We start from the raw sequence: 108500 nt of genomic DNA on the forward strand, positions 1-108500 counted from the left end.
CGCAGCGCGGGGGGTGCGTGGTCGGACCGGAGAGCAGCCGGGCAGAGCCCGGCGCTACGGGGGAGCGCTGCGCTCAGGCGATGCCGATGCCCGGGATCGCGGTGATCTGGTCGGGGTCGAATCCGGCCAGTTCGGCGAAATGCCGGCCGCGGGCGACATAGTCGCGGTATACCCCGTAGCTCGGTGCGCCGGGCGACATCAGTACCACCCCGCCCTGCGCGCCCAGTGCAGCACGCGCCAGGCGCATCGCCTCGGGCAGGTCGGTGGCCGCATGCAGGCCGAAACGCCCCTGGTCTGCCAGCGGCTGCAGCAGATCATGGATGCGCGGCCCGTTGGCCCCCATCGTCACGATCTCCACCGGCGGCACGTCATGGGCCATGTGCTGCACGAAGTCGTGCCAGTCCAGACCACGATCATGCCCGCCCACCAGCAGCGCGATGCGGCGGCCGGCGAAGCATTCCAGCGCCGCCAGACTGGCATGCGGTGTGGTGCTGATGGAATCGTTGACGAACGTGACGCCCTCGCGGCTGCCCAGCGTCTGCAGCCGATTGGGCAACGGCCGGAACGCCTGCACCGACGGCGCCAGCGCCACCGCATCCAGCCCCAGCGCTTCGACGGCGGCCAGTACCGCGCACAGGTTGCCGCGGTTGTGACGCCCTGGCAACGGCGTGCTGGCGGTGTCGAACACGGCCTGCCCGCCCCGATGGACCACATCGCCGCGCATGTGCCAGCCCTGCGGCTGGTTGAACCACACCACCTCGCTGTCGGGCAGCGACAGCGCGGCCAGGTGCGGATCGGCGGCATTGAGCACCGCGATGCGCGGCGCAGCCTCGGTGACCAGCCGCAGTTTGTCCTGGATGTAACGCGCTTCGCTGCCGTGCCAGTCCAGGTGCTCGGGGAACAGGTTCAGGATGACCGCCACCTGGGGATGCACGCCGCTGCGCGCCACTTCGCCGGTCTGGTAGCTGGACAGCTCCACCGCCCAGTACCGCGGCACCGGCTCCGGATCGAGCACTTCCAGCAGCGGCAGGCCGATGTTGCCCACCAGCGCCGTCGGCGCGCCGGAGGCACGCAGCAGATGCGCCAGCAGCGAGGTCGTGGTGCTCTTGCCCTTGGTGCCGGTCACGCACACCGTGTCGCGCACGGTGCCATCGGCATCGGCGTGCTCGGCGAACCACAGCGCGGTGCCGCCGATGAACTGCGTGCCCTGTGCGGCAGCGGCCTGCGCGACCTCCCCGTACGGGCTGATCCCTGGCGATTTGATCACCAGCTCGAACGCCCCCAGCGCCTCGCCGCTGACATCCGAACGCACCTGCAGCGCGCCGTGGGTCTCCTCACGGGCAGCGGCGGCTTCGGCCTCGGGACAGAACAGCGTCAGCGGCAGCGACGGCAGCCGCTGCTGCAGCACGCGGAAGGCCGCACGGCCTTCACGGCCCCAGCCCCACAGCGCGACCCGCTTGCCCTCAAGCTGCGAAATCCGCACGCAGGCGCTCCCAGATCGCCGCCGGAATCCGGTGTTCGCCTTCCAGTACCAGCAGCGGCTCGACCTGCAGTTCGCCTGCGTCGAGGCGCGGCTGGATCTCCTGGATGAAACGCTTCACCAGCGCGTCTTCGCTCCATTCCGGGCGCGCGGCCAGGGTCGCCATCGCCGCACGCGATTCGCGGCCTTCGCCGACGCATTCGAACGGCTTGTGGTCCTGGAATTCCAGCAGCGCATCGAAGCCGCCGGCCTGGTCGGCATCGTCCAGCAGGTTGCGGCCGAAGATGTTCACCAGGCGCGGCTTGGGCATGAACGGCGCCAGCGCCAGGAACACGAAGTGGCACTTCGGGCACACCCCGCACCAGCGGTTGACCGGGCGTTCGCCGAGGATGTGGAAGTTGCGGTTGCAGCTTGAGAAGTGCGCGTCGTAGAAATCACTCTTGGCGAACTGGCGTGCCACCGCCAGCTCCGACAGCGGCCGCAGCAGCGAGTAATAGTGGAGATCGGCGGCGATGTGCGTTTCCACATGCTCGCCGAACGCCTGCTCGAACGCCCAGCCCTTGGACCACTGGTGGTTGACCTCGCCGGTGCCCGGAATCTGGCTGCCATAGCTGGCCGAGCGCTCGTTGGAGAACACCACCTGGTCCACGCCCTGCAGCAGCGCGGCCAGCACCATGATCATCGAGTTCACCGCAGTGACCGGGATATGCCCGTTCCACGCGCCCTGGCGGTTCAGTTCGAACAGCTCCGGGGCCAGCGTGCGGCCGATGTTGAGGATCGGCAGGCCAGTGCGTTCGGCGCAGGCGCGGATCAGTTGCGAACCGCCGATCCAGGTCACCGTCTCGGCGATGCCCAGCGTGCGCAGGGCCTCGATGCTGACCAGCGAATCCTTGCCGCCACCGATGGCGACCAGGGCATGCTCGCGCAGGCCCAACGCGGGCGCGGCCACCGGTGCGCCCTCGACCGGCAGGCGGAACCGCCCGCGCAGGTTCAGGCCATTGCGGTAGGCGAACTCACCCAGGCCGTTGAGGTAGACCGTTTCCACCAGCGCGGCGGTGGCCGCGTCGATGGCATAGCTGTCGATGCGCACCTGGTCCGGCACGCCGGCCTTGTAATAGCTGACGCCGGCAATCAGGTGCAGCAGCCGCAGCGCCTGCTGTACGGCCTCGGCGCGGGCACCGTCGAGCACGAACGGGGCGCCCGGAATGGTCACCGTCTCGATCAGCTCGGGGCCGTCGTCGAAGGCGTAGACCAGTTGCGCCACGCCCGTGTCCGCCGCGAAATCGCAGCGGACGAAGCGGAAAACGGCAACCTGGTGTTTATCGAAAGCAGTCATGGTGTATCCGGTTCAGAGGGCGGCAGGCGGCAATCAAGGCACATCATCGATGACGTCCTCGCGCGGCAGCTCGCGCTGGTTGTAAGTGTTGGCCATGACGTAACCGTAGGCGCCGGCATCGGCGATCAGCATCACATCGTCCGGGGCGGTCGACACCGGCAGGCGGCGGCGCTTGCCGAACACATCGCTGGACTCGCAGATCGGGCCGACCACGTCGAAGGCGGCCTCCGCATAGCCACCGAGGCGGCTGAGGTTGTCGATGTCGTGCCAGGCGTCGTAGAGCGCCGGGCGCATCAACGTGTTCATGCCCGCATCCAGGCCCACGCGGCGAACGCCGTCCTTCTCCACCACCTGGGTGGCGCGGGCCAGCAGCACGCCGGATTCGGCCACCAGGTAGCGGCCGGGTTCGATCGCCAGGCGGAACGCCGGGTGCACCGCCTTGACCTCGGCCAGGCCAACCGCCCAGGCCTCCAGGTCGAACGGCTCGTCGTCGGCGCTGTACGGAATCGGCAGCCCGCCGCCGATGTCGATGGTTTCGATGCTGCCGATGCGGCGCGCGAAACCGGCCAGTTCATCGCACATCAGGCGCCAGTGCTGCGCGGTTTCCACGCCGCTGCCCAGGTGCGCGTGCAGGCCGACCACGCGGGTGCCCAGCGCGGTGGCCAGACGCACGAATTCGTCCACGCGCGCGATCGGCAGACCGAACTTGGACTCCTTGCCGCCGGTGCGCACCTTGGCGTGGTGGCCTTCGCCACGGCCCAGGTCCACGCGCAGCCACAGCTCGCGGTTGCTGAACAGTTCCGGCCAACGCTGCAGCGCTTCCACATTGTCCAGGGTAACGGTCACGCCGAGCGCGAAGGCGGCCTCGTACTCGGTCCGCGGTGCGAAGCTCGGGGTGAACAGCACACGCCTGGGTGACAGCGTGGGCAAGGTGTTGAAGACATGCTTGAGCTCGCCGTGCGACACGCACTCCAGACCGAAACCCTCCTGTTCGAGCACTGCCAGGATGGCCGGGTGCGAGTTGGCCTTGATCGCGTAGTAGCGCTGGTCGATGGCCTTGATCGCGGTCAGCGCGCGCGCACGCGCACGCACGGTCGGCAGGTTGTACACGTAGCGCGGCGTGCCGGCCTGGGCCAGCGCCAGCAGGTGCTCGCGCTGCCCACGCCACCACGCGGTTTCGCGCGCGCGGACGGTGCCGGCGATCTCGCGCCAGCGCGGGCCGAACACTTCGCCCTCCTCCACCGGCATCGCGCCGCTGTCGATCAGCTCGGCGTGCAGGATCGGCAGCAGGCCATCGGCATCGGACTCATCGATCACGAAGGTCAGGTTGAGGTCGTTGGACGACTGCGAAATCATGTGCACGCGCTCGCGGCCGAACGTGGCCCACACGTCGGACAGCTTGTGCAGCAGCGAACGCATGCCGCGGCCTACCAGGGTGATCGCCGCGCACGGCACGATCACCTTGACCTTGCAGATCTGCGACAGGTCCGCCGACAGCGCGGCCAGCACGTCGGTGTTGACCAGGTTCTCGGACGGGTCAAGCGACACGGTGACGTTGGTCTCGGCCGAACCGATCAGGTCCACCGACAACCCATGCTTCTTGAACAGCCCGAACACATCGGCCAGGAAGCCGACCTGCTGCCACATGCCGATGCCTTCCATCGACACCAGCACGATGCCGTTGCGGCGGCTGATCGCCTTCACGCCCGGCACCGGTGCGGCATTGCCGTCGATGCTGGTGCCCGGCAGTTCGGGGCGCTCGGTATCCAGGATCGCCATCGGCACGCCGGCATCGCGGCAGGGCTTGATCGAGCGCGGATGCAGCACTTTGGCACCGGTGGTGGCGATTTCCTGGGCTTCGTAGTAATCCAGCCGGGTCAGCAGGCGCGCATCGGGCACGTCCTTCGGATTGGCACTGAACATGCCCGGCACGTCGGTCCAGATCTCCACGCGACTGGCACCGAGCAGCGCGCCGAAATAGGCCGCCGAGGTATCCGAGCCGCCGCGGCCAAGAATGGCGGTACCGCCGTCGGCATGCCGCGAGATGAAGCCCTGGGTGATCAGCATGCGGGTGGGCTGTGCGTGGAAGCGCGCGGCCCAGGCAGCATCGGCGCGCCACTGGCAGTTCACCGACAGGCGCTGCGACCATTCGCTCTGGTTGGGCTGCGGCGGCAGGGCATCGAGCCACTCGCGCGCATCCATCCAGCCGAAATCCAGGCCGCTGGCGCGCAGGTAGGCCGCGCCCACCGTGGAGGACAGCAGTTCGCCCTGGCCCAGCACGTCGGCCTGCCAGTCCAGCGGCCGCGTCGCCGCGCGCGGATCGTCGAGCAGCCCGGCCAGCGCAGCCAGCCGCGCGTCGAGCGCGCCCGCCTCCAGCGACAGTTCGACCAGGAACTCGCGATGGCGGGCGACCAGCGCGTCCACACGGGCACGGCTGTCGGCGGCGCCATCGGCGATCGCGGTCAGCTCGTTGGTCACCCCGGACAGCGCCGAGACCACCACCAGCACGCGCGAGCCGGTTTCTTCCGCACGTTTTTTCGCCAGCTTCCCGATCGTGTCCCAGCGGTGACGACGCGACACGGAGGTGCCGCCGAACTTCAGTACGATCCAACGATCGACAAGGGGGGAAGCTGACATGGAGGTAATGGGGAAGTCGTAGTGAGGGGATTCGCCCGGCACGCCGGGCCGAACCCCCGATTCTATGCCAAGCCCGGGCCGTGCAGGGCCGGCGTGCGGCGGCCCTGACGCATTCATGCCCGGCGCGCCGCCGTCGGCCCGGCGCGGGTTGGTAAGCTGCGCACCCCTTTGCCCCTGCCCGCCGCCTCGATGACCACCCGCCGTTTCCTGCAGTTGGACGTGTTTTCCCCCTATCCCGGTGCCGGCAATCCGCTGGCCGTGGTGCTCGACGCCGAAGGCCTGGACGATGTGGCCATGCAGGCCATCGCCCGCTGGACGCGGCTGCCGGAGACCACCTTCGTGTTCGCCCCGCAGGCGCCGGGCGCCAGCTACGGCATCCGCATGTTCAGCCCGCAGAAGGAAGTGCCGTTCGCCGGCCACCCCAGCGTGGGGACCGCGCACGCCGTGCTCGAGGCCGGCCTGGCCGCGCCGGTGGACGGCGTGCTGGTCCAGGACGGTATTGCCGGCGCGCTGCCGCTGCGTGTGGAGGGCAGCGGCGCCCAGCGCACCATCGCCATCCGCACCCCGCGTGCCCAGGTGGCCGAGGTGACCGTGGCCGATGACCCGCGCCTGCAGGCCGTGCTGGCCGGCTGGGCGCTGGGTGACCTGCCGCCGGCCCGCATGGACGGCGGGCGCAGCTGGTGGGTGGTGGAACTGGCCGACGAAGCGCACCTGCGCGGCCTCACGCCGGACTGGGCCGCGATTGCGGCCCTGGCTGAATCCACCGGCAGCATGGGCGTGTTCGCCTATGCGCGCAGCCAGGAGCCGGCCTACGACCTGGCGGTGCGCGCCTTCGTCGGCAATGGCCGCCGCTTCGAGGATGCCGCCTCGGGCGCGGCCAATGCGGTGCTCGCGGCGTGGCTGGACAGCCGGGGCGCGCTGCCCCGCGACGAACCGCGCTACGTGGTCAGCCAGGGCCGCGAAGTCGGCCACGATGCGCGGCTGAGCCTGCACATCGATGCCGGGGGCGATGTCTGGTCCGGCGGCCAGGTGCAGACCGTCATCCGCGGCACCCTGGACTGGTAAGCGCAGGGGCGGCGCGTCAGCGCGCCGCCTCGTATACCGGCGTGCCGCCCACCCAGGTGGCTCGCACCTGCAGGTCGGCCAGCTGCGCCGGGGGCACCTGCAGCGGATCGCGGTCGAACACCACGAAGTCGGCCTGCAGCCCCGGCTGCAGGCGACCAACGCGATCCTCGTCGCGACCGGCGAACGCGGCATCGGCGGTGAACCCACGCAGCGCCTCGGCGGCGCTCAACCGCTGATCCGGCTGCCAGCCAGCCGACGGGTGGCCGGTGCGGTCCTGTCGCGTCACGGCGGCATACAGCCCCAGCCGCGGATCAACCTGCTCCACCGGGAAGTCCGAGCCCAGCGCCAGGGGCACGCCCGCCGCCAGCATGCGCCGCCAGGCGTACGCCCCCAGGATGCGCTGCGGCCCGACGCGATCCTGCGCCCAGCCCATGTCCGAGGTCGCGTGGGTGGGCTGCATCGAGGCGATCACCTTGCCCTGCGCGAACCGCGGAATGTCCTCCAGCGCCACCACCTGGGCATGTTCCACGCGCCAGCGGTGATCGCCGCCGCTGCGCTCGCCCAGCACGCGTGCGTAGGTGTCGAGCACGATGCGGTTGCCGCGGTCGCCGATGGCGTGTGTGGCCACCTGCAGTCCGCAGCCATCGGCCTTGCGCACGGCCGTTTCGAAATCGGCCGGCGACGTCACCAGCAGGCCGCGGTTGTGCGGATCATCGCTGTAGTCGGCCAGCAGGGCGGCGCCACGACTGCCGAGTGCGCCGTCCATGAACAGCTTCACGCCGCGCATCGCCAGGTGACCGCCGGCATGCCGGTATGGCCCCTGCGCGCACAGATCGTCCAGTGCTCCGCCATTGCCGTCGGCATACGCCTCGATGCGCAACGGCAGGCGACCGGCATCGGCGAAGCGACGCATCAGCGCCAGGTCCTCGCGCGACACGCCCATGTCGTGCACGCCGGTCAGTCCCTGGCTTGCCGCCGCAGCCAGTGCGCGCGTCAGCATCTGTTCGCGCGCCGCTGCAGTGGGCGCGGGGATCGCGGCTTGCATCAGCCCCATCGCCTCATCGACGAACACGCCGGTCGGCCGACCCGCCGCATCGCGCTCGATGCGTCCGCCCGCCGGCTGCCAGCGCCCCTGCAGCGTGCGCTGCCCCGGCACCGCCGCCAGCGCGCGCAGGGCTGCGCTGTTGCCCCAGCCGGCGTGGCCGTCCACGCGCCCCAACCAGACCGGTCGATCCGGGAACGCCGCGTCCAGATCGGCGGCACTGGGGAAGCGCGTGTCGGCCCATCGATTCTGGTCCCAGCCGTTGCCGAGCAGCCACCCGTCGGGGTGGTCGGCAGCGAAGCGCTGCAGGCGTGCCACTACCTCCGCGCGGCTGTCCGCACCGGTCAGATCGGCCTGCATCAGCGTCTGCCCCAGGTACATCAGGTGCGCATGTGCGTCGATCAGGCCCGGCACCACCGTGACATCGCCGAGGTCGGTGAGCGGTGCCAAGGGGTACAGCGTCAGGAGGGCCTGGCGGTCGCCTACCGCCAGCACCCGCCCATCTGCCGTGTCCCAGGCCAGTGCGGTCGCCACCGGCGCATCCGCGGCGCCGGTATGGATGGTGGCGGCCGTGACCAGACGGACATCGGCCTGCGCCTGGGCGGCGCAGAAACACGACAGCAGGACAGCCAGAAGGCAATGGCGCACGCGAAGCTCCCGCAGAACGAAACAGGGGCGACTATGCCGCCCCTGCCGGGATCACTCAATCCGCGCTGCGGCATGCGTCAGCCGGCGAGCTCGGCCTCCAGCGAGATCGGCACCGCGCTGAGCGCCTTGGACACCGGACAGTTCTGCTTGGCATCGTCGGCGATGGCGCGGAACTGCGCCGCATCGATCTTCGGCACCACCGCCTTGACCTTCAGCGTGATCTGCGACAACTGCGGGCCGCCTTCCATCGACAGATCGACCTTGGCCTCGGTATCCAGCGAGGTTGGCACGAAGCCGGCCTCGGTCAGCTTGGCCGACAGCGCCATCGTGAAGCAGCCGGCATGCGCGGCGGCGATCAGCTCTTCGGGATTGGTGCCCTTCTCGTCGCCGAAGCGGCTGCTGAAGGCGTAGCGGGTACGGTCCATGAGCCCGCTCTGCGGGGTGCTCAATTGTCCCTTGCCTGTCTTGAGGTCACCTTCCCAGTGCGCGGTAGCGTGTCGCGAAATGCCCATCGTGAGTCTCCTTCGGGATGAATGGCAGGCCCAGCCTAGACCGGGGGGCGTTAGCGTGGCGTCGGGTCGGAGGTGGCGCGCCCCCCGGCGTGCCGCGGCGGGTCGCACGCGCCACGTTTTCCACACACGGAGGCTGTTTTCAAGGCATTTTCCGCAGGCACGCAGTGCGCCAACCGCCAGCATCGGCAAGCCGGGGGTACGCACAGCCCCGTGTTTTCAGGGCATGTGCTGATGCACTGCGGTAACCGGAACGGCGAAAAACGCGATTTTTATGCGTCTGCCTATTGGCGGCGCACCCGTGTTGCCCTACATTTCGCTTGCCGACGGGGTTCGGCGCGACCACACCACCAACCGTTCACGAGAACAGGACACCATGGCAAAGACCGCTAAAAAGGCTGCCCCGAAGAAGGCAGTGAAGAAAGTCGCTACGAAGGCAGCCGCGAAGCCGGCCGCTCCCAAGCCGATCAAGGAAGTGCTGAGCAAGTCTGGTCTGGTTGCACACATCGTTGAAGCGTCCGGCGTTGTCGCCAAGGACGTGCGCGCTGTGCTGGCCTCGCTGGAAGGTGCCGTGGCCGCCTCGGTCCACAAGAAGGGCGCAGGCAGCTTCACCCTGCCGGGCCTGCTGAAGATCACCACCGTCAACGTGCCGGCCAAGCCGAAGCGCAAGGGCATCAACCCGTTCACCAAGGAAGAGCAGTGGTTCGCCGCCAAGCCGGCCTCCACCAAGCTGAAGGTGCGTCCGCTCAAGAAGCTCAAGGACGCTGCGCTGTAATCAGCGCGCTTCCTGCAGCACCCGGACGGGACGGCCACGGTCGTCCCGTCTTTTTTTGGCTGGTCTGCCGATCGCAGCGCTTGCCCACGCCTCCCGCGCAACACAGCGTTGCCGCAGCGTCCGGCCATGCCTGCAATGCGCGCAAACCCTGCGCCGGCGCCACTGTGCGGCACACCGCCTGCGGCTGGAACGCACAAGGTGGAACACTGCGTGCGACCGTCCTTGTCGCCGATCCCGGGCGTGCGGCCTATGGTGGGCCTGTCCCCACTGTGCAGGCCGCCATGTCCACCTCCTCCCAGCGTTACCGCATTACCGTCACCCCGATCGAGAAGGACGGGTTGCAGTGCAGCGGGCGCTGCACCATCGAACTGGAGCACCGGGCGCAGCGCGACTGGATGCGCCTGCTGGAAGTGGCCAGGCGCCATACCGGGCTCAGCGGCGATGAGCGCGCCGCCGCCATCGTCGCCACCCAGCTGCTGCGCGATCTGGCCCAGCGCCACGCCGCCGAGCCGACGCACGCACTGACTGTGCTGCAGCCCCAGCTGGACGAGGTGCTCGGCGCGCTGGACGCCATCCAGGGCGCGCCCTGATCGACCGCGCCGGCTACACTCGCCCCATTCCAGGGGAGGGGTGCCGATGCGTTCTGCCAGTGTCCTGCTGCCGCTGCTGCTGATCGCCGGCTGCTCGTGCCAGCGTCAGGGCGATGGGGTCGAGGCGGCCGCCGCTGCGTCGGCCACGCCATCGCCGCGCACCACCGCCGTCACCGTCCCTGCGGATGCCGACGCCGCTGCCGCGGCTGCCGGCACAGTGCCGGCGACGCCGCCGCCCGGTGCGGTGGCAGCGGGCGCAGCCGATGAAGGGGCCACCGTGCGCAACTACATCGGTGTGCTGCTGCGCGGGGATCGCGCTGCCGCTGCGGCGTACTGGGCTGGCGGCACCACCCGCCTGCAGCCCGAGGACGCCCCGCTGCACCGTCTCACGGACGTGGTGTCGCTGCGGGTGGATACCGACACGCCGATCGCGCGCGACACCGCCCGTCCCTCGCGCCTGCGCGAGGTGCCGATGCGCCTCCGCATCCTGACCCGGCAGGGCACGCTGCACTACCACGGCTGGTACCGCCTGCAGCCACGCGCCGATGGCAGCGGCTGGGAACTCAGCGGCGCGTCGCTGCAGCCGAGCCTGGACTGACCGAGCGGCACCGGCGCGCACGTGTCAAAGCTGGATTCAGGCAATGGCGCTATCGTTGGCCACTCATTCCCCACGGCCGCCGCCATGAACGTTCGCCCGATGTTGTCCCGCCTCGCTGCCTGCACCGTTCTTCTGGCCGCCGCCATCGGCGCGCAGGCCGCGCCCACCGTGTCCGGCCGCCAGCTGTCGGTCGGCGCGGCCGACGTGCAGCAGTATCTGGATGGCAGTTTCCCGCGGACCCAGGACGCCCTCGGCGGCCTGATCGCGATGACCATGAGCCATCCGCAGCTCGCGCTGCCGCAGGGCAACCGCCTGGATCTCGGTTTCGATGTCGCGCTGGGTACCGCCGGCAGCGCGCCGGCACCGCTGGGCAAGGTCAAGCTCAGCAGCGGTCTGCGCTACGACGCGCAGACCCAGGGCTTCCACCTTGAACAACCCACCGTGGACGACTTCACCCCGGCCAACAACGGCGGCAAGCTGGACTCGCGCACGCGCGGCCTGCTCAACGCCTGGCTGACCGACTATGCGCGCCGCGAACCGATCTACAGGATCGACCCCAGCGTGGCCGCGGTGCTCGGTGCATTGCAGGTGCAGTCGGCGCAGGTCGAGAACGGCAAGCTGGTGGTCACCTTCAACCAGGACCTGGGCAAGCTGATCCCGGCCGGCGTACTGGGCCGCTGACCGCAGCGGCGGCACCGGCAACCACCGCCTGACCCGGGCAGGGCACCGACTGCGGGTCGGTGCCCTGCCCGTCTACGCCGCCAGTGCCTTGGCCACTGCGTCGGCAAACGCCGGAATGTCGCCCGGCTTGCGGCTGGTGATCACATGCCCGTCCACCACCACCTCGGCGTCGGTCCATTCGGCGCCGGCATTGCCCAGATCGGTTTTCAGCGACGGCCACGAGGTCAGGCGGTGGCCGCTGGCCAGGCCGGATTCGATCAGCAGCCACGGGCCGTGGCAGATCGCCGCCACCGGCTTGCCGGCTGCGCCGAACGCCTTGATGAACGCCACCGCCTGCGCATCGATGCGCAGCTTGTCCGGATTGATCACTCCGCCAGGCAGCACCAATGCATCGTAGTCGTCCGCCGTGGCGCGCTGCAGCGGCTGGTCCACGGCCACACTGTCGCCCCAGTTCTTGTCTTTCCAGCCGCGGATCCCCGCGCCGTCACCTGGCGCCACCACCTTCACCGTGGCGCCCCAGGATTCGAGCAGGCGTTTGGGTTCAAGCAGTTCGGACTGCTCGAACCCGTCGGTGGCCAGGATCGCGACGTGCTTGCCGTTGAGTGCGTGTGCCATGCAGGGCTCCGTGGATGAGGGAGCCTGCAGTGTGCCGGCACGGCCATTGGGCCCCGGTGACCGCGATGTGCACGCAGCGTAGGCTTACCGCTTGGGCTGCAGCATGGTCCCGGTGCACTTCTTCGACCCGCAGCGGCATTCCCAGATCTTCTTCAGGCGCGCGGTGTGCCGCTCGGCCAGGACAATGCCGTAGTTGTAGGTCAGCTCGTCGCCCGGCTGGATGTCCTTGATCGCCTCAATGAACACCTTGTCCTCGCGACGGTTGTCGCCCTCGGCCTCTTCGATCACCGCCTCGCAGTTCGGGTCGCAGCTGTGGTTGAGCCAGCGCGCATCGTTACCTTTGTAGTTGGCATCGATGACGTAGTCGTCATTGAGAGTGAACAGGAAGGTGTGGCCACTCTCGACGTCACCGGTGTCGTCCGCGTCGACATCGGCGTGGCTGCGCAGCAGCCCCTTGTACTGGATCACGCGCTCACCCTTGCTGATCGGCGCCAGCGCGAACACGCCATTGCCATGAATGGTGGACTTGCGCGCTTGGATCTTCTTGGGCATCTGGCTGGCCGTTGCGATGGGAAGGGCCGATTCTCCCTTAATCTTTGTGATTGCCAAAGCTACACTGTGTCCCGGCCCCGCCGCGGCCCCGCTGTCAGCGTCCTGAACGGGGTGGGTTGGATGCCCGGGGATAAAAGCGTACAATTTCAGTCCGCTTTATGGCTCTGCCCTCCCCATGCTCCGCGTCACCAAGCTCACCGATTACGCCACCGTCGTACTGACCGTACTCGCTGCCCGTCCGGGCGAGGTACTCAGCGCGACTGAACTGGCCGAGTTCGCCAGCCTCGAACCGCCGACCGTCAGCAAGCTGCTCAAGCCGCTCGCCCAGGCCGGTCTGGTGGAAGGCCTGCGCGGCGTGCGTGGCGGTTACCGCCTCACCCGGCCCGCCGAGCGGATCTCGCTGTTCGAGATCGTCGAGGCGATGGAGGGGCCGCTGGCCCTGACCGAATGCAGCCACGACCACAGCCAGTGCGGCCGCGAGCTGCAGTGTGGTGCGCGCAGCAGCTGGCGCCTGATCAACGACGTGGTGGCCGAAGCCCTGCGCGCGGTCAGTCTGGCGCAGATCCTGCCCCCTCTCCCCCTTGTTGACGCCCACCGCCGCGCCATCGCGGCGGACGTCGTCTCCTGATCCACAGGCAGCCCCCATGGCCACCGATACCCTCGATACCGTCGCCGCCGGCGATACCCCCAACCGCGAGATCCACGAGCAGCTCGGCCGCAAGTACGCGGCGGGCTTCATCACGGAGATCGAATCGGACTCGCTGCCGCCAGGCCTGGACGAGGACACCATCCGTGCCCTGTCGGCCAAGAAGGACGAGCCGGAATGGATGACGCAGTGGCGCCTGGACGCCTACCGCCACTTCCTGACCATGCCGATGCCGGACTGGGCCAAGCTGCAGATCGCGGCGATCGACCTGCAGGCGCTGAGCTACTACTCCGCGCCGAAGGGCCCCAAGTACGCCTCGCTGGATGACGTGCCCAAGGAACTGCTGGATACCTACGACAAGCTGGGCGTGCCCCTGCACGAGCGCGCCAAGCTGGCCGGCGTCGCCGTGGACGCGGTGTTCGACTCGGTCTCGGTCGGCACCACCTTCCGCAAGGAGCTGGCCGAGAAGGGCGTGATCTTCTGCTCGATGTCCGAAGCCATCAAGGAGCACCCGGAACTGGTCAGGCAGTACCTTGGCAGCGTGGTGCCGGTGGGCGACAACTACTTCGCCGCGCTGAACTCGGCGGTGTTCTCCGACGGCAGCTTCGTGTTCATCCCCAAGGGCGTGCGCTGCCCGATGGAGCTGAGCACCTATTTCCGCATCAACGCCGGCCACACCGGCCAGTTCGAGCGCACCCTGATCATCTGCGAGGACAAGGCATACGTGTCCTACCTGGAAGGCTGCACCGCGCCGATGCGCGATGAGAACCAGCTGCACGCCGCGGTCGTCGAGCTGGTGGCGCTGGAAGACGCCGAGATCAAGTATTCCACGGTGCAGAACTGGTACCCGGGCGACGAGAACGGCGTGGGCGGCATCTACAACTTCGTCACCAAGCGTGCCGAATGCCGTGGCGCACGCAGCAAGGTCACCTGGACCCAGGTCGAAACCGGTTCGGCGATCACCTGGAAGTACCCGTCCTGCGTGCTGCTCGGCGACGACTCGGTGGGCGAGTTCCACTCGGTGGCGCTGACCCATCACCGCCAGCAGGCCGATACCGGCACCAAGATGATCCACATCGGCAAGCGCACCAAGAGCAAGATCGTCAGCAAGGGCATCAGCGCCGGCCGCGGCCAGAACACCTACCGGGGCCTGGTCAAGGTGGACCGCAATGCCGACGGCGCGCGCAACTACACCCAGTGCGACTCGCTGCTGATCGGCAAGAAGTGCGGTGCACACACCTTCCCGTACATCGAGGTCAAGAACCCGAGCGCGACGGTGGAGCACGAGGCGACCACCTCCAAGATTTCCGACGACCAGCTGTTCTATTGCCGCGCGCGCGGCATCGACCAGGAGAACGCGGTGTCGATGATCGTCGACGGCTTCTGCAAGCAGGTCTTCCGCGAGCTGCCGATGGAATTCGCGGTGGAAGCCAAGAAGCTGCTGGAAGTCAGCCTGGAAGGCTCGGTCGGATGAAGACCCTCCTCGCTCTCGTCCTGCTGCTGGGTGCCACGTGTCCGGCGTTCGCGCAGCGCGCCGACTGCAACCCGGGCGGCAACCAGATGGAACTCAATGCCTGCGCCGCGCAGGAGCTGCAGCGGGCCGACGCCGCGCTCAACGCCGTGTATCGCCAGGTGCTGGCCAAACACGCCGGTGAAGCGGTCGCGCTGGAGAAGATCAAAGCCGCCCAGCGGTTGTGGATCCAACTGCGCGACGCCGACCTGGAGGCGCGTTATCCGGTAGGCAAGGACCAGAACCCGCGCGTCCTGTACGGCTCGATGTACCCGATGCTGTATGCCGGCTACAAGGCCGCGCTGACCGAAACCCGCACCACCTACCTGCGCAACGAATTCCTGGAGCGCAGCGAATACGACCTCTGAGTCGCGCTGCACGCCCAAATCCCTATCTGACAAGACGACTATTGCAATGTTGAAGATCGACAACCTGCACGCCCGCATCGGCGACAAGGAAATCCTCAAGGGCCTGTCGCTGGACGTGAAGCCCGGCCAGGTGCACGCCATCATGGGCCCCAACGGCGCCGGCAAGTCCACCCTGGGCAACGTCCTGGCCGGCCGCGACGGCTATGAGGTCAGCGAAGGCAGCGTCCAGTTCGAGGGCGCCGACCTGCTCGAGCTGGCCCCCGAAGAACGGGCTGCCGCCGGCCTGTTCCTGGCCTTCCAGTACCCGGTGGAAATCCCCGGGGTGAACAACACCTACTTCCTGCGTGCCGCACTCAACGCGCAGCGCAAGGCACGTGGCCAGGAAGAACTGGATTCCATGCAGTTCCTCAAGCTGGTGCGGCAGAAGCTGGCCGTGCTGCACCTGAAGGACGAACTGCTGCACCGTGGCGTCAATGAAGGCTTCTCCGGTGGCGAGAAGAAACGCAACGAGATCTTCCAGCTGGCGGTGCTCGAGCCGAAGCTGGCCATCCTGGACGAAACCGACTCCGGCCTGGACATCGACGCGCTCAAGAGCGTGGCCGACGGCGTCAACGCACTGCGCTCGCCGGACCGCTCGTTCCTGGTCATCACCCACTACCAGCGCCTGCTGGACTACATCAAGCCGGACGTGGTGCACGTGCTGGCCGACGGGAAGATCGTGCAGAGCGGCGGCCCGGAACTGGCGCTGGAACTGGAAGCCCACGGCTACCACTTCCTGAAGGACCGCGTGGTGCCGGAGGCAGCGGTCTGATGAGCGCACTGCTCGATTCCCTCGCCAGTGGCTTCTGCGGCAGCGACGCCCGTCGCGCCGAGCTGGATGCCGCGCTGCAGGCCGGCCTGCCGGGTCCGCGCACCGAAGCCTGGAAGTACACCTCGCTGCGCCAGCTGGAACGCCGCAGCTTCCGCCCGGCGCCGCTGGCCGCCGCCGAGGTCGACCCCGCGCTGCTGGCCGACGTGCCGTCGCCGCGCCTGGTGTTCGTCAATGGCCGCCCCTCCGCGGCGCTGAGCGAGCTGGGCGACCTGCCGGCCGGCGTGCAGCTGCAGACCCTGTCCGCGGCCCTGGCCGGCGGCGAAGACGCGCTGCGCTTCCTCGGCCGCCGTTTCGAGCGCAGCGACGAGATCTTCGCCCGCCTCAACGCCGCCCTCGCCGATGAAGGCGTGCTGGTGCGAGTGGACGACAAGGCGCAGATCGACCTGCCGCTGCAGCTGGTGTTCGTCAGCGTGGCCGGCAGCGCCGACCTGGCCTGGCACCACCGCCACCTGATCGAACTGCGCGCCGGCGCCTCGCTCGGCGTGATCGAGCACCACCTGCATGTGGGCGATGTCGCCCACCTGGGCAACACGCTGGTGCATGTGCACCTGGCGCAGGACAGTGTGCTGGCCCACGCCCGCGTGCAGGCCGATGGCGTGCGCGCCACCGCGCTGCTGCGCACCGACGCCGTGCTGGCCCGCAACGCCCAATACCGCCGCATCGACCTGGAGCTGGGCGCGGCACTGAGCCGCCACGAGCTCAACGTGCGCCTGGAAGGCGACAACGCCCAGCTGACCGCCAACGGCGTGCTGCTCGGCAATGGCCGCCGCCATGTCGATACCCGCCTGGGCATCGACCACATCGCACGTGATACCGCCTCGGAAATGCTGTGGCGCGGCGTGGCCGCCAACCGCAGCCGCGTGGTCTTCCACGGCGGCATCCACATCCGCGAAGGCGCCGATGGCACCGACGCCAACCTGTCCAACAAGAACCTGCTGCTCTCGGCCGATGCCGAGATCGATACCCAGCCCACGCTGGTGATCGACGCCGACGAGGTGAAGGCCGCGCACGGTGCCACCGTGGGCCAGCTCGACGCCAATGCGCTGTTCTACCTGCGCTCGCGCGGCCTGCCCGCCGACCAGGCGCAGCAGCTGCTCAGCGCGGCGTTCTGCCACGAACCGCTCAAGGTGCTCGACGCGCGCCTGACCGGGCAGCTCGCCCGCCACCTCGACCGCGCCCTGGCACAGGCGGGCGTGGCATGAACCTGTCCACGCCGCGCCCGGTCGTGCCCACCGGCAGCGCCCCCGACTGGGCGCGCGTGCGCCTGGACTTCCCGCTGCTGATGCGCGAAGTGCACGGCAAGCCGCTGGTGTACTTCGACAACGCCAACACCGGCCAGAAGCCGGTGCAGGTGATCGGCGCGGTGGACGAGTTCTACCGCCGCTACAACGCCAACGTCAGCCGTGCCGTGCACGCGCTGGGTACCGAAGCCACCGACGCCTACGAGGGCGCGCGTGCGAAGCTGGCACGCTTCCTCAACGTGCGCGCCAGCGAGCTGGTGCTGTGCAGCGGCACCACCTTCGCGCTCAACCTGGTGGCCTACTCGTGGGCGCTGCCGCGCCTGAAGGCCGGCGACGTCATCCTGGTCTCGCGCATGGAGCACCACGCCAACATCGTGCCGTGGCAGCTGGTCGCCCAGCGCACCGGCGCGACCATCCGCGTTGCCGAGATCACCCCGGAAGGCGCGCTCGACCTGGACGCCCTGCGCAAGGCCATGACCCCCGAGGTCAAGCTGCTTGCTGTCACCCACGTCTCCAACGTGCTGGGCACGGTAAATCCGGTCCGCGAGATCTGCCGGGAAGCGCGCAAGCGCGGCATCGTCACCGTGGTGGACGGCTCGCAGGCCGTGCCGCACCGCAAGGTCGACATCGCCGCGATCGGCTGCGACTTCTACGCCATCACCGGCCACAAGATGTGCGGCCCCACCGGCACCGGCGCCCTGTGGGCCCGACGCGAGCACCTCGATGCCATGCCCCCGTTCCTGGGTGGCGGCGAGATGATCAAGGAAGTCAGCTTCGAGGGCACCGTGTTCAACGACGCCCCGCACAAGTTCGAGGCCGGCACCCCCAACATCGCCGGCTTCATCGGCCTGGGTGTGGCGGTGGACTACCTGGAAACGCTCGGCCTGGAGCACGTGGAAGCGCGCGAGGCCGACCTGCTGGCGCACTTCACTGAAGAGCTGAACAAGATCGACGGCCTGCGCATTTTCGGCACCACGCCGGACAAGGCAGCGGTGGTGTCCTTCCTGATCGATGGCGCCCATTCGCACGATCTGGCCACCCTGCTCGACCTGGAAGGGGTCGCTGTGCGCTCCGGCCAGCACTGCGCGCACCCGCTGCTGCAGTACTACGGCGTGGCGGCCACGTGCCGTGCTTCGCTCGCGTTCTACAACACGCATGATGAAATCGAGCGCTTCATTGCGGCGTTGAACAAGGTGCGCAAGTTGCTGGGGTGATGCGTCGGTGAGTACTGGGCGCCAGAGAAAACGCTGCGGGAGATCGCGGCGTTTTTTTTGCCATTGCCTCTGCACCGTGGCCAGCCCGCGCCGGCATGTCACCGTTCAATAGTGACGCTCTCGAGGACACCCATCCGGCCTGAATCAACCGGATCTGCGTGAGCGTTGCGGACACCCGCCTGATTCCAATGAAAGACACCGGTTGCCCGGACATACATCGCGTTGTCAGGCGCAGCCTTGAAGGACACCGCTCCCATGCCCGGACTCGTTCCTCGATAGATCACCAGTGAACTGGACGAGTCCCGCATGTCCAGCGCCTCACGCGTAGGAAAGACAAGAACGGCGTCGTTGACCTCATCCACCCATACGCCCACCGATATCTTCATTCCGTCGAATCGATCCGGTGCAGCAAGCACGCTGGTCAGGCTGGTCATGCAGGTCGGCGAGCCATCGCCATTCCCCTGCATCCTGCATGCCGCAGGCACCTGACTGCCCTCCCCGCCCGCCGGTAGATACCCGCATCCGGGAAGTGCGACGAGACCTGCGGCGAGCAGGAACAGGCGTAGGCAGGGCGTCATCACGGGGTCGGCATCCTCAATCCTGGCAACCTGCCAGCGGGAAGCAATCCCGCTGATGAGGAAATCGCCGGGTAAATCTGAAAAACGTGATCAGGTAGAAAAAAACAGAAACAAACGCCACTAGAAAAACGATATTGATCATCATGGTAGTTCCCCGGGTGCAACCCGCAACGTCACACATCCCGACACTCGCTGCCGCCCGCGCCTCCTTCGCGCGTGACGACGCCAGCACGCTACAACCGCAGCATCGTGACGATTCCATACACAATCAGAACTGCGTATGTAGCCACAACGCCTCTCAGCACCCACCGCGTTCTGGCAGGGACGCTCAGCCCCTGCTGCGTCATTGCGAGCGCGAACACGCCACGCAGGCACGCAAACCACCAATCCACGTTCTGAATACCAACCCTGCGTAACACGTTCGGGTGTGACTTATCCATCCTCACAAGAAGGACGTGCGCGGCAATACCGTTAACCCACGCGGCCAGCCCCACGATCACGAGCATCATGGATAGCACCCCATCAACCCCATTCATTCCCAGCCCCCTGTCAAATCCACGATTCTTACCGGCACCATAGAACATGAGCCCCAGATGGGGGACCCGCCAGATGAACAGCATAAACACTCCCCAGTCCACACGGCCGGATCTGCTGCGCACCACACTGATCGTCGCCGTCACCACCGCGAAGAAGTGCTGCAGCGCTGGCCGCATTACTACCAGGGTGGCGGACGCGGCTGCTCAGAAGGGCTGGGTTCCACGCGCCGACAGGCACAGGCGCTTGGCCGTGTGCGCGACCGTCCGCGCGCACGTTGTCATGTCGACGCCACAGCTGTCCGCCTCCAGAAACCTGTCATCGGACCCGACAATTGCGAAGTAGACCCGCTGTCTGGTGGGCTCGATGGTGCCTGCGCCAGCAACACGGACCACGTCTACTATCCGCACGCTGCAATCCAATGGTGCGGCAGTGGAGCGCAGCACGTCTGCCACCGACATCGCATAGTCAATCGCCAGCGGGTTACCCGGCTGTTGATTGATCACATTGACATCTGCGGCCCGCTCCGGTGTGCAGGCGCTTGCGAAGATCGTGCAGAAGCCCAGGCTGCCCACGCACCCAGTCAACGCACCCACCCGGGACAGGATACCGGCTGATTCGCCAGACCCACCCAACTTGGCAACCCTTGGAAACCTGCGCATCGTAGCTACCTGCTCCGGAACGTGACCGATCGACTCCACCCGTGCGCCCCTCGAACCGAGGTTTCCCTGCAGGGCCCTTCCAGTACGCACAACCCAGCTACTCCTGCGGATTCTTACAGGCGGAACGGGCGAGATCGGCTGCCTTGGCTACGCAATCTCCAACACCATCGGAGCATGTCTCAGCGGCTACGAACCGGTTCTGGCCATCAGCCACCACGTAGTAGAACCTATCCCCCGTCTTCCCGTCAGCCGAGCGCTCGATCTGAGATGCAATCAGATTCACCTTGATTCCAGGACCCCCCACCCGGCCGTCTGATTCCAGACGACGGAGAAGCTCCACCTCAAACTTCTGCGCGCTGCCACTATGCGGCTGATGATTCAGCACATCAAAATCGCACGCCGGCCTGCTTACGCACCCCGACGTTCCGCAGATGATCGCCAACAGCACCGCACTCCGAGTCAGGCTGACGTCCACACTGGTCTCCATAGGCAAAAAGCCACGTGGACGTATCCGAGAACTGCCGATCAAGCCGCTTGGCATCAAGCCTCCCTTCGATGCTATGGAATCCCTTGAAGTCTCTCAGGTCAAGTTTCGAAGTGCCTTCATTTGACCCGCCTCGGTCCGACATGAAATGTGCGTTGGTGAACCCATCCTTCGGTACGGGCGTTCTAGCCCCAGGCACGCAAACCACCCATCCACTTTTTAATACCAACCCTGCATAGCGTATTCGGGTTTGACTTTCCACGACTCCTACCAACGACCATCCAGGGTGAACGCTATTCGCCGGATGCCGCCCCTTGGCTGGCGGGCTTGAGCATAAAGCGCGCGGCAACAACTCCAACATAGAACGTGATCCCCAGATAGGGGACCAACCAGATGAACAGCAGGAACATTCCCCAGTCGACAAGCCGGGAGATGCCATGCCGCCGTTCCTGGGCGGCGGCGAGATGATCAAGGAGGTCGGCGTCGAGGGCACCGTGTTCAACGATGCCCCACATATGTTCGAGGCCGGCATCCCCACATCGCCGGCTTCATCGGCCTGGGCGTGGCGGTGGACTACCTGGGGACCCTCAGCCTGAAGCACGTGGAAACACGCGAGGCCGCCCTGCTGGCGCACTTCACCGAAGAGCTGAGCAAGTGTCCGTCAGTTCGTCGGTCCGGCGCGCAACGCTACCGGTGTGGCGTCGTGGTGGACGCCTCCCGGTTGCGATGCCGCGCCGGCATTTTAATGACTCACCCGGTCATGAACGCCACGCCGGTAAAAGCAACTACCGCAATCGCCAACAGCACGCGTATTGCAACCATCTCGCCGCGAACTTGACGCAGAGCGTGTAACGGCACCCGCTTTTCCAACCCCAACACCACCGTCAAGTACGTTGCCTGACCATGCAGGCCCAGGGATTCTGGACAGCCCAGACGCTTCCATAGCTCTGGATATAGTCGCGGAAAGCGCCCAGTAAACCTAAAGAATGTGACCAAGCACAAGAAAACCGATACAAATACCACTATAAAGAATATATTAATTGTCACGGCATCACTCCTGGTGTACCGCGATGTCGGTGGCACTGAAGCTCAATGTGCCGTCGTAGAGATTCACCTTCTCGCCGAATATCTCACCTTTGTGCGACTCAACAAGATCGCCGTACTTCAAACGCTTGTCATACTCCTCGCGCCATGTGGGCACGATCTGGGCGTACGTCGTCAACGGCAGAAGCACCCATGCGATAGCAAGCAGATACACCACCGCGCTCCGGGATCTACTAATGCATACACATTCGGTTGCACTTACTTGCATTACGCCATCTCCATTCATCGATACCGACCTGCACGCGCTGCAGAGCGTGAGCGCACTACTCCAGCCCGCCGTAAGGCAGGGGCGATAGTCCATTCCAAGATGCGCCGCTTCTTTTTCCCCGAAGCGCCGACACATTTTTGAAGACCGTTTTTATGAATCAGCGGGGGCCTATCGTCAATAACCAATTGGCTATCGAAAACTGATACTCGAACCCACATCGGCTATCGTTATATTCACCTGCATTTCAATGAGGCTTTTTCCTACGCACTGATGCTGCAGCGCAATCAGGCGACGCGCTTGCACGGTCCCCGTTGTGCCCCCTTGCCCCCGCCCTCCCGGCCCGCCCCCAATCATGCAATAATGCGAACACTTCTCATTTGCATAGATCGCAATGGCGTCCCCGGTCGTCTCCCCCGATGCGCTCGCCTCGCTGTTCCGTGAGCATCACCGCTGGCTGCTGGCGCGGCTGAGCCGCCAGATGCGCTGCCGCTGGGACGCCGACTACACCTACACCAACTTCTGCCACAGCGGCCGCGCGTATCCCACCCGGACCGAGGCGTGCCACGCCGGCGGTGTCAACGACAGCTACGCCAGCAACCACATCCCGCCGCGCGCGGCCGGCGCGCTGACGTTGGGCACCCACCTGTTCGAGCAGCGCCTCACCGCCGGCACGCGGGTCAGCTACACCGGCCACCGGCCGATGCGCGAGGCCGGTGCCAGCCTGATCCCGGTGGTGGACTGGGGCTCGTACGTGCTGGTGGACGTATTCGCCAACTACCGCCTCAACGACCACGTCGCCGTCGACCTCACCGTCGACAACCTCACCGACCGCTACTACATGGACGCCATGACGCTGGGCCTGATGGCCTCGCCGGGGCGCACGGTGCGGTTGGGCTTCACCGTGAACTTCTAAGGAGCGCCCGCCCATGTCCACGACATCCCCTGCTGCCGCCGCCCCGACCCGCAGTCAGCGGCTGAAGGCAGCCACCCACGCCACTCACGACCGGCTCGACCAGCGCATCATGCGCGGCGACCCGTTTGCCTCCATCGACACCTACCGCCGCTTTCTGCGCGTGCAGTACCGCTTCCACCGCGACATCGCCGCGCTGTACGCGGTGCCGGCGCTGCACGCGCTGGTGGAGGATCTGGCCGAACGCCAGCGTCTGCAGGATCTGGCGGCCGACCTGGCCGACCTCGGCGAGCCCGTGCCGGCCGATGACGGCCGCGCACTGCCGGCCGACGTCGATCTGGCCACAGCGCTGGGATGGCTGTACGTCGCCGAGGGCTCCAACCTCGGCGCGGCGATCCTGTTCAAACTGGCCGCACGCATCGGCCTGGATGAGACCCGCGGGGCGCGTCACCTCGCCGGACACCCGGAAGGGCGCGCCCGGCACTGGCGCCAGTTCACCGCGGCGCTGGACGGCGCCGCGCTGGACCCGGCCCAGGAGCAGCGGATGATCGACGGTGCCACCCAGGCATTCGTGCGCGTGCATGGCTATGTCGAACAGGCGTTCGCGGCCTGAGATGGACGCCACCCAGCCCACCCTCGCCGTCCCGGCCGTCCGCCCACGTCACCGCGTGGTGCGTGCCGGTTACCTGCTGCTCGGGCTGCTGATGGTGGGCCTGGGCATCATCGGGGCGCTGCTGCCGGTGATGCCCACGACCATTTTCATGATCCTGGCGGCGGCCTGCTTCGGCAGATCCTCGCCCCGTTTCGAACGCTGGCTGCTGCAGCACCCCCGCTTCGGCCCGCCGCTGGTGCTGTGGCGCGAGCAGGGGGCGATGTCGCGCCGTGCCAAGGCATTCGCCTGCGGTGGCATGGCCGTCGGCTTCGCCGCGTTCTGGATCGCCGCCCATCCCTCGTTCGTGCTGTGGATCGCCGTGGCGATCGGCATGGGCGGCTGCGCGCTGTACCTGCTGTGCCGCCCGGTTCCGCGCGGCACCCCGCCCAGCCGCCTGCTGCAGATTGCCGAACGCCATGCGCATGGCCTGGCGGCCGTACTGACCGTGCTCGCCCACGTCACCGTCTTTGCCCTGCTGCTGTGGACCCGCGTGCCGACCGCGCCGGACCTGCCACCGCCGCCCGCCGAGCGCACCCAGCTGGTGCTGTTGCCGCCCCGTGCGCCGGAAGTGCCACTGGAGGAGATCGTCGCACCGACCCCGAGCACGGCCGCGTCGGTGCAGCAGCAGAAACCCGAGCCGCCGCGCCCGCTGCCGGACACCCCGCCGCGCGCCGCAGCGAACTGGGTGATTCCGCCGCCGACGCCGCCACTGCCCACGGTCGAATCGCCCGCGCCGCGGCAGCAGGACGCGTCGGTGGCCGCGGCACCGCTCACGCCGCCGCTGCCACCCGGCCCCAGTGAAGCCACGCCTGGCCGCGACAGCTGGGAAGGCCGCGTCATGGCGCGGCTGGAGCGCTTCCGCCGCTACCCCAATGCAGCGCGCGCGCGGCGCCAGGAAGGCATCGTGCAGGTCCGCGTGAGCCTGGCCCGCAACGGCACCCTGCTGGCGCTGTCGCTGGAACAGTCGTCCGGCTTCCCGCTGCTCGACCAGGCCGCACTGGAAACCTTCCGCCGCGCCGCGCCCCTGCCGGCCGTGCCCGACGAACGCCCGGCGCCGGTGGAACTGTCGTTCCCGGTGGAGTTTTTCATGCGCTGACAAGCGCGGCGGCCACACTGCAGCCGCGGGAACGGCTGCGGCGTTTCATTGCTTGCCTTCGAAGCGTTTGCGCTTGCGACTACGATTGCGACTGCGGTTACGCCTACGGCGCTCTATCTTTGGACTGCGCCGGGATGCCAGAAGAGAAATGATGCACAGCGCGACACCCACCACAGTCCATTGCATGCCGATGATCAGATGCGCGCGGGGCTCTCCAAAATAGATCACCAGTGCATAATCAATTCCGCATTTCGCGCGACATGGGATCGGCCCTTGAGCCAAGCCATGCATTACCGCGCCGCCATACGCGATAATGATCAAACCAATTGACAACCCAAATCCGCGCGCCCAGGCGCTCATCCCCGACCTCTCCACCGCTTTGTTTGGCCCCCCGTATTTCCCGGCTTGATCGAGCGCAGGAAGCTCTCCAGCCAGCGCGTCCCCGCCCCCATCTCGCCCCCTCTGCGCATCATTGCACGTCAGTGACGTTTCCCGGCCACTGCAGGCGGACATTCAATCAACCTTGATCTATTCATCGAGCAGCCACGTTCCGTTGCATTTGGCATCGTTGCATGGACGAATCCCCAAACAGGGCGGGAGCGTTTCCAGCCCGCCCCGGCCCGCCTAGAATGTGCCCATGACCACCCTCACCTTCCGTGCGGCCACGCTGGCCGACATCCCCGCCCTTGTTGCCCTTGTCACCGCTGCCTACCGGGGTGATGCCAGCCGGGCCGGCTGGACCACCGAGGCGGACATGCTCGATGGCGCCCGCATCGACCCGCAGGGTCTGCAGGCCGATATCGAACGTCCGCGCAGCACCATCCTGCTGGCCGAACGCGAGGGCCGTCTGCTGGCCTGCGCGCATGTGGCCGACGACCAGGGCAAGGGCTACTTCGGCATGTTCGCGGTTGAGCCGACCCTGCAGGGCGGCGGCGTGGGCAAGCAGGTGATGGACGCCGCCGAAGCCCATGCGGCTGCGGCGTGGCAGCTGGAGGTGATGCAGATGACGGTGATCGACATCCGCGACGAGCTGATCGCCTTCTATGAGCGCCGCGGCTACCGCCGCACCGGGATCAAGAAGCCGTTCCCCTACGGTGACGAGCGCTTCGGCATCCCCAAGCGCGATGACCTGCAGTTCGAGATCCTTGAAAAGCCGCTGGTGGCCCAGGCATGAGCGACACCTGGACCTTCGTCTGCGCCAGCGCCGAGCTGCTTCCCGGTGAGATGAAGAGCACCTTCGACGAGGTGACCGGCACGCCGATCGTGGTGTTCAACCTGGACGGCGAGCTGTATGCGCTGGAAGACCAGTGCACGCATGACGAGTTCGAGCTGTCCTCGGGCACCTTCGACACCGCCGAGGGCAGCATCGAGTGCGTACTGCACGGCGCGCGCTTCGACATCCGCGACGGCCGCGCCCTGTGTGCGCCGGCCTACTCGCCGGTGTCCCGGTTCCCGGTGAAGCGCGAGCACGACGCCGTCTGGACCCGCGACGACCGCGACTGACCGGTTTCGACGCCTGAATGGCGGGTCTTTGATAACGCGAATTGTTGCTATTAACATAGGCATTGCGGCGCTTTGGCCGCTCCTGCCTGGTCCTTCGTGCTTCGTCGCCGCCGCCGCCGCCGCTTCGGTATCGCCGCCCTGTGGGCCACGCTCTGCGTGGTGCTGCTGGGGCCTGGCGTGGCCGGGCGACAGTGGCCGACCGGATGCACCGGGCCGCCCCGCGGCTGCCGTCGAGGCGGCCGGCCACAGCACCCTCGACCTCGTCTCGCACGCCCCGCCGGCGCCTGCTCCGGTTCCCGAGGGGGTGCACGCGGCCCGGCTGGGCAGCGAGACCGGCGGCGACGCCGACTCGGACAGCACTGCCATCCGTCGCGCCAGCCACCGGACCCCGTGGATCGCCCGGGTGCCACTGTGGCGCGCCGACGCGCTGCGCTGGCAGCGGCTGGAACCCGCGCTGCGGCTCAATCCCGGCCACGCCCCTCCCTACGCCTGATCCCGGCGTCAACGCCCTGCGTTGATGCCCTGCACGCCTGCGCGCCGCGGCGTCGTGGGCCATGCCTGCCCGCTCCTGTCCGCTGTCTTCCCGCCCCACACCCACCGGCCGCGACGCTCCGCCTGTTCCGGCCCCTGTCCGCATCCCCAGGAAATCCCATGACCGTCCGCCCCACTCCGCTGTCGTCCGCCCTGCTGCTGGCCATCGCCGCCCCCGCCCTGGCCCACGCCGAGACCGACGCGGGCGCCGATCCGCAGCGCGCCACCGAGCTGGATGGCGTCGATGTGCACGGGGAGCGCGTGCGCCCGCAGTCGTCCAAATTCACCGCGCCGCTGCTGGACACCCCCAAATCGGTCAGCGTGATTTCCCAGCAGGTGATCGAGCAGACCGCCGCCACCACCCTGCTCGATGCGCTGCGCACGGTCCCCGGCATCACTTTCGGCGCCGGTGAAGGCGGCAACCCGACCGGCGACCGTCCTTTCATCCGTGGCTTCGACTCGGCGTCGGACATCTACGTGGATGGCCTGCGCGATGCCGGCAGCCAGACCCGCGAAGTATTCGCGATCGAGCAGATCGACGTGGTCAAGGGCCCGAGCTCGGCCTACTCCGGCCGCGGCTCGGCTGGCGGCACCATCAGCCTGGTCAGCAAGACCCCAAAGCTGGACAACTTTGTGCAGGGCTCGCTGGCCGCCGGCACCGACAGCTACCGCCGCGGCACGCTGGATGCCAACCAGGTGATCGGTGACGGCATCGCCGCCCGCGTGAACATCATGAGCCACGATGCCGATGTGGCCGGCCGCGACGCGGTCAACAGCAGCCGCTGGGGCATCGCGCCGTCGCTGGCGTTCGGCCTGAACGGCCCGACCCAGGCGGTGATCAGCCATTACCACATGGAAACCGACGACCTGCCCGACGCCGGCGGCTTCCCGTACAACAACCCGTTCACCAGTGGCCCCAACCTGCCGCTGAACGGCGACGGCAGCCCGATCGTGACCAACCGCGATGCGTTCTACGGCCTGGTGGACCGCGATTTCCAGAAGACCAAGGCAGACATCACCACGCTGAACCTGTCGCACGACTTCGGCGGCATCGTCCTGCGCAACATCACCCGCTACGGCGACACCCGCAACGACTACCTGTGGACCCAGCCGGACGACAGCAAGGGCAACCCGAACCTGTTCGGCACGATCTGGCGCCGCACCAACTCGCGCGCCACGCAGACCGACAGCTTCGTCAACCAGACCAGCGTCACCGGCGAGTTGGAGACCGGCCCGCTGCGCCACAGCTTCACGGCCGGCGTGGAATACAGCGATGAGAAGACCGTACGCGGCAACTACGTGATCGGCGACGTGGTGCGCCCGAACGGCCAGACCACCGGCGGCACCAACAACCCGGTCACCGGCAACCAGAGCTGCCCGACCACCGGCGCGGCCACCGGCTACAACTGCACCGACCTGACCAACCCGAACCCGAACGACCCGTGGTCGGCGACCCACACCGTTACCCGCAGCAACCCGCTCAACGATGCGCGCCAGACCACCCGCACCACGTCGGCCTATGTGTTCGACACCATCAGCTTCAGCGAACAGTGGATGTTGAACCTGGGCGCGCGCTTCGACGACTACAGCACCCATCTGTTCAGCCCGACCGCGGCGGCCAACGCGCAGCACCTGCGCAACGACACCTCGTTCTGGAATGGCCAGGCCGGGCTGGTCTACAAGCCGGTCGCCAACGGCAGCATCTACCTGTCGTGGGGCACCTCGTCCACGCCGGTGGGCGTGGATGCCGGCGACGGCGCCGACGGCATCACCGCGACCATCAAGGACCTCGAACCGCAGCGCAGCCGCAACATCGAGCTGGGCACCAAGTGGGACCTGTTCGATGCCCGCCTGTCGCTGACCGGTGCGATCTTCGAGACCGAGATGACCAACGCCCGCGTGCTCAGCGACGCGGGCACCACCCAGAACGCGGGCCGCAAGAAGGTCAAGGGCGCCGAGATCGGCTTCAGCGGCACCATCGTGGAGGGCTGGCAGGTGTTCGGTGGCTATACCTACCTGGATGCGGTGGTCGAGGACAACGGCTTCCTGCTGGTCAACGGCGTGTACGTGCCTTCGCCGTACAACGGCAACCAGTTCCCCAACACCGCCAGGCACAGCGCCAGCCTGTGGACCACCTGGGCCCCGTCGTTCGTGCCCGGTCTGAGCCTGGGCGCCGGCGCCAACTACGTGGACAAGGTGTACGGCAACGTCAACAACACCAAGTGGGTGCCGTCGTACACCCGCTGGGACGCGATGGTGGGCTACCAGTTCAACCCGCGCTACAGCCTGCAGTTGAACGTGCAGAACCTGACCAACAAAACCTACTTCACCAAGGCGTACGCTTCGCACTTCGCCGCCATCGCGCCGGGCCGTTCGGCAACGCTGGCGTTCAACTTCACGTTCTAAGCCACACGCCACCTCCCGCGCGCCTGCGCGGGAGGTGTTGGAGCCGACCATGCTGCTGCACATTCCCGACGTTCTCACCGCCGAGCAGGTCAGCCTGGCCCGCCGGCAACTGGCCACCGCCGGATGGACCGACGGGCGCCTGACGGCGGGCTATCAGTCCGCGCAGGCCAAGCACAACCTGCAGCTGCCCGAGTCCGACCCGGCCGCCCGCGCGATCGGCTCGATCATCCTCGACGCGCTCGGCCGCAACAGCACCTTCTTCTCCGCGGCCCTGCCGCGCCGCATCTTCCCGCCGCTGTTCAACTGCTACCAGCCGGGGCAGACGTTCGGGTTCCATGTGGACAATGCCGTGCGCTACGACTACAGCGCCGCCGGCCAGCCGCAGCCGGTGCGCACCGACCTGTCGGCCACCCTGTTCCTGAGCGATCCGGACGAGTACGAGGGGGGCGAACTGGTCATCGAAGACACCTACGGCAACCAGCGGGTCAAGCTGCCGGCCGGCCACATGGTGCTCTACCCCGGCACCAGCCTGCACCAGGTCACCCCGGTCACCGCCGGCGCACGGCTGGCGTCCTTCTTCTGGATCCAGAGCATGCTGCGCGACGACGGCCAGCGCCGCCTGATGTGGGATCTGGACGTGTCCATCCGCCGCCTCACCCACGATCACCCCGAACACCCCGCGCTGGTCAACCTCACCGGCGTGTATCACAACCTGCTGCGGCAGTGGGCCGATGTCTGAGCCGACCACCGGGGCATTGGATGCCGACGCGCTGGTCGCGCTGATGCAGCGCGATCCTGCGGCGGCGCTGGCCGCGCTGGAAGCCACCGCCCAACGGGGCGACGCGCAGGCGCAGTTCCTGCTCGGGCAGGCGCGCATGGAAGGCCGCGGCGTGGCCCAGGATGCCGCCGCCGCCATGCTCTGGTTCGAGCGCGCCGCCAACGGCGGCCTGGCCATCGCGGCCAACATGCTGGGACGCTGCCATGAGCTCGGCACCGGCACCCCGGTCAACCTGGAACTGGCCGTGGTCTGGTACCGCCGCGCCGCCGAGGCGGGGCTGGACTGGGGCCTGTACAACCTGGCCAACCTGGTGGGCACCGGGCGCGGCACCGCACGCGACGAGCGCGCCGCGTACGCGCTGTACCTGCGGGCAGCCCAGCGCGGCCATGCCAAATCGATGAACCTGGTGGGCCGCTGCCTGGAAGACGGCATCGGCGTGGCGGCCGACCCGGCCGCCGCGCCGGCCTGGTACCGACGCTCGGCTGAGGCCGGCGACTTCCGCGGCCAGGCCAGCCATGCCTCGCTGCTGCTCGCGGCCGGCCAGGTGGACGCCGCAGTGAGCTGGCTGCAACGCGCGCTCGCCACCGGCAGCCCGTCGTTCCAGGCGCATATCCGCCCGCTGCTGGCCGCCTCCCCGCATGCGCAGGTCCGCGCGCTGCTGGACGACGGCAGCGCCTGACTACAGTCGCAAATCATTCGCATTTGCGCCGGATAACCAATCTCACCTACAATCCCGCCGCCCCACCCTGCGCCGCTGGCCATCCGCCTGCGCCGCCGCCGGCGCGTGGCTGTCGGGCCGTAGTGCCTCTTCCAACGCCGTCCAGGGAATCGTCTTGCGCCATCCGCACCGCCACCGCAGCTTCGCTCCCGCCATGCGCGGGCAGCGTCCGGCGTTGGCGACGGTGCTGGCCTGGCTGGCCCTGCTGTCTATGCTGCTGGCCATACTGCCGATGCTCGGGCACGCCGTGCCCGGCAGTGCGCAGCTGGTGCAGGCGCCGATGGACGAACGCCTGCCCGGCGGCGGCGAATCCGCCCCGCAGGAAGAGGCCCCGGCCAAGCCGCGCCGGCTCGCCAGCGCGCGCGCCGCCGCAGCACCGCCCCTGGTTCCGTCCGCCACTGCGGCCGACGGACTGGACGCCCTGATGGCCACACTGGTGGCCGCGCCACCGCAGGTGGCCCCCTCGATCGATTCGGCACCGGCCACGCCGCTGCCTGCTGCCCCCGGCCTGCGCGTCCAGCGCGGCCAGGCGCCCCCGCAGGGCTGATCCCGGTCACGGCCGACGCCACCGCGTCGCGCTGCCGGTACCACCGCTGCCTGCCCGCCTTGCGGGCGCTTCCCTGATCCCCTGCAGGTGCCGAGGCCGATAGCCCGGGCCCGCGCATCCGTCTTTCTTTCGAGGTATTGCTCATGGCCCTGCGCCAGCGTCGCCGCACGTCCCTGTCCCGCCACACCCTGTCCATCGCCCTGCTCAGCGCGCTGTCGGCGCCGGCCTTCGCCACCGGCAGCGGTGCCCCGCAGACCCTGGACAAGGTGGTGGTCACCGCCTCGGGCTTCGAACAGAAGATCACCGATGCGCCGGCCAGCATCAGCGTGGTCAGCCGCGAAGAACTCAGCAAGCGCCCGTACACCAGCCTGGTGGACGCGCTGCGCGACGTAGAAGGCATCGACGTGGGCATGGAAACCACCGACAAGAACGGCCGCGCCACCATTTCCATGCGGGGCATGCCGTCCGAATACACCCTGGTGCTGATCGACGGCCGTCGCCAGAGCAATGTCGGCCAGCTGTACCCGAACAACTTCGGCGGCGGCCAGTTCGCCTACCTGCCGCCGCTGGATGCCATCGAGCGCATCGAAGTGGTGCGCGGCCCGATGTCCACCCTGTACGGCTCGGACGCGATGGGCGGAGTGATCAACATCATCACCCGCCGCAACCAGGACACTTGGCACGGCTCGGTCACCCAGGGCTTCACCGTGCAGCAGGACGACCAGTTCGGCGATGCGCGCACCACCGACGTGTACCTGAGCGGCCCGCTGGTCAAGGACCGCATCGGCCTGTCGGTGCGCGGCAGCTACTACGATGCCAAGGCCTCCAACCCGGAATGGGATGACCTGCCGCTGCCCGATGGCACGCTGTGGGCGCGCAGCATCGGCTTCGGCGGCGGCGGCAAGGCCGTGGCCAACACCAACTGGAACACCGGTCTGCGCCTGAGCTTCACCGTCAACGACGATCACGACCTGTGGCTGGACTACGACGTCTCGCGGCAGAAGTACGACAACAGCCAGGGCCAGACCGGCACACTGGACAGCCTGGCCAGCCTGTGGCGCGTCGGCAATGCCACCCTTCCCAACCCGAACGGCACCGGCACCACCACCCGCCGCGTGGTGCAGCCGCGCGTGGGCTACACCGCCTACCAGCGCTATGAGCGCGATCAGGTGGCCCTGACCCACCAGGGCCGGTACGACTTCGGCACCTGGCAGACCACGCTGACCCACACCACCAGCAACAACCTGGGCCGCTCGCTGCCGCTGACCCTGGACGAGCGCGCCGACCTGCAGACTCTGTGGAACGACGTGTGCCGCCGCACCGGCGCGGCCAACAACTGCGCCGCCGGCCGCGGCAACGCGCTGACCGCCCTGAACCCGGCCGAGCTGGCGCGGCTGCAGGCCTTCCTGCCGCGTCCGCTGCGCACGATGGAACTGGAAGGCATCGTGCTCGACACCATGCTGGACATGACCTTCGGCGCGCACAAGCTGACCGTGGGCGGCCAGTACACCGACACCGACATGACCGACGGCGTGTTCGGCATGGACGGCAACGGCTACCAGGACAACGTGAAGCAGAAGCACCGCATGTCGTCGGTGTTCGCCGAGGACAACTGGTCGCTGACCGATACGCTGACCGCCACCATCGGCCTGCGCTACGACCACCACAACATCTTCGGCAGCCACCTCAGCCCGCGCGGCTACCTGGTGTGGAACGCCAGCGATGCCTGGACCGTCAAGGGTGGCGTGAGCACCGGCTACAAGACCCCGCGCCCGGACCAGCTGTTCCCCGGCGTCACCGGTTTCGGTGGCCAGGGCGTGCTGCCGCTGGTGGGTTCGCCCAACCTCAAGCCGGAAACCAGCACCAACTATGAGCTGGCCGCCTACTACGAGGGCGCCGACTGGGGCTTCAACGTCACCGGCTTCTTCAACCAGTTCGACGACAAGATCGCCAGCGGCGGCACGTTCCCGAACTGCGAGGTCGCCCCGGCTGGCGGCGGCTACTGCGTGGACGTGGGCCCGGGCTGGGCCGAACTGGGCTACAGCACGTTCACCCAGAGCGTGAACGTGGACAAGGCCGAAACCAAGGGCGTGGAAGCGGCTGCCTACGTGGACCTGCTGGACAACCTGCAGCTGCGCGGCAACTACACCTACACCCGTTCCGAGCAGACCAGCGGCGTGGACAAGGGCAAGCCGGTGGGCGGCACCACGACCCCGGCGCGCCACATGGCCAACGCCAGCCTGAACTGGCAGCTCAACGATACGGTCAGCCTGTCGCTGATCGGCGAAGGCCGCTACGACCGCTACCGCGACACGCTGGTGACCAGCGTCGGCGGCGTGAGCACCTCGCAGGTGCGCTACTACGAGGACTACACCGTCTTCCATCTCGGTGGCAGCTGGACCATCACCCCGTGGCTGACCCTCAACGCACGCGTCAACAACCTGTTCGACAAGGACTTCGTGTCCCAGTCGTGCGTGCTGATCAGCGACAGCGAGTACAACTGCGTGGATGACTACGCCACCAAGGACCAGCGTCGCAGCTACTGGATGTCGCTGAACGCAAGGTTCTGAGGCGCCGCCCGACCCGCGGTCGGGCGCCACCTTGCCGGGTGTTGTGGTGGGGGCCGACCGCGGGTCGGCCCCCCTTCCCGCCCAAAATTGCGAACCATTCTCATCAATGGTGTAATTCGCCATTGAGCTCCTGATCCCTGCCTGTGACCACTCCTTCCTCCAGCGTGCAGCAACAACAAAGCCGCGGCTTCTGGCTGCGCACGCTGCACCAGTGGCACTGGATCAGCTCGGCCGTCTGCCTGATCGGCATGCTGCTGTTTGCCGCCACCGGCATCACCCTCAACCATGCGGCGAAGATCGAAGCCAAACCGGTGGTGGTCAGCCAGCAGTTGACGCTGCCGGCCGACCTGCTGGGCACGCTCGGCGACCGCGCCGACGGCACTGCCCCGCTGCCGCGCAAGGCCAGCCGCTGGCTCGATGCCCAGCTCGGCATCGCCATCGGCCGCCGCCCGGCCGAGTGGTCCGATGGCGAAGTCTATCTCTCCATGCCCAGCCCCGGCGCCGACGCCTGGCTGAGCATCGACCGCGACTCCGGCGCCGTGGAATACGAATCCACCGCGCGCGGCTGGGTCTCCTATTTCAACGACCTCCACAAGGGCCGCAACGCCGGCCCGGCGTGGGGCTGGTTCCTGGACATCTTCGCCGTTGCCTGCCTGGTCTTCTGCATCACCGGCCTGTTCCTGCTGCACCTGCACGCCCGCCAACGCCGCATGACCTGGCCACTGGTCGGGCTGGGTCTGCTGGTGCCGCTGCTGATCGCCCTGATCCTCATCCATTGACCGTTTTCCTTTCCGGAGCCGCACCATGCGCGTCACCCTGACCATTGCCCTGAGCGGCCTGCTGGCCACCTCGCCGGCCTATGCCACCACGCTGGACATCAACGTCGAGGTGCCCAAGCTCAACGTCGCCGAGTACCACCGGCCCTACGTCGCGGTGTGGCTGGAAGGGGCCGACCAGAAGGTCGCCGCCAACCTGTCGGTCTGGTACCAGCAGACCAGCAACAGCGAAGGCCACGGCACCAAGTGGCTGCCCGACCTGCGCCAGTGGTGGCGCAAGAGCGGCCGCACGCTGGACGTGCCGGTGGACGGTGTCACCGGCCCGACCCGCCCGGTCGGCAAACACGCACTGTCGTTCTCCGACAAGCAGCCGGCACTGAAGGCCCTGGCGCCGGGCAACTACACGCTGGTGGTGGAAGCGGTGCGCGAAGTCGGCGGCCGTGAACTGCTCAAGATCCCGTTCACCTGGCCTGCCACGTCCGCACAGACCGGCAAGGCCCAGGGCAGCACCGAGCTCGGCCTGGTCACGCTGTCGGCCAAGCCCTGATTCTTTCCCTTTCCCTGGAGTTGTTGATGAAGCGCACGCTCGTCCTAGCCGCCGCCCTGGCCGCCGCCCTTCCGTTCTCCGCCCTGGCCCACAAGGCCTGGCTGCAGCCCTCGCAGACCGTCATCGCCGGCAACAACCCGTGGATCACCGTCGACGCGGCCGTGTCCAACGACCTGTTCTACTTCAACCACGTGCCGCTGCGCCTGGACAACCTGGTGATCACCGCACCGGACGGCACCACCGTGCAGCCGCAGAACGCCTCCACCGGCAAGTTCCGCAGCGTGTTCGACGTTGAGCTGACCCAGCAGGGCACCTACCGCCTGGCCACCATCAACAACGGCCTGTCGGCCACCTGGGACGAAGATGGCAAGCCCAAGCGCTGGCGCGGTACCGCCGCCACCTTCGCCAGCGAAGTGCCGAAGAAGGCCAAGAACCTGAAGGTGTCGCAGTCGGTCGGCCGCGTGGAAACCTTCGTCACCAACGGCACCCCGAACGACACCGCCCTCAAGCCCACCAAGCAGGGCATCGAGATGGTGGCGCTGGCCCATCCCAACGACCTGGTCGCCGGCGAACCCGCGTCCTTCCGCGTGCTGGTCGATGGCAAGCCGCGCGCCGGTCTGGCGTTCGAGATCACCCGCGGCGGCACGCGCTATCGCAACGCCCAGGAAGAGATCAAGGTCACCACCGACAAGAAGGGCGAGTTCACCGTCACCTGGCCCGAGGCCGGCATGTACTGGCTGGAAACCGGCACCGAAGACAAGAAGGTGTCCGTCAAGCAGGCCAAGACCCGCCGCCTGAGCTACGTCGCCACCCTGGAAGTGCTGCCGCAGTAACCGTACGCCGGGCCCTGCCCGGCGTCCCTGCCCTCGCCCATGAACGACACGCTCCTCGACATCGCCAGCCTCGGTGGCCACAGCATGGGCACCACCTGGCAGGTAAAGCTGGCGGTGGCGCGTACGCGCGACCTGCACCCGCTGCATGCCGGCATCCAGGCCCAGCTCGACGCCGTCGTGGCGCAGATGAGCACCTGGGAGTCCCGCAGCGACATCGCGCGGTTCAACCGCGCCGATGCCGGCCACTGGCAGGCCCTGCCGCCGCTGTTCGACACGGTCGTGCAGTGCGCGCTGGACATCACCCGGCGCAGCGGCGGCGCCTTCGATCCCACCGTCGGTCCGCTGGTGGCGGTGTGGGGGTTCGGTGCACAGGCGCAGGCCCGGCGCGTGCCCGACGCGCAGACCCTGGCCGCCACCCGTGCACGCTGTGGCTGGCAGCGCCTGCGGCATGAACCCGGCCGGCTGTACCAACCCGGTGGACTGGAGCTGGATCTCTCGGCCATCGCCAAGGGCTTCGGTGTCGACCAGATCGTCCATTGGCTGCGCCAGCAGGACGTGCACGCCGCGCTGGTGGAAGTGGGGGGCGAACTGCATGGCTATGGGCGCAAGCCCGACGGCCAGCCGTGGCGCGTGCTGGTTGAATCCGCGCCGGAGGACGATGCGCGGGCAACCCACCCGCCCCGCGTGCTGACGCTCGACGATCGCGCCGTCGCCACCTCCGGCGACCGCTGGCATCACTTTGAACAGGACGGCGCGCAGTTCAGCCACACCCTGGACCCGCGCAGCGGTGCGCCCGTTGCACGCGCGGCCGCCGCCGTCACCGTGGTGGCCCCCGATGCGATGCACGCCGATGCGTGGGCAACCGCCCTGACAGTGATGGGCGTGGAAACGGGCCTCGCCTTCGCGCGTGCCCACGGCCTGGCGGCCCGCTTCGTCACCCGTGGCGCGCAGGGCATCGACGAACACCTGAGCCCGGCCTTCGCGCAGCTGCTTGGCGATGATGCGGCGGGCGCGGCATGAGATTCCCCTCGCGCGCCACCCTCGGCAACACCGCCGTCATCGCGCTGCTGTTGCTGATCGCAGTGTGGCTGCTGGGCCTGCACCAGCAGGACGCGTGGTGGCAGAGTGCACCGCTGCCCGCGCGCTGGAGCTGGGCCGCCGGCAGCGTGGTGGCGTATGCAGTGTTCTGCGCGGTGGTGTGGTGGCGGGGCCGTCCGCGCGACGACACCGCCAGCGACAGTGGCCCACCGCCGACCCTGCTGGTCTGGTCCAGCCAGACCGGGTTTGCCCAGCAGCTGTGCGAACGCAGCGCCGACGCCCTGCGTGCAGCCGGCGTGGCGGTACGCGTCTGCGGCCTGCACCAGATTGATGCGGCGACCCTGCAGCAGGCCACGCAGGCCCTGTTCGTTGTCAGCACCACCGGCGAAGGCGATGCGCCCGATCACGCACTGCCGTTCCTGCGCAACGTCATGCCACAAGCGCTGGCCCTGCCCGGGCTGCACTACGGCGTACTGGCGCTGGGCGACCGCAGCTACGGCCATTTCTGCGCGTTCGGGCACCAGCTCGATGCGTGGCTGCGCCAGCACGGCGCGCACCCGTTGTTCGATACCGTGGAGGTGGACAACGCCGATCCCGCCGCGCTGCGCCACTGGCAGCAGCTGCTCGGCCAGCTCGGCGGCGCCGCCACCGACCTGCCGGACTGGACCCCGGCCGAGTACCGGCCGTGGCACCTGCAGGCGCGCACGCTGGAGAACCCCGGCAGCCCTGGCACCGGTACCTGGCGGATCGCGCTGGTGCCGGCTGACGGCGCGCTGCCGGCCTGGCAGGCCGGTGACGTAGTGGAAATCGGGCCGCGGCACGCACCGGCCGACGTGGCGGCGTGGCTGGCCACCCACGCACGCGACGGCGCGAGCATGGTGGGCGGCGAGCCGCTGTCGGCCCATCTGGCGCGCGCGCACCTGCCGGCCTTGCCCGATGCGGTGCCCGCCGAGGACGCGGCCCTGGTCGCCTCGCTCACGCCGCTGCCGCACCGCGAGTACTCCATCGCCAGCATGCCCGTCGAAGGCAAGGTGATGCTGTTGCTGCGCCGCCAGCTGCGCCCGGACGGCACGCCCGGGCTGGGCAGCGGCTGGTTGTGCGACCACGCCGACCTGGGCGGCCGCATCGACCTGCGCTTCCGCAGCAACCCGAATTTCCATGCCCCGGCGCACGACGCACCGTTGATCCTGATCGGCAACGGCACCGGCATCGCCGGGTTGCGCGCGCATCTGCGCGCCCGCATCGATGCCGGCGCGCGGCGCAACTGGCTGCTGTTCGGCGAGCGTACCCAGGCCCACGATTTCTTCTTTGGCGATGAACTCATCGCCTGGCATCAGGCCGGGGGCATCCAGCGCCTGGATACGGTGTTCAGTCGCGACGGCGGTGAACATCGCTACGTGCAGGACCGGCTGCAGGCGCGCCTGGACGAGCTGCGCCAGTGGGTGCGCGACGGTGCCACGATCCTGGTCTGCGGCAGCCTGCAGGGCATGGCCCCGGCGGTGGATGCAGTGATCGAACAGGCGCTGGGACGCGAAGGCAAAGAAGCCCTGATCGTCGCCGGACGGTATCGGCGCGACGTGTACTGAGCAACGGCCATCGGGCATCGCCGGCAACGACTGCCGGTAGCAGTGGCCTGCGCGGCGAACGCATCACCGGTGCCGCCTTCGATCGACGGTCACGCCCTTGCCGGACGTTGCGCAGCGTAGGCAGTCGATCGACGGCCAGTTACCCGCAAGGTGTGCGCCGGTTCGGCGGGAGAGCAGTGCCAATGCAGCAACGCATGCCGTGCTTCCCTGATCCGGGTCAGCAGCCGTTGATTGCCGGTGTCGTCATGCAAGTGGGGGTTTTCCGGGTGAAACCCGGATCGCCAACAACTCCCCACCGCCGCGCAGCGCGAAACGCCGGCGTTCACCGGCGGCCAGCCACGCGGTATCGCCGGCTTCCAACGGCGGCAGGTTGGTGTCGCCGTCGAACTGCGCCTGTCCGGACAACAGGTGGATCGCCCAGGCGGTGTCCGCTTCGGTGAAGAAGAACATGCTGCCCACCAGCGGGCGATGCAGCAGTTCGGCGTTCACTGCATCACGGCGCCACATCAGGTTGAAGTCGTGGGTGACGCCGTCCACCAGCTCGCCACGCACCTGCGCTTCGCCGGCAAAGCGCAGGCGGTCATGCGGCGGCATCAGCGTGTGCAGCGTGCCATCGGCAAAGCGCAGGCGCAGGCCTTCGCCACGCAGCAGTACCAGCTCGCGCTCGATCCCGGGAAACGCGGAGAAGGCGGCATCCTGCTCGATCTCGGCGATCGACAGGCGCACCTGCCAGTCGTCGGTGTCGGGCACGCGCACAATCTCGCGGGTCCAGCCCAGGCCGTTGCGCCAGCGCTCGCGGCGGTACTCGACACTGGGAATCACGCGCGTGGCCGCGCTCAGGAAGGTATCGGTCGACATGCCGGCATTGTGCCTCAGCCGGCGCTGCCGCCGCAGTCCGGTTCCAGCAGCCGCGAACGCGCCAGCCAGTCCTTGTCCGGGTAGTAGGCGAACACCATCGCACCACCGCGCAGGCTGTCGATCAGCGGCTTGGCCACCGTCAACCGCACGGCCGGGCAACCGAGACTGCGGCCGAGCCGGCCCTGCATGCGGGCGAAGGTAGGGTTCACGTACGGCGCGCCGTGGATGACGATGGCCCGATCACGCGCGTTGTCATTGAAGCCCGGTTCCAGGCCTTCCAGGCGCAGCGAGTAACCGTTGCCGCCCATGTAGGTTTCCTTCGCGGTGAACGCGCCCAGGCTGGACATGAAGCTGCCGTCGCGGTTGGAGAAATGCTCGGTACGATTGCCGCCGCTGTTGCGGCCATGCGCCACCCATTCCTCGAACAGCAGCGTCTGCCGGCGCAGGTCGAACACCCACATGCGCGGCTCGGTGGAGGGGCGCGAATAGTCGATCACGCTCAACCGCGCCGGGTCGACGCCAAGATCGGGCCGGCGCAGCGCGCACGACATCGCCTTGGCCGCCAGCTGCAGCACGTTGCGGTCGGCCGACGGTGCCGCCTGCGCCAGCATCTCGGCCAACCGGGCCGGGTCCTGCGCCGCCGGGCGCGCGGCGCTCGAGGCGGATGGCGCAGCCGCCGCCACGGGGATCCCGGCTGCGCCCGCCGAGGCGGACGCAATCAGGCCGAGCGCAGCGGCCAACAGGGCTTTCACAGCAGACATGGGCAACCACCCGCCAACGGGAGCAATCCCTACAAGGTGGACCCCGGGGCGTCGGATTCCAAGACCGGCTGCAGGTTCTGTTCATCGGCCACCGGGCGTACCGCCGGCAGACTGGTCACCAGCAGCGTGGTGCCCGGCACCAGCGCCTTGTACAACTGCTCGGCAAACGCCGGCGGCAGCGCCATCGGCAGGCTCGGCGTGGCCAGCAGGTCCGGGCTGGCGTTGCCCTCGCTCTGGCCCAGCAACGGGTACGCCGTCCACTTGTGCAGGCGCTGGTGCGCGTCCAGGGGGCTGGGAACATCCGCGTACCCCTGCTGCATCACGAACAGCGTAGTGCCCTCGAAGGCCGGCAGCGCCTTGGCTTCCAGCCGCGATTCACCGATCAGCACGCCGTCGCGCAGCACGTACAGGCGCTGGTCGTGCAGGCTGACCAGGATACCGACCTGTCCGGAGGGCGCGGCGGCGTCGTTCCAGTAGTGGTCCGGTGCATCGGTGGTTTCGACCAGCGGTTTGCCGGTGCTGTTGACCGGTGCCAATACCGCCGGATAGGCCAGCGTCATCGGCGCGCTCTTGGCATCGGCCACCACCACGGTGTCGCCGCGCCGGGTCTCGCCAAACAGCTTCTGCGCGAACGCCTGCGGCAGGCGCACGCAACCGTGGGATGCCGGATGCCCGGGCAGGCTGCCGCCGTGCAGCGCGATGCCATCCCAGGTCAGGCGCTGCATGTACGGCATCGGCGCGCTGTTGTAGAGATTGGACCGGTGGTCCTTGTCCTTCTGCAGGATGGTGAACACGCCGGTCGGGGTTTCGTGCCCGGCCTTGCCCGAGCTGATGGTGCTCAGCCCGATGGCGATGCCGTTGCGATACACATAGGCGCGCTGCTCATCCAGGCTGACCACCAGCACGATCGGACCGGCCGGCGAAATCTCCGGATGCCAGAGGAACTCGCCGGGCTTGAGGTCGGTGGGGCCGCGTACGACCTCGGTGGTGGCCGCCGTCGCCGTGGACGGGGGCGTGGCGGCGTGGGCCAGGGACAGTGCAGCGACAAGCGCGGTTGCCACCCCGCTCAACAGACAACGACGTACGCGCATTGCTTCATTCCTGTGCAGTGACGCGCCGAGGCTACACGATGCGCCGCACGGCAGTGGTGATTCGCGGCGCGGCAGTGCGCCGCGCGCGCAGAAAAGAAATTGCCCGGCCATACGTCCTGTACGGTACCGGGCAATCTTCACGTCCTTGTCGGCATCCCGCCTTCCCCCTTTCGCATCCTGCCAAATGGGTCCCGACCATGCTCCCTGCACTGGGCCGTTGTTCTATCCGCCATCGCATTCCCTTCCCGGGTCTGGATGCCACCGTCCTGGTGGTGTCCTGCCTTCCGTTGGCGCCGCGTCCGTGCGGCATGGGCGTCCCTGCTGCGTCCGGTGCCATCGGGCGTCCTGCCCGCGTGGCCGACCAGCGTCCTGCCCGTCTCCGGCAATCCTGTCCGTCAGCGCCTGGGTACGGAGCGCGGCGCCTCCTTCCTGGGAGGCTCCTCGACGGGCATCGTCCTGATGCCTGCCGTCATCCGCTGTCGATTCCGTTCGACGGTTGCTGTCCCTATCCCCTTGACCCGAGCCAGCTCCTCGACTCGAAGAAAAGGGCCGTGTTGTCGCCGGTATGCAACGATCGCCTCAGCCCGTCTGGGCCCTACGTTCGCCAGTCCCTGCTCCAGCATCGACGCATCGGCGGTATTGATGTCGATCCGGTCCGCCGCATGGGCAGGCCACATCAACAGCATTCCCAGCACCAGCGCCTTCCACGAAACCCAAGGCCCCACCGTGAAACTCCTTGTGACTTGGAAACAGTGCCTGCCGACATTCCCTTCGGCCAAAACAGTGTCCCGCGCCACATACACACAGCCTATCGTCCACTGCACCTTCACGCAGCCGGCCAAATACCCGACGTGATGTAGGGAAATCCCTACCCCGATGGGAGGCGTAGAATGTGAGGACTAGCCAATGCACTCGGAGTTTCAGATGGACAGCGCCAAACTCGGCCAATTCCTCAGTGACAAGTGGGACAACGACATCGTCCCGCAACTGGTCGATTACATCCGTATCCCCAACAAATCGCCGATGTTCGACGCTGATTGGGTCGCGAACGGCTACATGGAGCAGGCGGTCACGCTGATGGAGAACTGGGCCAAGGCCCAGAACCTGCCCGGCCTGAACGTGGAAGTGGTGCGCCTGGAAGGCCGCACGCCGCTGATCCTGCTGGAGATTCCCGCCACCGGCGCCGAGACCGGCGACGACACCGTGCTGTTGTACGGGCACCTGGACAAGCAGCCGGAAATGACCGGCTGGGACGACGACCTCGGCCCGTGGGTGCCGGTGCTGCGCGGCGACAAGCTGTACGGCCGCGGTGGCGCCGACGACGGCTATGCGATCTTCGGCTCGCTGGCCGCGGTGCTGGCGCTGCAGGAACAGGGCCTGCCGCACGCACGCTGTGTGGTGCTGATCGAAGCCTGCGAGGAATCGGGCAGCTACGACCTGCCCGCCTACGTGGATCACCTGGCCGACCGCATCGGCAAGCCGTCGCTGGTGGTGTGCCTGGATTCGGGCTGCGCCAACTACGACCAGCTGTGGTGCACCACCTCGCTGCGCGGCCTGACCGGCGGCAATTTCTCGGTCAAGGTGCTCAATGAAGGCGTGCATTCCGGTGATGCCTCCGGCGTGGTGCCGTCCAGCTTCCGCCTGCTGCGCCAGCTGCTCTCGCGCATCGAGGACGAGAACACCGGCCGCATCCTGATCGACGGCATGAATGTGGACATTCCGGCCGAGCGCCTGGAACAGGCCAAGCGCGCCGCCGACGTGGTGGACACCGCGATCTTCGAGAAATTCCCGCTGGTCGACGGCCTCACGCCGATGAATGACGACCTTACCGAACTGGTGCTCAACCGCACCTGGCGCCCGGCGCTGTCGGTGACCGGTGTGGACGGCATGCCGCCGCTGGCCTCGGCCGGCAACGTGCTGCGCCCGCATACCGCTGTGAAGCTGTCGCTGCGCCTGCCGCCGACCGCCGACGGCAAGACCTGCGGCGAGCTGCTCAAGGACGCCCTGCTGCGCGATCCGCCGAACGGTGCCGAAGTGACGCTGGACCTGGAGAAGGCCTCCACCGGCTGGAACGCGCCGGCGATGGCGCCGTGGCTGACCAAGGCAATCGACGACGCCAGCCAGACCTTCTTCGGCAAGCCGGCGATGTACATGGGCGAAGGCGGCTCGATTCCGTTCATGGGCATGCTCGGCGAGAAGTTCCCCGGCGCGCAGTTCATGATCACCGGCGTGCTCGGCCCGCACTCCAACGCACACGGCCCGAACGAGTTCCTGCACATCCCGATGGGCAAGCGCGTGACCGCCTGCGTGTCCAAGGTGATCAGCGAGCACTACGCGGCCAGCCTGCGCGGTGAGACCAGCGGCTCGCCGGTGGCGGCCGACAGCGGCACCCGCCACGGCGGCCACGGCTGCTGCTGACCGTCCCGGTGACGGACGCAGCCTGCACTTGGTAGGCTGCGTCCATCTCCTGCGGGAATCGGCGTCATGAACAGTCTGTTCGGCAGCACCAGCTGGCTCTACATCATCCTGGTCGGCTTCATCGTCGGCCTGCTCGGGCGTTTCTTCATGCCCGGCAACAACCGCATGGGCTGTCTGCTGACCATCGTGCTGGGCATCGGCGGTGCGCTGTTTGCCGGCTGGTTCGGCCAGTACATGGGCTGGTATGCACGCGGCGAACCGGCCGGCTTCATCGGCGCGGTGATCGGCGCGGTCGCCATCCTGGCCGTGCTGCGACTGGTCAGCGGCAAACGCTGACCTTGCCCCACTCCTTTCCTTCCGCGCGCCATCCGGCGCCGCTTCGACGTACCCGTCCATGAACGATCCCGCTTCCGACCCGCTGCGCGCCGACCTCCGCCGGCAGTGGGCAGGTTCCATGCTTGGCGACCCGCACCTGGCGCTCGACCGCGCCTCGGTGGACGCCGGCTTCCGCAGCTACTGGCGCGCCACCAGCACGCGTGGCAGCCACATCGTGATGGATTCTCCGCCTGGCCTGGAGGACGTGCGCCCGTGGCTGCGCATGCATGATCTGCTCGCACCCAACGGCGTGCGCGTGCCGCAGGTGTTCGAGCGCGATGTCGAGCAGGGGTTCCTGCTGCTTGAGGACCTCGGCGGCCCCACGCTGGCCCGCCACATCGACGATGCCAACGCAGATGCCTGGTTCGACGCCGCCTTCGCGCAACTGATCCGGCTGCAGTCGATCCCCGTGCCCGACGGCATGGGCAGCTTCGGTGAGGCACTGCTGCAGCGCGACGCCGGCCTGTTCGACGAGTGGTTCCTGCAGCGCCACCTGGGGCTGCAACTGGACTGCGGCGAGCTGGAAGGCCTGCAGCTGGTGCATCGCCGCCTGATGGACAACGCCCTGGGCCAGCCGCAGGTACTGACCCACCGCGATTTCATGCCGCGCAATCTGATGCCGGTCGACGACGGGCCCGCGGTGCTCGACTTCCAGGACCTGGTGCGCGGCCCGATCGCCTACGATCCGGTCAGCCTGTTCAAGGATGCCTTCCTGAGCTGGCCGCTGGCGCGGGTGGATGCCTGGCTGGCGCGCTACCACGCACAGGCACGGGCCGCCGGCCTGCCGGTGCGGCCGTGGCCGCAGTTCCTGCGCGACGCGGACTGGATGGGTGTGCAGCGGCACCTGAAGATTCTCGGCCTGTTCGTGCGCCTGCGCGACCGCGACGGCAAGGGCCATTACTTCGACGATGCGCCGCGCTTCATCCGGTACCTGGACGAAGTGCTGCCGCGCCACCCGGAACTGGCCCCGCTGCGGGCGCTGCTGGAAGACCGCATCAAGCCCGCGCTGGCCCGGCTGGCGCAACCGCGGCCGGCGCGCGCATGAAGGCGCTGGTGTTCTGCGCCGGCAAGGGCGAGCGGATGCGACCGCTGACCCTGCACACACCCAAGCCGCTGCTGGTGGCCGGTGGCAAACCGCTGGTGGTGTGGCACCTCGAACGCCTGGCCGCGGCCGGCATCGACGAGGTGGTGATCAATACCTCGTGGCTGGGCGACCGGTTCGCGCCGGCGCTGGGCGATGGCGCGCGCTGGGGCCTGCGCCTGCATCTGGTCGACGAAGGTCCGATACCGCTGGAGACCGGCGGCGGCATTCTCAACGCGCTGCCGGTGCTGGGTGACGGCCCGTTCCTGGTGGTCAACGGCGATGTCTGGACCGACGTGGATTTCGCCACGTTGCCGGTACAGCCGCACGGCGACGCGCACCTGGTGCTGGTCGACAATCCGGTGCAGCACCCGCGCGGGGATTTCATCCTGCACGACGATGGCACGGTGGGCGATGTGGGCGATGCGCCGCGCCTGACCTATGCCGGTGTGGGCGTGTTCCGCCCGGGGATTGTGCAGGGATGGCGCGAGGTCATCGGCGGTACCGACGGTGCCGCTGCCACGCCGCCGCAGTTCGGACTGGCGCCGTTGATGCGTCACGCGATGGGCGACGGCCGGGTCACCGGGCAGCATCATCGTGGGCAATGGACCGATGTGGGCACGCCGGAGCGGTTGGCGGCACTGGATGCGGCGCTGCGCCGGCAGCCACAGCGGTAGAGCGCGCTACAGGCGGTGCGAGCCTTCTTCCACCACCTGGCGCAGGAACGGCACGGTGATGCGCCGCTGCGCGGCCAATGATTCGCGGTCCAGCCAGTCCAGCAGGCTGACCAGGCTGCCCAGCTCGCGTCCGGTGCGGGTCAGCAGCCATTCGATCGCGGCCTCGTCGATGGCCAGGCCACGGCGCGCCGCACGCTCGCGCAGCACCGCCGCACGGCCTTCATCGTCCAGCGGCTGCAACACCACGCGCACGCACTGCTGCAGGCGCGAACGCAGGTCCGGCAGCACCAGGCCCAGCTGGTCGGGCGCATGCTGGGCGGTGTACAGCAGCGTGATGCCGGCACTGCGTGCGCGGTTGTGGAAGTCGAACAATGCCACTTCATCGTCGCGGTGCCCGGCCACGGCATCCAGGCCGTCGAGCGCGACCAGATCGCGGCCTTCCAGTGATTCCAGCGCGGCGCGCGTGCGCCCGACCACCGCCTTCAGCGGGAGGTACGTCGGCTGCCGACCGGCCTGCTCGGCCAGCGAGCACATCGCCAGCGCCTGGTGGGTCTTGCCGGTGCCTGCCGCGCCTTCCAGGTAGACCCAGTCCGATGCCGCGCCGATGGCGATCGCACGCAGCTGCGCCAGCGCCCCGTCCGGGGCGCCGATGAAGGTTTCCAGGCGCTCGTCCTGCGGGTAGCGCAGGGCAAGCGGCAGCTGCGGGACCACGCTCACTGGCCGTCCGGATCCTTCGGCATCGTGATCACCACGTCGGTCTTGTCGATGTAGGAATCGAGCACGATTGCCGAGCGCTCCCCGGCATACAGCTCGCTTTCGCGGTAGCGCTGGTGCGCGTAGCGCAGCAGCACGTTGCTCACCGCCGCCACCGGCAGCGCCAGCAGCATGCCCAGGAAGCCGAACAGCTGGCCACCGGCCATCACCGCGAAGATGACGGCCACCGGATGCAGGCCGATCTTGTCGCCGACGATGCGCGGGGTCAGCACGTAGCTCTCCAGCAGCTGGCCCACGGTGAACACCACGCCCACCAGGATCAGCAGCTTGAGATCGAAGCCCTGCGCCTGCACCAGCGCGGCCACCACGGCCATGACGATGCCGGTGGTCGCACCCAGGTAGGGGATGAAGCTGATCAGACCGGCGACCAGGCCGATCAACAGGCCCAGCTTGAGCCCCACCAGCGACAGCCCGGCCGCGTACACCACGCCCAGCGCGATCATCACCAGGAACTGGCCGCGGATGAACGCACCGAGCACTTCATCCGACTCGCGCGCCAGGTTGGTGATGGTGGCAATGTGGTTGCGTGGGATCATCGAGGCCACCCGCTCCACCAGCTTGTCCCAGTCGCGCAGGAAGTAGAACGCCAGGATCGGCAGCAGCAGGATGTTGACCACCCAGGTGACCATCGTGAAGCCAGAGCGCGACACGTAGCCGAAGAAGGTCTTGGCAAAGCCGCCGGCCTGCTGCCAATGGCTGCGCACCCACTCGATCAGGCGGTCCGGGTCCAGCCACTGCATGACTTCCAGGCCGGTCTTCTGCTCGAACCACGGAATCCCGGTCTGCATCAGCCACTGCTGCGCCTGCGGGATCGCCGCGATCAGCGTGGCGATCTGGCGCTCGATCATCGGCACCAGGATCAGCAGTGCCGCCGTGATCACCAGGATCATCGCCACGAACACCAGCACCACGCCGGTATTGCGGGAACGGCCGGTGGCCTCGATCCGATCGACCAGCGGGTCGCCCAGCCAGGCCAACGCCAGTGCCAGCACGAACGGGGTCAGAATCGGGCCGAGCAGCCAGATCACCCAGCCCGCCGCCAGCGCGACCAGCACGTATTTGAGGCGGCGCAGGAACTGCGCGATTTCCGCTTCGGGGCTGAGGATCATCGCAGGCGGTACTCGTTGCTGGCCGGCACGGGCGCGGCAGTGGGTTCGTCGCCATCGACCGGGACGGGCAGCGGTGCGACCGGCACCAGCACGCCATTGTCGCCGAGCATGCGGTTCAGGCCGGCCAGGCCGGTGGTCATGTCCAGCGCCAGCTCCAGGCGGTCGCCGGCAGCGCGCACCGGCACCACGTTGCGCACCACCGGGGTCTCGCGCAGGCCGGCGGCCAGGCGCATGTAGTCCTCGGCGCTGTGGATGCCGGTGACCACGATCCGGTAGGTACCCGCCGTACCGGTGGCTGCACCGGCCTTGGCGTAACGCCGCACCAGCGCGTCGGCGGCCCCGTCGGCACCACCGGCCATCGCGCGGCGGGCATCGGTGTCCCTGGTGGACCACTTGTTCAGTTCCTTGCCGCCATCGACGAACACCCAGTCGGCCACCCAGCCGCCGCTCTTGTCGCGGTACAGCTTGCCCACCAGCTGCATCGGCGGGGCATAGCGCGCCGACGCACGGGCCACCGCGGCGGTGTCCTGGCGCCAGATCGCACCGACCAGGGCCTGCTCGGCCGCACTGCCCGACGGCAGGCCCAGCTTGTAGCCGCGCTCGATCGCGCGGTTCAGCAACGGGCGGGCGGCATTGGCCTGCTGCACGGTGACCAGGCGCGGGCCCGAGCCGTCATCGATGGCCAGCCAGACCACCGGCTTGGGCCGCGGCTGCGGCCACAGCGGCAGCCCCAATGCGCCGATCAGCCCATCCACGTCATCCTGGCGGAAGCGCGCCACCAGCACCGTCCGGTAGCTGGGGGCGCCGCTGGCCGAGGTGCTCTGGTCCTGGCGGTAGTCGTAGCTGGCCACGTAATCCTTGGCCCCGCGCAGGGACTGCGCCACGCCCGGCCGGGCCATCACGCCGCGGTCGCCGGAGAGCTTGGCCAGCACGTTGCCCAGCGCGCGCGCCAAGGCGCCATTGCGGTCGGCATCGCTCTGGCTGTTGACCGGCACCTCCGCCTCATAGGCGCCGGAGGCGCTGGCGACATCGCCCTCGGTCCGCAGGCCACTCTGGGCCATCGTGGCCACCGGCAGGCACAGGGCGAGGAACATCACAAACAGGAGGCTGCGGCGCATCAGGACTTTCCATAGAGCGTATCCAGGGGGAATTGTTGCCCGAATAGGGCCTGTGCGCCAACGTGGCCTGTTAAAATCCCGCTTTCACCCCAGCGCAGCGCCCACGCCCGTGACCAACTCCCCGTCTTCGACCCCTCCTTCCCTGACCTACCGCGACGCCGGTGTCGACATCGACGCAGGCAACGAGCTGGTCGAACGCATCAAGCCGCTGGTCAAGCGCAGCTTCCGGCCGGAAGTGATGGGCGGCCTGGGCGGTTTCGGCGCTCTGTTCGACCTGTCCAACAAGTACCGCGAACCGGTGCTGGTCTCGGGCACCGACGGCGTGGGAACCAAGCTGAAGCTGGCCCAGCAGCTGGGCCGCCACGACACCATCGGCATCGACCTGGTGGCCATGTGCGTGAACGACGTGCTGGTGCAGGGCGCCGAGCCGCTGTTCTTCCTGGATTATTTCGCCACCGGCAAGCTGGACATCGACACGGCCGCCGCCGTGGTCGGCGGCATCGCCAATGGCTGCACCGAGGCCGGTTGCGCGCTGATCGGCGGTGAAACCGCCGAAATGCCGGACATGTACCCGCCGGGCGAATACGACCTGGCCGGCTTCACCGTGGGCGCGGTGGAGAAGTCCGAGCTGCTCGACGGCGCGCGCGTGGCCCAGGGCGACCTGCTGATCGGCATCGCCTCCTCCGGCCCGCACTCCAACGGCTACTCGCTGATCCGCCGCATCTACGACCGCGCCGGGCAGCCGGCCGACCTGGTGCTGGAGGACGGCAAGCGCCTGGTCGATGCGCTGATGGCGCCGACCGCGCTGTACGTCAAGCCGGTGCTGGCGCTGCTCAAGGCCCACGGCGAGGCCATCCACGGCATGGCCCACATCACCGGTGGCGGCCTGACCGAGAACATCATCCGGGTGGTGCCCGATGGCCTGGGCCTGGACATCCGCGCCAGCGCCTGGTCGCTGCCGCCGGTGTTCCAGTGGCTGCAGCGCGAAGGCGCCGTGGCCGATGCCGAAATGTGGCGCACCTTCAACTGCGGCATCGGCTTCGTGCTGGTGGTCCCGCCGGCGCAGGCCGGGCGCATCGGCACCGCGCTGGACGGCCTGGGCCTGGCGCACTGGACCATCGGCGAGGTCACCGCCGCCACCGACGGCGCCGAACGCGTCCACATCGGCTGATCCGGGAGATACGCATGGACGCTGCCCCCACCCCGCTGGCTCCGCCGCCGCTGCTGTCGCTGGAAGACCAAGGCCATCTGCGCCTGCTGTCGATCTTCCACTACGTGGTCGCCGGCCTGATGGCCCTGTTCGCGCTCTTCCCGCTGCTCTACATCGGTATCGGCCTTGGCATCGTCAACGGCTGGTTCCCGGCCAACCAGCAGGCCGCCGGCGCCAACAGCGACCTGATGGTGGGCTGGATGTTCGTCGGCATGGGCGCGCTGTTCCTGGTGGTCTGCCTGACCATGACATCGCTGATGGTGCTGGCCGGGCGAAGCCTGGCGCAGCGCCGCCGGTACACGCTGTGCCTGGTGGTGGCGGCCCTGTCGTGTCTGTTCACGCCGTTCGGCACCGTGCTGGGCGTGTTCACCCTGGTGGTGCTGTTGAAGCCGGCGGTGAAGCCCGCCTTCCAGCCCGTGCCGGCCCAACCCTGAGCGCCCGATGACCCCGACCCCGCCCCCCTTGCCCGCCCCGTCCTCGCAGTGGACCCCGCTGCAGGTCGGTTCGCACCTGCAGAATCTCAACATCCTGTTCTACGTGCTGGCCATCGTGCACGTCCTGGCCGGCGGCCTGTTCGTGCTGATCAGCGTGGCCGGCTATGTCAGCGAGCGCGGGTCGACCAGCCCGGACGCCGCGCCGGTCGGCCTGTTCATCGTCCTGCTGGCGTTGTCGGTACTGGGCGCGATCCTGGGCGTGGTGCAGTTCTTCACCGCCCGCTACATCGGCCGTCGGATCCGCCTGCGGTACTGCACCATCGCCAGCTTCCTGGCCTGCTTCGCCGGGCCGCTGGGCATGGCCCTGTGTGCGTACGCCTACGTGGCCTTCAAGCGTCCGGAAGTGCGCGCGGCCTTCGACGACGGCAACGCCCTCCCGGCATGAGTACGCGCATCGCGGTGCTGGCCTCCGGCCGTGGCAGCAACCTGCAGGCCATTCTGGATGCCCAGGCGGCCGGGCAGCTCGACGCCGACGTGGTGGGCGTGCTGTCCGACCGCCCCGGCGCGGCCGCGCTGCTGAAGGTGGCACCGGAACGGCGCTGGGCATGTGCGCCGGCCGACTTCGCCGACCGCGCCGCGTTCGATGCAGCCCTGGCCGATGCGCTGGCCGCGTTCGCGCCGGACTGGGTGGTCTGCGCCGGTTACATGCGCATCCTCGGGCCGGCCTTCGTGCAGCGTTTCAGTGGCCGCCTGGTCAACATCCATCCCTCGCTGCTGCCGCGCTACAAGGGCCTGCACACCCACGCCCGTGCGCTGGAAGCCGGCGATGCCGAGCACGGTGCCAGCGTGCACTTCGTGGTGCCCGAGCTGGATGCCGGCACGGTACTGGCCCAGGCGCGGGTCCCGGTCCTGCCCGGCGACAGCGCCGAATCGCTGGCCCAGCGGGTGCTGGCGGTCGAACACCCGCTGCTGATCGCCAGCCTGCGCCTGCTCGTGGCCGGGCGCGTGTCTGAACGCGACGGTCAGGTTGCTGTCGACGGTCACCCCCTGTTTAATCCGCTGCGCCTAGATTGCGCCGGACAGCTGAACCGCTGACTGCGGCGCACACATGCCGCTGACCCCGGCGCTGGCATCCTCCCTCCTCCGCTCTTCTTGACCGCATGAGAACGCCCTTGTTCAAGCCAGTGCTGCTGATCGCATCCCTGCTGTGCACCGCTGCCCTCGTGCAGGCGCAGGAAGCTCCGGCCGCGCCCGAACCGCCGCCGGCCCTGCCTGCAACGCCGTGGGAGGCACCGCCGCTGCAGCCGTTCACGGCCACCTACCAGGCGATGTACAAGGGCAAGGAGGCCGGCGATGCCACGATGCGGGTCACCCATACCGGCGGTGCGCAGTGGCGCGTGGACATGCAGGTGGTGGGACGCCGTGGCTTCGCCAGCGTGCTCGGTCTGAACCTGGAACAGAGCACCGTGTTCGAGAAACAGGGCGACACCTATGTGCCGCTCAGCCAGGCCACCGTCCGCAAGGGCCTGTTCCTGGGCAAGAAGGTCACCGGCACCTACAACTGGCAGGCCGGCACCGCGCAGTGGCTGGGCGACCTGAAGAAGGAACGCACCGTGCCGATCCCGCTGCAGCGCGGCGACCAGAGCGCCCTGCTGCTGAACCTGGCGATCATGCGCGACGCGCGCCCGGGCGGTCAGATGCACTACCGCTACGTGGACGTGGGCCGCGTGCGCCAGCACGACTACCAGGCCGCCCCGGACACCGAGAACGTCCAGGTCGGCGACCTGTCCTACAACGCGCTGCGGGTGTATCGCACCAACGGCGGCAACGATGAAACCATCCTCTGGATCGCCAACGGCGTGCCCACGCCCGTACGTATCCTGCAACGCGAAGACGGCGAAGATCGGATCGACCTGCGCCTGATCGAATACCAAGGAGTTTGAGCATGACCATGATGAACCGTCCGCTGACCTGGATCGCCGCCGGCGCACTGGCCGTGGTGAGCCTGCCGGCAATGGCGTTGCAGCCCTTCAAGGCCGATTACCAGGCCAGTTACATGGGCATGCAGGCCAATGGCACCATGACCCTGGCCAGCGAAGGCGCCAACAAGTGGCGCTACAGCCTGAACGTGAAGAACCAGCTGGCCGACCTCAGCCAGAGCACGGTGTTCGAGGAAGCCGCCGGCCGCCTGCGCCCGCTGAGCAGCCACGACCGCTCGATCCTGCTGGTCAAGAAGCGCAATGTGGATGCCGCCTACAACTGGACCAGCAATCAGGCGACCTGGACCGGCGACATCAAGCCCGAGCGTCGCGGGCCGGTGGCGCTCAAGGCCGGCGACATGGACGCCCTGCTGATCAACCTGGCGATCGCGCGCGATCTGGCGGCCGGCAAGCCGCTGAACTACCGCATGGTCGACGAAGGCCGGATCAAGCCGATGACCTACAAGGTGGTCGGCCAGGAAAAGATCACCGTCGAAGGCAAGACCTACGATGCCACCAAGGTCTCGCGCGGCGATGGAAACAAGGAACTGATCGCCTGGATCGTGAAGGAGTTCCCGGTACCGGCGCGCCTGCTGCAGCGTGAGGGCGGCAAGGACGCGCTGGACCTGACCATCAAGTCCTTCAAGTAAGCCGCCAAAAAAAACGCCCGCTTGCGCGGGCGTTTTTTCATTCCGGGCTGGCCTCGCCAAACACGGTCTTGCAGTCCACGCGGATCTGCTCGTGATTGGCGCGCCAGTAGAAGGTGCGGCAGTGCCGGTTGCCTTCCTGGGTATCGTCCACGCCCACCGCGTAGAACGCCTGCAGCACTTCGGTGCGGCTGACGCTGCCGTCGGCGTTCCAGTCCATGTCCTGCTGCTCGATGCCACGGGTGATGGCGATCCTGGCGTACCAGGCATAGCCCAGCCAACCCAGCACCACCAGCACCAGGATCAGCAGCGCCTTGCGGCGGCGGGTGAACCGGCCGCGCAGGATCATGCGGCCACGCGCCGGATGGTGGCGCCCAGCGAAGACAGCTTCTCTTCGATGTTCTCGTAGCCGCGGTCCAGGTGGTAGATGCGGTCGATGGTGGTATCGCCGTCGGCCATCAGCCCGGCCAGGATCAGCGACGCCGACGCGCGCAGATCGGTCGCCATCACCGGCGCGCCGCTGAGTTCGACCGAGCCGCGCACGATCGCCGTGTGGCCTTCAACCTGGATGTCCGCGCCGAGGCGCAGCAGCTCGTTGACGTGCATGAAGCGGTTTTCGAAGATCGTCTCGTTGATCACCCCCACGCCGTCGGCCACGCAGTTGAGCGCCATGAACTGCGCCTGCATGTCCGTCGGGAAGGCCGGATACGGCGCGGTGGTCAGGTTGACCGCGCGCGGACGCTTGCCCTGCATGTCCAGGGTGATGCTGTCGTCGGTGGTCTCGATCGTCGCACCGGCTTCAACCAGCTTGGACAGCACCGCGTCCATCGTGTTCGGACGTGCGCGGTTGACCGTGACCTTGCCGCCGGTCATCGCGGCGGCGACCAGGAACGTACCGGTTTCGATGCGGTCCGGGAGCACTTCGTGACGGCCGCCGGAGAGACGCTCGACGCCTTCGATCACCAGGCGGGCGGTGCCCAGGCCCTCGATCTTCGCGCCCAGCGCGATCAGGCAGTGGGCGAGATCGGTCACTTCCGGCTCCATCGCCGCGTTGTCCAGCACGGTGGTGCCTTCGGCCAGCACGGCAGCCATCAGCACGTTCTCGGTGCCGGTGACGCTGACCATGTCAAAGGTGAAGTGGGCCCCCTTCAGACGGGTGGCGTGGGCCTTGATGAAGCCGTTCTCGACAGTGATCTCAGCCCCCAGCGCCTGCAGGCCCTTGATGTGCTGGTCGACCGGACGCGACCCGATCGCGCAGCCGCCGGGCAGCGACACTTCGGCCGCGCCAAAGCGGGCCAGCAGCGGGCCCAGCACCAGGATCGACGCGCGCATGGTCTTGACCAGCTCATACGGCGCCACGTGCTGGTTGACCGGACGCGGATCGACCACGATCGCGCTGCCGCGCGACAGGGTGCCCTGGTCGATGGTGACCTTGGCGCCCAGTTCGCCGAGCAGCTTCACCGTGGTGACCACGTCGTGCAGGTGCGGCACGTTGGTGATCTCCACCGGCGCATCGGCCAGCAGCGTCGCGCACAGGATGGGGAGGACGGCGTTCTTGGCGCCGGAAATGTTCACTTCACCGTGCAGCGGCTTGCCGCCGGTCACTACGATCTTGGCCATAAACTCTGCAGAAAAAGGGGGAAGAGGAAGGAATGCAGGCGACGGGGGTGGAGCCGGCTGTCAGTCTGCTGAACGGCCCGTCAGCCCACTTCAGCCGGCGTAACCGTCTTCAGCGCCAGCGCGTGGATCGCTCCGCCCATCAGATCACCCAGCGTGGCATAGACCATGCGGTGGCGTGCCAGCGGCAGCTTGCCGGCAAAGGCCTCGCACACCACGGTGGCCTCGAAATGTACCCCGTCATCGCCCTGCACGTCCGCGCGGGCGCCCGGCAGGCCGGATTCGATCAGTTTGCGGATGGTCTCAGCGTCCAACGGGCTTTCCTAATAAAATGTGGGCTCATTCTACTCTTCCGCGTGGCGCCCGCATGGCTGTATCGCCCCTTCTGCCCCATCCGGCCGACCCCGCCGCCCTGGTCGCCAGCGGCCGCCGCGTGTTCGACATCGAGCGCGATGCGCTGGCCGCCGTTGCCGAGCGGCTGGGTGATGCGTTCAGCCAGGCCTGCCAGCTGGTACTGGAGAGCAAGGGCCGGGTGGTCGCCACCGGCATGGGCAAATCCGGGCACGTGGCGCGCAAGATCGCCGCGACCCTGGCCTCCACCGGCACCCCGGCCTTCTATGTGCACCCCGGCGAAGCCGGCCACGGCGACCTGGGCATGATCACCGAGGCCGACGTGGTGCTGGCGCTGTCCTACTCGGGCGAGTCCGACGAGCTGCTGATGCTGCTGCCGGTGCTCAAGCGCCAGGGCAACCGGCTGATCGCCATGACCGGCCGCCCGGCCTCCAGCCTGGCCCAGGCCGCCGATATCCACCTGGACGTCAGCGTGCCGGCCGAGGCGTGCCCGCTGGCGCTGGCGCCGACCTCCAGCACCACCGCCTCGCTGGCGATGGGTGATGCCCTGGCCGTGGCCCTGCTCGACGCGCGTGGCTTCACCGCCGACGACTTCGCCCGTTCGCACCCGGCCGGCAGCCTCGGACGACGCCTGCTGCTGCACATCACCGACGTCATGCACAGCGGCGACGAACTGCCCCGCGTGGGCGCCGACGCCAGCCTCAGCGAAGCGCTGGTGGAAATGAGCCGCAAGCGGCTGGGCATGACCGCCGTGGTCGATGCCGATGAGCGCCTGATCGGGCTGTTCACCGACGGCGACCTGCGCCGCGCGCTGGACAGCGCGCTGGACGTGCGCAGCGCGCGCATCGCCGATGTGATGACCCGCCACCCGCGTACCATCGGGGCCGACCAGCTCGCCGCCGAAGCGGCGCGGCTGATGGAAACCCACAAAATCACCGGCCTGATGGTGGTCGACGCCGACGGCCGGCTGGTCGGTGCGCTCAATATTCATGACCTGTTGCGGGCGCGGGTGGTTTAAACCACAGTTCCCCCCTTCCATTCAGCTGACCTGCCGCCCTGATGCCCTACTCCCCGTTGCCCGGTTTTCCGCCCCACCTGCATGCCATCGCCGGCCGTATCCGGCTGGCCTGCTTCGACGTGGACGGCACGCTCACCGACGGTCGGCTCTACTACGACAAGGACGGCAACGAGAGCAAGGCGTACTACGTGCAGGATGGACTTGGCCTGAAACTGCTGCAGCAGCACGGGATCCACCCGGTGCTGATCACCGCGCGCAACAGCCAGTCCGCGCTCCGGCGCGGCGCCGACCTGGGCATCGACACCCAGATCGCGGTCGGCGACAAGCTGGCCAGCGTGCGCGCGCTGTGCGCCCAACACGACATCGGCCTGGACCAGGTCGCCTTCATGGGCGATGACCTGCCCGACCTCGCGCCGCTGTGCGCGGTCGGCCTGGCGGTGGCCCCGGCCAATGCACATCCCTGGATCGCCGAGCGCGTCCACTGGCAGACCCGCGCCGATGGCGGCCGCGGCGCGGCCCGCGAACTGTGCGATGTGCTGCTGGCCGCTCAGGGCAAGGTCGATGCGGTGCTGGCGAGGTTCGGCGCATGAGCTGGCGGACCGGACTGGGCGCCCTGCTGCTGGTTGCCGCGCTGCTCAGCGGCTGGTCGCTGCTGCGCAATGGCAGCAGGAGCGACATCGTGGCCGGCGACGACGGCGGCAAGGACTACGTGCTGCACGACTTCCAGATCGTGGCGCTCGACGAACAGGGCAAGGAGTCCACCACCCTGCGCGCGCCGCTGCTGGAACGCACCCGCAGCGACGCCACCATGAACATCACCACCCCGGTGTTCCTGCTGCCCGACCAGGACGGCAACCACTGGGAGCTGCGCAGCGACAAGGGCTGGGTCAGCGCCAAGGGCGAGCAGCTCAAACTGACCGGCAACGTCAGCGGCGACAGCCCGAAGGTGCCTGCGGTACCCCCCACCACGTTCCGCACCGACCACCTCGACGTGTTCCCCAAGGAGAACCGCGCCAGCACCGATGCCAAGGTCACCATGACCCGCCCGGGTATGATGCAGTCCGGGGTCGGGTTCGAACTGGATTCCAAGACCAAGACCTACCGTTTCCTCAGTCAGTCCAAGGGCACCTACACGCCCACCCGCTGACCAGGCTGCCGGCCGTGCCGCCGTCCCCGGACAGGCGCAGGCCAGCAGCGGATGCCCCCTCCACGCGTCTGGCATGGTGCCAGCCGTGACCCCGATACCGCCCCGGCCCCACGGCCCGGCCCCAACACCGGCAGAACAGACCACCTCATGAAGATCCTCTTTGCAGCCGCCTGCGCGATCAGTCTTCTCGTCCCCGCCTTCGCCGCCAGCGCCAAGTCCACCGACCGCAACGAGCCGATGTCCATCGACGCGGGCGCGCAGACCGGCACGCTCGACGGCAATGGCAAGACCACCCTGTCCCAGGGCGTCATCGTCATCCAGGGCACGCTGGACCTGCGCTCGTCCGAAGCGGAGATCTACCTCAAGGACGGCGAGCCGGTGCGTGCGGTATTCACCGGCAAGCAGGCCAAGCTCAAGCAGCAGCTCGATGACGGCAGCTGGATGGATGCCTCGGCCGACCGCATCGACTACGACATCAAGGGCGAAGTGCTCACGATGACCGGCAACTACAACGTCAAGAGCGCGCGCGGCACCAATGCCGGCCAGAAGATGACCTACAACACCCGTACCGGCGAGATGAACAGCGGTGGCGACGGCACCCGTGTGCGCACCGTGATCCAGCCGAAGGCCAAGGCCGCCGCGCCGGCCGCTGCCGGGAGCAAGAAGTAATGCTCGTCGCCAAAGGCCTGCGCAAGCGCTACAAGCAGCGCGAAGTGGTGAAGGATTTCGGCCTGACCCTGGACGCCGGTGAAGTGGTCGGCCTGCTCGGGCCGAACGGCGCCGGCAAGACCACCTGCTTCTACATGATTGTCGGGCTGGTCGAAGCCGATGCCGGCAGCATCGTGCTGGACGGCAAGGACATCACCGGCGACCCGATGTACACCCGCGCCAAGCAGGGCGTGGGTTACCTGCCGCAGGAACCGTCGGTGTTCCGCAAGCTGACCGTGGCCGACAACCTGCGCCTGGTGCTGGAACTGCGCGAAGACCTGGACAAGGACGGCCGCGAGAAGGAGCTCAACTCGCTGCTCGACGAACTGCAGATCGGTCACGTTGCCGACCAGCTCGGCGCCAGCCTGTCCGGCGGCGAGCGCCGTCGCTGCGAGATCGCCCGCGCGCTGGCGGCCCGCCCGCGCCTGATCCTGCTCGATGAACCGTTCGCCGGCGTGGACCCGATCTCGGTCGGTGAGATCCAGCGCATCGTCACCCACCTCAAGCAGCGCGGGATCGGGGTCCTGATCACCGACCACAATGTGCGCGAAACCTTGGGAATCTGCGACCGCGCGTATATCCTCAACGAAGGCAGCGTGCTGGCACAGGGCGCGCCGGACGAGATCCTGGCCAACGCCGACGTCCGACGCGTCTACCTTGGGGACACCTTCAAGCTCTGATCCAGCGGCCGCCGCAACGCCTTCCCTCCGTTCGGCACAGGCATGAAAGCACGGCTGCAGACATCGATGGGGCAACAACTGGTCATGACGCCGCAGCTGCGTCAGGCCATCAAGCTGCTGCAGATGTCCAGCGCCGAGCTCGACCTGGAAATCGCCGAGGCAGTGGAGACCAACCCGCTGCTGGAATGGGCCGAGAACGCCGAACCGGCGCTGGAGGCCCTGCCGGGCGAGACCGCCACGACCGTGAATGCAGGCGACGGCGAGGAGCACGGCGACCGGGATGCCGATGCCGCCGGTCCCGGTGCGGATGACTGGGCGCCTGGCGAGGGCGACTGGAGCAGCGGCAACAGCGGCGGCTCGTTCGATGACGACGACACCGGTAGCGCCGCCGAGCGCGTGGCCGAAACCGAATCGCTGGCCGACCACCTGCTGTGGCAGCTGCACCTGTCCCACCTCTCCAGCCGCGACCGCAGCATCGGCGCGGCGCTGATCGATGCGTTCGAGGATGATGGCTATCTGCGCGAGCCGCTGAGCGCCATCGCCGACACCCTGCTCCCGGGCATCCACGCCAGTGAAGCGGAAATCCTGACCGTCCTGCACCAGATCCAGCGCTTCGACCCGATCGGGATCGGCGCGCGCAGCCTGGGCGAGTGCCTGCGCCTGCAGTTGGACGTGCTGCCCGCCGACACCCCCGGGCTGGCCCTGGCCCGCCGCATCGCCGACGGCCCGCTGGAGCGCCTGCCGCGCAGCGGCGTAGCCGGCATTGCCCACGAGCTGCGCGAGCCACTGGCCGAAGTGGACACCGCCGTGCAGCTGCTGCGGACCCTGGACCCCCGCCCCGGCACCCAGATCGGCGAGCTTTCCCACGACAGCTACGTGGTGCCCGACTGCGTGGTCTGGCGCCAGAACGGCATCTGGCGGGCGGCCCTGGCCGGCCATGCCGGCCCCCGGGTCGTGATCCACCGGGGCTACGAACAGATGATCCGCCGCTGCGGGGAAAGCGACGCCGGCTACCTGCGCGCCCACCTGCAGGAAGCGCGCTGGCTGCTCAAGGGCCTGGAAGCCCGGGGCGAAACCCTGCTGCGGGTGGTGCGCTGCCTGCTGCAGCAGCAGGCCGCCTTCCTGGAGTTCGGCGAACAGGCCCTGCGCCCGCTGACGCTGCGCGAGGTGGCCGGCGAGCTGGGCCTGCACGAATCGACCATCTCCCGCGCCATCGCACGCAAATACGTCCGCACCCCCCGCGGCACCTTGGCGCTGCGGTCGTTCTTCGCCTCGGGCATCGATACCGACAGCGGCGGGGAAGCCTCCAGCACCGCCATCCAGGCCATGATCCGGCGCCTGATCGACGACGAGAACCCGCGCAAGCCGCTTTCTGACGCCAAGCTGGCTGACCTGCTCAAGACCTCGGGAATACCGGTGGCGCGGCGCACCGTGGCGAAGTATCGTGAGGCCATGAACATTTCCGCCTCGCACGAAAGAGTAAGAATCGCCTGACGCTCCACCGCGCCAGGCGGGAAGGTTCATTGGCAAATCCGAACGAAGGAGAAACCCGATGCGCATCGAAACGTATGGCCAGCAGCTTGAACTCACCCCCGCTCTGAACGAGTACGTGGAAACCAAGCTGAAGCGGCTGGGGAAGCATTTCGACCAGCACTGCGAGATTCGCGTGCAGCTGTCGATCCGCAAGCCGGACCACCATGCAGATGCCAGTGTGAACGTCCCCGGGCAGACCCTGCACGCCGACGCCAGCGGCCCGACCATGTACGCCGCCATCGATATCCTGGCCGACAAGCTCGACCGCCTCGTGATCAAGCACAAGGAGAAAAAGCAGCAGCACGCGCCGCTGCCGCTGCCGGTGGGCGACAATGAGGGCTGACGCCCTCGTTCTTCCCTGACATGCCTTTGACTGACCTCCTGGCGGCCGTGCGCACGCAAGTGTTGCCGGCCGCCGACCGCGACAGTGTCCTCAAAGCGGCCGCCCGCCTGCTGGCCTGCCGCGAAGCCAATGCCGAGCTGATCTACCAGAACCTGTGCCAGCGCGAAGCGCTGGGCAGCACCGGGATCGGGCACGGCATCGCCATCCCGCACGGCCGCGCGCCGCTGCTCGAGCGCCCCCGCGGTGCCCTGCTGCGCCTGGAGTCACCGGTGGAGTTCGGCAGCGACGAACCGGTGGACCTGGTGTTCGCCATCGCCGTCCCCGCGCACTACACCCATCAACATCTGATGCTGCTGTCCGAGCTGGCCGAACTGTTCTCCGAACCGGCCATCCGCCAGGCACTGCGCGAGGCGCGCGACGGCGACGCCCTGCGCCAGGTCATCGAATTCCCTCCGCCGGCGAGTGCCGCATGAATACGAGCATCACCGCACGCGAATTGTTCGAACAGCAGCGCGATCGCCTCAGCCTGCGCTGGGTGGCCGGGCAGAAGGGCGAGCGCCGCGAGCTCGAGGCCGGCAATACCGTGTCGCGCCGGCCCTCGCTGGCCGGCTACCTCAACGCGATCTACCCCAACAAAGTGCAGATCCTCGGCACCGAGGAACTGTCCTGGCTGGATTCGCTGGACTCGCGCCAGCGCTGGGAGACCATCGAGCGGATCATGCAGTCGCATCCGCTGGCGCTGGTGATCACCCGCAACCAGTCCTGCCCGGAAGACCTGCGCGCGGCCGCCGACGAGTCGCAGACCCCGCTGTGGGTCTCGCCCAAGCGCGGCCACGAGCTGCTCAACCATCTGTCCTACCATCTGGCGCGCACGCTGGCGCCGCGGGTGATCCTGCATGGCGTATTCATGGAGATCTATTCCATCGGCGTGCTGATCACCGGCGAGGCCGGGTCGGGCAAGAGCGAGCTGGCCCTGGAGCTGCTCAGCCGCGGCCATCGGCTGGTGGCCGATGACGCCCCCGAGTTTACCCAGATCGCCCCGGACGTGCTCGACGGCACCTGCCCGGAGCTGCTGCAGGATCTGCTGGAAGTGCGCGGACTGGGCGTGCTGAACGTGCGGGAGATGTTCGGTGACACCGCGGTAAAGAAGAACAAGTACCTTCGGCTGATCGTCCACCTGACCAAGCCGATGACCGAGCCGACACCCCACGGGTACGAACGCCTCACCGGCGATTCGGGCACCCGCCACGTGCTGGACCTGGACGTGCCGCTGATCACCCTGCCGGTGATGCCCGGCCGCAACCTGGCCGTGCTGACCGAAGCGGCCACCCGGCTGCACATTCTACGTACCAAGGGTATCGACCCCGCCGCGATGTTCATCGCCCGCCACAGCAACATGTTGGAACGCCGCACCCCATGAGCCTGCCCACTGCCCCCGCCACTGCCCCGCCCCCGGCCACGCTGATAATCGTCAGCGGGCTGTCCGGCTCGGGCAAGACGGTCGCACTGAAGACCTTCGAAGACCTCGACTACTACTGCTCGGACAACCTGCCGATCAACCTGCTGCCGGACTTCGTGCGCAGCCTGCTCGGCGACAGCGGCACCGAGGGCCCGCGCCGGCTGGCGGTGGGCATCGACGTGCGCGCGCAGAGCGACCTGACCCAGCTTTCGCACTGGCGCGAGGATGCCAAGGCCGCCGGGCTCGACGCCCAGCTGCTGTTCTTCGACGCCACCGATGAAACCCTGCTCAAGCGCTACGCCGACACCCGGCGCCGCCACCCGCTGAGCCAGCTTGGCCTGTCGCTGCCCGAGGCGATCGCCCGCGAGCGCGAACTGACCGCCCCGCTGCGCCGCGCCGCCGATGCCGTGATCGACACCACCGACCTCAACGTGCACCAGCTGCGCCGCAAGGTGGTGACAGGGTTCGCGCTCAACCACGGCAGCAAGCTGTCCCTGCTGTTCGAGTCGTTCGCCTACAAGCGCGGCGTGCCGGCCGAGGCCGACTTCGTGTTCGACGTCCGCGTGCTGCCCAATCCGCACTGGAACACGGAACTGCGCCCGCTGTCGGGCCGCGACCGGGGGGTGCGCGAGTACCTGGACGAGCAGCCGGACGTAAAGCGCTATGCCGCCCAGCTGGTGGATTTCCTCGACACCTGGCTGCCGCGCCTGGGCAACGACACCCGCAGCTACGTGACCGTCGCCTTCGGCTGCACCGGCGGCAAGCACCGTTCGGTGTACCTGGCCGAGCGGATGGCCCGGCATGCGCGGGACCAGGGCTGGCCGGACGTGGCCACGTTCCATCGCGAACTGGATTGATCCGTCGAGCCGGCCGCTGGCCGGCTCTCCGGGACACCCGGCGCAGGCGCCACACCGACTCATCATGAATACGGGATACAGCGCCCCTGTTTTGCGGCTATCGCCAATTCACGTTGACCTGTTAACGTTTGGCAATGACCTGTGGCATTCTCCTCGTAACCCACCCCGGTGTTGGCACTTCCCTGTTGGACGTGGCAACCCGGTTGCTGCGGCACCTGCCGCTGAAGACCGACGCTTTCGAAGTACCGTTCGACGCAGACCTGGACGCCCTGCTCCCGCTCGCCTCGGCCGCCTTGCGCCGGGTGGACAGTGGACAGGGCGTGCTGATCCTGACCGACCTGTACGGCGCCAGCCCCAGCAATCTGGCCGGGCAGCTGGCTCGTCTGGGCACCCCGGCGCGCCGGGTTTCGGCGCTTAGCCTGCCGATGTTGTTGCGGGTGATGAATTATCCGGAACAGGGACTGGATCAACTACCTGCCACTGCTGCGGCAGGCACTCGCAATGGAGCGATTGTCGACGATGCTTGAACGAGAACTCACTGTATCCAACCGTCTGGGCCTGCATGCCCGCGCCACTGCCAAGCTGGTGCAGGAGCTGGCGCCCTTCCGCTGCAACGTGACCATGGCCGCCAAGGGCCGTGAGATCAACGCCAAGAGCATCATGGGCGTCATGCTGCTGGCCGCCGGCCAAGGCACCCCGGTGACCGTGCGCATCGACGGCGAGGACGAAGCTGCTGCGATGGATGCGGTGGTGTCGCTGTTCGAACGGCGTTTCGACGAGGACAGCTGAGCATGCCGGGGCAACCGTCGCGACCGGCCGCCAGCACCACGTCACGGACCGCGTCCGGGGCGGTGCTGCTGGGCGGCCACGGTGCCTCGCGCGGCAACGCGCTCGGGCGTGCGCGGGTCCGCCTGCCGCACGTGCTGGAGGTGGCCGAGCAGCGCATTCCCGCCGCCAAGGTGGATGCCGAGCTCAAGCGGCTGCATAGCGCGGTGGACGCCGCCCGCGGCGAAATGCACGACCTGCGCCAACGGCTGCACGGCGCGCTGAACCAGGAGGCCGGCGAGTTCCTTGACCTGCACGCGCTGCTGCTGGACGACCCGGAGCTGCTGTTCGGGCTGGATGAACTGATCCGCAGCGGTCCGTACAGCGCCGGCTATGCCCTGCGCGTGCAGCGTGACCGGCTGGCCAAGGTCTTCGACGGCATGGACGATGCCTACCTGAAGAGCCGCATGGACGATCTGGACCATGTGATCGGCCGCATCCACGCCTTCCTGCAGAAGCGCCCGCCCGACGTCAAAGGCATGGCCGGGGAGATTCTGGTCTGCGACAACATCGCCCCGTCCGAGCTCGCACAATTGCAGGCGCACGGCGTGGTCGGCATCGTCACCGCCGGCGGCAGCGCGCTGTCGCACAGCGCGATCCTGGCGCGCAGCCTGCACCTGCCGCTGATCGTCAACGTGCCCAACGTGCTGCAGAAGGTGGCCGACGGCGACGTGCTGATCATGGACGGCAGCGACGGCACCGTCACCATCAACCCGCACGCACCGGACCTGCGCGACTACCGCGGGCGACTGCGCGAACATGCGCGCGAGCAGCGCGAACTGGGCCGGCTGCGCACCAAGCCCAGCCGCACCCGCGACAACGTCGACATCGTCCTGCTCGCCAATGCCGAATCCAGCGAGGATGTCACCCAGGCGCACGCCCTCGGCGCGCAGGGCCTGGGCCTGTACCGCACCGAATTCCTGTTCCTGCAGCGCAACGAGCTGCCGGACGAGCAGGAGCAGTTCGAAACCTACCGCGACGCCGCGCTTGGCATGAGCGGCCGGCCCGTCACCATCCGCACCCTGGACCTGGGCGCGGACAAGGCCGACCGCACCGGGCTGACCCTGAGCAACGAAGAGAATCCGGCATTGGGCCTGCGCGGAGTGCGCCTGTCGCTGGCCCGGCCCAAAGTGGCCGATACCCAGCTGCGCGCGATCCTGCGCGCCTCGGCCTACGGCAAGCTGCGCATCCTGATCCCGATGGTGAGCACCCGCGAGGAAGTGCTGGCGGTGCGCCGGCGCTTGAACAAGCAGGCCGACCTGCTGCGCGCCGAGGGCCACGAGGTGGCCGAACACATCCCGTTCGGCGCCATGATCGAGGTGCCTGCCGCCGCCATCGCGCTGGAGAGTTTCATAGACCTGGTCGACTTCCTGTCGATCGGCACCAACGACCTGGTGCAGTACCTGCTCGCCGCCGACCGCAACAACGAAGCCGTGGGCGAGCTGTACTCGCCGCTGCATCCGGCGGTGGTACGCCTGCTCGCGCACATTCTGCGCACCGGCCAGGCCTACGACATCCCGGTGGCGGTCTGCGGCGAGATCGCCGGCGATCCGCGCATGACCCCCCTGCTGCTGGCGCTGGGGCTCACCGAGTTCAGCCTGCACCCGGGCACCCTGCTGGAAGTACGCCGCGCCATCCGCGACAGCGATCTGTCGATGCTGCAGGCAATGGCGCCCAAGCTGCTGCAGGCGCGGGACCGCCGTGGCATCGAACGCTGGATCGAGAAGGCAGGCGGATGAATCTGCGTGGTTGCCGGCCAGCAGCCGGCGCCATCGCGCCGCGTGCGGCCCACCCCGCGCACCTACCCGATTGACACACAAGCGCGCGATAATGACGCGCTGACCACCGCCGATGCCGCATCCTCTCCGGGATAGCGGCCTTTTCTTTTTCCGCAGGAGCTGCGCATGGCCGAAGCCGTACGCCACGACAAGACGGCACGCCAGCTGCGGCTGTTGTCCGATGCACTGGACAGCGGGCGCCTGGGTCCGGTGCGCCGGCTGGTCAACACGCTGGCACCGGCCGAGATCGGCAACCTGCTCGAATCGCTGCCGCCGGGCAAGCGCGAGGTGGTGTGGGGACTGGTCGACCCGGAAGACGACGGTGAGGTGCTGGTCCACGTCGGTGAGGAAGTGCGCGAGAGCCTGCTCGCGGACATGGACCCCGACGAAATCATCGCTGCGGTCGAAGATCTCGACATCGACGATCTGGCCGACCTGGTCGAAGACCTGCCGGACACGGTCATCGATGAAGTGCTCAAGTCGATGGACCGCGAGAACCGCGAGCGGCTCGAGCAGGTGCTGTCGTATCCCGAGGACAGTGCCGGCCGCCTGATGAACCCGGACGTGGTGACCGTGCGCGCCGACGTCAACGTCGACGTGGTGCTGCGCTACCTGCGCCTGCGCGGCGAGCTCCCGGACCATACCGATCACCTGTTCGTGGTCAGCCGCCGTCACCAGTACCTGGGCCGGCTGTCGCTGGCATCGCTGGTCACCCATGAGGACAACACCCCGATCAACCGGCTGATCGACGACGAGCAGCCGGCCATCGACGTCGGCGAGAGTGCCGAGGAAGTGGCCCGCCAGTTCTCCGACCATGACTGGGTGTCGGCGCCCGTGGTGGATGACAACAACATCCTGCTCGGCCGCATCACCATCGATGACGTGGTCGACATCATCCGGTCGCAGGCCGAGCACCAGGCGCTGGGCGCCGCCGGTCTGGACGAAGAGGAAGACCTGTTCTCGCCGATCAGGCGCGCCGTGCGCGGCCGCGTGGTCTGGCTGGGCATCAACCTGTGCACCGCCTTCCTCGCCGCCAGCGTGATCGGTCAGTTCGAGATGACCCTGCAGAAAGTGGTGGCCCTGGCGGTGCTGATGCCGATCGTGGCCGGCGTCGGCGGCAATGCCGCCGTGCAGGTGCTGACCCTGATGGTGCGCGGCATCGCGCTGGGCCAGGTGGGCCAGAGCAATGCGCGCATCCTGCTGTGGAAGGAATCGCGGGTGGCGCTGATCAACGGCACCCTGATCGGCACCGTGGTCGGCATCATCGCCTTCCTGTGGTTCCACAGTTTCCTGCTCTCGCTGGTCATCACGCTCGCGCTGATCATCAATTTCTGCGCCGCCGCGCTGGCCGGCGTGCTGCTGCCGCTGCTGCTCAAGCGCATGAACGTCGATCCGGCCGTGGCCGGCACCGTGGTGGTCACCGCAGTGACCGACGTCATGGGCTTCTTCAGTTTCCTCGGCCTGGCCACCCTGATCCTGCTGCACTGACCCGGACACCCCTATGGCGCTCACTCTCGACAACTACTTCCAGCCCGGCTGGCGCGAGCAGACCCATGCCTGCCCCGCCTGTGAATGGCAGGGCAGCGCGCGCCAGATGACACTGGAACTGCACGAGGACGAGGCCGAGTTCGACTGCCCCCAGTGCGAGAACCCCGTGCTGCTGGTGGTCCACCCCAGCCTTGCGCAGGTGCAGGCGGCTGCCGCCGACGGCCACCCCGAAGCGATCGAACAGCTGGAGATCCTGGCGGCCGCGCCGCGCCCGGACTGATGCACTGCACGATGCCCCGGCACGCGGCGGCGCCTAGACTGAAAACGATTTCAATCAGGGCACGACAATGGCACGACGCTGGGGTGGATGGCTGCTGTGGGCGGTGGCGATGATGACGGTGGCCGGCTGCGCGACCGCGCCGGATGACACGGCCGGCCAGTTCGTCGGCCGCGCGGTCAAGGTCGATGGCCGCACGTCGTACTACCAGGTCTTCGTGCCACGCAACGCGGCGGCCGCCCACGGTACGTTGCCGGTGGTGCTGTTCCTGCATGGTTCCGGCGAACGCGGGCGCGACGGCCGCCGCCAGACCCAGGCTGGGCTTGGCCCGTACCTGCGCCAGAATGCGGACAGCTTCCCCGGCCTGGTGGTGTTGCCGCAGGCGCCGGATGACCGGGAATGGTCCGGGGACACCAACCGCATCGCCCTGGCGGCGCTGGATGCGACCATCGCCGAGTTCGGGGCCGATCCCCGCCGGCAATACCTGACCGGCATGTCGATGGGGGGCTACGGCAGTTGGAACATCGCTCTGGACGTCCCCACCCGCTTCGCCGCGATCGTCCCGGTGTGCGGCGCGGTAGCGGCCCCGCGCGCGGTACGCCCCACCCTGCGCGTAGAGGACGTCGCCCACGAAAGCGACCCGTATGCCGCCATCGCCCAGCGCCTGAAGCAGACCCCGATCTGGATCTTCCACGGCGCGCTGGACGACGTGGTGCTGCCCGACGACGACCGCCGGCTGTACGCCGCGTTCCAGCAGGCCGGTGCCCGCGACGTGCGCTATACCGAGTACCCGCAGGGCAACCACAACGCCTGGGATGCGACCTATGCCGATCCGGCGATGTGGTCGTGGCTCTGGGCGCAGACGCAGCACTGACATCCGGCCCGAAGACGCGGTATCGTCGCCTCCACACTGGTTGCATGGAAGCTGACGATGCGTGTGCGCCCGCAGGTACTGTTGATTGCCCTTGCCGTTCCGCCCCTGGGGCTGGCCCAGGAACCGCCGTCCTCCAGCTACAGCGTCACCACCGCGCTGCCCGCCGCGCAGGGCGAACCCGCGCTGGGCACGCAGTACCGCACTGCCGTGCAGGACGCCGTGGACCTCAGTCTGGCCGGCAACCCCGCCGCCGCCGCACCGGTGCTCACCGACGCCGTGCGCTACTGCGATGCGCAGCAGGCGGTACCCGGGCGCCGTGCACTGAGTTTCCAGACCCACCGCCAGTACACGATGTACATGGAAGGCCCGGGGCGTGGCACGCCGACCGAATGGCTGGACCTGGCCTGTGCCAAGGCCTACAACCACCTGGGCTACATCGCTCTGGAGCACGGCGACGTGGACGCCGCGCTGCGGTGGCTGGACAAGGCCATCGCGGTGGCGCCCTACGATGCCGAAGCGCTGTGCGAACGCGGCGCGGCCCTGGTCCGGCGCAAGGATTGGCAGGGCGCGATGGACGCCTACACCCGCGCCCTCGAGCTGGCCCGCAGCCAACCCGAGAACCGCCGCATGGAAGCCCTCGCCCTGCGTGGCGTCGGCTTCGCCCACATCGAACTGGGCGATCTCCCAAGCGCGCGCGCCGCCTACCTCGCCTCGCAGAAAATCGACCCCGACAGCAAGACCGCCAGGAACGAACTGATCTACATCGACCAGCTGGAGCAGGCCGCCGGCCGGCGCCCATCCACTCCACCCAACTGAACCCACCTCAGGCCGCCCGCCATCCGGACCACGGGGCCCGCGACGTCCGGGCATGGCCGGCCGCTGGCCGGCGCTTCACGCGGGCCACAGGCACCGGAAGTGCCGGCGAGCGGTCCTTACCCCAGCAGCGTTTCCAGCACCGCCATGCGCACGGCGACGCCGTTGGCGACCTGGCGCAGCACCCACGACTGCGGGCCGTCGGCCACTTCGTCGGTGACTTCCACGCCGCGGTTGATCGGGCCGGGGTGCAGCACGGCGGCCTCCTGGCCGGCACGCTTCAGGCGCGCGGCATCCAGGCCGTACTGCGCGTGATACTGCTCGAGCGACGGCACCAGGCCTTCTTCCATGCGCTCGCGCTGCAGGCGCAGCATCATCAGCGCATCGGCGCCTTCCAGCATGGCGTCGAAATCCTGGCCGACGATGCAGCCTTTCAGGGTGTCGTCGTCCGGCAGCAGCGACTGCGGGCCGCACACGCGGATCTCGCCCACGCCCAGCGTGCGCAGCGCATGCAGATCGGTACGGGCCACGCGCGAGTGCTTCACGTCGCCGACGATGATCACCTTCATTTTCGAGAAATCGCTGCCCTTGGCCTGGCGCAGGGTCAACATGTCGAGCAGGCCCTGGGTCGGGTGCGCGCTGCGGCCGTCACCGGCATTGACCAGGGCCGTGCCCTCGCCTGCGGCCGCGGCCAGCGCAGCCACGGCGCCGTCATCGGGATGGCGTACGACAAAGCCGCGCACGCCCATCGCTTCCAGGTTCTTCAGCGTATCGCATGCGGTTTCGCCCTTGCGCGTGGACGAGGTTGACGCGTCGAAGTTCAGCACATCCGCGCCCAGCCGCTGTGCAGCCAGCTGGAACGAACTGCGCGTGCGCGTGGACGGTTCGAAGAACAGGGTGCACACCGCCGAGCCCCCCAGCACGTGACGCTTGTTGCCGACCCGGCCGACCGCGGCGTCGCGGATCTGGCCGGCCCGGTCGAGCAGCTGCAGCAGGGTCTGGCGGGGAAGCCCTTCCAGGGTCAGCAGGTGGCGCAGGCGTCCATCGGAATCGAGTTGCGAGGCGGTCATGGGCTAGGTCTGGGGGTCAGGAAACGGGGGTGGCGTCGTCGGGCGAAGACAGCCAGCGTTCGATGATCACCGCTGCGGCCACCGCATCCAGGGTGGCGGCATCACGGCGACGCTTGCGGCCTTCGGCGCGCTCGACCGCAAACCGGCGTGCCGCCTCGACCGAGCTGGAGCGCTCGTCGATCAGCACCACCGGCAGTTTGAAACGTTCGCGCAGCTGCCGCGCGAAACCCTGCGCGCGCTTGCGGTTGGGCTGGTCCTGGCCGTCCAGGGTCAGCGGATCGCCAACCACCAGCCCGTCCGGGCGCCATTCCTTGAGCAGGCGTTCGACCGCTGCCCAGTCCGGCCCATTGCCATGCACATCCACAACCGCGATGGCCCGGGCATGCGTGCCGAACGAACTGCCGATGGCCACACCGATCCGGCGCGAGCCCACGTCGAAACCGAGCACGGTGCCGTCTCGGCGGATGGTGCCGGGCGCGGTGGCGGTCGGCTCAGACATGGCCGCTGTAGTCGGTGAGGCGGAACAGATCCACGCCGATGCGCGAGGCCGCGCCCTGCCAGCGCTGCTCCAGCGGCGTGGTGAACAGCAGCTCCTCGTCGGCCGGCACGGTGAGCCAGCTGTTGTCGGCCAGTTCGCTTTCAAGCTGGCCTTCGCTCCATCCCGCGCAGCCCAGCGTGACCAGCGCGTTGCGCGGGCCTTCGCCGCGGGCCATCGCTTCGAGGATGTCGCGCGAGGTGGTCAGGTACACACCCTGGCCCACGTTGAGGCTGGAATCCCACGGTCGCGCATCGTCATGGATCACAAAGCCGCGTTCGGGATGCACCGGTCCGCCGTTGAGCACGATCTGCCCACGCAGCGCGCCGTCATCGGTCGGGATCTCCATCTGCGCCAGCACGTCGCCGAGGGTGTACTCGGAAGGCTGGTTGACCAGTACTCCCATCGCACCGTTGTCGTCGTGCTGGCAGATCAGCGCAACGCCGCGCGCGAACGGGGGATCGCTCAGCGACGGCAGCGCGACCAGGAAATGATGGGCGAGAGAGGTGGAAAGCTCGGACATGGGGCCATTCTACCCGCTGGCCTGCGCACCGGCGTGAGCCCTCCGCTACGATGCACGCACTCACGCAAGGAGAGCCTCCATGAACGACAGCCCGCCGCTGCCGCTGAACACCCGCAGCGCGATCGTGCTGATTGCCTTGTTGCAGGGACTGCTGCTGTACATCGCCACCCAGGCAGATACCACCTGGCCGTTCGACAGCATCACCGGCCAATTGTGCTGGAACGCGGCCGTCCTGCTGATACCGGGCGCGATCGTACTGGCGGCAACACGGCTCAACGACCGCCGTCTCTGGGCGCACGCCGCCGTCGGCCTGCTGGGTGTGCTGGCGCTGTCCGGCTGGATCGGCTGGAATCTGCAGGGCGCGCCCGGCCTGGCCGAAGGCCCGCTGGTGACGCCATTTGCCTTGAGCATGGCGGTGGGCTTCTTCGTGCTGCTGCCGTGGTGGCAGTACCGGCTCGCCAGCGGCCATTGGCGCGCCACCTACACCGCGTTGTTTGAACACGCCTGGCAGAACGCCCTGACGCTGGCCCTGGCGGTGGCGTTCACCGGACTGACCTGGCTGCTGCTGTCGTTGTGGGCACTGCTGTTCATGCTGGTGGATATCCGCTTCTTCCGCGACCTGTTCCAGCAGGGCGCCTTCATCGCAGTGGCCACCGGCACGCTGATGGGCTTTGGCATCCTGATCGGACGCACCCAGCAGCGCGCGGTGCAGGTCACCCGGCAGGTGCTGTTCGCGGTGTGCAAGGGGCTGCTGCCACTGCTGGCGTTCATCGCGGTGCTGTTCGTGTGCAGCCTGCCGTTCACCGGGTTGGAACCGCTGTGGAAGACCCGCTCGGCTGCCGCCCTGCTGCTCTCCATCGTGGCGCTGCTGGTGGTGTTCACCAATGCGGTTTACCAGCAGGACAGCGACGTGACGCCGTATCCGGCGTGGTTGCGGCGGCTGGTGGATGCCAGCCTGCTGGCGTTGCCGGTCTACGCCGGATTGGCCCTCTACGCAGTGGCCCTGCGCGTGGAGCAGCATGGCTGGACGCTGCCGCGGGTGTGGGTGGCGCTGATCGCGCTGCTGCTGGCCGGGTACGCGCTCGGCTACGCGTGGGCCGCGCTGCGCCGGTTCCCGCGCTGGTTGCAGGGCATCGAGACGATCAACCGATGGGTCTGCTGGGCCGTGCTGGCCGCTGCGGTGCTGCCGCATACGCCCCTGCTGGACCCGGTGCGGCTGAGCGTGCACAGCCAGGTCGCCCGCCTGCAGGCGCAGGCGCCGCAGATCGAGGAAGATGACGCACGCGTACTGCGTTTCGAGCTCGGCCGGCGCGGCTACCAGGCCCTGCAGGCGCTGCGTGACGCCCCGGGCTTCAAGGACGCTCCCGCCGCCGTGGCGGTGATCGATGCCGCGCTGGCGCGCCAGTCGCGCTGGCATGGCGACCGTGCGACGTCGTCGTCGTCGGTGGCGGCGGTCACCGAGCGCGCGGTGCTGCAGCGCCAGCTCGTGCCTGCCGCCAACAGCCCGGCACCGGATACCGCCTGGTGGGACGCGCTGCTCGCCGGCAAGGTGTCCGCCAACGACTGCCTGCGGCCCGGCCATCCGTGCGTCGCCCTGCGCCGCGATCTGGATGGCGACGGCCGCGACGAGATGCTGTTGTGCGATGTGAGCGGCACGGTGGGATCGTCCTGCCAACTGCATGTCCTGGAAGGCGCACAGTGGCGTGACGGCGGTACCCTCACCTTCTGGGCCGGCAGCACCGGGCGCATCCAGACCGCAGTGCGCCAGGGCAACATCACGCTGCATCGCCCGCGCTGGCCGCAGGTATCACTGGATGGCGGCGAGCCGCAGGACATCCAGACCCCTCCCCCTTCGTCCGAGGACACCCCGTGAGCGGCTACTGCCTGATCGCCCCTGGCCATCCCGTGCATGGCCACTACCACGACCACGAGTACGGCTTCCCGCAACGCGACGAACGCGAGCTGTTCGAACGGCTGATCCTGGAGATCAACCAGGCCGGGCTGAGCTGGGAGACCATCCTGAAGAAACGCGAGGGCTTCCGTGCCGCCTACGACGGTTTCGATGTGGACACCGTGGCCGCCTATGGCGAGCGCGACATCGAACGCCTGCTGGGCGACGCCGGCATCATCCGCAACCGGCTCAAGGTGCATGCCGCCGTCCACAACGCGCAGGTCATCCAGCAGCTGCGGGCCAGCCACGGCAGTTTCGCCGCCTGGCTGGACGCGCACCATCCGCAGGACAAGGCGGCCTGGGTGAAGCTGTTCAAGAAAACCTTCCGCTTCACCGGGGGTGAGATCACCGGCGAGTTCCTGATGAGCCTGGGCTACCTGCCAGGCGCGCACAGCCCGGACTGCCCGGTGTTCGCGCGGCTGGCAGCCGCCTCGGGTCACACGCCCATGTAACGGCCGGGGCGGTGGTTGAACATCAGCACCAGGCTGAGCACCACCGCGCCGATCGCCGAGTACATCACCTTCGACGGGGACAGCACGAAGAAGGCCACGCACATCAGCAGCGTGTCGAAGGACATCTGCACCTTGCCCGCGCTCCAGCCACGGGTGCGCTGCAGGTACACCGCCAGGATGCCGATGCCGCCGAGGCTGGCACGGTGGCGGATGTAGAACAGGATGCCCAGGCCAGCCAGCGCGCCACCGACGATGGCCGAGTACAGCGAGCTGATGTGGGCGAAATCGGCCCAGCGCGGCAGCAGGTCGGTCAGCACGCCACAGGCGGTCACCGCCGCGAAGGTCTTGAGCGTGAACTCCCAGCCCATGCGTCGCACCGCCACCCAGTAGAACGGCAGGTTGACCAGCACGAACACCAGGCCGAAGTTCCAGCCGAAGGCGTAATGGGCCAGGAACGCCAACCCGGCCATGCCCCCGATCATCAGCCCGCCCTTGGCGAAGATGGCCAGGCCCAGCGAGGCCACCAGCGTGGCCAGCAGCATGCCCTGCACGTCCTCGGCAACGGAATGGCGCAGCGCCTTCTCGTCGGCGACGGTGCCGGCACTGTCCGGCGGCGGGGTCAGCGGGCCGGCGGTGACCAGGTGGCCGTCAGCGTCGCCGCACGGCTCGGGGCTGTGGGAATCAAGGGAAGTCACGTGGGGGTACCGCGGGTGGGGGCGGTATTAGACACGATCTACGTGACAGTTGCAGTTGAAATCGTTCAGCCAGCTGGCCGGGCCGTTCAGCCGCCCCCACCGCGCAGGTGGTGGGCCACCAGCGCATTGGCGTGGCCGTGGCCCAGCCCGTGCTCGGTTTTCAGGAACGCCACCAGTTCCATGTGCTTGAGCCCGCCCTGGGTAACCAGCAGCGCCAGCCAGTGGCCGACCGGCTGGCCATAGGTTTTCTCGATGGATGGGAAGTAGGACGCAGGGCCTTTGATCGGGGTGTCGCTCATCTCGGTACTCCGCAGGGCGGCGGGCCGGAGGGCACGCCTGTCATCGGTTCGACGCTGCAGCGGGTGGAGAATCGACACGCCGCCGGCCGCCGGTTCTTTTCATGCCGGCTGAACACCCGGCTGCGGCAGCATGCTGGCCTCACCCCGCGTATCCCCCACCCCCAAAGGAGTTCGCGTCATGCCGTATGTCACCACCCCGGACAACACCCAGATCTTCTACAAGGACTGGGGCAAGGGCCAGCCGATCGTCTTCCACCACGGCTGGCCGCTCAGCGCCGACGACTGGGACAGCCAGCTGCAGTTCTTCCTGCTGCAGGGCTACCGCGTGATCGCCCACGACCGGCGTGGCCACGGCCGCTCCTCGCAGACCCGTGACGGCCACGAGATGGACACCTATGTGGCCGACGTCAATGCCCTGGCCGAGCACCTGGACCTGCGCGACGCCGTGCACGTGGGGCATTCCACCGGCGGCGGGGAGGTGGCCCATTACGTGGCCCAGGCCAAGCCCGGGCGCGTTGCCAAGGCCGTCCTGATCGGCGCGGTGCCGCCGGTCATGATCAAGAGCGCCACCAACCCGGGCGGCACGCCCAGGGAGGTGTTCGACGGCTTCCGCGCGCAGCTGGCAGCCGGGCGCGCCGCGTTCTACCGCGAGGTACCGATTCCCTTCTATGGTTTCAACCGCGACGGCACCCCGCCGGTGCAGGGCATCATCGACAACTGGTGGCGCCAGGGCATGATGGGCGCGATCAACGCGCACTACGACTGCATCAAGGCCTTCTCGGAAACCGACTTCACCGAGGACCTGAAGAAGATCGACGTGCCGGTGCTGGTGATGCACGGCGACGACGACCAGATCGTGCCGATCGCCGACTCGGCGGAGCTGGCGATCAAGCTGCTCAAGCACGGCACGTTGAAGGTCTACAAAGGCTATCCGCACGGCATGTGCACCACCCACGCCGACGTGATCAATCCGGATCTGCTGGCGTTCATCCGCGGATGAGGTAAACGCACCGGGTCAAGGGCGCGCCGGTCATGCACCGCGCGCGCCCGCGTCCGACCCCGCCGCGTCAGCGGATCTCGGAAATCTCCACCCCATCCAGACCCTGCGACAGCGTGCGCGCGTCGCCGCCCTGCGACAGCTTGATGCGCAGGCGTACTTCGTTCTGCGAGTCGGCGTAGCGCAGGGCATCCTCGTAGCTGATCTCGCCGGCCTGGTACAGCTCGAACAGGCTCTGGTCGAACGTGCGCATGCCCAGCTGCACGGACTCCTTCATCACTTCCTTGAGCTTGTGGATCTCGCCGTCGCGGATGTAATCCTGCACCAGCGGCGTGCCAAGCATGATCTCCATCGCCACCTTGCGCGACTTGCCGTCCGGCGAGGGAATCAACTGCTGGGCCACCACGCCCTTGAGATTCAGCGACAGATCCATCAGCAGCTGGTTGCGGCGGTCCTCAGGGAAGAAGTTGATGATGCGGTCCATCGCCTGGTTGGCGTTGTTGGCATGCAGCGTACACAGCACCAGGTGGCCGGTCTCGGCAAATGCGATGGCGTGGTCCATGCCTTCGCGGGTCCGCACCTCGCCGATCATGATGACGTCCGGTGCCTGGCGCAGCGTGTTTTTCAGCGCCGCTTCCCAGCTGTCGGTATCGATGCCCACTTCACGCTGGGTGATGATGCAGCCTTCGTGCTTGTGCACAAACTCGATCGGGTCTTCGATGGTGATGATGTGCCCGGTGGAGTTGTGGTTGCGGTAGCCGATCATCGCCGCCAGCGAGGTCGACTTGCCGGTGCCGGTCGCGCCGACGAACAGGATGATGCCGCGCTTGGTCATCGCCAGCGTCTTGATGATCGGCGGCAGGCTCAGCTCTTCCACGGTGGGAATGCGCGTCTCGATCCGACGCAGCACCATCCCCACCTGGTTGCGCTGGTAGAAGCAGCTCACGCGGAAACGGCCGACACCGGACAGGCCGATGGCGAAGTTGCATTCGTGGGTCTTCTCGAACTCCTCGCGCTGCGCCGGCGTCATCACGTTGAGCACCAGGTCGCGGCTCTGCTGCGGCGTCAGCGGGGTCTGGGTGATCGGCGAGATCTTGCCGTTGACCTTGATCGCCGGCGGCATGCCGGCGGTGATGAACAGGTCCGACGCCTTCTGGTGCGCCATCAGCTTGAGGAACGAGGTGAAGTCGATGGTGGTGGTGCTCATCGCGGTGTGCTCCGAAGATTGCCAGGTGCCGGCCAGCGGCCGGCACTACCGAACGTATCGAACCGGGCCGGGCCCGGCGCGACCTCTATTCGAAAATGCGCTTGTCCTTGGCGTAATCCTTGGCCTGGTTGCGCGTGATCAGGCTGCGCTTGACCAGGTCCTGGAGATGCTGGTCGAGCGTCATCATGCCCATCTGCTGGCCGGTCTGGATCGCCGAGTACATCTGCGCCACCTTGTCCTCGCGGATCAGGTTGCGGATGGCCGGGGTGCCCACCATGATTTCCCACGCGGCGGTACGCCCGCCGCCGACCTTCTTCAACAGCGCCTGCGAGATCACCGCACGCAGCGACTCGGACAGCATCGAGCGCACCATCGACTTCTCGCCGGCGGGGAACACGTCGATGATGCGGTCGATGGTCTTGGCCGCCGAGCTGGTGTGCAGCGTACCGAACACCAGGTGACCGGTTTCGGCAGCGGTCAGTGCCAGACGGATGGTCTCCAGGTCGCGGAGTTCGCCGACCAGGATGATGTCCGGATCTTCACGGAGGGCCGAACGCAGCGCTTCGTTGAAGCCATGCGTATCGCGATGGACTTCACGCTGGTTGATCAGGCACTTCTGCGAGGTGTGGACGAATTCGATCGGGTCCTCGACGGTGAGGATGTGGCCGTATTCGTTCTTGTTGATGTGGTCGATCATCGCCGCCAGCGTGGTCGATTTGCCCGAACCGGTCGGGCCGGTGACCAGAATCAGGCCCTGCGGCTGGTCGATCAGCTCGCGGAAGATCGGCGGACACGCCAGGTCTTCCAGCGTGAGCACTTCCGAGGGAATGGTACGGAACACCGCACCGGCGCCCCGGTTCTGGTTGAACGCGTTGACACGGAAGCGCGCCAGCGACGGGATCTCGAACGAGAAGTCGACCTCGAGAAACTCTTCGAAATCGCGGCGCTGCTTGTCCGACATGATGTCGTACACCAGCGCATGCACCTGCTTGTGGTCCAGGGCCGGAATGTTGATGCGACGGACATCGCCGTCCACGCGGATCATCGGCGGCAGGCCGGCCGACAGATGCAGATCCGACGCTTTGTTCTTTACGGAAAACGCCAACAGTTCGGCGATATCCATGCGCTGCTACTCCCCATGACTGCTGCGACTGGAAGGTTCTTTCCCCGGGCGGCAGTATAGCGTTCCTGATCTACCGGAATACGCCCGTGTCCGCGCTGCCCCTGTCCACCCTCCTGATGAACCTGCACAACGCGGCCTCGGCCGCCGGGCGGCCAGATCCCCGTCTTCTGGCCGTCTCCAAGACCCAGCCGGCCGACGCGGTCGCCGCACTGGCCGCACAGGGGCAGCGTGCGTTCGGCGAGAACTACGTGCAGGAAGCGGTGGCCAAGATCGACGCGTTGGCCGCGCTGGGCCTGGAGTGGCACCTGATCGGTCACCTGCAGTCGAACAAGGCCGAACTGGCGGCACAGCACTTCGACTGGGTGCAGAGCGTGGATCGGCCAAAACTGGTCGCCGCGCTGGCCGCACATCGCCCGGCCTCCCTCACGCCGCTGAACGTGCTGATCCAGGTCAACATCGACGATGAAGACAGCAAGCATGGCTGCACGCCCGAGGCGATCCCGGCGCTGGCGGCAGCAATCGATGCCGCGCCCACCCTGCGCCTGCGCGGCCTGATGGCCATCCCCGCGCCGTGGCCCCAAGCATCGCGCCGAGCGGCGGCGTTCGAGCGCATGGGCGGGCTGTTCCAGGCACTGTCGGCCACCCATCCGGCGGTGGATACGCTGTCGATGGGCATGAGCGGCGACTACCCCGAGGCCATCGCCCACGGTGCCACCCTGGTCCGCATCGGCACCGCCCTGTTCGGCGCACGCCATTGATCCGAAGAGCGGGGCTCTGCCCCGCGGCTTCCCGCACACGACACCCGCAGCCCCGTGGAACCCGCCGCTACGATCTGCCTCGTACCACGCAGCCGGGTTGCCCCCGGCGCTCCCCTCTGACCAAGGACGCCTCATGACCAGCACTTCGATCACCTTCATCGGCGGCGGCAACATGGCCCGCAGCCTGATCGCCGGCTTGATCCGCCAAGGGGTCGCCCCCGCCCATCTGCATGTCGCCGAACCGGTGGCCGAGCTGCGCAGCCAGCTCACCGCCGACTTCGGCGTGCACACCTACGCGAGCGCCAGCGAAGCCGCCGCGCAGGGGCAGGTCTGGCTGCTGGCGGTGAAACCGCAGGTGCTGCGCGACGTCTGCGCGTCGCTGGAAGAGAGTGCCGCAGCACAGGCCCCCCTGGTGGTCTCCATCGCAGCCGGCATCACCAGCGCGCAGCTGGTGCGCTGGCTGGGGGGCAGCCCGGCGGTGGTCCGCGCCATGCCCAACACCCCCGCCCTGCTCGGCGCCGGCGTCACCGGGCTGTTTGCCACCGCCGGTGTCAGCCACGCCCAGCGCCAGCAGGCCGACACGCTGCTGGCCAGCGCCGGGCGCACGGTCTGGATCGACGACGAAGCGCGGATGGACGCGGTCACCGCCGTCTCCGGCAGCGGCCCCGCGTATGTCTTCCTGCTGGCCGAAGCGATGGAGGCGGCCGCGCAAGCGCAGGGCCTCGCTCCGGATGCCGCGCGCGTGCTGGTTGTGCAGACGCTGCTCGGTGCGTCGCGCATGCTCGATGAATCCGGCGAAGCGCCCGCCGAGCTGCGCCGCCGCGTGACCTCGCCGAACGGCACCACCCAGGCGGCCATCGAATCGTTCCAGGCCGACGGTTTCGAGGCCATCGTCGGACGGGCGATCGAGGCCGCCACCCGCCGCGGCCAAGCGTTGTCGGCCGCCAACGACTGACGGCCCTCAGGCCGGCGCTGCCGCGCCGACGCTGTCCAGCAGAAACGCCACGAAGCTGGACAGCTTCGGCCGCGGCCGGCGATCCGGCAGGTAGGCCAGATGCAACGGACGCGGCTCGGGCAGGTAATCGGCCAGCACCGGCTGCAATCGCCCCGCCGCCACATCCTCGGCCAGCAGCACCGCCGGCTGCAGGATCAGCCCGGCGCCGGCCAATGCGGCGCGACGCAGGCCGTCGCCGTCGTTGCACAGCAGCCGCGAATGCTCCGACCAGTCCTGCTCGGGGTGCCCGCGCAACCGCCAGCCATGCCCCCCGCGCCAGGCCAGGTGGGTCAGGCAATCGTGGTCGCGCAGGTCACCCGGATGCTGCGGAATGCCCTTGCGCGCGAGGTAGGACGGCGCCGCGCAGATCTCCATCGCATACGGCGGCAGCGGTCGCGCCACCCATTCGGCCGACCCGAGCTGGCCCATCCGCACCACCGCGTCGAACTGCTCTTCGATCATGTCCACGCGGCGGTTGTTGAGGTCCAGTTCCACCGTCACCTGCGGATACGCCGCCAGGTAGCGCGCCACCAGCGGCGCCAGCACGCAGCTGCCCCAGGTCACCGGCGCGCTGATCCGCAGCACACCCTGCGGTTGCGCCTGGAGGCCTTCCACACTGGCTTCGGCCTGCTGCACCTGCTCGAGCACCGCCCGGCAGCCGGCCAGGTAATTGCGGCCGGCATCGGTGAGACTCTGGTGGCGTGTGTTCCGCTGCAGCAGGCGCACGCCAAGGTGCGTCTCCAGCTGCTGGATGTACTTGCCGACCATCACTGACGACACCGCCAGCTGCTCGGCGGCGGCGTTGAAGCTGCCCTGTTCAACCACGGCCACGAACGCCTGCATGCAGCGCAACGTATCCATTGGAAACCCCTGCTTTGCAATCTGCAAAGCATACGCCGGTTACCGAACCACTCGCAGCAGCGCAGACTGGGCTTCCCTCACCCGGAGCGAGCCCCATGAAAATTCTGCTTGTCGGCGCCAGCGGTACCCTCGGCCAGGCCGTTGCCGCCACCCTGGGCGCGCACCATGAACTGATTCGTGCCGGCCGGCACGGCGGCGACGTGCAGGTGGACCTCACCGACGATGCCAGCGTGCAGGCGATGTTCGACCAGGTCGGCGCGCTGGATGCGGTGGTCGCCACGACCGGCCGCCTGCACTTCGGTCCACTGGCCGACATGCGTGCCGACCAGTTCAACCTGGGCCTGCAGGACAAACTGCTCGGCCAGGTGCGGCTGGCACTGGCCGCACAGCGCCATCTGCGGGTGGGGGGATCGATCACGCTGACCAGCGGCATCGTCAGCGCCCAGCCGATCCGCGACGGCGCCAACGCCACCGCCGTCAATGCGGCGCTGGAAGGCTTCGTGCGCGGTGCCGCCTGCGAACTGCTGCCGCGCGGGCTGCGCATCAATGTGGTCAGCCCGAACGTGCTGGTCGAGTCGATGGACAACTACGGCGCGTACTTCCCCGGGTTTGAACCGGTGACCGCGCAGCGTGCGTCACTGGCCTACCAGCGCAGCGTGGAAGGTGTGCAGAGCGGCCAGGTGCTTACCGTCTGGTGAGCCGACGCCCAGGCCCGGCCGTGCCGGCCGCTGGCCGCCACCTGTTCATTCCCAGCGCCGCGGGCCGTCGCCCTGCTCGCCCAGTGCATCGCCCGGGTTGGTCAGCCGGCAGCGCTTGAGCGACAGGCAGCCGCAGCCGATGCAGTCGGTGAGCTGGTCGCGCAACAGCAGCAGCTGCTCGATCCGCTGATCCAGCTCACTGCGCCACAGCGCCGACATCCGTGCCCATTCGGCCTTGGTCGGGGTCTTGTTCTCCGGTAGCGCGGCAAAGGCGGCGGAGACGGCCTCCAACGGCATTCCCACCCGCTGCGCGACGCGGATCACCGCCAGCCGGCGCAGTACATCGCGGGCGAAACGGCGCTGGTTGCCCGCCGTGCGCAGACTGCGGATCAGCCCTTTGCGCTCGTAGAAGTGCAGCGCCGATACCGCCACGCCACTGCGCCTGGCCACTTCGCCTACACTCAATTCCTGCGCGATCACTGCTTGACCTCAACCTTGGTTCAGGTGACATCCTGCGCTGTGCGCCGGCGCCCTGCAAGCGCCCTGCCCCCCTGTTGCCTGGATGTTCCCATGTCTTCCGATGTCAGCGTCACCGCGTCCGCCCCCGATCGTGCCCCATCGCCGTCGATCCTGTCCCCGACCTACCGCGCCACCACCATCGGCATGGTCGCCCTCGTGTCGCTGCACGGGTTTGAGGCGTTGGCAGTGGCCGCCGCCATGCCCACTGTCGCGCATGACCTGGATGGCCTGCGGCTCTACGCACTCGCCTTCGGCGGAACGCTGGCCACCAGCGTCATCGGCATGACCCTGGCCGGACGCTGGAGCGATCAGCGCGGTCCGGCGCGGCCGCTGTGGCTGGGTCTGGCCTGCTTCATCGCCGGCCTGCTGGTGGCCGGGCTGGCCCAGCACATGCCGGTACTGGTGCTGGGCCGGCTGATGCAGGGCTTGGGCGCCGGTGCGATCTCGGTGGCGCTGTATGTCCTGGTCGGCCGCACATTTCCAGAGGCAATGCGCCCACGCGTGTTCGCCGCATTTTCCGCCGGTTGGGTGGTGCCTTCGCTGATCGGCCCCAGCATCAGCGGGCTGATCGTGCAGCATCTGGGCTGGCGCTGGGTGTTCCTGGCCGTGCCTCTGCTCGCCATCCCGGCCGCCCTGCTGCTGCGCCCGGCGCTGCGCAAGCTGCCGCCCACCGGCGCCGCTGCCGACAGCCACCCCACGGTGGTGCGTTGGGCCATCGGTGCGTCGATCGGCGCGCTGCTGCTGTATATCGGCGGCCAGCAGTCCGGCTGGGCAGCCCTGGGCCTGCTGCTGCCGGCCCTGGCGTTGCTCGCGCTGTGCAGTTGGAGGCTGCTGCCGCGCGGCACCCTGCGCCTGCATCGCGGCCTGCCCAGCGTGATCGCGTTGCGCGGCATCGCCGCCTCGGCCTTCTTCGGCTGCGAAGCCTTCCTGCCGCTGCTGCTGCAGCGCGAACGCGGCCTGACCCCGTTGCTGGCGGGCGTGGCATTGAGCCTGGGCGCACTGGGCTGGTTCAGTGGCTCGTGGTTGCAGGGCCATCAGCAGCGCGGCTGGTCACGCCGGCAACTGCTGCAGAGCGGCGCCCTGCTGATGTGCGCAGGCATCCTCGCCACATCACTGGCGATCCAGCCCGGCGTGCCGCTGTGGCTGGCGCTGGCCGGCTGGTCGCTGACCGGACTCGGCATGGGCCTGATCTACCCGAGCCTGTCGGTGCTCACGCTGTCACTGTCGCCGCCGGCCGAACAGGGCGCCAACACATCGGCCCTGCAGTTGAGCGAAGCGCTCGGCGTGGCGACCACGCTGGCCATCTCCGGCTCGCTGTTCGCCCTGTTCCTGCAGGGCAACGTGATGGTCGGCTACCTGCTCACCTACGCCATCATGCTGCTCCTCGCCGTGGCCAGCGCAGCCGTGGCACGGCGCGTGTAGCGCCCGGCAACCGTTGAAGGCCCCCCGTAGAGCCGGGTTCTACCCGGCTGCCGTTGAAGTCCCCCGTAGAGCCGGGTTCTACCCGGCTGCCGTTGAAGTCCCCGTAGAGCCGGGTTCCACCCGGCTGCCGTTGAAGTCCCCCGTAGAGCCGGGTTCCACCCGGCTGCCTTTCGCATCGGCCCATCGCAGCGGGGCAGAGCCCCGCTCTACGGGTGCGCGCCCAACCGCGCGCCGGGTTCCACCCGGCAACCGTTGAAGGCCCCTGTAGAGCCGGGTTCCACCCGGCAACCGTTGAAGTCCCCCGTAGAGCCGGGTTCCACCCGGCTGCCTTTCGCATCGGCCCATCGCAGCGGGGCAGAGCCCCGCTCTACGGGAGCGCGCCCAACCGCGCGCCGGTTTCCCTCCGGCAACCGTTGAAGGCCCCTGTAGAGCCGGGTTCTACCCGGCTGCCCTTCGCATCGGCCCATCGCAGCGGGGCAAAGCCCCGCGCTACGGGTGCGCGTCGCCCACTTCCTTGAGGTCCTCGCGCAGGATGCGGCGGATTTCCAGCACGGCCTGCGGGGTTTCCTGCACGCTGTGGCCGGAGATGATCACCTTCTCCGACACCGCCCCCTCCAGATGCGCGCTCCAGTACGGCACCAGCCCGTCGTCGGACTGTTCCAGCGGCACCTCGGGTTTGCGCTGGGCGATGATCGAGTGGTACTTCAGCCCCGGCATGATCGGCAGCGCACCGGCCGCCTTCACGAATGGATCGCTGGCCTTGAGGTTGTCGATGCTGTTGGGAATCTGCAGCTTGGTCGGCTGCGCCGACTGCGTCTCGGCCTGCTGCAGGGTCTGGAACACATCCTCGAACTTGCCCAGGAGGGTGATCGGCAGGCGCACCAGCCGCCCGATCAGGCGACCGATCCGGTTGCCGGCGATGTCGGTGCCCTTGTGCGGCGCGGCGATGAAGATCGCACGCTCCACGCTGGGCTCGGCGGTGAAGTGCAGCAGTGGCCCGAGCTTGGCCTCCACCCGCTTCAGCCGTTCGCCCTTGAGATCGTAGTTGGCCAGAAGCTGGTCCCACAGTGCGTCGCCGGATGAGGTCACCAGCAGGCGCGCCAGCACGCCGCCCATGCTGTGGCCGATGAACACCATGTCTTTGGAGGCCGGGCTGCTGCCGGTGGGATCGAAGTGTTTCAGCGTGTTGTTGAACGCCTGGTTGATCTCGAACCGGTTCAACGCGATCGGCGCATTGGTCGGGTAGTACACCTGCCACACCTGGAAATGCCGGCGTAGCTCAGGATCGCCCATGACCTCGTTGGCCACGTTGACCCACGCCTCCGGACTGCTGCCCAGGCCGTGCAGCATGAAGATGATGCGGCGGTTCGGGTCCCACGGCTGCATCAGGTACATGTGCGGCTCGGCGATGCCTTCGCTCAGTCCGAACAACGTGCGCAGCGACTGCGTGGCGAATCCCGACTGGGCCAGCCACATGCCGTAGGCGGCCGTGAAGTTGCCGGCCAGCGGCACCTTCTCGCCGTGCAGGTCCACGCTTTCGGTGGACTCCGGCGAGTACACATCGAACAGCACCTGGGTGGTATCCAGCACCTGCTGCAGGGTATCGCCCTTGAAGCGCAGCAGGGCGGTGGCATTGATCGCCGACATCTCGCTGTACTGCGGAATCGCGGCCTTCTGGCCGTCCGCCGGCGCCACCAGCTTGGGCGGGTCCATCACCACCACCAGTTCGGCGCCGAAACCATCACGGCGATACGTGCTGCGCAGCCCGGCGAAGCTCACCGAGGAGGCCGAGACCATGCTGGTGGGGATGCTGGGCATCCGCAGTTCATCGAAGTCCGAGGTCAGCGTCCAGCGCTCGCCGGCCACTGGTGCGTTGTAGTCCTCGCCTTCCAGCGCGCGCGCGCGGGCACGTTTGAACACTACCGCCGCCGTCTGTTCGGCAGCGTAGTTGTAGTAGTCGCGAACCTGGGTCTGCCGGTCCTCGAACGCGCGATCGGACGGCGTACGCCCGCTGAAGAAGAGGTAGGCATAGGCATAGCGTGCCGCTTCCAGCCACGCATCCAGCGCCGCATCGGACATCGGGTGTTTGTCGCGGTCCTTCGGCTTGGGGCTCAGGCCCAGCGCCGTCTTCACCCACAGCTCGGACAGCGCCGACAACCGCTGTTCCTCGGGCAGGACCACGGTGTCCTCGAGCGTCTTCTGGCAGGCCACCGTGTCCTTGGCGCACAGATCCTCATCCAGGCCGATGACGCTCAGCGTTTCCTGCGAGGCGGCGCTCAACTTGCCTGACGTCAGTACGTCGCCGCGCTTGTTGGCCAGGTAGTCGGTAGGCGCCACCTGTTTCATCGTCACCATCGCGCAACCGCTGGACAACAGCAGCGACAGCACCATCGCCAGCAACGGCAGCACGCGCCGCGACAGGCCATTCACACGCAGCATCATGGTTCGATTCCTTGCTCGATGCCGGGGACACCGCGGCGGATCTGGCGGGAGAAATCGGGCGCGTCGCCGGCGGCGCGGGCCCGTTCAGTAATGCGCCCACGCGCCTTCAGCGTGGCGAACGGCACGCCTGGGGTCAGCACGCCCAGATCGCGCGCGTACTCGGCGAAATAGCCCGATACCAGCAGCCGGTAGTCCAGTGGCAGGCCCGGCGCGATCTGCCTGGCCAGTTCGTAGACGATCGTGGTGCAGTTGCTGGTCAGCGTGTTGTAGAACGCCGGTGCGGCATCCAGCTTGCGCGCCTCGCCCAGGTAGGACACGAACAGCCCCTTGAGCTGCTCCCGGGTCATGCCCTGCAGGCGGTACAGATACACATCTTCGCCACGCACATTGCTGCGCACGCGCACGATGTCGGTTTCCTCCGACGCCACCAGGGTCATTTCGAACTTGCGGAAAAAGCCGCCCAAGGCCGAGAACGACTCGCCCCGCTCCTTGCGGATCTCCAGCGAGAACACCAGGTAGCGGCCATCGGCGAAGCCAAAGGACACCAGCGTGTGCGCGATCGTCGGGCCCATCCAGTAGGACAGGATCAGATCGGCAGAGCGCAACTGGTCGAGGTCATAGGCGCGGCGCTCCCAGCGCACATCGTGATCGTCCTCGCTGCGCCAGGTGAAGTTGCGCACGTTGTCGAGCACCACGTGGTTGCCATCGAACGCGACCACCTTGAGCCGCTGGGCGACATCGTCGGCCCAGACCCGGTCCTGGCGCGGCGCCACCAGCAGCCACCACACCCCGGTCACCACCAGCACCGTCACGAACACCGGCCCCGGCCAACGGCCGGCGCGGGCGCGGCCCACCGCCACCGCAGTACCGACGGCAAACAACGCCCAGGCCCCGACCACCCCGTAACGCACCCACGCGGGCCCGGGGAACTGGAAGGCCAGCCAGCCGCTCACCCACAGGGCCGCCACCAGCATCAGGGCGGCCAGCCCCCATCGTCCTGCTTTCTTCACACGCGTCGTTCCGTCGTTGATGATCCGGGGCGCTAGTTAGCCACAACCCCGCCGAAGGCAACACGTTTGCGTGTTCAGGTTTGTCGGGGCCGCATCAGAATGGGCCGCTCAGTCGCGCCGGCGAGGACCGCCTGCAACCTTCTGCCACGGCGCCATGCCCTTTCGCCCATGCAGCAGCGGACGCTTCAACGGCGGGCGACGCGGCAGCGCGATGCCCACGCCCGGAGCGGGAGCGTCATCGCGGCGCAGCGCGTCGGCGCGCTCGCCGACCAGCAGCGCGGCGATCTCCACCAGACCGTCGCGCATCACGCGGCTCGCAGCCTGCAAGGGATTCATGGGGGTCTCCAGCAGCAGTGGGGACGATCCACGTTACGGCCGTGCGTGCGTACGCGCCGTGGAGGGCATGTGGCATCCGCATGAATGCGGCTATTTCCCTGCCGTCATCGCCGCTGCCTGCATCCATTGCTGCAGCGCCGGCGCCCGCTCACCGCCACGCAGGCACAACTGCAGATCGAACGACGCGTCCGCATCGGCCAGCGGCTGGTAGTGGATATCCTCCGCGCGGAAGCCGCGCATGCTCGCCGGCACGATCGCGATGCCCGCGCCGACCGCCACCAGCGACAGCACCGCATGCATGCCGTGCGCCTCCTGCACCACATGCGGCACGAAGCCGGCGGCAGCGCACAGCCGCACCACCTGCGCATGGAAGCCCTGTCCTTCGCGCGCGGGCCACAGTACGAACGGCTCCGCGGCCAGTGCGGACAAGGCAAGGGAGGCATCGCCGGCACGCGGATGGCTTCGCGGCAACGCGATCGCCAGCCGGTCCGTATCGAACGCGCGCAGCTGCATGTCGCCGGCCTCGTGCACCGGTGGAATCAGCACCCCGACATCCAGCCGCTGCCCGCGCAGCAGCGCGACCTGGCGTGCGGACGTCGCCTCGATCAGTTCCAGCCGCACCTGTGGATGGCTGACCCGGAACGCACGGATCACCCGCGGCAGGCGCCCGTACAGCGCACTGCCCACATACCCCACCCGTACCGTACCGGTGCGCCCGGCCGCCGCATCACGGGTGGCCACCAACGCATGGTCGGCCTGCTGCAGGGTCGCGCGTGCCTCCTCCAGCAGCACCTTGCCGGCCGCAGTCAGTCCCAGCGTGCGGTTGCCACGTTGGATGAGCTCGCTGCCGATCGCTTCCTCCAGCCGCCGGATGGCCGCGGTCAACGGCGGCTGCGACATGTGCAGGCGCGCGGCCGCACGGTGGAAGTGCAGCTCCTCGGCGACGGCGACGAACTGACGGAGCTGGCGGAGATCGACCATGTGCGATGTTGTCCCGGAACACAGCCCCAAGCGTAAACCGCGTGCGGTCAGCGTGGCTCGATCGTCGCCTGCGCAATCGCCGGCCACTGCGCGGCCACCGCCTCGACGCTGTCGGCGCTCACCGCGTGCAGATCGCGCGGATAGGTGACTGCGACCGCTTCCACGTTCCGCGTGGCATGGAACTGGCCATTGCTGGCACGCAGGATCCAGCCCCCCTCACGGCACGCGGCCGATGCGAGGAACGCCGCACCCGGCGCCACCGCGGCCGGGTGCAGTTCATCCGGCTCGCCCTGAATACCCCACATCCGGGTCTTGGCCACCGGCGACACGGCATTCACCACGATGCCATGCGCCGCGCCCTCGTCGGCCAGCACATTGACGATGCCCACTGCGGCGAGCTTCGCTGCTGCGTATGCCGCCAGTCCCTTCTGCACGTACTGCGGATACAGCGCGCGGTCGGACGTGGTCAGCACGATCCGCCCGTAACCGGCGGTCCGCATCGCCGGCCAGGCCGCTTGCGCCAGCCACAGCGGGGCCTTCGCCGCGATGGCCATCATCGGGTCGAAGCCGTCTTCGTCCAGCGCATCGATCGGCTGGTACTGCACCCATCCGGCGTTGTGGATGATGAAGTCCAGCCGGCCGTGCTGCTGCAGGATGGCCGCCACCCGCGCGTGGCAGTCGCTGCGGCTGGCGATGCCTGCGGACTCCGCCTGCACCGTCAGGCCCTCTCCGTCCAACTGCGCGGCCGCCATCGCGATCCGCTGCGGATCGCCGCCCGTGCCATCCATCCCGGCCCCCACGTCCTGCATCACCACGTGCGCGCCACGCTGGGCCAGCAGCCGGCTGTACGCCAGGCCGAGGCCACCGGCGGCACCGGTGATCAGACCGACCTGGCCATCGAAAGAAATCCTGTTGTGTGCTCTCATCCGCACAGCATCGGTTGGACGGCGTCGCCGCATCCAATACCTGTTGCGTGCCGCCGCGATACGTGGCGCGTATCGTGCCGCTCAGCTGGCGCCAGGGAGCGGCCGGCGGCGAAGCCGCCAGATGACATACGCAATGGCCAACCACAGTGCGATGTACAGCCCCAGGTACAGCAGCGTCGGCATTGCGGTATGCGCCCTGATTCGGGCCAGCACCCGCCACGTATCCACGCAGAAGGTCCCCACCCCCACCAGCATCGCCAGACCGCCCAGCCCGGTACCCAGCCACCGCGCCCAGGCATGCCGGCGCACCAGCAGCAGAGGGGCCACCACCAGCAGCACCAGCGCGAGCAGCATCAGGGTCATCCCGGTCAGCATGCCGGTGAAATCCGAGGCCATCGCCGGCATCGGCAGGCAGGCCACCACGGCCGCGCAGACGCGCAAGCAGGACGAGGAAACCCGGGGAACGGTCGTCGGCATCATTTTCCTTTGAACGGCGGACGCAGGCATGCGGCGCGGGGCGGCCGCCTCAATCATAGCCGCAGCCCGTCGCACCAGAACGTGCCGAATGCGGCACAGCATGGATCGGAACGGGTTCACAGCATCGGCCCTGCGGCCGCAGGGTGAGGCATCCGAAGCGTGCCAGTAGTCGTAAACGACATACATGGCCCGTCACGCTTCGCATTCGCCCCGCACTTTCCCTACATAGCACCTCCCGGGTTTCGGCGTATCACCCACGGCACTGCACGCCGCCGTGCGCCTGTCGCCGTTGCACCCAAGGAGCCCACATGAACCGCACACCGCTTGCACTGGCGCTGGTCGCCCTGCTTTTCAGCGTCTCTGTGAACGCACGCGAAGACGACGACTGCCCGTCCGACGCGCAGATGATCGCCAGCATGTCGATGGCCGAGCTTCGGCAGTACGAGGCCGCGCTGGAGAATCCAGAGCTTCCCTTCGACGAGGTCTGCAAGGACGCCAGCGACCAGGACGAAGCAGACGCTGCAGGCTCGCGCCTGCACTACTGCGTCAAGCGAACTGCACCCTATTCCTCCCACAACCCCGACACCGGCCAGACCGAGACCGCCACTGTGACGCTGTACGGCTACGTGTCCCTGCCCCGAAACGGCCAGACATGGATGCATCGCGTCCGCGTGGTGTTCGATGCCGTGCAGGGCAATGCAATGTCCGGCTTGGTCGTTGTTCCCGAGCTCTACTGCGGCAGCTGCACCGACAGGCAGCCCTTCGCCCCCCTCACGTTGTCGGGCCCGGGCACGTTCGACTTCGCCGTTCCCCTGGGATTCGATACCGATGAGGGAAAGACCGGCCAGGACACCCAACTGGTGCTGTCGCGCTTCAACAATGACCAGTCATTGATCCAGAGTTCGGCGCCAACGCTTCGCTGCGACAAAGTAGCCAGGAGCAGTACGTCCGGGTGTCGATTCGCCGACTACCCTGCCGTCTTCGAGGTAAGCCTGAGCGATCCCGATACGGATGAGTCGGCCGAGCACATCAAGGTTGCACAGTCGACGCTCCCCGGCACGATCGGCAGGTGGCATGAAAATCCTGATGCACGGGGTGTACCTGGTTGCACAGTCGATACTGCCGGGAACATAGGCTACTGGCATCACGATGCTTGGCTGAGAGGCGCGGCACTGACACGAACGAGTGACGCCAGACTAAACACCGCCAACCGCACTGCAGCCGGGAAACTGTGTCGCACGCGATTTCCAGAGAGCGCGGGCGCTGGACTGAACTGTGACGAATACCCGTTCGCAGCAACGAACCAGGGCGCCTCTGTCGTGCCGGAATCGTCCATGTCGGTACGCTACATTCTTGGCGAAGGCAATCAGAAGGTCGGGCGCAGACTGGGCAACTTCTTCTGCACCGCGGCACGCGTGCTCGATGGTGAGCAGTTCCGGGTGAAGGTCGTCGAGTAATGCGAATGAGACGTCGCGCGAACGCAGCGGCGCACCAGTCATTGATCGGAGACGGTAACGATGATGGCAATGGATGAGCTGATGCAGGCAATGAACACTGCTGCAATCGCGCACTGGAGAGCCTCGCCAGCAGAGGCGCACGTCGACCTTGGGCTGAGTCCATTCCTCGCAACGCACCCGGATTCCGCACTGGCCGATCTGGCGCGACGCTGCCTGTCGGGGGATGTCGTCTGGCTCGGAATGCCCCCCGCATCCAAGGCCAGCATTCTCGCCGCAGAGGCGCGGCTTGGGATCTCGCTTCCGCCAAGCTACAAGCAGTTTCTGTCTGTCAGCAATGGGTTTTTGATGCCCGGCAACTACATCAGCACCTTGCTTCCGGTCGAGTTGATCCAGCCATTCGGCAATGAGAACGCGACGATTGCCTCCGACTGGAGGAGCATGCTTGAAGAGGAGGCATCGGAGGATGAGCCGTGGCTGATGGCACGTCTTGGCGACGCGATTCAGCTGTCCGGGCCGCCCGGCAAAGGTGAAGACTTCGTCTTGCTGGATCCAACGTTCATGCATCCTGGCGAAGAGAACGAAATCGTGACCTACTGGACACAATTGCAGGAGCATCACAGCAGCTTCGTCGCCTACCTTGAAAGCGCGCTGGCCGGCTTGTTGAATCTGACTGCGTTTCTTCAGAAGGGAACAGATCGTTGAACGCAACTGCGGCGTACCGCTTCCGGTACGCCGCACGGTACCTCACCGGCTGGTCGGCTCCACCACCACCGCCGTCCCGTAGCACAGCACCTCGGTCAACCCGGTCATGATGTCGGTCGCGTCATAGCGCATGGCGATGATTGCGTTGGCACCCAGCAGCCGCGCGTGCCTGGCCATGTCGCGGTAGGTTTCCTCGCGCGCCTGCTCGCACAGCTCGGTGTAGATGGTGATGTTGCCGCCAAACAGCGTCTGCAGGCTGCCAAGGACGTTGCCCACGATCGAGCGCGAGCGCACGGTAATGCCGCGTACCACGCCGAGACTGCGCACCACGCGGAAGCCGGGCAGTTCCATTGCCGTGGTCACCATCGAATCGTCTAGCCGGGGGGCGGCAGGCGGATGTGCGCTGTTGTTGTAAGGGTCTGCCATTGCGTCTCTCTGGTGACTGCGGGTACGGCTGTACGCGGTGTCAGCGCGGTTGCGAGGCGCGGGTCAGCGCGTCGGCAACCAGCTGCCGCAGCAGCGGCTGCGCGTCGGCCCGCATCTCGGCAGCCACCGTGTTCTGCAGCGCGTTGAAACGCGCCGCGTGCGGTGAGCGGGTCCCTTGCGATGCCAGCGAATGCAGCGCGTCCGCGGAGAAGTGCCGGGCATAGATTGCCGCCAGCATGCCGTCCCAGCGGGCCTGGTAGGCCGGCAGCAGGCGGCCGATCTCCGCCTGCACGCGCTGCGTCGCGGCATCGGCCCCGGTCTGTTCGACCATCGACGCGAACGTGGTGGTGCTGCGTGCCGCCTCGTCGGCGAGCTGCGCCAGCCCCTTGCCGAGCCTGAAGCGCGCGACCAGCGCCGCTGCGGGGTCGGCAGACGCCGTCGGGGCGGAGGGCACACCCGTCCTTGTTGCCGTCGATGGCGCCTCACCACAGCCTGCCAACGACAGCCCCGCCAGCAACGCCGCCACGTGTACAGAACGCACGCATGCCCGGAACGTCATTCCAACCTCCATGCAGGGACGACTGCCACACCGTGCATCCGTTGCGACGCACTCGAGCGCGACAGCCCGATCCCCCTATTGTGCCCCATCCCGATGCCGCCGCCGGGTCCACCGGCCCCACTGCCGGGTGGCTCCGGCCGCGTCCGCTGCGTGGCAACGCGCGGTCATCGTGCCGCCCGCCACGGTTTCACAGGGACATTTGCTATCGTGCCGCCCGTCAGCTCCCGCTTCCCTGGATTCGCATGCCCCGTAAACCGCCCGCCTCCGCCTCCCCGGCCGCCCTGCTGCGGGTAGCTACCAAGGAGGCGTATGAGCGCGTCCTCGTGCTGCTCAACGCCAGTTTCGCCGACTTCAGCCCGGAACAGCAGCGCAGGATCCGGGCCGCCGTGGCCGTTGAGCACTCGACCCACCCCGGCCCCCGCGCCAAGCCCGCCAAAGCGGCGGCAGAGGCGCCGCCACGCTACTGGCTGCCGCACAGCCAGGTCACCTGGTCCGGCCGCGGCCGCGTGCCCCAGGCCTTCCTCGCCTGGGAAGGCACCGTGGCCCATACCGAATGGAAAAAGCACCACCCCGACGAACGCTTCCCGGCGTACCCGGGCTGATGGACGCAGACGCGCATCAGACGGTCATTCCGCAACTGCGCATGACCGACGCCACCCTCAGCGTGCCGTTCTATCAGCGGCTCGGGTTTGCCGTTGACTGGGAGCACCGGTTCGCCGACGGCATGCCGCTGTTCGTGCAGATCAGCCGCGCAGGGCAGCAGGTGTTCCTCAGCGAGCACGCCGGTGATTGTGAGCCGGGCGGCGCGGTGTACTTCCGCGTGGCGGACGTGGATGCCGTGCATGCGGCGTTCGTGGCGGCCGGCGCGCCGGTGTTGCGCGCGCCGGCAGACATGCCGTGGGGCGGGCGCGAGATGATGGTGGTCGATCCGGACAACAACCGGCTGCGGTTTGCGACGATGCCCGCCGCCGAATCACGCAGCGGTTCACGATGAGTCGCGGCATGAAGATGCGCACCGCCGTGGGTACGCACGGCACCCTGCACCGTGTTGACGACCTGCAGAAGCGCCATGACACAAAACAGACCCTGCCCACCCTGCTGTGTGACAGCCCGGGGTGCGGCGTTCCGGTGACGTTCGTGCCCGGGCACAGCAGGCGCCACGCCGGTCATGCCGAGCCCGTGCACATGCCGGCCTACATCGACCTGGGCAAGGAAGCCGAGCACCGCCCCGGCTGCCGGTACGATGCGCCGGCGCACCTGCAGGCCCTGCTCGCCGCCGGCGCCGATGCCGACTTCCTGCCCCCGCTTGGCGAAGGAACGCACGAGCTGCGGCTGTTGCTCCTGCAGCAGGGCCTGAAACGTGGCGGTGCTGAGCATCACGGCGCGGACCCGGTACTGGCGGGCTACCTGCGCACCCTTGCCGATCTGCTCATCCTGCGCGCGATGTGCGGCAGCGACACGCTGCTGGCGACGCACCTGACCCTGCGCCTGGGCAAGAAGAAGGTCGACTGGAGCAGCTTCTTCTACACGCAGGACCGGTACGACGAGGCCTGGGAACGGCTGGGCGCGACATCCACCGACCTGCCCCTGGCGCTGGTCGGCACGGTCCGCTCGCACCGCGCCACCCAGCCTGGTTCGGTGTACCTCAACTGCGCACCGAAGTACCAGCATACCGGCGTGACCGACCGCAGGGATTTCTATGAAATCAGCGTCGGGCACAGCGATGCGGCGTGGCTGCAGTCCTTCCCGGTGGGGACGGAAATCGTGATGTTCGGGCTGTGGCGCCAGGGCAGAACCACCACCTCGTCCCGGCCCCATCCCACCGACCCGCGCCGTACCATCACCAACGTGACCCACAAGCTGGCCTTGTGGCCCAGCGTGAAGCACCAGCTGGTGCGGGTGGCGTAAGCATCGGCGACGCGCGCCCGCGCCCTGCGTCAGGGCTGCGGGATGCGCGTCGACGCCGGCTTGCTGTACCAGAGCGCGTTGACGATGATCCAGCGTTCGCCGAATCGCCCCATGTGGAAGTAGTCCACGAACCACGGCGTCTCCAACCGCACCGAGGCCGCATCGGCCGTCACATCCAGCACGCGGCAGCTGCGGTTCCACTGCTCCCTCGGGGTCTTCAACGCACCCTGGCGGGTGAGCTCCACCAGTTCCTCCCTGCTCATGCGGCGCAGGCCCAGCCGCTCGTCCGGGGTATCGCCCAGCACCCTGCGCTTGGCCAGGTCCGGGTGCAGCGACCGCGCCACCCGGTCCGGGTCCGCCTCCAGTTGGCCGTCCACATAGTCCAGGCAGGTGGCCTCGATGGCCGCCAGTGTGGCGGCATCCGGCGCGGACGGCGTGTTCGCTGCCACGGCAGCGACAGCGGCAATCAGCAGGGCAAGCGCGGGCATCGTTGTTCCAGGCGGTGAGCAAGGGTGACCGCATTGAACGCCATTGCCCGCCGGCTCTGCCAGTGCCCCGGGTCGCTCACCGTGATCCGGTCACTCACCCGCACCACTGCTGCTCACACGGGATGCCGTCGTTGTCCCCGTCCATCTGCGTACCGGGACAGTTCTGGATGAAATACGTGGCCTCTTCGCACGAGCGCATGTGCGAGCAGTGCGTGCGGCCATCGCAGCTGTAGCGCGCAGGCGCTGCCGTGGCAGGTTCAGGTGCAGCCCAGGCGCTGCGGGAGGTTCCAACATCGGCAAGGTCAACGTGCCTGAGCTTGCTGTAGCCGTACGCGGCGACCAGGCACAGTACCGCGCCGATAATGATCTTCTTCATCGTCCCTGGCTCCCCCTGATCTGGCTGGAGCATAGGCAAGCACAGGACGGCCGGCAAGCGGGCGTGGGCAGGCAGCCGCCCGTCAGCGCGCGCTTCCGTCCACATAGGGTCGCGACTGCAGCATCAGCACCTCATCGCCCACCACGGCCCACTCGATGTCCTGGTCCACGCCGCCCAGTGCCTGCTTGGTGGTTGTTCCGATCCTGGCCAGCCGCGCGATCAGCGCATCGGTCAGGACCTGCCGCGAGCCGGTGATGGGCACCTCGCGGACGCCACCCGCGGCGTTGGCCACCAGTTGGGTATCCTCGGCCGACCGGCTCAGCACCTGCACCGCCTTGGACCAGCTGGAGTACATCACCTGCTCGGCCTGGCGCTTGCCTTCCACCACGCGGATGCCCAGACCGCGCTTGGCCGAAATGTAGGTGATGTGGCGGCGCGCGGCATCGAAGGGGTCACGGGTGATCATCACACCGGAACTGTCTGAAGGCGCGGCGCGCTGGACCAGTACCGCCATCGCCACGGCATCCTGCTGCAGCCCGGCGGCCGTGCGCGCTTCGTATGCCTCGAAGTTGTAGACCGATGCCCACACCGTCTGCACGGCCTTGGCCAGGTCATCGGCGCGGGTCACGTTGGGAACGGTGGTGTACAGCCCGGCACCACTGAAACCGGGCAGGTCCTCGGAGTTGGACGAGCTGCGCACGAACACACCGCCTCCCTGCAGCTGCTCGCGCCAGCGGGCCTCCAACGTGCGGATGAAGGCCGGATCGGGCGCGGCATTGGCGATCTCGGCACGCAGCGTGGCCAGCGCCTCGCGGCGCACGTCCGGGTCTGTGCCGAAGCCGGGGCGCCGCTGCAGCGCGTGCAGCCGCTCGTCGATCTGCAGCCGCTGCATCATCGCCTGGTAGTGCGAGAACGGGATGCAGAAACCGTCCGGCACGCGCGCGGCGGGCGGCAGCGCGGTTTTCAGTGTGCCCAGGTTGGCCGCCTTCACCCCGCAGTGGGAACTGTCGCGCGCACGCAGGGACGCCAGCGGCTTGAGCGCCACCACCGTCAGGTCCGGGCGGGGCAGATTGCGTGCCGCCGGGCGGACCGCCGTGGCGGAAGGCGTTCTGGCCGGGCGCGCCAGCGGCGTAACCCGGTAGTTGTTGGCGGTCACCTCCAGCGTCACCCAGCGCCCGTCATATTGGCGCAGCGCATTCTGCGCGTCGGCCACGTATGCGTTGGGGATGCCCCAGCCCTTGGCCAGCAGGTTGACGTGCGACAGCAGCGTGGACGGTCGCTGCGTCACCAGGCCGGCCACCGGTGCCAGCGCGATCGGCACCTCATCCAACACCGGAATATCGCGCGGCGACAGCGTGCGCAGCTGCTGCTCGGAACGCACGATGCGCAGCCGGCCTTCCGCGCGGCCGGTGTTCAGCGGCAGGAAGCGCTGCTCGCGCAGCAGGGCCTCCTGGCTGACGTAAGGCAGCTTCATGGTGCTGGCCAGCTGCTCGTGCCGGGTGGAGTTGGTCTTGAAGCGGATGGGGTCGCGGAACGAGGCGCGCACCACCTGGTCGGTCTGCAGCAGCAGGGGCGCGGTGAGCTGGTCGCCCTCCCAGAACTCGTAGGTGTAGCCCGGCAGATCCTGCTGCCAACTGATCGTGCCGAACAGGAAGCGCCGCTGCGGATCGCGGTACTGCGCATTGAGCGTGGCCTTGTCCATGCCCGGCAGCAGCCGCTGGCGGCGTACGAACTGCTCGTGCAGCGCAATGCGCGGGGTGTTGATGTAGTAGATGCGCGCCGCGTTGCGCCGGTCGATCACGAAGATCAGGTGCGGCATTTCCAGCGCGGTGCCTGCGTTGTACACGCGCGCGAGCTGCATGAACTGGGCGCGGCTGTCGATGCGCGACAGGTAATCCGGTCCCTCGGCCACCGGCGTGGCGGACGTATCGCTGCCCTGCCGGTACTCGTAGGGCGACGGTTTGCGCGCGGTCTGCGCCAGCGCGGGAGCGACACACCCCAGCAGCAATGTGAGAACGGCGACACGTGCCCACAGGGGTCGTACAGCAGAGGTCGTACAGGCTCGTTCCATGATGCCGGTGCGGGAATGAAGTGGGTGGATCATAAGGCAGTCCCGCCCGCGCTGCCGGAACTGGGGTCCGGGCCAGGCATGCGCCGGCCCGGGCACCTGATTGTCGCGGTTTGGCACCCACCCGACGTGGTGGCGCGCGGCTGGGAGATACTGCGAGGCCCACGCCAAGGAGCGGTTCGTGATGCCACCGTTGAGAATGCCCACCGCCTCGGTAGCCGACACCGACACCCTGTTCCGGCTGATGCAGCTGTACTACTTCGACGCATCCCGGTGGAGCGGCGAGAACATCCAGCCCGACGGTCTGTACGACTGCACACGAAGCGATGTCGAGGCCACCCTGCGCGAGCAGCCGACGTGGGCGCGATTGCTGTGGTGGGAGGACACGCTGTGCGGCTTTGTGCTGGTGGACGACGTCGCGTTCCAGGGCCAACCGATACGCGAGCTGGCCGATCTGTTCGTCCTGCCCACACACCGGGGCAAAGGCATCGCCACCGCCGTCGTTGCGGCGCTGGTCACGCCGCAGAGCGGGCAATGGTTGCTGGCCACCTGGCGCAGGGATCTGCAGGCGAAGGCGTTCTGGCAGCGGAACCTGCCGAGGATGGGCGTGGAGGTCACCGTTCCTGTACAGGACGACGAATCCGACTTCGATATTCGCCTCATCCGGCGCGCCGGCATGACGCCGGACTGATCCTGCAGGCCTGCGTCGCGGCGGCGGGTGTGATCGCGCTGCCCGCCGGGTTCACGCCAACAAAAAAGCCCCCGTTTCCGGAGGCTTTTTCGACTGAATTATGGTGGGCGGTGCAGGGTTCGAACCTGCGACCCTTGCCGTGTGAAGGCAATGCTCTACCGCTGAGCTAACCGCCCGGTGCTGCTGAGCCGCTCATTATAGGGCGGCAAATTTTCACGTCAACGGTTTTCCTGAAATTTCTTCACATCGTGTGCGTGGGCTTGTCCGAGGTGATGATGCCGGCCAGCAGCGTCTCGATCTTGTGCCGTACGGCCTCGCCTTCGGTGCCTTCGGCGAGCTGTACGCCGATGCCGGCGGCGCGGTTGCCCTGCGCACCGGCCGGGGTCACCCAGATCACCTTGCCGGCCACCGGCAGGCGCTCGCTGGAGTCCGGCAGGGTCAGCAGCAGGAACACCTCGTCGCCGAGGAAGTAACGCTTGGGCGTGGGCACGAAGATGCCGCCGTTCTTCACGAACGGCATGTATGCGCTGTACAGCGCGGCCTTGTCCTTCACGGCCAGGGACAGGATGCCCTGGCGGGCGTTGGTGGCGCTCATGCTCTAGTTCCCCTTGGGTGCCGCTCGTTGACCTTGTTCCAGGCCAACAACAATTCCACCACCGCCAGATCGGCGCGCACGGTGGTGCGCAGCAGGTCGCGGGTTCGGTTGGCGGCGTCGAACCACGACGCCAGCTTGTGCAATCGGTCCGGATCGGTCAAGCCGCCGCCCGCCGCCTGGGCCAGCGCGAGGTCGGCGGCATGGCGCAGGCGCAGCGCGCCGTGCTCGTCGCCGGTCCAGCGCTGGGCCAGTTCCACCGCGCCGGCGCGGCCGGCCACCAGCGATTCCAGATCGGTGGCCACCTGGCGGCGCAGCGCCAGGCCATCTTCGCGCAGCCAGTCATCGGCCAGGCCGGGATGACCGCGCGCGGCGTCGAGGGCTTCGCGCGCACTGGCGTCGCTGTGGCCCTGCGCCTGCAGCCACGCCAGTGCTTCCTCGCGCGGCGGCAGCTTGAACTCCAGCCGCTGGCAGCGGCTGCGCACGGTCGCCGGCAGGCGCGCCGGGTCGCTGCTGATCAGCCACAGGTAGCGGCCGGGCTGCGGCTCTTCGAGGGTCTTGAGCAGCGCGTTGCAGGCGGCGCGATTGATCGCATCGGCCGGATCGACGATCACGACCTGGGCAATGCCGTACTGCGGGGTGAGCGCCAGCTTCTGCGAGATCTCGCGCACCTGCTCGATCACGATCTCGGTGCGCAGCTTGTCGCCGGACTTGTTGGGAATGAACGAGATCAGTTGCAGGTCCGGGTGGGTACCGGCGGCAATCAGCTGCGCGCTGCGCTTGGCCGCCGCCGGTTCGCCACGCCCGAGCACATGTTCGGCCAGGCGAAGCGCAACCGCGCGCTTGCCCAGCCCGGCCGGGCCGCAGATGAGCAGGCCGTGGCCCAGGCGGCCGGCATCCAGCGCGGCCACGGTCTGGTCGTAGGCGCGCTGCTGCCAGGGTGAGAACGTATCAGTCATGGGCAGGCTCCTGTGCCAGCCACGCGTCCACCGCGGCCACCACCGACCGCGCCACGCCGGCCTGGTCCTGGCCGGCGTCGATCAGGCGGAAACGCGCGGCGTCATCGCTGGCGCGCTGGCGGAATACCGCGCGCACCCGCTGGAAGAAATCGTCCTGCTCGCTCTCGATGCGGTCCGGCCACAGATCGCGGCCATTGGCGCGGGCGCGGCCCACGGCCACGTCCACATCCAGCAGCAGGGTCAATCCCGGCAGCAGGCCGACGGCGCGGCGCTCGAGGTCGGCAATCCAGGCCGCATCGAGGCCGCGTCCGCCGCCCTGATAGGCGTAACTGGAATCAGTGAAACGGTCGCTGATGACGTAGGCGCCGCGTTGCAGGGCTGGCTGGATCACCTCGCGCACATGCTGGGCGCGCGCGGCGAACACCAGCAGCAGCTCGGCTTCGGCCGACAGCGGCTCGGCGGCGATCTCCGCATCGGGGGTGAGCACCAGCGCGCGGATGCGCTCGGCCAGCGGCGTGCCGCCGGGCTCGCGGGTCAGCAGCACCTCGTGGCCCCGCGCGTGCAAGGCATCGCGCAGGGCGTTGATGGCCGTGGTCTTGCCCGCGCCCTCGCCGCCTTCCAGGCTGATCAGGCGCGGGTGGCGCAGCAGCGAAACCGTCATTGCGGTGCCGCCTGGCTGCGCTGCTGGCGCAGCTGCTGCAGGTAACGCGCGACCGCGGCGTTGTGGTCGGTGTAGTTGGCCGAGAACACATGCGCGCCGCTGCCGTCGCCAACCGCCACGAAATACAGCGCGTCGCCGGCGGCCGGCTGCGCGGCCGCATGCAGGGCGTCGCGGCCGGGCATGGCGATCGGGGTCGGGGTGAGGCCGGCGCGGGTGTAGGTGTTGTACGGCGTGTCGGTGGTCAGGTCGCGCTTGCGGATGTTGCCGTCGTAGCGGCTGCCGATGCCGTAGATCACCGTCGGATCGGTCTGCAGGCGCATGCCGATCTTCAGGCGGCGCACGAACACGCCGGCAATCTGGGGGCGCTCGCTGGGCAGCGCGGTTTCCTTCTCGATGATCGAGGCGAGGATCAGCAGCTCATACGGTGAATTCAGCGGCAGATCGTCGGCGCGGCTGTCCCACGCGGCGGTCAGCGCCTTCTCCATTGCGGCATGGGCGCGCTTGAGCACGTCCAGGTCGCTGTCGCCACGCTGGTAGACGTAGGTCTCCGGCAGGAAGCGGCCTTCGGGGTGCTCGCCCGGGAAGCCCAGCGCCTTCATCAGCGCGGCGTCGTCCATGTCATCGGTGGTGTGGCGCAGCGGATCGGCACGCTTGAGCGCGGCGCGCACCTGGCGGATGTTCCAGCCTTCGACGATGGTCAGCCGGTGCTGAAGCACGCGGCCCTGACGCATGCGGATGAGCAGTTCGCGCGGGGTGAGGCCGGCGTCGAGCGCGTACTCGCCCACCTTGAGCTTGCCGGCGGCATCGAGCTGGCGTGCCAGCAGTGTCCACTGGGTATCGTTGCCTTCGTCCACACCGGCAGCACGCAGCTTGCCCAGCACCGTATTCAGGCCATCGCCGGAGGCGATCACCACGCTGGACTGGTCCGGGGTGATCGGCGCGTCGGCAAAGCGGCTCTGGTCGTGCCAGAACCAGGCACCCACTGCCGCCAGCACCAGGCCGCCCAGCAGCAGCACCGCCAGCACGGCCAGACATCCCCGCTTCGCACCCGCCATGTTCACCTCGTGTCGTTATTCAGTGCGCGGCACCGGCCAGCGGCCGGCACCCCGTCGGACAGCATACCGTGGCTCAGTCCTGCCGCCCCAGCGCACGCAGCAGGCCACGCGCCTTGGCACGGGTTTCGTCCAGTTCCTTGACCGGGTCCGAATCGACCACGATGCCGGCACCGGTGCGGAACACCGCCGTGTCGGCGGCCACTTCGGCGGTGCGGATCAGGATGTTCAGGTCCAGGTCGCCATCACGGTTCAGCCAGCCGAACGCGCCGGTGTAGGCGCCGCGTGCGGTCTGCTCCAGCTCGGCAATGATCTGCATGCAGCGCACCTTGGGGCAACCGGTGATGGTGCCGCCGGGGAACGTGGCGGCGATCACCGCGCCGGGGCTGACATCCTGGCGCAGGCGACCACGCACGTTGCTGACGATGTGATGCACGTGGGCGTAGCTTTCCACCGTCATCAGCTCGTCGACCTCGACGCTGCCGGGCGTGCAGATGCGCCCCAGGTCGTTGCGTTCCAGGTCGATCAGCATGACGTGCTCGGCACGCTCCTTGGGATGGCCCACCAGCTCCTGGATGCGCGCGGCATCGTCGTCGCCGGCGAAGCGCGGGCGCGTGCCGGCGATCGGACGGGTCTGCACGTCATCGCCATGCACCGAGACCAGGCGCTCGGGGGAGGAGCTGACCACTGCCCTGCCCTGCGCCATGAACAGGCCGGCGAACGGGGCCGGATTGGCCACCCGCAACTGGGCATACAGGGCCTGCGGCGACAGCGGCTGGGCGAACTGCGCTGCCCAGCGGCGCGACAGGTTGACCTGGAACACATCGCCGGCGCGCAGGTAGTCGATCACCTTGCCAACACCGTCGGTGAAGCGCTGCGGGGCGTCTTCCGTCACGTCGGCCGGCGGCTGCCAGGCCGGCAGCGGTGCCAGCGTGGTGGATGCCTGCACATCGGCCAGCAGGGTCGGCAGCAGCCCGGCGTGGTCGGTTTCGCAGATGGCGTGGTACTGGCCGAGAACGCGGTCGTGCAGCACGGCGGCCGGGCAGCGCAGGGCCAGTGCGGAGGGCAGGCCGTCGGCGCGCGCGGGCACCTGCAGCACGGTTTCGATCTGCCCGGCCAGTTCATAGTCCAGCATCAGCGCCCAGCCGCCGCGGAACGGCAGCATGGTCTCCTCGCGGGGCAGGCGCAGGGCCGCCCAGTGCGCATCCAGCGCCTCGAGAAAGCTGCCGGCGTGGGCGGTGCCGTCAGCGTCGCGGACCACGCCGTCGGCGTGCAGCGCCAGCGCCTGGCCGTTGGCCATCAGCAGCAGGTCCCAGCGCCCCTGGGCGGTGCCCGAGGCGGTGGACTCCATCAGCAGCGGATAGCGCGAGGGGTCCATGCGCTGCAGCGCGAGCAGATCGGTGGTGGCGGGCAACGGCTGGATCTGGAGCATGGCAGGGAACCGGAAAGGAGCGCGGGGGCCAGATACACCAAGGCCGCCATGATGGCGGCCCGGGCGCGGGGTACGACGGTGCGCGGATCAGACGCGCTTGAACACCAGCGTGCCGTTGGTACCGCCAAAGCCGAAGCCGTTGGACATGACCACATCCACCTTCTGCTGGCGCGCCACGTTGGGCACGTAATCCAGGTCGCAGCCTTCGCCCGGCTGCTGCAGGTTGATGGTCGGCGGAATGATGTTGTCGCGCAGCGCCAGCACCGAGAAGATCGCCTCGACGCCGCCGGCGGCACCGAGCAGGTGGCCGGTCATCGACTTGGTCGAACTGACCATCATCCTGTACGCGTGGTCGCCGAACGCGGTCTTCATGGCCATCGTTTCACCGAGGTCACCCAGCGGGGTCGAGGTGCCGTGCGCGTTGAGGTAGCCGACCTGGTCCGGGGTCACACCGGCGTCCTTGAGGGCCATCGTCATGCAGCGCGCAGCGCCTTCGCCGTTCTCGCTCGGCGCGGTCATGTGGTACGCATCGGAACTCGCGCCGAAACCGGCCAGCTCGGCATAGATGCGCGCGCCACGCGCCTTGGCGTGTTCGTACTCTTCCAGGATCAGGATGCCGGCACCGTCGCCCAGCACGAAGCCGTCGCGGTCCTTGTCCCACGGTCGCGAGGCTTCAGCCGGCGCGTCGTTGCGGGTGCTCATGGCCTTCATCGCGCAGAAGCCGCCCAGGGCGGTCGGCGAGGAGCCGCGCTCGGCGCCGCCCACCACCATCACGTCCGCATCGCCGTACTGGATCATGCGCATGGCGGTGCCGATGGAGTGGTTGGAGGTGGCGCAGGCCGACACCGCCGAGAACGACGGCCCCTTCAGGCCGGTGATGATGCTGAGCTGGCCCGGCAGCATGTTGATGATGGTCTTGGGCACGTAGAAGGGCGAGATTTTCTTGCCCTCGTGGAACTCGATGGTCTGTTCCTCGATGCCCAGCAGACCGCCGATGCCCGCGCCGACGATGGCGCCCACGCGCTCGGCATTGGCGTCGGTGATCTCCAGGCCCGCATCGTGCAGGGCCATGAACGAGGCACCGAGGCCGTAATGGATGAACGGGTCCATCTTCTTGGCATCCTTGCCGCTGACCCGGAATTTGCCGAACTGTTCGTTGTCGGCGGTGATGTCGAAGTCCCTGACCTCACCTGCGATCTTGGTGGTGAAACGGTCCAGGTAGGACTGCGAAACGTTGGTCAGCGGACCGATGCCGGAACGGCCTTCGGTGATGCCCTTCCAACTGGTGGCCATATCATTGCCCAACGGCGAGACCATGCCCATGCCGGTAACGACGACGCGACGCTTCATTGCAGATTCTCCTGACCCGGGTGTTGCGGGTATGACGCGGTACAACGCTCAAATGCACAGGGCCGCATGTGCGGCCCCATGAGTTTGCCGCACGCGGTCGCGGCGATTGCCACGGCCGCGCGCAAGCCGCCTGACATCAAGCCTTGACGTGGGCGTTGATGTAGTCGATCGCAGCCTGGACGGTGCTGATCTTTTCGGCTTCTTCGTCCGGGATCTCGCACTCGAACTCTTCTTCCAGCGCCATCACCAGTTCAACGGTGTCCAGCGAGTCAGCGCCCAGGTCATCGACGAACGATGCGCTGTTGGTGACTTCTTCTTCCTTGACGCCAAGCTGTTCGACGACGATTTTCTTGACGCGTTCTTCGATGGTGCTCATTGGATATCGCTCCAGATGGAGTAGTGGTTCAAAAATGACGCCATCCGGTGAGGGATGACCGTGGGATAGTGTAGTGGAAACCAGCGACGCCTTGCATCGCTGCAAAACATCTTTCAGATCAACCACTTGCGGCGCGATCCCTGCGCCACATGCTTACGGCATGTACATGCCGCCGTTCACATGGAGGGTTTCGCCGGTGATGTAGCTGGCCGAGGGACCGGCCAGGAACGCCACCGCATTGGCGATGTCGGACGGTTCGCCGAGGCGCTCCAGGGCGATCGACTTGACCAGACCGGTGCGCTGCTCTTCCGGCAGGGCCTTGGTCATGTCGGTATCGATGAAGCCCGGCGCCACGACGTTGACGGTGATGCCGCGCGAACCGATTTCCTTGGCCAGCGACTTGGAGAAGGCAATGATGCCGGCCTTGGCCGCCGCGTAATTGGCCTGGCCGGCGTTGCCGGTCACGCCGATCACCGAGGCGATGTTGATGATGCGCCCCTTGCGCGCCTTCATCATGCCGCGGATGACAGCCTTGGAGGTGCGGAACACGCTGGTGAGGTTGGTGTCGAGGATGGCCTGCCAGTCCTCGTCCTTCATGCGCAGCAGCAGGTTGTCGCGGGTGATGCCGGCATTGTTGACCAGGATGGTGATCGCACCGAATTCCTTGGCGATGCCGTCCAGCACGGCGTCCAGCGCGGCCGCGTCGGTGACGTTCAGCGCGCGGCCGTGGCCGCCCACGGCGGCCAGGCGCTCGCCGATGGCGGCGGCACCGGCGTCGGTGGTGGCGGTGCCGATCACGGTCGCGCCCTGCGCGGCCAGTACGTCGGCGATCGCCGCGCCGATGCCACGGCTGGCGCCGGTCACCAGTGCGATTTCACCCTGAAGGGGCTTGCTCATCTGTGTTTCCTCGGACGGGACCGGTCAGCAGCGCAGGCACAGGGCCATGCCGTTGCGGAGGCAGTCGAAAAATCAGGCAGCCCAGGTCTCGCGGGCAGCTTCAAAATCAGCGGGCGTGGACAGTGTGCGCGCGTCCAGCGTTTTGTCGATGCGCTTGATCAATCCGCTCAGGACCTTGCCCGGGCCACACTCGGCCACACGGACAACGCCACGGGCGGCCAGCGCCTGCACGCAACCGGTCCATTGCACCGGCAGGTACAGCTGCTGGACCAGCGCCTGGCGGATCGCATCAATGCCGTCATGGATGCGGGCATCCACGTTCTGCACCACCGGCAGCGCCGGGGCGTGCCAGTCCAGGCCGGCCATCGTTTCGGCCAGGCGGTTGGCGGCTTCGCGCATCAGCGGGGTGTGCGAGGGGACGCTGACGGCCAGTTTGACCGCCTTGCGCACGCCCTTGTCGGCCAGCAGCGCCAGCGCGCGGTCGACCGCGGCCGCATCGCCGCCGATCACGATCTGGCCGGGCGAATTGTAGTTGGCCGGAACCACGACCTGGCTGCCGGCGGCCTGCTCGCAGACCTCCAGCACCAGCGCATCCTCGGCACCAAGCACGGCAGCCATCGCGCCGACGCCGGTGGGCGCGGCATCCTGCATGAGCTGGCCGCGCAGGCGCACCAGATGGGCGCCATCGCGAAGCGACAGGGCGCCCGCCGCGACCAGGGCAGTGTATTCGCCCAGGCTGTGGCCGGCCAGGACCGCCGGCTGGGCACCGCCCACGGCATTCCAGACACGCCACACGCCAATGCTGGCGGCCAGCAGCGCCGGCTGGGTGTACTCGGTGCGGTTGAGCATTTCCTCGGGACCGCCCTGCGAGAGCGCCCACAGGTCCACGCCGGCACCGTCGGACGCTTCGCTGAAGGCCTCACGCACCTGGGGGTGCAGTTCGGCCAGTTCGGCGAGCATGCCCACGGACTGCGAGCCCTGGCCTGGGAACACGAAAGCGAGATTGGAATCGGTCACGCGGTCATCCGCCTGCAAAAATCGAACGGCAAATGATAAGGGCGAACACCGCCCTCCGTCTGTACTGACGCGTATTGAGGGGGCTGGGCGCGGCGCGTACAGCCCCTTCAAGCGAACGGCAACAGCACCTAGGCTGCACGGTCCCTGATGAGGACCGCGACGAGTGGGGGTGCGGGACACGCCGTGAATACGTCCCTGTAGGCGCGTAGAAAACATCCATGTTTTCTACGGTCCCACACCCCCACTCGCCCGGTCCCCGCACGGTGCGTCGGTGCGCATGGAACGGGCAGAAGCGGGTGCAGCGGGCTGGCGTGGCACAGCGAACGCTGTATGCGGTGACGTGGATTGCCCATGCGCGCCGGCCAACTGTCGGCGGTGCGGCGTGCGTGGGTTCACGGGACCCTTCGCCGCATGGATGCGGCGATGGAGCCTACAGGGACGTACTTCAACCAGCGCTTTCGATCACACCAGCAACTGCAGAATGTCCAGGTCGCCGTCGGAGAAGAAGTCGAAACAGATCACCGCCAGCATCAGCACGCCCAGGGTGGTGGCGCCGTGCACGATCAGGATCGCATGGGCCAGGGCGCGGGCCGAGCGGCCCATTTTCAGGCTGGCGCGGGCCAGACCGCGCAGGCGGCCGGAGACTTCGTGCGCGTGCGCCAGGACCGGTGCCTCGGCACCGTCCATTGCATCGGCCATCAACTGCTGCAGCCGCTGCGGGCGGTCCTCGTAGTACTTGGCCACGCCATAGCCGAACATCAGCCAGTCGCGCGCCTGGGCCTGGGCCAGGTCCATCACTTCCAGCGGGTCCTCCTCGAAATCGATGAAGCCCACCTGCTGTCCGTCCCAGGTCAGGTTGCGCGGCAACGGCTGGCCGAAATAGGCGCCGTTGCGATGTGCCGACGCGATCGCCTGCATCGCGGCCGAAACCAGCCGATCGCGGCCGGCGTCGTCGGCCTGGCGCAGGCAGGTATTGAACGAGCTGCCGTTGTCGCCCAGCACCAGCGCGGCATGGCCACTGCCGATCACCGGCGGCACATTCACTCCCTGGTCCTTCAGCTCGGCCAAGCGGCGGGCTTCGGTTTCACGGGCGGCATCGCCTCCCCGGTGCGGCGGCGGACGCAGCGCGTCCAGCTGGAACCGCCGCGCGATGAAATTGAGCAGGCCCAAGGCCACCACCCGACTTCCTTCGCCGTACTGCTTCAGCCAGGCGCGTTGCCCTTCAATGACGATGGGCTCAACCATGACGGATCTCCTGAAATGCTTACGGCCCCGAATGGGGCCGTAACGACTGCATCACGTTGTCGTAACGTGCGCTATCAATAGCGCAGCAGTGCCGAACCCCAGGTGAAGCCGCCACCGAAGGCCTCCAGCAGCAGCAGCTGACCGCGCTCGACGCGACCGGAGCGGATCGCCACATCCAGCGCCATCGGCACCGAGGCCGACGAGGTGTTGCCATGCTTGTCCACGGTCACCACCACCTGCTCCATCGACATCTCCAGCCGCTTGGCGGTGGCTTCGATGATGCGCAGGTTGGCCTGGTGCGGGATCAGCCAGTCCAGATCGGCCTTGGTCAGGCCATTGGCATCCAGGGTTTCGTCCACGACCGAGTCCAGCGCCTTGACGGCGTACTTGAACACATCGTTGCCCTTCATCAGGATCGCGCCGCGGGCGTTCTCACCCTCGCCGAAACCGGCCGACACGCCGACAGGATTCCACAGCAGCTCTTTCTTGCTGCCATCCGAATGCAGGTGGGTGCTGAGGATGCCGGTGTCTTCGTCGGCCTTGAGCACGACCGCGCCGGCGCCATCGCCGAACAGTACGCAGGTGGTGCGCTCGGTCCAGTCGACGATCCGGGTCAGGGTTTCCGCGCCGATGACCAGCACATGGCGTGCGTCACCGGAGCGAATGAATTTATCGGCCACGCTCAACGCGAACACGAAGCCCGAACAGGCCGCGTTGACGTCGAAAGCGGGGCAACCGGTCGCACCGAGCTTGGCCTGGATCAGGCACGCGGTGGACGGGAAGATCAGATCCGGGGTGGTCGTACCCACCACGATCATGTCCAGCTGCGAAGCGTCGATACCCGCCGCTTCCAGCGCACGCACCGCGGCGTGATAGCCGAGGTCGCTGGTGGTTTCCGTGTCCGCGGCGATGTGCCGCTCCCGGATACCGGTGCGCGATTGGATCCACTCATCGCTGGTGTCGACCATTTTCTCCAGATCCTGGTTGGTCAACACTTTTTCGGGCAAATAGCTACCAGTGCCCGCGATCCTCGAGTAGATCCGCTTGCTCATTGCATGTCCTGTAGCACGATCGTCAACAGCGACGACCGGGAAGAATGGGGCAAAGGCCGCTGCCCGACCGGGCAGCGGCCTTCACGAATCAATCTTCTTCGACGGCCGAGTTCGACTTGGTCGTGATCACCTTCTTGCCACGGTAGAAACCGTCAGCGGTGATGTGGTGACGCAGAT

The 108500-nt window shown here is 68.0% G+C and carries 123 protein-coding genes, 1 tRNA gene and 1 pseudogene (1 of these 125 cut by a window edge); 68 read left to right on the forward strand and 57 right to left on the reverse strand.

Translation table 11 applies throughout. The annotated features are described in order from the left end of the window. Positions 1-73: 73 nt before the first annotated feature. Genes murD through GDJ08_RS06420 form a run of 3 tightly spaced genes read right to left on the reverse strand, consistent with a single transcriptional unit; the run spans position 74 to position 5453 of the window. Positions 74-1483, reverse strand: coding sequence for a UDP-N-acetylmuramoyl-L-alanine--D-glutamate ligase (gene murD, locus GDJ08_RS06410; protein WP_153164517.1), 1410 nt, complete (start codon positions 1481-1483; stop codon positions 74-76). Further along, entirely contained in the window at positions 1464-2816 is a 1353-nt protein-coding gene (murL, locus tag GDJ08_RS06415; protein WP_153164518.1) for a UDP-N-acetyl-alpha-D-muramoyl-L-alanyl-L-glutamate epimerase, read from the reverse strand. The genes murD and murL overlap by 20 nt, the downstream gene beginning before the upstream one ends. Positions 2817-2849: 33 nt before the next feature. Further along, positions 2850-5453 carry a bifunctional aspartate kinase/diaminopimelate decarboxylase gene (locus tag GDJ08_RS06420; RefSeq protein WP_153164519.1) on the reverse strand — a complete coding sequence of 868 codons (2604 nt, stop codon included), beginning with the start codon at positions 5451-5453 and terminating at the stop codon, positions 2850-2852. A 189-nt stretch (positions 5454-5642) separates the two neighbouring features. Here GDJ08_RS06420 and GDJ08_RS06425 point away from each other — a divergent pair, with 189 nt between their 5' ends. Then, on the forward strand, positions 5643-6518 hold the full coding sequence (locus GDJ08_RS06425) for a PhzF family phenazine biosynthesis protein (protein WP_136006591.1): 876 nt from the start codon (positions 5643-5645) through the stop codon (positions 6516-6518). 16 nt (positions 6519-6534) lie between these two features. On the opposite strand, the gene GDJ08_RS06430 is transcribed toward GDJ08_RS06425, so the two are convergent. Together GDJ08_RS06430 and GDJ08_RS06435 are read right to left on the reverse strand one after the other, a co-directional pair. Beyond that, positions 6535-8208: an amidohydrolase gene (locus GDJ08_RS06430; RefSeq protein ID WP_229296452.1), complete on the reverse strand. Its 1674-nt coding sequence runs from the start codon at positions 8206-8208 to the stop codon at positions 6535-6537. A 77-nt stretch (positions 8209-8285) separates the two neighbouring features. Then, the gene (locus tag GDJ08_RS06435) at positions 8286-8720 is read right to left on the reverse strand and encodes an OsmC family protein (protein WP_136006588.1); all 435 of its coding nucleotides are present in this window, start codon (positions 8718-8720) and stop codon (positions 8286-8288) included. 373 nt (positions 8721-9093) lie between these two features. Between GDJ08_RS06435 and GDJ08_RS06440 the strand changes: the two genes are divergently transcribed. The 4 genes from GDJ08_RS06440 (at position 9094) to GDJ08_RS06455 (ending at position 11361) form a co-directional block, all read left to right on the forward strand. Then, positions 9094-9492: an HU family DNA-binding protein gene (locus tag GDJ08_RS06440; protein ID WP_136006586.1), complete on the forward strand. Its 399-nt coding sequence runs from the start codon at positions 9094-9096 to the stop codon at positions 9490-9492. Between the two features lie 281 nt (positions 9493-9773). Further along, a complete protein-coding gene (locus GDJ08_RS06445; protein ID WP_136006584.1) occupies positions 9774-10082 on the forward strand; it encodes a DUF3861 family protein in 309 nt (102 codons plus the stop codon). A 46-nt stretch (positions 10083-10128) separates the two neighbouring features. Then, entirely contained in the window at positions 10129-10680 is a 552-nt protein-coding gene (locus tag GDJ08_RS06450) for a hypothetical protein (RefSeq protein WP_153164520.1), read from the forward strand. A 99-nt stretch (positions 10681-10779) separates the two neighbouring features. Next, on the forward strand, positions 10780-11361 hold the full coding sequence (locus GDJ08_RS06455; RefSeq protein ID WP_423669196.1) for a YceB family lipoprotein: 582 nt from the start codon (positions 10780-10782) through the stop codon (positions 11359-11361). A gap of 72 nt (positions 11362-11433) precedes the next feature. Here the strand turns inward: GDJ08_RS06455 and GDJ08_RS06460 are convergent, their stop codons facing one another. Together GDJ08_RS06460 and GDJ08_RS06465 are read right to left on the reverse strand one after the other, a co-directional pair. Then, on the reverse strand, positions 11434-11976 hold the full coding sequence (locus GDJ08_RS06460; RefSeq protein WP_153164521.1) for a type 1 glutamine amidotransferase domain-containing protein: 543 nt from the start codon (positions 11974-11976) through the stop codon (positions 11434-11436). 84 nt (positions 11977-12060) lie between these two features. After that, the gene (locus GDJ08_RS06465) at positions 12061-12528 is read right to left on the reverse strand and encodes an SET domain-containing protein (RefSeq protein WP_017356443.1); all 468 of its coding nucleotides are present in this window, start codon (positions 12526-12528) and stop codon (positions 12061-12063) included. 175 nt (positions 12529-12703) lie between these two features. Here GDJ08_RS06465 and GDJ08_RS06470 point away from each other — a divergent pair, with 175 nt between their 5' ends. Genes GDJ08_RS06470 through GDJ08_RS06495 form a run of 6 tightly spaced genes read left to right on the forward strand, consistent with a single transcriptional unit; the run spans position 12704 to position 18378 of the window. Further along, on the forward strand, positions 12704-13156 hold the full coding sequence (locus tag GDJ08_RS06470) for an SUF system Fe-S cluster assembly regulator (protein ID WP_017356442.1): 453 nt from the start codon (positions 12704-12706) through the stop codon (positions 13154-13156). A gap of 16 nt (positions 13157-13172) precedes the next feature. Continuing rightward, the gene (sufB, locus tag GDJ08_RS06475) at positions 13173-14648 is read left to right on the forward strand and encodes a Fe-S cluster assembly protein SufB (RefSeq protein WP_017356441.1); all 1476 of its coding nucleotides are present in this window, start codon (positions 13173-13175) and stop codon (positions 14646-14648) included. Then, positions 14645-15052, forward strand: a complete 408-nt coding sequence (locus GDJ08_RS06480) for a lysozyme inhibitor LprI family protein (RefSeq protein WP_153164522.1) — start codon at positions 14645-14647, stop codon at positions 15050-15052. The genes sufB and GDJ08_RS06480 overlap by 4 nt, the downstream gene beginning before the upstream one ends. A gap of 46 nt (positions 15053-15098) precedes the next feature. Further along, positions 15099-15863, forward strand: coding sequence for a Fe-S cluster assembly ATPase SufC (gene sufC / locus GDJ08_RS06485; protein ID WP_017356439.1), 765 nt, complete (start codon positions 15099-15101; stop codon positions 15861-15863). Further along, positions 15863-17125: a Fe-S cluster assembly protein SufD gene (sufD, locus tag GDJ08_RS06490; RefSeq protein WP_153164523.1), complete on the forward strand. Its 1263-nt coding sequence runs from the start codon at positions 15863-15865 to the stop codon at positions 17123-17125. Before sufC ends, sufD begins: the two co-directional genes overlap by 1 nt. Next, complete coding sequence (locus tag GDJ08_RS06495; RefSeq protein WP_153164524.1) at positions 17122-18378, forward strand: cysteine desulfurase; 1257 nt, start codon at positions 17122-17124, stop codon at positions 18376-18378. The genes sufD and GDJ08_RS06495 overlap by 4 nt, the downstream gene beginning before the upstream one ends. Positions 18379-18476: 98 nt before the next feature. Here GDJ08_RS06495 and GDJ08_RS06500 read toward each other — a convergent pair whose 3' ends face one another. The 4 genes from GDJ08_RS06500 to GDJ08_RS20000 all read right to left on the reverse strand — a co-directional run bounded on the left by GDJ08_RS06500 (position 18477) and on the right by GDJ08_RS20000 (position 21151). Then, positions 18477-18812, reverse strand: a complete 336-nt coding sequence (locus tag GDJ08_RS06500) for a hypothetical protein (protein WP_136006572.1) — start codon at positions 18810-18812, stop codon at positions 18477-18479. 377 nt (positions 18813-19189) lie between these two features. Then, on the reverse strand, positions 19190-19576 hold the full coding sequence (locus GDJ08_RS06505; protein WP_229296453.1) for a hypothetical protein: 387 nt from the start codon (positions 19574-19576) through the stop codon (positions 19190-19192). Positions 19577-19696: 120 nt separating this feature from the next. Beyond that, positions 19697-20065: a hypothetical protein gene (locus tag GDJ08_RS06510; protein WP_153164525.1), complete on the reverse strand. Its 369-nt coding sequence runs from the start codon at positions 20063-20065 to the stop codon at positions 19697-19699. Positions 20066-20929: 864 nt separating this feature from the next. Then, on the reverse strand, positions 20930-21151 hold the full coding sequence (locus GDJ08_RS20000; protein WP_165699741.1) for a hypothetical protein: 222 nt from the start codon (positions 21149-21151) through the stop codon (positions 20930-20932). Between GDJ08_RS20000 and GDJ08_RS20180 the strand changes: the two are divergent. Next, positions 21071-21289: pseudogene (locus GDJ08_RS20180) on the forward strand (aminotransferase class V-fold PLP-dependent enzyme); the annotation flags it as partial. The gene GDJ08_RS20000 and the pseudogene GDJ08_RS20180 sit on opposite strands and share 81 nt — an antisense overlap. Positions 21290-21386: 97 nt before the next feature. On the opposite strand, the gene GDJ08_RS20005 reads toward GDJ08_RS20180, so the two are convergent. Continuing rightward, positions 21387-21683 (reverse strand): hypothetical protein, encoded by a 297-nt coding sequence (locus GDJ08_RS20005; RefSeq protein WP_165699742.1) that lies wholly within the window; start codon positions 21681-21683, stop codon positions 21387-21389. A 4-nt stretch (positions 21684-21687) separates the two neighbouring features. Continuing rightward, positions 21688-21894 carry a hypothetical protein gene (locus tag GDJ08_RS06520; protein WP_037591384.1) on the reverse strand — a complete coding sequence of 69 codons (207 nt, stop codon included), beginning with the start codon at positions 21892-21894 and terminating at the stop codon, positions 21688-21690. A gap of 445 nt (positions 21895-22339) precedes the next feature. Between GDJ08_RS06520 and GDJ08_RS06525 the strand changes: the two genes are divergently transcribed. From GDJ08_RS06525 to GDJ08_RS06535, 3 genes are read left to right on the forward strand one after another with little or no spacing between them, the layout of a single operon-like run. Next, positions 22340-22861, forward strand: coding sequence for a TonB-dependent receptor domain-containing protein (locus tag GDJ08_RS06525; RefSeq protein ID WP_136006568.1), 522 nt, complete (start codon positions 22340-22342; stop codon positions 22859-22861). 13 nt (positions 22862-22874) lie between these two features. Then, positions 22875-23471: a biliverdin-producing heme oxygenase gene (locus GDJ08_RS06530; protein WP_153164526.1), complete on the forward strand. Its 597-nt coding sequence runs from the start codon at positions 22875-22877 to the stop codon at positions 23469-23471. Position 23472: 1 nt separating this feature from the next. Next, entirely contained in the window at positions 23473-24606 is a 1134-nt protein-coding gene (locus GDJ08_RS06535; RefSeq protein ID WP_229296454.1) for a TonB family protein, read from the forward strand. A gap of 45 nt (positions 24607-24651) precedes the next feature. Here GDJ08_RS06535 and GDJ08_RS06540 read toward each other — a convergent pair whose 3' ends face one another. Next, positions 24652-24966: a hypothetical protein gene (locus GDJ08_RS06540; RefSeq protein ID WP_153164527.1), complete on the reverse strand. Its 315-nt coding sequence runs from the start codon at positions 24964-24966 to the stop codon at positions 24652-24654. Positions 24967-25243: 277 nt separating this feature from the next. Here GDJ08_RS06540 and GDJ08_RS06545 point away from each other — a divergent pair, with 277 nt between their 5' ends. The 13 genes from GDJ08_RS06545 (at position 25244) to GDJ08_RS06605 (ending at position 38439) form a co-directional block, all read left to right on the forward strand. Beyond that, positions 25244-25780 carry a GNAT family N-acetyltransferase gene (locus GDJ08_RS06545; protein WP_136006561.1) on the forward strand — a complete coding sequence of 179 codons (537 nt, stop codon included), beginning with the start codon at positions 25244-25246 and terminating at the stop codon, positions 25778-25780. Beyond that, complete coding sequence (locus tag GDJ08_RS06550) at positions 25777-26109, forward strand: non-heme iron oxygenase ferredoxin subunit (RefSeq protein WP_017357420.1); 333 nt, start codon at positions 25777-25779, stop codon at positions 26107-26109. The genes GDJ08_RS06545 and GDJ08_RS06550 overlap by 4 nt, the downstream gene beginning before the upstream one ends. 304 nt (positions 26110-26413) lie before the next feature. Further along, a complete protein-coding gene (locus GDJ08_RS06555; protein ID WP_153164528.1) occupies positions 26414-26602 on the forward strand; it encodes a hypothetical protein in 189 nt (62 codons plus the stop codon). A 158-nt stretch (positions 26603-26760) separates the two neighbouring features. Further along, positions 26761-29046: a TonB-dependent receptor gene (locus GDJ08_RS06560; RefSeq protein ID WP_153164529.1), complete on the forward strand. Its 2286-nt coding sequence runs from the start codon at positions 26761-26763 to the stop codon at positions 29044-29046. A gap of 49 nt (positions 29047-29095) precedes the next feature. Further along, the gene (locus GDJ08_RS06565; RefSeq protein WP_017357313.1) at positions 29096-29785 is read left to right on the forward strand and encodes a Fe2+-dependent dioxygenase; all 690 of its coding nucleotides are present in this window, start codon (positions 29096-29098) and stop codon (positions 29783-29785) included. Beyond that, on the forward strand, positions 29778-30503 hold the full coding sequence (locus GDJ08_RS06570) for a tetratricopeptide repeat protein (protein ID WP_136006553.1): 726 nt from the start codon (positions 29778-29780) through the stop codon (positions 30501-30503). Before GDJ08_RS06565 ends, GDJ08_RS06570 begins: the two co-directional genes overlap by 8 nt. A 154-nt stretch (positions 30504-30657) precedes the next feature. Then, positions 30658-31089, forward strand: coding sequence for a hypothetical protein (locus GDJ08_RS06575; RefSeq protein WP_229296455.1), 432 nt, complete (start codon positions 30658-30660; stop codon positions 31087-31089). A 143-nt stretch (positions 31090-31232) separates the two neighbouring features. Then, the gene (locus tag GDJ08_RS06580; RefSeq protein ID WP_153164530.1) at positions 31233-33659 is read left to right on the forward strand and encodes a TonB-dependent receptor domain-containing protein; all 2427 of its coding nucleotides are present in this window, start codon (positions 31233-31235) and stop codon (positions 33657-33659) included. A gap of 143 nt (positions 33660-33802) precedes the next feature. Next, positions 33803-34438 carry a PepSY-associated TM helix domain-containing protein gene (locus tag GDJ08_RS06585; protein ID WP_153164531.1) on the forward strand — a complete coding sequence of 212 codons (636 nt, stop codon included), beginning with the start codon at positions 33803-33805 and terminating at the stop codon, positions 34436-34438. Positions 34439-34463: 25 nt separating this feature from the next. After that, positions 34464-34982, forward strand: a complete 519-nt coding sequence (locus tag GDJ08_RS06590) for a DUF2271 domain-containing protein (RefSeq protein ID WP_017355781.1) — start codon at positions 34464-34466, stop codon at positions 34980-34982. A gap of 26 nt (positions 34983-35008) precedes the next feature. Beyond that, complete coding sequence (locus tag GDJ08_RS06595) at positions 35009-35815, forward strand: DUF4198 domain-containing protein (protein ID WP_017355780.1); 807 nt, start codon at positions 35009-35011, stop codon at positions 35813-35815. Positions 35816-35854: 39 nt separating this feature from the next. Beyond that, the gene (locus GDJ08_RS06600; protein ID WP_153164532.1) at positions 35855-36835 is read left to right on the forward strand and encodes an FAD:protein FMN transferase; all 981 of its coding nucleotides are present in this window, start codon (positions 35855-35857) and stop codon (positions 36833-36835) included. Further along, on the forward strand, positions 36832-38439 hold the full coding sequence (locus GDJ08_RS06605) for a sulfite reductase subunit alpha (protein ID WP_153164533.1): 1608 nt from the start codon (positions 36832-36834) through the stop codon (positions 38437-38439). The genes GDJ08_RS06600 and GDJ08_RS06605 overlap by 4 nt, the downstream gene beginning before the upstream one ends. Before the next feature lie 243 nt (positions 38440-38682). On the opposite strand, the gene GDJ08_RS06610 is transcribed toward GDJ08_RS06605, so the two are convergent. From GDJ08_RS06610 to GDJ08_RS06625, 4 genes are all read right to left on the reverse strand, one after another. Beyond that, a complete protein-coding gene (locus tag GDJ08_RS06610) occupies positions 38683-39297 on the reverse strand; it encodes a HutD/Ves family protein (RefSeq protein WP_136006539.1) in 615 nt (204 codons plus the stop codon). A gap of 14 nt (positions 39298-39311) precedes the next feature. After that, the gene (locus GDJ08_RS06615) at positions 39312-40058 is read right to left on the reverse strand and encodes a murein L,D-transpeptidase catalytic domain family protein (protein WP_153164534.1); all 747 of its coding nucleotides are present in this window, start codon (positions 40056-40058) and stop codon (positions 39312-39314) included. A gap of 29 nt (positions 40059-40087) precedes the next feature. Continuing rightward, positions 40088-41149: a L,D-transpeptidase gene (locus tag GDJ08_RS06620; protein WP_153164535.1), complete on the reverse strand. Its 1062-nt coding sequence runs from the start codon at positions 41147-41149 to the stop codon at positions 40088-40090. Positions 41150-41544: 395 nt separating this feature from the next. After that, the gene (locus tag GDJ08_RS06625) at positions 41545-41835 is read right to left on the reverse strand and encodes a ComEA family DNA-binding protein (RefSeq protein WP_136006599.1); all 291 of its coding nucleotides are present in this window, start codon (positions 41833-41835) and stop codon (positions 41545-41547) included. A gap of 238 nt (positions 41836-42073) precedes the next feature. On the opposite strand from GDJ08_RS06625, the gene GDJ08_RS06630 reads away from it, so the two are divergent. The 4 genes from GDJ08_RS06630 (at position 42074) to murU (ending at position 45700) form a co-directional block, all read left to right on the forward strand. Next, the gene (locus GDJ08_RS06630; protein WP_136006532.1) at positions 42074-43567 is read left to right on the forward strand and encodes a M20 family metallopeptidase; all 1494 of its coding nucleotides are present in this window, start codon (positions 42074-42076) and stop codon (positions 43565-43567) included. 66 nt (positions 43568-43633) lie between these two features. Then, positions 43634-43903, forward strand: coding sequence for a GlsB/YeaQ/YmgE family stress response membrane protein (locus GDJ08_RS06635; RefSeq protein ID WP_136006530.1), 270 nt, complete (start codon positions 43634-43636; stop codon positions 43901-43903). Positions 43904-43961: 58 nt separating this feature from the next. Beyond that, positions 43962-44987 (forward strand): aminoglycoside phosphotransferase family protein, encoded by a 1026-nt coding sequence (locus tag GDJ08_RS06640; protein ID WP_153164536.1) that lies wholly within the window; start codon positions 43962-43964, stop codon positions 44985-44987. Continuing rightward, entirely contained in the window at positions 44984-45700 is a 717-nt protein-coding gene (gene murU, locus GDJ08_RS06645; RefSeq protein WP_017356240.1) for an N-acetylmuramate alpha-1-phosphate uridylyltransferase MurU, read from the forward strand. The genes GDJ08_RS06640 and murU overlap by 4 nt, the downstream gene beginning before the upstream one ends. Positions 45701-45706: 6 nt before the next feature. Here the strand turns inward: murU and hda are convergent, their stop codons facing one another. The 3 genes from hda to GDJ08_RS06660 are packed head-to-tail and all read right to left on the reverse strand — an operon-like array spanning position 45707 to position 48701. Further along, a complete protein-coding gene (gene hda / locus GDJ08_RS06650; RefSeq protein WP_017356239.1) occupies positions 45707-46417 on the reverse strand; it encodes a DnaA regulatory inactivator Hda in 711 nt (236 codons plus the stop codon). After that, a complete protein-coding gene (locus GDJ08_RS06655; protein ID WP_017356238.1) occupies positions 46414-47583 on the reverse strand; it encodes an AI-2E family transporter in 1170 nt (389 codons plus the stop codon). The genes hda and GDJ08_RS06655 overlap by 4 nt, the downstream gene beginning before the upstream one ends. Next, a complete protein-coding gene (locus tag GDJ08_RS06660; RefSeq protein ID WP_017356237.1) occupies positions 47580-48701 on the reverse strand; it encodes a DUF2066 domain-containing protein in 1122 nt (373 codons plus the stop codon). The genes GDJ08_RS06655 and GDJ08_RS06660 overlap by 4 nt, the downstream gene beginning before the upstream one ends. 109 nt (positions 48702-48810) lie before the next feature. Between GDJ08_RS06660 and purM the strand changes: the two genes are divergently transcribed. The 6 genes from purM (at position 48811) to GDJ08_RS06690 (ending at position 52974) form a co-directional block, all read left to right on the forward strand. Beyond that, positions 48811-49872 carry a phosphoribosylformylglycinamidine cyclo-ligase gene (purM, locus tag GDJ08_RS06665; RefSeq protein WP_017356236.1) on the forward strand — a complete coding sequence of 354 codons (1062 nt, stop codon included), beginning with the start codon at positions 48811-48813 and terminating at the stop codon, positions 49870-49872. A gap of 14 nt (positions 49873-49886) precedes the next feature. Continuing rightward, a complete protein-coding gene (locus GDJ08_RS06670; RefSeq protein ID WP_017356235.1) occupies positions 49887-50345 on the forward strand; it encodes a membrane protein in 459 nt (152 codons plus the stop codon). Positions 50346-50352: 7 nt separating this feature from the next. Beyond that, a complete protein-coding gene (locus GDJ08_RS06675; protein ID WP_153164537.1) occupies positions 50353-50790 on the forward strand; it encodes a hypothetical protein in 438 nt (145 codons plus the stop codon). Next, positions 50787-51440, forward strand: coding sequence for a phosphoribosylglycinamide formyltransferase (purN, locus tag GDJ08_RS06680; RefSeq protein WP_017356233.1), 654 nt, complete (start codon positions 50787-50789; stop codon positions 51438-51440). The genes GDJ08_RS06675 and purN overlap by 4 nt, the downstream gene beginning before the upstream one ends. 65 nt (positions 51441-51505) lie before the next feature. After that, the gene (locus GDJ08_RS06685) at positions 51506-52288 is read left to right on the forward strand and encodes a DUF3108 domain-containing protein (protein ID WP_026070793.1); all 783 of its coding nucleotides are present in this window, start codon (positions 51506-51508) and stop codon (positions 52286-52288) included. A gap of 2 nt (positions 52289-52290) precedes the next feature. Continuing rightward, positions 52291-52974: a DUF3108 domain-containing protein gene (locus GDJ08_RS06690; RefSeq protein WP_017356231.1), complete on the forward strand. Its 684-nt coding sequence runs from the start codon at positions 52291-52293 to the stop codon at positions 52972-52974. 37 nt (positions 52975-53011) lie between these two features. Here GDJ08_RS06690 and GDJ08_RS06695 read toward each other — a convergent pair whose 3' ends face one another. The 3 genes from GDJ08_RS06695 to GDJ08_RS06705 all read right to left on the reverse strand — a co-directional run bounded on the left by GDJ08_RS06695 (position 53012) and on the right by GDJ08_RS06705 (position 54902). Beyond that, complete coding sequence (locus tag GDJ08_RS06695) at positions 53012-53320, reverse strand: hypothetical protein (RefSeq protein ID WP_017356230.1); 309 nt, start codon at positions 53318-53320, stop codon at positions 53012-53014. Further along, positions 53317-54591: a UDP-N-acetylglucosamine 1-carboxyvinyltransferase gene (gene murA, locus GDJ08_RS06700; RefSeq protein WP_017356229.1), complete on the reverse strand. Its 1275-nt coding sequence runs from the start codon at positions 54589-54591 to the stop codon at positions 53317-53319. The genes GDJ08_RS06695 and murA overlap by 4 nt, the downstream gene beginning before the upstream one ends. An 80-nt stretch (positions 54592-54671) precedes the next feature. Next, complete coding sequence (locus tag GDJ08_RS06705; RefSeq protein WP_136006526.1) at positions 54672-54902, reverse strand: BolA family protein; 231 nt, start codon at positions 54900-54902, stop codon at positions 54672-54674. A gap of 53 nt (positions 54903-54955) precedes the next feature. Between GDJ08_RS06705 and GDJ08_RS06710 the strand changes: the two genes are divergently transcribed. From GDJ08_RS06710 to GDJ08_RS06790, 17 genes are all read left to right on the forward strand, one after another. After that, the gene (locus GDJ08_RS06710) at positions 54956-55957 is read left to right on the forward strand and encodes a KpsF/GutQ family sugar-phosphate isomerase (protein WP_017356227.1); all 1002 of its coding nucleotides are present in this window, start codon (positions 54956-54958) and stop codon (positions 55955-55957) included. Positions 55958-55998: 41 nt separating this feature from the next. Then, complete coding sequence (locus GDJ08_RS06715; RefSeq protein ID WP_017356226.1) at positions 55999-56547, forward strand: KdsC family phosphatase; 549 nt, start codon at positions 55999-56001, stop codon at positions 56545-56547. After that, complete coding sequence (lptC, locus tag GDJ08_RS06720; protein ID WP_136006523.1) at positions 56544-57104, forward strand: LPS export ABC transporter periplasmic protein LptC; 561 nt, start codon at positions 56544-56546, stop codon at positions 57102-57104. The genes GDJ08_RS06715 and lptC overlap by 4 nt, the downstream gene beginning before the upstream one ends. A gap of 147 nt (positions 57105-57251) precedes the next feature. After that, positions 57252-57773 carry a lipopolysaccharide transport periplasmic protein LptA gene (gene lptA / locus GDJ08_RS06725; RefSeq protein ID WP_017356224.1) on the forward strand — a complete coding sequence of 174 codons (522 nt, stop codon included), beginning with the start codon at positions 57252-57254 and terminating at the stop codon, positions 57771-57773. Continuing rightward, complete coding sequence (lptB, locus tag GDJ08_RS06730) at positions 57773-58492, forward strand: LPS export ABC transporter ATP-binding protein (RefSeq protein ID WP_017356223.1); 720 nt, start codon at positions 57773-57775, stop codon at positions 58490-58492. Before lptA ends, lptB begins: the two co-directional genes overlap by 1 nt. Positions 58493-58576: 84 nt before the next feature. Further along, the gene (locus GDJ08_RS06735; RefSeq protein WP_423669247.1) at positions 58577-59986 is read left to right on the forward strand and encodes an RNA polymerase factor sigma-54; all 1410 of its coding nucleotides are present in this window, start codon (positions 58577-58579) and stop codon (positions 59984-59986) included. Between the two features lie 58 nt (positions 59987-60044). Continuing rightward, on the forward strand, positions 60045-60368 hold the full coding sequence (hpf, locus tag GDJ08_RS06740; RefSeq protein WP_017354941.1) for a ribosome hibernation-promoting factor, HPF/YfiA family: 324 nt from the start codon (positions 60045-60047) through the stop codon (positions 60366-60368). Positions 60369-60388: 20 nt separating this feature from the next. Then, the gene (locus tag GDJ08_RS06745; RefSeq protein ID WP_017354942.1) at positions 60389-60841 is read left to right on the forward strand and encodes a PTS sugar transporter subunit IIA; all 453 of its coding nucleotides are present in this window, start codon (positions 60389-60391) and stop codon (positions 60839-60841) included. Beyond that, positions 60838-61788 (forward strand): HPr(Ser) kinase/phosphatase, encoded by a 951-nt coding sequence (gene hprK / locus GDJ08_RS06750; protein WP_017354943.1) that lies wholly within the window; start codon positions 60838-60840, stop codon positions 61786-61788. The genes GDJ08_RS06745 and hprK overlap by 4 nt, the downstream gene beginning before the upstream one ends. Next, positions 61785-62684 carry an RNase adapter RapZ gene (gene rapZ / locus GDJ08_RS06755; RefSeq protein WP_165699767.1) on the forward strand — a complete coding sequence of 300 codons (900 nt, stop codon included), beginning with the start codon at positions 61785-61787 and terminating at the stop codon, positions 62682-62684. The genes hprK and rapZ overlap by 4 nt, the downstream gene beginning before the upstream one ends. A gap of 134 nt (positions 62685-62818) precedes the next feature. Further along, positions 62819-63211, forward strand: a complete 393-nt coding sequence (locus GDJ08_RS06760; RefSeq protein WP_017354945.1) for a PTS sugar transporter subunit IIA — start codon at positions 62819-62821, stop codon at positions 63209-63211. Next, positions 63204-63473, forward strand: coding sequence for an HPr family phosphocarrier protein (locus GDJ08_RS06765; protein WP_017354946.1), 270 nt, complete (start codon positions 63204-63206; stop codon positions 63471-63473). Before GDJ08_RS06760 ends, GDJ08_RS06765 begins: the two co-directional genes overlap by 8 nt. A 2-nt stretch (positions 63474-63475) precedes the next feature. Further along, complete coding sequence (ptsP, locus tag GDJ08_RS06770; protein ID WP_153164539.1) at positions 63476-65248, forward strand: phosphoenolpyruvate--protein phosphotransferase; 1773 nt, start codon at positions 63476-63478, stop codon at positions 65246-65248. Positions 65249-65413: 165 nt separating this feature from the next. After that, the gene (mgtE, locus tag GDJ08_RS06775; protein ID WP_017354948.1) at positions 65414-66775 is read left to right on the forward strand and encodes a magnesium transporter; all 1362 of its coding nucleotides are present in this window, start codon (positions 65414-65416) and stop codon (positions 66773-66775) included. A 13-nt stretch (positions 66776-66788) separates the two neighbouring features. Then, a complete protein-coding gene (locus tag GDJ08_RS06780; protein WP_153164540.1) occupies positions 66789-67055 on the forward strand; it encodes a hypothetical protein in 267 nt (88 codons plus the stop codon). Between the two features lie 67 nt (positions 67056-67122). Continuing rightward, entirely contained in the window at positions 67123-67926 is an 804-nt protein-coding gene (locus tag GDJ08_RS06785; RefSeq protein WP_153164541.1) for a carboxylesterase family protein, read from the forward strand. A 57-nt stretch (positions 67927-67983) separates the two neighbouring features. Further along, complete coding sequence (locus GDJ08_RS06790) at positions 67984-68742, forward strand: tetratricopeptide repeat protein (protein WP_153164542.1); 759 nt, start codon at positions 67984-67986, stop codon at positions 68740-68742. Positions 68743-68858: 116 nt separating this feature from the next. Here the strand turns inward: GDJ08_RS06790 and GDJ08_RS06795 are convergent, their stop codons facing one another. The 3 genes from GDJ08_RS06795 to GDJ08_RS06805 are packed head-to-tail and all read right to left on the reverse strand — an operon-like array spanning position 68859 to position 70867. Then, entirely contained in the window at positions 68859-69809 is a 951-nt protein-coding gene (locus GDJ08_RS06795; RefSeq protein ID WP_017354952.1) for an aspartate carbamoyltransferase catalytic subunit, read from the reverse strand. A 16-nt stretch (positions 69810-69825) separates the two neighbouring features. Beyond that, a complete protein-coding gene (gene ruvX, locus GDJ08_RS06800) occupies positions 69826-70308 on the reverse strand; it encodes a Holliday junction resolvase RuvX (protein WP_017354953.1) in 483 nt (160 codons plus the stop codon). Continuing rightward, entirely contained in the window at positions 70301-70867 is a 567-nt protein-coding gene (locus GDJ08_RS06805) for a YqgE/AlgH family protein (RefSeq protein ID WP_017354954.1), read from the reverse strand. The genes ruvX and GDJ08_RS06805 overlap by 8 nt, the downstream gene beginning before the upstream one ends. Positions 70868-70946: 79 nt before the next feature. Here GDJ08_RS06805 and GDJ08_RS06810 point away from each other — a divergent pair, with 79 nt between their 5' ends. Further along, complete coding sequence (locus GDJ08_RS06810; protein ID WP_153164543.1) at positions 70947-72740, forward strand: DUF4153 domain-containing protein; 1794 nt, start codon at positions 70947-70949, stop codon at positions 72738-72740. Continuing rightward, positions 72737-73270, forward strand: a complete 534-nt coding sequence (locus tag GDJ08_RS06815; RefSeq protein ID WP_017354956.1) for a DNA-3-methyladenine glycosylase I — start codon at positions 72737-72739, stop codon at positions 73268-73270. Before GDJ08_RS06810 ends, GDJ08_RS06815 begins: the two co-directional genes overlap by 4 nt. Here the strand turns inward: GDJ08_RS06815 and GDJ08_RS06820 are convergent. Both GDJ08_RS06820 and GDJ08_RS06825 read right to left on the reverse strand, forming a co-directional pair. Next, positions 73255-73965: a YitT family protein gene (locus tag GDJ08_RS06820; protein ID WP_017354957.1), complete on the reverse strand. Its 711-nt coding sequence runs from the start codon at positions 73963-73965 to the stop codon at positions 73255-73257. The two genes, GDJ08_RS06815 and GDJ08_RS06820, sit on opposite strands and share 16 nt — an antisense overlap. Positions 73966-74051: 86 nt before the next feature. Next, a complete protein-coding gene (locus tag GDJ08_RS06825) occupies positions 74052-74264 on the reverse strand; it encodes a DUF4287 domain-containing protein (protein ID WP_017354958.1) in 213 nt (70 codons plus the stop codon). Between the two features lie 178 nt (positions 74265-74442). Here GDJ08_RS06825 and GDJ08_RS06830 point away from each other — a divergent pair, with 178 nt between their 5' ends. Then, a complete protein-coding gene (locus GDJ08_RS06830; protein ID WP_017354959.1) occupies positions 74443-75264 on the forward strand; it encodes an alpha/beta fold hydrolase in 822 nt (273 codons plus the stop codon). 67 nt (positions 75265-75331) lie between these two features. Here GDJ08_RS06830 and GDJ08_RS06835 read toward each other — a convergent pair whose 3' ends face one another. Next, positions 75332-76468, reverse strand: a complete 1137-nt coding sequence (locus GDJ08_RS06835; RefSeq protein ID WP_017354960.1) for a PilT/PilU family type 4a pilus ATPase — start codon at positions 76466-76468, stop codon at positions 75332-75334. 85 nt (positions 76469-76553) lie between these two features. After that, positions 76554-77591, reverse strand: a complete 1038-nt coding sequence (locus tag GDJ08_RS06840) for a type IV pilus twitching motility protein PilT (RefSeq protein WP_017354961.1) — start codon at positions 77589-77591, stop codon at positions 76554-76556. Between the two features lie 116 nt (positions 77592-77707). On the opposite strand from GDJ08_RS06840, the gene GDJ08_RS06845 reads away from it, so the two are divergent. Together GDJ08_RS06845 and proC are read left to right on the forward strand one after the other, a co-directional pair. Further along, a complete protein-coding gene (locus tag GDJ08_RS06845; RefSeq protein WP_037590813.1) occupies positions 77708-78349 on the forward strand; it encodes a YggS family pyridoxal phosphate-dependent enzyme in 642 nt (213 codons plus the stop codon). 133 nt (positions 78350-78482) lie between these two features. Then, entirely contained in the window at positions 78483-79304 is an 822-nt protein-coding gene (gene proC / locus GDJ08_RS06850; RefSeq protein ID WP_136006506.1) for a pyrroline-5-carboxylate reductase, read from the forward strand. Between the two features lie 6 nt (positions 79305-79310). Here proC and GDJ08_RS06855 read toward each other — a convergent pair whose 3' ends face one another. Beyond that, positions 79311-80204, reverse strand: coding sequence for a LysR substrate-binding domain-containing protein (locus GDJ08_RS06855; protein ID WP_153164544.1), 894 nt, complete (start codon positions 80202-80204; stop codon positions 79311-79313). A gap of 95 nt (positions 80205-80299) precedes the next feature. Here GDJ08_RS06855 and GDJ08_RS06860 point away from each other — a divergent pair, with 95 nt between their 5' ends. After that, entirely contained in the window at positions 80300-80902 is a 603-nt protein-coding gene (locus GDJ08_RS06860; RefSeq protein ID WP_153164545.1) for a short chain dehydrogenase, read from the forward strand. A gap of 45 nt (positions 80903-80947) precedes the next feature. On the opposite strand, the gene soxR is transcribed toward GDJ08_RS06860, so the two are convergent. Continuing rightward, positions 80948-81382 carry a redox-sensitive transcriptional activator SoxR gene (gene soxR / locus GDJ08_RS06865; RefSeq protein WP_017355465.1) on the reverse strand — a complete coding sequence of 145 codons (435 nt, stop codon included), beginning with the start codon at positions 81380-81382 and terminating at the stop codon, positions 80948-80950. A 90-nt stretch (positions 81383-81472) separates the two neighbouring features. On the opposite strand from soxR, the gene GDJ08_RS06870 reads away from it, so the two are divergent. Then, the gene (locus tag GDJ08_RS06870; protein ID WP_136006504.1) at positions 81473-82843 is read left to right on the forward strand and encodes an MFS transporter; all 1371 of its coding nucleotides are present in this window, start codon (positions 81473-81475) and stop codon (positions 82841-82843) included. Positions 82844-83332: 489 nt separating this feature from the next. Here the strand turns inward: GDJ08_RS06870 and GDJ08_RS06875 are convergent, their stop codons facing one another. From GDJ08_RS06875 to GDJ08_RS06900, 6 genes are all read right to left on the reverse strand, one after another. After that, positions 83333-85285 (reverse strand): esterase/lipase family protein, encoded by a 1953-nt coding sequence (locus tag GDJ08_RS06875; protein WP_017356298.1) that lies wholly within the window; start codon positions 85283-85285, stop codon positions 83333-83335. Beyond that, positions 85282-86259, reverse strand: a complete 978-nt coding sequence (locus GDJ08_RS06880; RefSeq protein WP_017356299.1) for an Lnb N-terminal periplasmic domain-containing protein — start codon at positions 86257-86259, stop codon at positions 85282-85284. Before GDJ08_RS06880 ends, GDJ08_RS06875 begins: the two co-directional genes overlap by 4 nt. Before the next feature lie 144 nt (positions 86260-86403). Then, positions 86404-86631 (reverse strand): hypothetical protein, encoded by a 228-nt coding sequence (locus tag GDJ08_RS06885; protein ID WP_229296456.1) that lies wholly within the window; start codon positions 86629-86631, stop codon positions 86404-86406. A gap of 90 nt (positions 86632-86721) precedes the next feature. Next, positions 86722-87612, reverse strand: coding sequence for a LysR substrate-binding domain-containing protein (locus tag GDJ08_RS06890; RefSeq protein ID WP_153164546.1), 891 nt, complete (start codon positions 87610-87612; stop codon positions 86722-86724). Positions 87613-87659: 47 nt separating this feature from the next. Then, complete coding sequence (locus GDJ08_RS06895) at positions 87660-88538, reverse strand: SDR family NAD(P)-dependent oxidoreductase (protein WP_153164547.1); 879 nt, start codon at positions 88536-88538, stop codon at positions 87660-87662. An 81-nt stretch (positions 88539-88619) separates the two neighbouring features. Continuing rightward, positions 88620-89015: a hypothetical protein gene (locus GDJ08_RS06900; protein ID WP_153164548.1), complete on the reverse strand. Its 396-nt coding sequence runs from the start codon at positions 89013-89015 to the stop codon at positions 88620-88622. 308 nt (positions 89016-89323) lie between these two features. Here GDJ08_RS06900 and GDJ08_RS06905 point away from each other — a divergent pair, with 308 nt between their 5' ends. Both GDJ08_RS06905 and GDJ08_RS06910 read left to right on the forward strand, forming a co-directional pair. Next, positions 89324-90472, forward strand: a complete 1149-nt coding sequence (locus tag GDJ08_RS06905; RefSeq protein ID WP_153164549.1) for a NucA/NucB deoxyribonuclease domain-containing protein — start codon at positions 89324-89326, stop codon at positions 90470-90472. 69 nt (positions 90473-90541) lie between these two features. After that, positions 90542-91174: an SMI1/KNR4 family protein gene (locus GDJ08_RS06910; protein WP_165699768.1), complete on the forward strand. Its 633-nt coding sequence runs from the start codon at positions 90542-90544 to the stop codon at positions 91172-91174. A 42-nt stretch (positions 91175-91216) separates the two neighbouring features. Here GDJ08_RS06910 and GDJ08_RS06915 read toward each other — a convergent pair whose 3' ends face one another. Then, positions 91217-91600, reverse strand: coding sequence for a YbjQ family protein (locus GDJ08_RS06915; protein WP_153164551.1), 384 nt, complete (start codon positions 91598-91600; stop codon positions 91217-91219). Between the two features lie 40 nt (positions 91601-91640). Then, complete coding sequence (locus GDJ08_RS06920) at positions 91641-92159, reverse strand: hypothetical protein (RefSeq protein WP_136005627.1); 519 nt, start codon at positions 92157-92159, stop codon at positions 91641-91643. A 242-nt stretch (positions 92160-92401) separates the two neighbouring features. On the opposite strand from GDJ08_RS06920, the gene GDJ08_RS06925 reads away from it, so the two are divergent. The 3 genes from GDJ08_RS06925 to GDJ08_RS06935 are packed head-to-tail and all read left to right on the forward strand — an operon-like array spanning position 92402 to position 94067. Continuing rightward, positions 92402-92761, forward strand: a complete 360-nt coding sequence (locus GDJ08_RS06925) for an H-NS family nucleoid-associated regulatory protein (RefSeq protein WP_136005625.1) — start codon at positions 92402-92404, stop codon at positions 92759-92761. Then, on the forward strand, positions 92761-93153 hold the full coding sequence (locus GDJ08_RS06930; RefSeq protein WP_017356310.1) for a bleomycin resistance protein: 393 nt from the start codon (positions 92761-92763) through the stop codon (positions 93151-93153). The genes GDJ08_RS06925 and GDJ08_RS06930 overlap by 1 nt, the downstream gene beginning before the upstream one ends. A gap of 8 nt (positions 93154-93161) precedes the next feature. Beyond that, entirely contained in the window at positions 93162-94067 is a 906-nt protein-coding gene (locus GDJ08_RS06935) for a hypothetical protein (RefSeq protein WP_229296458.1), read from the forward strand. Positions 94068-94096: 29 nt separating this feature from the next. On the opposite strand, the gene GDJ08_RS06940 is transcribed toward GDJ08_RS06935, so the two are convergent. The 3 genes from GDJ08_RS06940 to GDJ08_RS06950 form a co-directional block, all read right to left on the reverse strand. Next, a complete protein-coding gene (locus GDJ08_RS06940) occupies positions 94097-94555 on the reverse strand; it encodes a nuclear transport factor 2 family protein (RefSeq protein ID WP_153164552.1) in 459 nt (152 codons plus the stop codon). Between the two features lie 94 nt (positions 94556-94649). After that, entirely contained in the window at positions 94650-94931 is a 282-nt protein-coding gene (locus tag GDJ08_RS06945) for an excalibur calcium-binding domain-containing protein (protein ID WP_026070808.1), read from the reverse strand. A gap of 82 nt (positions 94932-95013) precedes the next feature. Continuing rightward, complete coding sequence (locus GDJ08_RS06950) at positions 95014-97002, reverse strand: PEP/pyruvate-binding domain-containing protein (RefSeq protein WP_229296459.1); 1989 nt, start codon at positions 97000-97002, stop codon at positions 95014-95016. Positions 97003-97183: 181 nt separating this feature from the next. Between GDJ08_RS06950 and GDJ08_RS06955 the strand changes: the two genes are divergently transcribed. After that, positions 97184-97690: a GNAT family N-acetyltransferase gene (locus GDJ08_RS06955; RefSeq protein ID WP_136005619.1), complete on the forward strand. Its 507-nt coding sequence runs from the start codon at positions 97184-97186 to the stop codon at positions 97688-97690. A gap of 101 nt (positions 97691-97791) precedes the next feature. Here the strand turns inward: GDJ08_RS06955 and GDJ08_RS06960 are convergent. The 13 genes from GDJ08_RS06960 to rpmF all read right to left on the reverse strand — a co-directional run. Then, a tRNA-Val gene (locus GDJ08_RS06960) sits at positions 97792-97866 on the reverse strand. A 65-nt stretch (positions 97867-97931) separates the two neighbouring features. Next, positions 97932-98285 carry a PilZ domain-containing protein gene (locus GDJ08_RS06965; protein WP_136005617.1) on the reverse strand — a complete coding sequence of 118 codons (354 nt, stop codon included), beginning with the start codon at positions 98283-98285 and terminating at the stop codon, positions 97932-97934. Then, a complete protein-coding gene (locus GDJ08_RS06970) occupies positions 98282-99241 on the reverse strand; it encodes a DNA polymerase III subunit delta' (RefSeq protein WP_136005615.1) in 960 nt (319 codons plus the stop codon). The genes GDJ08_RS06965 and GDJ08_RS06970 overlap by 4 nt, the downstream gene beginning before the upstream one ends. Beyond that, positions 99234-99902, reverse strand: coding sequence for a dTMP kinase (gene tmk / locus GDJ08_RS06975; RefSeq protein ID WP_017357548.1), 669 nt, complete (start codon positions 99900-99902; stop codon positions 99234-99236). Before tmk ends, GDJ08_RS06970 begins: the two co-directional genes overlap by 8 nt. After that, complete coding sequence (mltG, locus tag GDJ08_RS06980; RefSeq protein ID WP_136005613.1) at positions 99899-100957, reverse strand: endolytic transglycosylase MltG; 1059 nt, start codon at positions 100955-100957, stop codon at positions 99899-99901. Before mltG ends, tmk begins: the two co-directional genes overlap by 4 nt. 73 nt (positions 100958-101030) lie before the next feature. Next, entirely contained in the window at positions 101031-102386 is a 1356-nt protein-coding gene (locus GDJ08_RS06985; protein WP_153164553.1) for an aminodeoxychorismate synthase component I, read from the reverse strand. An 87-nt stretch (positions 102387-102473) separates the two neighbouring features. Further along, a complete protein-coding gene (gene fabF / locus GDJ08_RS06990) occupies positions 102474-103736 on the reverse strand; it encodes a beta-ketoacyl-ACP synthase II (RefSeq protein WP_017357545.1) in 1263 nt (420 codons plus the stop codon). Between the two features lie 136 nt (positions 103737-103872). After that, positions 103873-104112 carry an acyl carrier protein gene (gene acpP / locus GDJ08_RS06995; protein ID WP_017357544.1) on the reverse strand — a complete coding sequence of 80 codons (240 nt, stop codon included), beginning with the start codon at positions 104110-104112 and terminating at the stop codon, positions 103873-103875. Between the two features lie 153 nt (positions 104113-104265). Beyond that, positions 104266-105009, reverse strand: coding sequence for a 3-oxoacyl-ACP reductase FabG (gene fabG / locus GDJ08_RS07000; protein WP_153164554.1), 744 nt, complete (start codon positions 105007-105009; stop codon positions 104266-104268). A gap of 72 nt (positions 105010-105081) precedes the next feature. Beyond that, positions 105082-106026, reverse strand: coding sequence for an ACP S-malonyltransferase (gene fabD, locus GDJ08_RS07005; RefSeq protein ID WP_026071039.1), 945 nt, complete (start codon positions 106024-106026; stop codon positions 105082-105084). A gap of 462 nt (positions 106027-106488) precedes the next feature. Continuing rightward, positions 106489-107271 carry a BUD32 family EKC/KEOPS complex subunit gene (locus tag GDJ08_RS07010; RefSeq protein ID WP_017357624.1) on the reverse strand — a complete coding sequence of 261 codons (783 nt, stop codon included), beginning with the start codon at positions 107269-107271 and terminating at the stop codon, positions 106489-106491. Positions 107272-107345: 74 nt separating this feature from the next. Continuing rightward, positions 107346-108323: a beta-ketoacyl-ACP synthase III gene (locus tag GDJ08_RS07015; protein ID WP_017357625.1), complete on the reverse strand. Its 978-nt coding sequence runs from the start codon at positions 108321-108323 to the stop codon at positions 107346-107348. Positions 108324-108411: 88 nt separating this feature from the next. Further along, positions 108412-108500: the 3' end of a 50S ribosomal protein L32 gene (rpmF, locus tag GDJ08_RS07020; protein ID WP_017357626.1), read on the reverse strand. Its footprint extends 109 nt past the window's final position; only the last 89 of its 198 coding nucleotides appear in the window; its start codon lies beyond the right edge, outside the window; the stop codon is at positions 108412-108414.

Origin of the sequence: Stenotrophomonas nematodicola (genome assembly GCF_009467805.1) — a bacterium.
Taxonomy (GTDB): Bacteria; Pseudomonadota; Gammaproteobacteria; order Xanthomonadales; family Xanthomonadaceae; genus Stenotrophomonas; species Stenotrophomonas nematodicola.

Excerpts from the sequence above, each read along its gene's own strand:
- murL (WP_153164518.1), bottom strand. The coding sequence starts at position 2,816 with ATGACTGCTTTCGATAAACACCAGGTTGCCGTTTTCCGCTTCGTCCGC.
- GDJ08_RS06420 (WP_153164519.1), bottom strand. The coding sequence starts at position 5,453 with ATGTCAGCTTCCCCCCTTGTCGATCGTTGGATCGTACTGAAGTTCGGC.
- GDJ08_RS06425 (WP_136006591.1), top strand. The coding sequence starts at position 5,643 with ATGACCACCCGCCGTTTCCTGCAGTTGGACGTGTTTTCCCCCTATCCC.
- GDJ08_RS06435 (WP_136006588.1), bottom strand. The coding sequence starts at position 8,720 with ATGGGCATTTCGCGACACGCTACCGCGCACTGGGAAGGTGACCTCAAG.
- GDJ08_RS06440 (WP_136006586.1), top strand. The coding sequence starts at position 9,094 with ATGGCAAAGACCGCTAAAAAGGCTGCCCCGAAGAAGGCAGTGAAGAAA.
- GDJ08_RS06445 (WP_136006584.1), top strand. The coding sequence starts at position 9,774 with ATGTCCACCTCCTCCCAGCGTTACCGCATTACCGTCACCCCGATCGAG.
- GDJ08_RS06450 (WP_153164520.1), top strand. The coding sequence starts at position 10,129 with ATGCGTTCTGCCAGTGTCCTGCTGCCGCTGCTGCTGATCGCCGGCTGC.
- GDJ08_RS06455 (WP_423669196.1), top strand. The coding sequence starts at position 10,780 with ATGTTGTCCCGCCTCGCTGCCTGCACCGTTCTTCTGGCCGCCGCCATC.
- GDJ08_RS06460 (WP_153164521.1), bottom strand. The coding sequence starts at position 11,976 with ATGGCACACGCACTCAACGGCAAGCACGTCGCGATCCTGGCCACCGAC.
- GDJ08_RS06465 (WP_017356443.1), bottom strand. The coding sequence starts at position 12,528 with ATGCCCAAGAAGATCCAAGCGCGCAAGTCCACCATTCATGGCAATGGC.
- GDJ08_RS06470 (WP_017356442.1), top strand. The coding sequence starts at position 12,704 with ATGCTCCGCGTCACCAAGCTCACCGATTACGCCACCGTCGTACTGACC.
- sufB (WP_017356441.1), top strand. The coding sequence starts at position 13,173 with ATGGCCACCGATACCCTCGATACCGTCGCCGCCGGCGATACCCCCAAC.
- GDJ08_RS06480 (WP_153164522.1), top strand. The coding sequence starts at position 14,645 with ATGAAGACCCTCCTCGCTCTCGTCCTGCTGCTGGGTGCCACGTGTCCG.
- sufC (WP_017356439.1), top strand. The coding sequence starts at position 15,099 with ATGTTGAAGATCGACAACCTGCACGCCCGCATCGGCGACAAGGAAATC.
- sufD (WP_153164523.1), top strand. The coding sequence starts at position 15,863 with ATGAGCGCACTGCTCGATTCCCTCGCCAGTGGCTTCTGCGGCAGCGAC.
- GDJ08_RS06495 (WP_153164524.1), top strand. The coding sequence starts at position 17,122 with ATGAACCTGTCCACGCCGCGCCCGGTCGTGCCCACCGGCAGCGCCCCC.
- GDJ08_RS06500 (WP_136006572.1), bottom strand. The coding sequence starts at position 18,812 with ATGACCAGCCTGACCAGCGTGCTTGCTGCACCGGATCGATTCGACGGA.
- GDJ08_RS06505 (WP_229296453.1), bottom strand. The coding sequence starts at position 19,576 with ATGCTGTTCATCTGGCGGGTCCCCCATCTGGGGCTCATGTTCTATGGT.
- GDJ08_RS20000 (WP_165699741.1), bottom strand. The coding sequence starts at position 21,151 with ATGTGGGGCATCGTTGAACACGGTGCCCTCGACGCCGACCTCCTTGAT.
- GDJ08_RS06525 (WP_136006568.1), top strand. The coding sequence starts at position 22,340 with ATGGCGTCCCCGGTCGTCTCCCCCGATGCGCTCGCCTCGCTGTTCCGT.
- GDJ08_RS06530 (WP_153164526.1), top strand. The coding sequence starts at position 22,875 with ATGTCCACGACATCCCCTGCTGCCGCCGCCCCGACCCGCAGTCAGCGG.
- GDJ08_RS06535 (WP_229296454.1), top strand. The coding sequence starts at position 23,473 with ATGGACGCCACCCAGCCCACCCTCGCCGTCCCGGCCGTCCGCCCACGT.
- GDJ08_RS06540 (WP_153164527.1), bottom strand. The coding sequence starts at position 24,966 with ATGAGCGCCTGGGCGCGCGGATTTGGGTTGTCAATTGGTTTGATCATT.
- GDJ08_RS06545 (WP_136006561.1), top strand. The coding sequence starts at position 25,244 with ATGACCACCCTCACCTTCCGTGCGGCCACGCTGGCCGACATCCCCGCC.
- GDJ08_RS06550 (WP_017357420.1), top strand. The coding sequence starts at position 25,777 with ATGAGCGACACCTGGACCTTCGTCTGCGCCAGCGCCGAGCTGCTTCCC.
- GDJ08_RS06560 (WP_153164529.1), top strand. The coding sequence starts at position 26,761 with ATGACCGTCCGCCCCACTCCGCTGTCGTCCGCCCTGCTGCTGGCCATC.
- GDJ08_RS06565 (WP_017357313.1), top strand. The coding sequence starts at position 29,096 with ATGCTGCTGCACATTCCCGACGTTCTCACCGCCGAGCAGGTCAGCCTG.
- GDJ08_RS06570 (WP_136006553.1), top strand. The coding sequence starts at position 29,778 with ATGTCTGAGCCGACCACCGGGGCATTGGATGCCGACGCGCTGGTCGCG.
- GDJ08_RS06580 (WP_153164530.1), top strand. The coding sequence starts at position 31,233 with ATGGCCCTGCGCCAGCGTCGCCGCACGTCCCTGTCCCGCCACACCCTG.
- GDJ08_RS06590 (WP_017355781.1), top strand. The coding sequence starts at position 34,464 with ATGCGCGTCACCCTGACCATTGCCCTGAGCGGCCTGCTGGCCACCTCG.
- GDJ08_RS06595 (WP_017355780.1), top strand. The coding sequence starts at position 35,009 with ATGAAGCGCACGCTCGTCCTAGCCGCCGCCCTGGCCGCCGCCCTTCCG.
- GDJ08_RS06600 (WP_153164532.1), top strand. The coding sequence starts at position 35,855 with ATGAACGACACGCTCCTCGACATCGCCAGCCTCGGTGGCCACAGCATG.
- GDJ08_RS06605 (WP_153164533.1), top strand. The coding sequence starts at position 36,832 with ATGAGATTCCCCTCGCGCGCCACCCTCGGCAACACCGCCGTCATCGCG.
- GDJ08_RS06610 (WP_136006539.1), bottom strand. The coding sequence starts at position 39,297 with ATGTCGACCGATACCTTCCTGAGCGCGGCCACGCGCGTGATTCCCAGT.
- GDJ08_RS06615 (WP_153164534.1), bottom strand. The coding sequence starts at position 40,058 with ATGTCTGCTGTGAAAGCCCTGTTGGCCGCTGCGCTCGGCCTGATTGCG.
- GDJ08_RS06620 (WP_153164535.1), bottom strand. The coding sequence starts at position 41,149 with ATGCGCGTACGTCGTTGTCTGTTGAGCGGGGTGGCAACCGCGCTTGTC.
- GDJ08_RS06625 (WP_136006599.1), bottom strand. The coding sequence starts at position 41,835 with ATGCTGTTGATGTGGCCTGCCCATGCGGCGGACCGGATCGACATCAAT.
- GDJ08_RS06630 (WP_136006532.1), top strand. The coding sequence starts at position 42,074 with ATGGACAGCGCCAAACTCGGCCAATTCCTCAGTGACAAGTGGGACAAC.
- GDJ08_RS06635 (WP_136006530.1), top strand. The coding sequence starts at position 43,634 with ATGAACAGTCTGTTCGGCAGCACCAGCTGGCTCTACATCATCCTGGTC.
- GDJ08_RS06640 (WP_153164536.1), top strand. The coding sequence starts at position 43,962 with ATGAACGATCCCGCTTCCGACCCGCTGCGCGCCGACCTCCGCCGGCAG.
- murU (WP_017356240.1), top strand. The coding sequence starts at position 44,984 with ATGAAGGCGCTGGTGTTCTGCGCCGGCAAGGGCGAGCGGATGCGACCG.
- GDJ08_RS06655 (WP_017356238.1), bottom strand. The coding sequence starts at position 47,583 with ATGATCCTCAGCCCCGAAGCGGAAATCGCGCAGTTCCTGCGCCGCCTC.
- GDJ08_RS06660 (WP_017356237.1), bottom strand. The coding sequence starts at position 48,701 with ATGCGCCGCAGCCTCCTGTTTGTGATGTTCCTCGCCCTGTGCCTGCCG.
- GDJ08_RS06670 (WP_017356235.1), top strand. The coding sequence starts at position 49,887 with ATGGACGCTGCCCCCACCCCGCTGGCTCCGCCGCCGCTGCTGTCGCTG.
- GDJ08_RS06675 (WP_153164537.1), top strand. The coding sequence starts at position 50,353 with ATGACCCCGACCCCGCCCCCCTTGCCCGCCCCGTCCTCGCAGTGGACC.
- purN (WP_017356233.1), top strand. The coding sequence starts at position 50,787 with ATGAGTACGCGCATCGCGGTGCTGGCCTCCGGCCGTGGCAGCAACCTG.
- GDJ08_RS06685 (WP_026070793.1), top strand. The coding sequence starts at position 51,506 with ATGAGAACGCCCTTGTTCAAGCCAGTGCTGCTGATCGCATCCCTGCTG.
- GDJ08_RS06690 (WP_017356231.1), top strand. The coding sequence starts at position 52,291 with ATGACCATGATGAACCGTCCGCTGACCTGGATCGCCGCCGGCGCACTG.
- GDJ08_RS06695 (WP_017356230.1), bottom strand. The coding sequence starts at position 53,320 with ATGATCCTGCGCGGCCGGTTCACCCGCCGCCGCAAGGCGCTGCTGATC.
- murA (WP_017356229.1), bottom strand. The coding sequence starts at position 54,591 with ATGGCCAAGATCGTAGTGACCGGCGGCAAGCCGCTGCACGGTGAAGTG.
- GDJ08_RS06710 (WP_017356227.1), top strand. The coding sequence starts at position 54,956 with ATGGCTGTATCGCCCCTTCTGCCCCATCCGGCCGACCCCGCCGCCCTG.
- GDJ08_RS06715 (WP_017356226.1), top strand. The coding sequence starts at position 55,999 with ATGCCCTACTCCCCGTTGCCCGGTTTTCCGCCCCACCTGCATGCCATC.
- lptC (WP_136006523.1), top strand. The coding sequence starts at position 56,544 with ATGAGCTGGCGGACCGGACTGGGCGCCCTGCTGCTGGTTGCCGCGCTG.
- lptA (WP_017356224.1), top strand. The coding sequence starts at position 57,252 with ATGAAGATCCTCTTTGCAGCCGCCTGCGCGATCAGTCTTCTCGTCCCC.
- lptB (WP_017356223.1), top strand. The coding sequence starts at position 57,773 with ATGCTCGTCGCCAAAGGCCTGCGCAAGCGCTACAAGCAGCGCGAAGTG.
- GDJ08_RS06735 (WP_423669247.1), top strand. The coding sequence starts at position 58,577 with ATGACGCCGCAGCTGCGTCAGGCCATCAAGCTGCTGCAGATGTCCAGC.
- hpf (WP_017354941.1), top strand. The coding sequence starts at position 60,045 with ATGCGCATCGAAACGTATGGCCAGCAGCTTGAACTCACCCCCGCTCTG.
- GDJ08_RS06745 (WP_017354942.1), top strand. The coding sequence starts at position 60,389 with ATGCCTTTGACTGACCTCCTGGCGGCCGTGCGCACGCAAGTGTTGCCG.
- hprK (WP_017354943.1), top strand. The coding sequence starts at position 60,838 with ATGAATACGAGCATCACCGCACGCGAATTGTTCGAACAGCAGCGCGAT.
- rapZ (WP_165699767.1), top strand. The coding sequence starts at position 61,785 with ATGAGCCTGCCCACTGCCCCCGCCACTGCCCCGCCCCCGGCCACGCTG.
- GDJ08_RS06760 (WP_017354945.1), top strand. The coding sequence starts at position 62,819 with ATGACCTGTGGCATTCTCCTCGTAACCCACCCCGGTGTTGGCACTTCC.
- GDJ08_RS06765 (WP_017354946.1), top strand. The coding sequence starts at position 63,204 with ATGCTTGAACGAGAACTCACTGTATCCAACCGTCTGGGCCTGCATGCC.
- ptsP (WP_153164539.1), top strand. The coding sequence starts at position 63,476 with ATGCCGGGGCAACCGTCGCGACCGGCCGCCAGCACCACGTCACGGACC.
- mgtE (WP_017354948.1), top strand. The coding sequence starts at position 65,414 with ATGGCCGAAGCCGTACGCCACGACAAGACGGCACGCCAGCTGCGGCTG.
- GDJ08_RS06780 (WP_153164540.1), top strand. The coding sequence starts at position 66,789 with ATGGCGCTCACTCTCGACAACTACTTCCAGCCCGGCTGGCGCGAGCAG.
- GDJ08_RS06785 (WP_153164541.1), top strand. The coding sequence starts at position 67,123 with ATGGCACGACGCTGGGGTGGATGGCTGCTGTGGGCGGTGGCGATGATG.
- GDJ08_RS06790 (WP_153164542.1), top strand. The coding sequence starts at position 67,984 with ATGCGTGTGCGCCCGCAGGTACTGTTGATTGCCCTTGCCGTTCCGCCC.
- GDJ08_RS06795 (WP_017354952.1), bottom strand. The coding sequence starts at position 69,809 with ATGACCGCCTCGCAACTCGATTCCGATGGACGCCTGCGCCACCTGCTG.
- ruvX (WP_017354953.1), bottom strand. The coding sequence starts at position 70,308 with ATGTCTGAGCCGACCGCCACCGCGCCCGGCACCATCCGCCGAGACGGC.
- GDJ08_RS06805 (WP_017354954.1), bottom strand. The coding sequence starts at position 70,867 with ATGTCCGAGCTTTCCACCTCTCTCGCCCATCATTTCCTGGTCGCGCTG.
- GDJ08_RS06810 (WP_153164543.1), top strand. The coding sequence starts at position 70,947 with ATGAACGACAGCCCGCCGCTGCCGCTGAACACCCGCAGCGCGATCGTG.
- GDJ08_RS06825 (WP_017354958.1), bottom strand. The coding sequence starts at position 74,264 with ATGAGCGACACCCCGATCAAAGGCCCTGCGTCCTACTTCCCATCCATC.
- GDJ08_RS06830 (WP_017354959.1), top strand. The coding sequence starts at position 74,443 with ATGCCGTATGTCACCACCCCGGACAACACCCAGATCTTCTACAAGGAC.
- GDJ08_RS06835 (WP_017354960.1), bottom strand. The coding sequence starts at position 76,468 with ATGAGCACCACCACCATCGACTTCACCTCGTTCCTCAAGCTGATGGCG.
- GDJ08_RS06840 (WP_017354961.1), bottom strand. The coding sequence starts at position 77,591 with ATGGATATCGCCGAACTGTTGGCGTTTTCCGTAAAGAACAAAGCGTCG.
- GDJ08_RS06845 (WP_037590813.1), top strand. The coding sequence starts at position 77,708 with ATGAACCTGCACAACGCGGCCTCGGCCGCCGGGCGGCCAGATCCCCGT.
- proC (WP_136006506.1), top strand. The coding sequence starts at position 78,483 with ATGACCAGCACTTCGATCACCTTCATCGGCGGCGGCAACATGGCCCGC.
- GDJ08_RS06855 (WP_153164544.1), bottom strand. The coding sequence starts at position 80,204 with ATGGATACGTTGCGCTGCATGCAGGCGTTCGTGGCCGTGGTTGAACAG.
- GDJ08_RS06860 (WP_153164545.1), top strand. The coding sequence starts at position 80,300 with ATGAAAATTCTGCTTGTCGGCGCCAGCGGTACCCTCGGCCAGGCCGTT.
- GDJ08_RS06870 (WP_136006504.1), top strand. The coding sequence starts at position 81,473 with ATGTCTTCCGATGTCAGCGTCACCGCGTCCGCCCCCGATCGTGCCCCA.
- GDJ08_RS06875 (WP_017356298.1), bottom strand. The coding sequence starts at position 85,285 with ATGATGCTGCGTGTGAATGGCCTGTCGCGGCGCGTGCTGCCGTTGCTG.
- GDJ08_RS06880 (WP_017356299.1), bottom strand. The coding sequence starts at position 86,259 with ATGCTGGTGGCGGCCCTGTGGGTGAGCGGCTGGCTGGCCTTCCAGTTC.
- GDJ08_RS06885 (WP_229296456.1), bottom strand. The coding sequence starts at position 86,631 with ATGAATCCCTTGCAGGCTGCGAGCCGCGTGATGCGCGACGGTCTGGTG.
- GDJ08_RS06890 (WP_153164546.1), bottom strand. The coding sequence starts at position 87,612 with ATGGTCGATCTCCGCCAGCTCCGTCAGTTCGTCGCCGTCGCCGAGGAG.
- GDJ08_RS06895 (WP_153164547.1), bottom strand. The coding sequence starts at position 88,538 with ATGAGAGCACACAACAGGATTTCTTTCGATGGCCAGGTCGGTCTGATC.
- GDJ08_RS06900 (WP_153164548.1), bottom strand. The coding sequence starts at position 89,015 with ATGCCGACGACCGTTCCCCGGGTTTCCTCGTCCTGCTTGCGCGTCTGC.
- GDJ08_RS06905 (WP_153164549.1), top strand. The coding sequence starts at position 89,324 with ATGAACCGCACACCGCTTGCACTGGCGCTGGTCGCCCTGCTTTTCAGC.
- GDJ08_RS06910 (WP_165699768.1), top strand. The coding sequence starts at position 90,542 with ATGGATGAGCTGATGCAGGCAATGAACACTGCTGCAATCGCGCACTGG.
- GDJ08_RS06915 (WP_153164551.1), bottom strand. The coding sequence starts at position 91,600 with ATGGCAGACCCTTACAACAACAGCGCACATCCGCCTGCCGCCCCCCGG.
- GDJ08_RS06920 (WP_136005627.1), bottom strand. The coding sequence starts at position 92,159 with ATGACGTTCCGGGCATGCGTGCGTTCTGTACACGTGGCGGCGTTGCTG.
- GDJ08_RS06925 (WP_136005625.1), top strand. The coding sequence starts at position 92,402 with ATGCCCCGTAAACCGCCCGCCTCCGCCTCCCCGGCCGCCCTGCTGCGG.
- GDJ08_RS06930 (WP_017356310.1), top strand. The coding sequence starts at position 92,761 with ATGGACGCAGACGCGCATCAGACGGTCATTCCGCAACTGCGCATGACC.
- GDJ08_RS06935 (WP_229296458.1), top strand. The coding sequence starts at position 93,162 with ATGAAGATGCGCACCGCCGTGGGTACGCACGGCACCCTGCACCGTGTT.
- GDJ08_RS06940 (WP_153164552.1), bottom strand. The coding sequence starts at position 94,555 with ATGCCCGCGCTTGCCCTGCTGATTGCCGCTGTCGCTGCCGTGGCAGCG.
- GDJ08_RS06945 (WP_026070808.1), bottom strand. The coding sequence starts at position 94,931 with ATGAAGAAGATCATTATCGGCGCGGTACTGTGCCTGGTCGCCGCGTAC.
- GDJ08_RS06950 (WP_229296459.1), bottom strand. The coding sequence starts at position 97,002 with ATGGAACGAGCCTGTACGACCTCTGCTGTACGACCCCTGTGGGCACGT.
- GDJ08_RS06955 (WP_136005619.1), top strand. The coding sequence starts at position 97,184 with ATGCCACCGTTGAGAATGCCCACCGCCTCGGTAGCCGACACCGACACC.
- GDJ08_RS06965 (WP_136005617.1), bottom strand. The coding sequence starts at position 98,285 with ATGAGCGCCACCAACGCCCGCCAGGGCATCCTGTCCCTGGCCGTGAAG.
- GDJ08_RS06970 (WP_136005615.1), bottom strand. The coding sequence starts at position 99,241 with ATGACTGATACGTTCTCACCCTGGCAGCAGCGCGCCTACGACCAGACC.
- tmk (WP_017357548.1), bottom strand. The coding sequence starts at position 99,902 with ATGACGGTTTCGCTGCTGCGCCACCCGCGCCTGATCAGCCTGGAAGGC.
- mltG (WP_136005613.1), bottom strand. The coding sequence starts at position 100,957 with ATGGCGGGTGCGAAGCGGGGATGTCTGGCCGTGCTGGCGGTGCTGCTG.
- GDJ08_RS06985 (WP_153164553.1), bottom strand. The coding sequence starts at position 102,386 with ATGCTCCAGATCCAGCCGTTGCCCGCCACCACCGATCTGCTCGCGCTG.
- fabF (WP_017357545.1), bottom strand. The coding sequence starts at position 103,736 with ATGAAGCGTCGCGTCGTCGTTACCGGCATGGGCATGGTCTCGCCGTTG.
- acpP (WP_017357544.1), bottom strand. The coding sequence starts at position 104,112 with ATGAGCACCATCGAAGAACGCGTCAAGAAAATCGTCGTCGAACAGCTT.
- fabG (WP_153164554.1), bottom strand. The coding sequence starts at position 105,009 with ATGAGCAAGCCCCTTCAGGGTGAAATCGCACTGGTGACCGGCGCCAGC.
- GDJ08_RS07010 (WP_017357624.1), bottom strand. The coding sequence starts at position 107,271 with ATGGTTGAGCCCATCGTCATTGAAGGGCAACGCGCCTGGCTGAAGCAG.
- GDJ08_RS07015 (WP_017357625.1), bottom strand. The coding sequence starts at position 108,323 with ATGAGCAAGCGGATCTACTCGAGGATCGCGGGCACTGGTAGCTATTTG.